We start from the raw sequence: 115,343 nt of genomic DNA on the forward strand, positions 1-115,343 counted from the left end.
TATGACTTCGAGATCATGAACCGCTTGCACGAACAGGGTTTGATCAGTAATCCGGTGAACCGGAACAAATCGATATGGTTGACGGAGGAAGGGTTGGAGCGGGGGCGGGAGATTGCTGGGCGGATGTTTGGGGCTAAGGAATAGGTTGGGCAAGCGCCCGATTCTGGACTTGAGCTGTTGCTCGGTAAGATGACATCAGTTTTGGCCATGACTCGCCATGGCGATATGCATACGATTGTCGTCGGTGCGGTTACATGCAGATCTGCAGACGAAACGGTAGCGAGTTACTGGATAAGGAATCGGAGGATTTTTGCATTGGGACATCTTCTGAGTGAACCACAACTGACCAAGGTCAGAGATGCCTTATCAGAGCCTTTCAATCATTTCCCCACTGATTACGACTACGTCGTTCGACAGCTCGAGGGCCTTGAGCCAGCGGTGCTCTACAAGATTTTTTACTCAGAAGTAGCACCAGTTTGCTTCACAAACATTGCTGCAGTTCTGCCCACTGTATGGACTGGGTTCGACCCTGATTGGCTCAGATCCGAGATAGAGGAGAGGCTCGCGGCGCGACGGCGCAATTGGTTTCGCAGGCAGTACGACAGATTATTGGTGCGTTGGTTGGAGTACAACTATGACTACATGTGGAAAGAGATAGCGTCCAGGCTATAAGGCCGGATTTACGAGTTAGGTGGAACACATTTGGTGTCCCGCGATTGGTGATCTGGCTAGAGTATCTTTGGTGTCAGCGATCCGGTGATTCCTACCTAGGTCGAGACTGAGATGGCCGAGTCTGATAAGTTCTGCGTTCCCAGGCGATCATGACAAGGAGTCAATAATGCCAAAGCCCGCAGCACGTTTAACCGATCCCACCAGTTGCCCAATGCCAGGACATGGCGCCAAAGCCATCGCTTCAGGCTCTGCTGATGTTTTCTTCGATGGACTTGCTGCCGCTCGTAAAGGTGATACCTGCACATGCGGCAGCGCATTGGTTTCAGGTGTATCAGCGACCGTTTTTATCAATGGTAAAAACGCAGCTCTGGTTGATTCCGTTGGTACGCACGGTGACGTAGTAGTCGGCGGCTCCGGCACCGTAATCATCGGGGATTCGCATACGCCTGTTCCGTTCGAGCCTCCACTTCCTCTTGCGATCCAGAAGACCTACGGCCAGGCCTTCAGCATCACCGACAGCGAAACGGGCACTCCGTTGGCTTTCCGTGACTTTGTGGCGACAGTCAACGGTGTAGAAACCACGGGCGTAACCGATGCCAATGGAATTGCTCACGTAAAAACACCGACTCCCGATGCGAAGATTTCACTGCACGTCATGTTCAGCGCTCCGGCTCGGACGCTCCATGAGCTGGCGGAGGGGGCTTGATGACCAATCTATTCGCAACTCAAGCGACCGCCCAAGAAATCAAGCCCGGCGAGTTCATGTGTCCGATACCGATTACCGTCAATGATCGAGCGGCAACGCGTGAAGCGATCATCAAGAAGGTCCGTTCACTAAACACCACGTTCGTAGAGCGATCCTCGTGGGGAGCGGTGAAAGGCAAGCCGGATATGGTGATGGATTGGGATTACACCATGATCGCCCTGCATCACGCCGGTCGAAGCCACAGCTGTACACCCGGTGTAGAGCAGATGCAGGAAATCCAGAAGGGGCACCTAAGCCAGAAATACGACGATATCGGCTACCACTTCGGTATTGATTGCACCGGGCAAGTTTATGAGGGGCGCGACATACGCCTTCAAGGTTCGAGTGTCCTGAAATTCAATACAGGCCTGATTGGCATTGTTTTATTGGAAAACCTGACGACACCGGAGGAGGGCGGGGATTGGGTCGCCAAGGGCCGTGTTGCGCTTGATAGCCTCGGATACAGCACGACCAACGTGATACCTGCTGCCCAAATCACTGCGCTGATGCATCTGATCGATGCGCTGAAGAGTGTGTTTGTGATCAAGCATTTTGGCGGGCATCGGGAATACCCAGGCCAAGCCTCTGAAGGCAAGATCTGTCCCGGAAACATCGGCATGGAGTTGGTCAGGAATCTCAGAGCAAAAACTCAACTACTCCCACCTCCGGCACCGCAAGAATGAAGAAGCTGATTGCCCTGATTGTTTTGGCTTTGGTGACTGTGCTTTACGTTGGGTATTACGAAGCGCTAGAAGACGGAGACATCGAAACCATCCTATTCATCAAGAAGCATCCGACGTTTCAGATGGAGTTTTACAACATCCACGCCAATGACGGGGAGATTCGACAAGTCGAGCGACTCACGGAGCAGGAGCGTAAATGGATCATTGACTACTGCAGGTATCGGCTTGGCATCGACACCGATCTGAAAACACAAAACGATGTTGAGATCTGCAGGAAAAAATAGCTTGTTGGGATAAAGAGAGGGCCTCTTCGCAGGCCTTTTCTCATCGAGCGCTAATTGCTCAGCCTTATGCTTGGTTATCCATGCTTCCAGCGTCTCGGGATTGGCCTCCTTGGTGAGCCCAAGCCTAAGCGCCTCACATTGGCAAAAGCCGACCTCCACTTTCCTACGGACGAAAAAAAAGGCCCTGCTTTCGCAAGACCTTTTTCTCTGTGTTGGTGCCCCGAGGGAGACTCGAACTCCCACTCCTTTCGAAAACGGATTTTGAATCCGCCGCGTCTACCAATTCCGCCATCAGGGCTCAATGGCGGCGAAGTATAGAGAGGTGATTACCGTTGGTCAATCACGTTTCATGGTCAATTTTCGATATTTCCGCTAGACTTTCCGGCCCTGCTAGACGAACCCCATCATGCGCGTTGCTGACTTTACTTTCGAGCTTCCTGATTCGCTGATCGCCCGCCATCCGTTGGCCGAGCGTCGCGGTAGTCGCCTGCTGACCCTTGATGGGCCGAGCGGCGCCCTGGCACACCGTCAATTCACTGATTTGCTTGAGCATTTGCGCCCGGGCGATTTGATGGTGTTCAACAATACCCGGGTGATTCCGGCGCGGCTGTTCGGGCAGAAAGCGTCCGGCGGCAAGCTGGAAATTCTCATCGAGCGCGTGCTCGATGCGCACCGCGTGCTGGCCCATGTGCGCTCCAGCAAGTCGCCCAAGCCGGGTTCGAAGATCCTTATCGACGGTGGTGGCGAAGCCGAGATGCTCGCGCGTCATGACGCGTTGTTCGAGCTGGGTTTTGCCGAGGAAGTCTTGCCGCTGCTCGATCGCGTCGGGCACATGCCGTTGCCTCCTTATATAGACCGCCCGGATGAAGGCTCGGATCGCGAGCGTTATCAGACCGTGTATGCCCAGCGTCTGGGCGCGGTGGCAGCACCGACGGCGGGGCTGCATTTCGATGAGCCGTTGATGCAGGCGATTGCTGCCAAGGGCGTCGAGACTGCGTTCGTGACGTTGCACGTCGGCGCGGGGACGTTTCAGCCGGTGCGTGTCGAGAAGATCGAAGATCACCACATGCACAGCGAGTGGCTGGAAGTCGGCCAGGATGTGGTCGATGCGGTGGCGGCGTGCCGTGCGCGTGGCGGTCGGGTGATTGCGGTCGGCACCACCAGCGTGCGTTCGCTGGAGAGCGCGGCGCGCGATGGTGTGCTCAAGCCGTTCAGTGGCGACACCGACATCTTTATCTATCCGGGCCGGCCATTTCATGTGGTCGATGCCCTGGTGACCAATTTCCATTTGCCGGAATCCACGCTGTTGATGCTGGTTTCCGCGTTTGCCGGTTATCCCGAAACCATGGCCGCCTACAAGGCCGCCGTGGAAAACGGCTACCGCTTTTTCAGTTACGGGGATGCGATGTTCATCACCCGCAATCCCGCTCCAACTGCCCCTGAACAGACAGGCCCAGAGGAAACAGAATGAGTCGCGAATGTCGAATGTCCTTTGAGCTGCTGGCCACCGATGGCAAGGCTCGTCGTGGTCGCCTGACCTTCCCCCGTGGCACCGTCGAGACCCCGGCGTTCATGCCGGTCGGCACCTACGGCACGGTCAAGGGCATGCTGCCGCGCGACATCGTCGCCACGGGCGCGGAAATCATTCTGGGCAACACCTTTCACCTGTGGCTGCGTCCCGGCACTCAAGTGATCAAGGAACACGGCGACCTGCACGATTTCATGCAGTGGAAAGGCCCGATCCTCACTGACTCCGGCGGCTTCCAGGTGTTCAGCCTCGGCGCGATGCGCAAGATCAAGGAGGAGGGCGTGACCTTCGCTTCTCCGGTCGACGGCGCCAAAGTGTTCATGGGCCCGGAAGAGTCGATGCAGGTGCAGCGCGATCTCGGTTCCGACATCGTGATGATCTTCGACGAATGCACGCCTTATCCGGCTGACGAAGACGTCGCGCGCGTATCGATGGAATTGTCGCTGCGCTGGGCGCAGCGTTCGAAGAATGCCCACGGCGACAACACCGCGGCGCTGTTCGGCATCGTCCAGGGTGGCATGCATGAAAACCTGCGCATGCGCTCGCTCGAAGGCCTCGACAAGATCGGCTTCGACGGCCTCGCCATCGGCGGTCTGTCGGTGGGCGAACCGAAGCACGAAATGATCAAGGTGCTGGATTATCTGCCGGGCCAGATGCCCGCTGACAAACCTCGTTACCTTATGGGCGTTGGCAAACCGGAAGATCTGGTTGAGGGTGTGCGCCGCGGGGTGGACATGTTCGATTGCGTGATGCCAACCCGTAATGCCCGCAATGGGCATCTGTTCATCGATACCGGTGTGCTGAAGATCCGTAACGCGTTCCATCGCCATGATGAATCGCCGCTGGATCCGACCTGCGATTGCTATACCTGCCAGAACTTCTCGCGCGCTTATCTGCATCACCTGGACAAGTGCGGCGAAATGCTCGGCAGCATGCTCAATACCATCCATAACTTGCGCCATTATCAGGTGCTCATGGCTGGTTTGCGCGAGGCTATTCAACAGGGTACATTGGCCGCCTTTGTCGATGCCTTCTACGCCAAACGCGGACTTCCCGTTCCGCCTTTGGACTGAGTTTTCTGACCCCAAGATTCAACATTTGCAACTGGAGTGCTAAATGAGCTTTTTTATCTCTAACGCCATGGCTGACGCAGCTGCACCGGCTGCTGCAAGTCCAATGGGCGGCGGCTTCGAGTGGATTTTCCTGGTCGGCTTCCTGGTCATCTTCTACCTGATGATCTGGCGTCCACAGGCCAAGCGCGCCAAAGAGCAGAAGAACCTGCTGAGCAGCCTGCAGAAGGGCGACGAAGTCGTGACCACTGGCGGCATCGCCGGCAAGATCACCAAGGTTGCCGATGACTTCGTGGTTCTGGAAGTGTCCGACACCGTGGAAATGAAGTTCCAGAAAGGCGCCATCGCCGCCACGCTGCCAAAAGGCACGCTGAAAGCGATCTAAGAGCAACAACTTCTACTCAATCGACGGGGCGCGCAAGGCGCCCCGCGTTCATAACGGGCGGCGTGATGCTGAACAAATACCCTCTGTGGAAATACATTCTGATCCTGGCGGTGCTGGCGATCGGTCTGATTTATTCCGCTCCCAATCTTTATCCTGATGACCCGGCCATTCAGATCAGCGGCGCCAGCACGGCTCTGCAGGTCAATGACGCCGATCTGGCTCGCGTCAGCACAGCGCTGAAAGAGTCCGGCATCAACGTCAAGGCGGCCACGCTGACGGCAGGCGGCAAGGGCGGTCTGATCCGTCTGAGCAAGGCTGAAGACCAGCTGCCGGCCAAGGACGTTGTACGCAAGGCATTGGGTGATGACTACGTCGTCGCGCTGAACCTGGCACAGACCACCCCGCAATGGCTGCGCAACCTCGGTGCGCACCCGATGAAGCTGGGTCTGGACTTGTCCGGTGGTGTGCACTTCCTGCTCGAAGTGGACATGGACAAAGCCCTCGATGCGCGCCTGAAAGTCTACGAAGGCGACGTCAAGAGCCTGCTGCGCAAAGAGAAGCTGCGCTATCGCAGCCTGCCGCAACTGGGCGGTGCCATTCAGTTGGGCTTCAGCGATGAAGACTCCCGCGAACAGGCCCGTGCGCTGATCCGCAAGAACTTCAACGATTTCGACATTGTTCCGGCCGACCTCAACGGTCAACCGGTGCTGCGTCTGGCGATGACCCCGGCCAAGCTGGCGGAAATCCGTGAATACTCCATCAAGCAGAACCTGACCACGGTACGTAACCGCGTCAACGAGCTGGGTGTTGCCGAACCGATCGTGCAGCGCCAGGGCGCCAACCGCATCGTGGTTGAGCTGCCGGGCGTGCAGGACACTGCCGAAGCCAAGCGTATTCTCGGCAAGACGGCCAACCTCGAGTTCCGTCTGGCCGCCGAGCCGGGCGCTTCGAAAGCCACTTCCGAATCGTTCGAATTCCGCGAAGGCAACCGTCCGCCAGCGCAGATCGAGCGTGGCCTGATCATCACCGGTGACCAGGTCACCGACGCCAAGGCCGGTTTCGGCGAACACGGCACGCCTGAAGTGAACATCCGTCTGGATGGCCACGGTGGCGAGCTGATGAGCCGCGCGACCCGTTCCAACGTCGGTCGCAGCATGGCGGTGATCTTCATCGAACAGCGTCCGGTCACCACTTACACCAAGCAAGTGGTTGATGGCGTCGAGAAAGACGTTGCGGTGCAGACGTTCAAGGAAGAGAAGAAGATCATCAGCCTGGCGACCATTCAGTCGCCGCTGGGTGCGCAATTCCGCATCACTGGCCTGAACGGTCAGGGCGAGTCGTCTGAACTGGCGCTGCTGCTGCGTGCCGGTGGTCTGGCTGCACCGATGTACTTCGCTGAAGAGCGCACAATCGGTCCGAGCCTGGGTGCTGACAACATCACCAAAGGTATCGATGCTTCCCTGTGGGGCATGCTGTTCGTGTCGCTGTTCATCATCGCCATCTACCGCTTCTTCGGCGTCATCGCCACCGTCGCGCTGGCGGTGAACATGGTGCTGCTGCTGGCGTTGATGTCGTTGCTGGGCGCCACGCTGACCCTGCCGGGTATCGCCGGTATCGTCTTGACGATGGGTATGGCGGTTGACGCCAACGTACTGATCTTCTCGCGGATTCGTGAAGAGATCGCCGCCGGCATGACTGTGCAGCGGGCAATCAACGAAGGCTTCGGCCGGGCATTCACCGCGATTCTCGACGCCAACCTGACCACGTTGCTGGTCGGCGGCATTCTCTTCGCCATGGGCACCGGCCCGGTGAAGGGTTTCGCAGTGACGATGTCCCTCGGGATCTTTACCTCGATGTTCACGGCCATCATGGTGACCCGCGCAATGGTCAACCTGATCTTTGGCGGACGTGACTTCAAGAAGTTGTGGATTTAAGGGGCTGCCATGTTACGTACAATCAACTTCATGGGCGTTCGCAACTTCGCGTTCGGCGTCACCGTGTTGCTTACCGTCATTGCCTTGTTCAGTGTCGCCACCAAGGGCATGAACTGGGGTCTGGACTTCACCGGCGGTACGCTCATCGAGCTGACCTACGAGCGCCCGGCCGACGTCACCAAGGTGCGCGAGCAACTGGCGACTTCCGGTTATCACGAAGCCGTGGTGCAGAACTTCGGTGCGACGACCGACCTGCTGGTGCGCATGCCGGGTGAAGACCCGCAGCTGGGCCATCAAGTAGCGGAAGCGCTTCAAAAGGTCGGCGGTGACAACCCGGCGACGGTCAAGCGTGTCGAGTTCGTCGGCCCGCAGGTCGGTGAAGAACTGCGCGACCAGGGCGGCCTCGGCATGCTGCTGGCGCTCGGCGGCATCCTGATCTACCTGGCGTTCCGCTTTCAGTGGAAGTTCGCGGTCGGCGCCATTGTCTCGCTGATCCACGACGTGATCGTGACCGTGGGTATCCTCTCGTACTTCCAGATCACCTTCGATCTGACAGTGCTGGCGGCGGTGCTGGCGATCATCGGTTACTCGCTGAACGACACCATCGTGGTTTTCGACCGGGTACGTGAGAACTTCCGCGTGCTGCGCAAGGCGACGCTGATCGAGAACATCAACATCTCGACCACCCAGACCCTGCTGCGCACCATGGCGACCTCGATCTCCACTCTGCTGGCGATCGCGGCGCTGCTGTTCTTCGGTGGCGACAACCTGTTCGGTTTCTCCATCGCACTGTTCATCGGTGTACTGGCGGGTACCTACTCGTCGATCTACATCGCCAACGTGGTGCTGATCTGGCTGAACCTGACCACCGAGGATCTGATTCCTCCGGCCAACACCGACAAGGAAGTCGACGACCGTCCATAACGGTCAGCGATTTCCCGGCTGTCAGCCAACAAAAGGCGCGAGTTGAACTCGCGCCTTTTTTTGTGCTCCAAGGCTGGGAGAAGCGCGGGCGCGTCCCGCATGTGATGGTCAGGAGGTTCATGTGAACAAGTCGTTGCTGGTTGGTGCGGTATTGGGTGCTGTCGGTGTCACAGCCGGGGGTGCTGTTGCCACCTACAGCCTGGTTAAAAGCGGCCCTGAGTATGCGCAAGTATTAGCCGTTGAGCCGGTCAAGACACAGATCAAGACTCCACGTGAAGTATGCAAGGATGTAACGGTGACTCGTCAGGCACCGGTAAAAGATCAACACCAGATCGCCGGGACCGTGGTCGGTGCGCTGGCCGGTGGTTTGCTGGGCAACCAGATTGGCGGCGGTACCGGCAAGAAGATTGCCACGGTGGCCGGTGCGGTCGGTGGCGGTTATGCGGGCAACAAGGTGCAGGAGGGCATGCAGGAGCGTGACACCTACACCACCACGCAAACCCGCTGCAACACGGTCAATGACATCAGCGACAAGGTCGTCGGCTACGACGTGCGTTACTCGCTCGATGGCAAGGAAGGCAAGGTGCGGATGGATCGCGATCCGGGTAACCAGATTCCGGTCGACAAGGAAGGCAAGCTGATCCTTTCGCAGAATGAGCCGGCTCAGTAAGGATTTACGGTTGTGAAAAGAAGCACCCTGCGGGGTGCTTTTTTTATACCCGCGATTTAGGGCTGAACGCGGTTCTCCCACAGGGAATTGTGCTGTTTGGAATTGCAGGCATAAAAAAAGCACCCCGGAGGGTGCTTTTTGGTTCCGCGTGAAGCTTAGCGCTTCAGCGAGGCCGGCAGGTGCGGCTGGATCGCCGTCAGCACTGCCTTGAAGCATTTGGTGTTGCCGGCAACGATGTGGCCTTTTTCCAGGAAGTCGTGACCGCCGGTGAAATCGCTCACCAGGCCGCCGGCTTCTTGAATCAGCAGGGCGCCTGCAGCCATGTCCCACTCGGACAGGCCCGATTCCCAGAACGCATCGAAACGACCGGCAGCTACGTAAGCCAGGTCCAGGCTCGCCGAGCCTGCACGGCGAATACCGGCGGTCTGGCCAACCAGGGCGCGGAACATGCCGAGGTAGTTGTCGAGGTTGTCCATCTGGTCGTCACGGAACGGGAAGCCGGTACCCAGCAGTGCACCGTCGAGGCTGGTACGACCGCTGACGCGCAGACGACGACCGTTCAGTTGAGCGCCGCGACCACGGCTGGCGGTGAATTCTTCCTGGCGAACCGGGTCCAGAACCACTGCGTGTTCCAGGCGACCACGATATTTGCAGGCAATGCTCACTGCAAAGTGCGGAATGCCACGGAGGAAATTGGTGGTGCCGTCCAGCGGATCGATGATCCACAGGTACTCTTCGCCTTCGATGCCGGTGCCAGCGTGCAGGCCGGTTTCTTCACCCTGAATCGAGTGATTCGGGTAAGCCTTGCGCAGGGCATCGATGATTTTCTGTTCAGCGGCGCGATCGACCTCGGATACGTAATCCTTGGCGTCTTTTTCGTCGACCTTGATGGTATCCAGGCGCTCGATGGAGCGGAAGATCAGTTCACTGGCGCTGCGGGCGGCGCGCAGCGCGATATTCAGCATGGGCTGCATGGATGTGTCACCTAAGGTTGTTAAAGAAAGCCGCGCATTCTATCAGAACTTTTCTTCAGGTGAAGGACGCTGTTCGCTTTCATAGCTTAACGGTAGGCTGTTCTGTAAGATTTGCCCCCCTTTCCTGTGTCCGAGAGCGCCTCCCTTGCTGCAGAACATTCGTGTCGTCCTGGTCAACACCAGCCACCCCGGCAACATCGGCGGGGTCGCGCGCGCCATGAAAAACATGGGTCTGTCGCGACTGGTGCTGGTCGAACCGCGGGTCTTCCCGCACCACGAGGCCGATGCTCGCGCCTCCGGTGCCGGTGACATCCTTGAAAACGCCCAGGTCGTCGCCACCTTGGAAGACGCTTTGGTCGGTTGCAATCTGGTGCTCGGCACCAGCGCCCGCGACCGGCGTATTCCCTGGCCGCTGCTCGACCCGCGCGAATGTGGCAACAAGGTGGTCGAGGAAGCCGGGCAGGGCGCCGAGATTGCTTTGGTGTTCGGCCGTGAAGATTCCGGCCTGACCAATGAAGAGCTGCAGCGATGTCACTTCCATGTGCACATCCCTTCTGACCCGACGTTCAGTTCGCTGAACCTTGGGGCGGCGGTGCAGGTGTTGAGTTATGAGGTGCGCATGGCGTGGCTGGCCGCACAGGGTCAGCCGAGCAAGGTCGAGAAAGAAGAAGTGGCCTCGGTGAAAAGCGCCGAGCTGGCGACCATGGATGAGCTGGAGCGATTCTATGAGCACCTGGAACAGACGCTGGTTGCCATCGAATTCCTCGACCCGGAAAAGCCTCGGCACTTGATGGCGCGCCTGCGCCGGTTGTACGGACGCAGCTCGGTCAGCCGGGCGGAAATGAATATTTTGCGTGGCATCCTCACGGAAACCCAGAAAGCGGCCCGTGGCGAGCTTCTAAAGCGGAAGGATTAAATGATGTTTGAGCGTTTGCGTGAAGATATCCAAAGCGTATTCCATCGAGACCCGGCGGCGCGTAACGCTTTTGAAGTCCTGACCTGCTACCCCGGCATGCATGCGATCTGGATTCATCGTCTGGCCGGCATGCTCTGGCGCAACGAATTGAAGTGGCTGGCGCGGCTGGTGTCGAACTTCGGTCGCTGGCTGACCGGGATCGAGATTCATCCGGGCGCCAAGGTCGGTCGGCGTTTCTTCATCGACCACGGCATGGGCATCGTCATTGGTGAAACCGCCGAGATCGGCGACGACGTCACCATCTATCAAGGTGTGACCCTCGGCGGCACCAGCTGGAACAAAGGCAAGCGCCACCCGACGCTGGGTGATGGCGTGGTGGTAGGTGCCGGGGCCAAGGTTCTCGGTCCGTTCACGGTGGGTGCCGGCGCCAAAGTCGGCTCCAACGCTGTGGTCACCAAGGAAGTGCCGCCGGGCGCAACGGTGGTGGGGATTCCGGGGCGGATCATCATCAAGACCGACGAAGAGCAGGACGCCAAGCGCAAAGCCATGGCGGAAAAGATCGGTTTCGACGCCTACGGTGTCAGCGAAGACATGCCCGACCCGGTGGCCCGCGCCATCGGCCAATTGCTCGATCACCTGCAAGCGGTGGACGGGCGTCTGGAAGGCATGTGCGGCGCGCTGAAGGATCTGGGCAGCAATTACTGTGCGAAAGATCTGCCTTCGCTGCGCGAAGAAGACTTCGCTTGCGTCAAGGGCAAGGACGAATCGAAAGCCGGCTGAACCGCGGCGCTGCTTTTCGCGAGCAGGCTCGCTCCCACAAGAGCAATGCATTCCAATGTGGGAGCGAGCCTGCTCGCGAAGAACGATCACGCGGTTGCGCTGGCTGTCCGCGCCCCGTCTTTGCTATAGTGCGCGCGCTCTTTTGCGGGTAAACCCGACTAAAGCACTAGGTCTTATAGTTGACTTAAATGCTCGGGAATTGCATACTCCCGCCCATTCCGAACTCCGTGGTAACTGTCCATGCGACTGACTACAAAAGGCCGATACGCCGTGACCGCCATGCTTGACCTGGCGTTGCACGCGCAGCACGGGCCGGTGTCTCTGGCCGATATCTCCGAGCGCCAAGGCATCTCCCTGTCCTACCTCGAACAGCTGTTCGCCAAGCTGCGCCGCAGCAACCTGGTTTCCAGCGTTCGCGGTCCGGGTGGTGGCTACCAGTTGTCCCGCGACATGCAGGGCATCCAGGTCGCCCAGGTGATCGATGCGGTGAACGAATCGGTCGATGCCACCAAGTGCCAGGGCCAGGGCGATTGCCATTCCGGTGATACCTGCCTGACCCATCACCTGTGGTGCGACTTGAGCCTGCAGATTCACGAATTTCTGAGCGGTATCAGCTTGGCCGACCTTGTGACTCGCCGTGAGGTACAAGAAGTAGCCCAGCGTCAGGACCAGCGCCGTTGCAGCAGCAAGGCGCCACGCCTGGACAAGATTGAAGCGTCCGCCGTCGAATGACAGCCGAAGAGCTACCCGCGGCACGCCAGCCCTGATTTAGGAGATAGTCCATGAAATTGCCGATTTACCTTGATTACTCTGCAACCACCCCGGTTGATCCGCGCGTTGCGCAGAAAATGAGTGAATGCCTGCTGGTCGACGGAAACTTCGGTAACCCGGCGTCCCGCTCCCACGTGTTCGGCTGGAAGGCTGAAGAGTCCGTCGAAAACGCTCGTCGTCAGGTGGCCGATCTGGTCAACGCCGACCCGCGCGAAATCGTCTGGACCTCCGGTGCCACTGAATCCGACAACCTGGCGATCAAGGGCGCGGCACATTTCTACGCTTCCAAGGGCAAGCACCTGATCACCAGCAAGATCGAGCACAAGGCTGTCCTCGACACCATGCGCCAGCTGGAGCGTGAAGGTTTCGAAGTGACCTACCTCGAGCCGACCGAAGACGGTCTGATCACCCCGGCAATGATTGATGCGGCCCTGCGCGAAGACACCATTCTGGTGTCGGTGATGCACGTCAACAACGAAATCGGCACCATCAACGACATCGCCGCCATCGGCGAGATGCTGCGCGCCAAGGGCGTGCTGTTCCATGTCGACGCTGCTCAGTCCACCGGCAAGGTCGAAATCGATCTGCAGAAGCTGAAAGTCGACATGATGTCGTTCTCCGCCCACAAGACTTATGGCCCTAAAGGCATCGGCGCGCTGTACGTCAGCCGCAAGCCGCGTGTGCGCATCGAAGCGACCATGCACGGCGGCGGTCACGAGCGCGGCATGCGTTCCGGCACCCTGGCGACCCACCAGATCGTCGGTATGGGCGAAGCGTTCCGCGTAGCCAAGGAAGACATGGCCGCTGAAAACGTGCGCATCAAAGCCTTGAGCGATCGCTTCTACAAGCAGGTCGAGCACCTGGAAGAGCTGTACGTCAACGGCAGCCTGACCGCCCGCGTTCCGCACAACCTGAACCTGAGCTTCAACTACGTTGAAGGCGAGTCGCTGATCATGGCGCTCAAGGATCTGGCGGTATCGTCCGGTTCGGCATGCACCTCGGCGTCGCTGGAGCCTTCGTACGTACTGCGCGCCCTGGGCCGCAACGACGAACTGGCACACAGCTCGATCCGCTTTACCTTCGGCCGTTTCACCACCGAAGAAGAAATCGACTACGCCGCGCAGAAAGTCTGCGAGGCCGTTACCAAGCTGCGCGCTCTGTCGCCGCTGTGGGACATGTACAAAGACGGCGTCGATATCTCGAAAATCGAGTGGGCGGCACACTAACTATAGAAGCCGCCGGATACAGATCCTGTAGCGACGCGGCGGTTCACGCAGCGCAGTTGCAGGGTCTCAAGAGCGGCCCTGATGAGTGAGGATTGAGAATCATGGCTTACAGCGAAAAGGTCATCGACCACTACGAAAACCCGCGCAACGTCGGCAAGATGAACGCGGAAGATCCTGATGTCGGCACCGGCATGGTCGGCGCTCCGGCGTGCGGCGACGTGATGCGTCTGCAGATCAAGGTCAACGATCAGGGCGTTATCGAAGACGCCAAGTTCAAGACCTACGGTTGCGGTTCGGCAATCGCCTCCAGCTCCCTCGCCACCGAGTGGATGAAGGGCAAGACCCTGGACGAAGCCGAAACCATCAAGAACACTCAGCTGGCCGAAGAACTGGCCCTGCCGCCAGTGAAAATCCACTGCTCCGTGCTCGCAGAAGACGCTATCAAAGCGGCAGTTCGCGACTACAAGCAGAAGAAAGGCTTGATCTGAATTTCAAGATTCGGCGACGAGTAAGGAGTCAACGATGGCTATCAGCATGACAGAAGCGGCTGCTCGACACGTGCGGCGCTCCCTCGACGGGCGCGGCAAAGGTGAAGGGATTCGTCTGGGTGTTCGCACCACAGGCTGTTCCGGCCTTGCCTACGTGCTGGAGTTTGTCGACGAGGTAGTGGCGGAAGATCAGGTGTTCGAGAGTCACGGCGAAAAAGTGATCATCGACCCGAAGAGCCTGGCCTACCTGGACGGCACCGAGCTCGACTTCGTCAAGGAAGGGTTGAACGAAGGCTTCAAGTTCAACAACCCCAACGTGCGCGGTGAATGTGGCTGCGGCGAAAGCTTCAACATCTGAGGCTGGTCGTGGGTATTCCTTGTCATTTCGCTTTATTCGAGCTGCAACCGAGCTTCCGCCTGGATCTCGAGCAGTTGGCCACGCGCTACCGTGAGTTGGCGCGCGGCGTCCATCCTGACCGTTTTGCCGATGCATCCGAACGCGAGCAGCGCTCGGCACTCGAGCAATCGGCGCGGCTCAACGACGCCTACCAGACGCTCAAGAGTCCGGCCCAGCGCGCACGCTACCTGCTGAAAATCAGCGGGCATGAAGTGCCGATGGAAGTCACTGTCCACGATCCCGAGTTTCTTTTGCAGCAGATGCAATGGCGCGAAGAGCTCGAAGATCTGCAGGACAGTGCCGACCTCGACGGTGTCGCGGTATTCAAGCGTCGCTTGAAGGCGGCTCAGGAGCAGCTCAACGAAAGCTTCGCAGCCTGTTGGGATGATGCAGCGCAACGCGAGCAGGCCGAACGCCTGATGCGGCGCATGCAGTTCCTCGACAAGCTCACCTACGAAGTGCGCCAGCTGGAAGAGCGCCTCGACGATTAACCCAGTGCTGCCCTGATTGCACGCTGACAGACAGACAAGACCTGATCACCATGGCTCTACTGCAGATCGCCGAACCCGGCCAAAGTCCTCAACCGCACCAGCGTCGCCTGGCTGTGGGCATCGACTTGGGTACTACCAATTCGCTGGTCGCTGCGCTGCGCAGTGGTCTTTCCGAACCGCTGGCCGACGCGAGCGGGCAGGTCATCCTGCCCTCCGCCGTGCGTTATCACGCCGACCGCGTCGAAGTTGGTGAGTCCGCCAAGCTGGCGGCAGCCTCCGATCCTCTGAACACTGTGCTCTCGGTCAAACGCTTGATGGGTCGTGGTCTGTCCGACGTCAAGCAATTGGGCGAGCAGTTGCCGTACCGCTTTGTCGGCGGCGAATCGCACATGCCGTTCATCGATACTGTGCAAGGCCCGAAAAGCCCGGTCGAAGTTTCCGCCGATATCCTCAAGGTCCTGCGTCAGCGCGCTGAAGCGACCTTGGGCGGCGAACTGGTTGGCGCGGTGATCACCGTTCCTGCCTACTTCGACGATGCGCAGCGTCAGGCCACCAAAGACGCGGCCAAACTCGCCGGTCTGAACGTGTTGCGTCTGCTCAACGAGCCGACCGCTGCTGCGGTGGCTTATGGTTTGGATCAGCACGCTGAAGGTCTGGTGGCGATTTATGACCTCGGTGGTGGTACCTTCGATATTTCGATTCTGCGTCTGACTGGCGGCGTCTTTGAAGTTCTGGCCACTGGCGGCGACAGCGCGCTGGGCGGCGATGACTTCGATCACGCGATTGCCGGCTGGATCATCGAGAGCGCTGGCCTGTCCGCCGATCTCGACCCGGGTGCACAACGCAATCTGCTGCAAATCGCCTGTGCGGCCAAAGAAGCTTTGACCGACGCTGCCAGCGTTGAAGTGGCTTACGGCGACTGGAAAGCACAACTGACCCGCGAAGCCTTCGATGCGCTGATAGAGCCGATGGTCGCGCGCAGCCTGAAAGCCTGCCGCCGCGCCGTCCGCGATTCCGGTATTGAACTGGAAGACGTCCACGCCGTGGTCATGGTCGGCGGTTCGACCCGCGTTCCACGTGTGCGTGAAGCCGTTGCCGAAGCGTTCGGTCGTCAGCCATTGACGGAAATCGACCCGGATCAAGTGGTGGCCATCGGGGCCGCGATCCAGGCCGACACCCTGGCTGGCAACAAGCGCGATGGCGGCGAACTGCTGCTGCTCGATGTGATTCCGCTGTCCCTGGGGCTGGAAACCATGGGCGGTCTGATGGAGAAGGTGATTCCGCGCAACACCACCATCCCCGTCGCGCGCGCCCAGGACTTCACCACTTATAAAGACGGCCAGTCGGCCATGGCGATCCACGTGTTGCAGGGTGAGCGCGAGCTGATCAGCGACTGCCGCTCTCTGGCGCGTTTCGAATTGCGCGGCATTCCGGCGATGGTGGCCGGTGCAGCGAAAATTCGCGTGACCTTCCAGGTCGATGCCGACGGTCTGCTCAGCGTGTCTGCCCGTGAATTGGGCTCGGGCGTTGAAGCGAGCATTCAGGTCAAACCTTCCTATGGTCTGACCGATGGCGAAATCGCCAAGATGCTCAAAGATTCGTTCCAGCATGCCAATGACGACAAGGTCGCCCGCGTTCTGCGTGAGCAGCAAGTCGATGCCCAACGCCTGCTCGAAGCGGTGCAGGGCGCTCTGGAGGCCGATGGCGAGCGTTTGCTCGACGCCGAAGAGCGCATGGTCATCGAACTGCAAATGCAGGAACTGGCCGAACTGATGAAAGGTACCGATGGCTACGCCATCGAGCAGCAGACCAAACGTCTGTCGCAAGTGACCGATGCTTTTGCTGCCCGCCGCATGGATCTGACGGTGAAAGCCGCTCTGTCGGGGCGCAACCTGAATGAAATCGAGGATATCTGATGCCGCAGGTCATTTTTCTGCCCCACGAGAAGTTCTGCCCTGAAGGCATGGTGGTCGAGGCTGCGCCCGGCACATCGATTCTCGAACTGGCCCACGAACACCATATCGAGATGGAAAGCGCGTGCGGCGGCGTCTGCGCCTGCACCACGTGCCACTGCATCATCCGCGAGGGTTTTGACTCGCTGGAAGAGGCCGACGAGCTGGAGGAAGACTTCCTCGATCGTGCCTGGGGCCTTGAGGCGCAATCGCGTCTGGCTTGCCAGGCTATCGTTGGTGAAGAAGACCTCACCGTCGAAATTCCGAAATATTCGCTTAACCATGCGGCTGAAGCGCCGCACTGACTGGTAAGACTGTCATGAGCTACGGTTGGAATGATGTTCAACGCATTGCAGAAGAGCTGGCCGAGGCCCATGAGGGACTCGACCCGTATTCTGTAGGTTTTGTCCGTTTGCAGCAGATGATTCTTGAACTGCCTGGCTTTGATGCTTCTTCTGGCCGGGTCGGCGAGAAGGTGCTGGAAGCGGTTCAGCAGCTCTGGGCTGAAGAATTGGACTGATCGTCCTCGCAGGTTAGGCAATACCCAAGAACCCGCGTATAATTCGCGGGTTTAATTTTTCGCAAATTACCGTTTCTGGAGTTACACCATGGCTGTTCAACGTACTTTCTCCATCATCAAGCCTGACGCCGTTGCTAAAAACGTGATCGGCAAGATCACCACTCGCTTCGAAGACGCTGGCCTGCGCGTTGTAGCTTCGAAACTGAAGCAACTGTCCAAAGCCGAAGCCGAAGGCTTCTACGCTGAGCACAGCGAGCGCGGTTTCTTCGGTGACCTGGTTGCTTTCATGACTTCCGGTCCGGTTGTCGTTCAGGTTCTGGAAGGTGAAAACGCTATCGCTCGCAACCGTGAGCTGATGGGCGCTACCAATCCTAAAGAAGCTGCTCCAGGCACCATCCGTGCTGACTTCGCTGAATCGATCGACGCCAACGCCGTTCACGGTTCGGACTCCGAAGCTGCTGCCGCTCGCGAAATCGCTTACTTCTTCGCAGCTACTGAAGTAACCACTCGCTAAGCATTGCTTGCAGAGTGAAGGTGAATCCATGACTACATCGACTGTTAAAACAAACCTGCTGGGTCTGACCCAGCCGGAAATGGAAAAATTCTTCGACTCAATCGGGGAGAAGCGTTTCCGTGCCGGTCAGGTAATGAAATGGATTCACCACTTTGGCGTCGATGATTTCGACGCCATGACGAACGTCAGCAAAGCCTTGCGCGACAAGCTCAAGGCCATTGCTGAAGTGCGTGGTCCGGAAGTGGTCAGCGAGGACATCTCCAGCGACGGCACCCGTAAATGGGTGGTGCGCGTGGCGTCCGGCAGCTGCGTCGAGACCGTGTACATTCCCCAGGGCAAGCGCGGCACTCTGTGCGTTTCGTCCCAGGCAGGCTGTGCCCTGGATTGCAGTTTCTGCTCCACCGGCAAGCAAGGCTTCAACAGCAACCTCACCGCCGCCGAAGTCATCGGTCAGGTGTGGATTGCCAACAAATCTTTCGGCAGCGTCCCGGCCACCGTCGACCGCGCCATCACCAACGTGGTGATGATGGGCATGGGCGAGCCGTTGCTGAACTTCGACAACGTCGTCGCCGCCATGCATCTGATGATGGATGACCTTGGCTACGGGATCTCCAAGCGCCGCGTGACCCTGTCCACCTCGGGTGTGGTGCCGATGATCGATGAGCTGGCCAAGCACATCGACGTGTCCCTGGCGTTGTCCCTGCACGCACCGAATGACGCATTGCGTAACCAATTGGTGCCGATCAACAAGAAATATCCGCTTAAGATGCTGCTCGAGTCGTGCCAGCGCTACATGTCCGCCCTTGGCGAGAAACGTGTGCTGACCATCGAGTACACCTTGCTCAAGGACGTCAACGACAAGCTTGAGCACGCGGTGGAAATGATCGAGTTGCTTAAAGATATCCCGTGCAAGATCAACCTGATTCCATTCAACCCGTTCCCGCACTCCGGGTACGAGCGGCCGAGCAACAACGCCATCCGCCGCTTCCAGGATCAGTTGCATCAGGCCGGTTTCAACGTCACTGTGCGCACCACTCGTGGTGAAGACATCGACGCCGCATGTGGTCAATTGGTAGGGCAGGTGCTGGATCGCACCCGTCGCAGCGAACGTTACATCGCCGTGCGCGAGTTGAGCGCCGACAGCGATCTGGCACAGAACGCCGCGAACACTAACTAAGAGAGGATCTCTATGTCCCTGCGCTTTGCGCTGCTGTTGCTGTTGGCCAGCCTGTGTGCTGGTTGTGTCCTGTCGGGTGACTACAACCCGATGAAGACCAGCAAGGGCCGCGATGAAGCGCGGGCTGCCTACGTGCAGCTGGGCCTGGGCTACCTGCAGCAGGGCATGACCGAGCGCGCCAAGGTGCCTTTGAAAAAAGCACTGGAGCTGGACGGTTCCGACCCCGACGCCAATGCGGCCCTCGGTCTGGTGTTTCAGGCCGAGATGGAGCCGGCACTGGCCGACGAGCACTTTCGCAAGGCCTTGTCCTCACGTCCTGCCGATGCGCGCATCCTCAACAACTACGGCAGTTTTCTCTACGAAGAACAGCGCTACAAGGAAGCCTACGAGCGTTTTGAACAAGCGGCCGCCGATACCCTGTATCCTGAGCGCTCGCGGGTCTTCGAAAACCTCGGCATGACCGCCGCCAAGCTTGGCCAGCGTGATCTGGCCCAGCAACAGCTGGAAAAAGCCCTGCGCCTGAATCGCCAACAACCACGCGCATTGCTGGAAATGGCTGAGTTGTCCTTCGAAGACAGGCATTATGTGCCCGCGCGTGACTATTACGACCGTTTCAGCCAGCTCACCGAACAAAATGCACGTAGTCTATTGCTCGGCGTTCGGCTGGCAAAAGTGTTTGAAGATCGCGACAAGGCAGCCAGTTACGGTCTGCAATTAAAACGACTCTATCCCGGTACGCCGGAATATCAGCAATACCTGTCGGAGCAATGATGAAAGCGGCGCATCCCGAAGTTGTAGCAGCGAATCGCGTAAATCCCGGTGAGACCCTGCGCCAGGCCCGCGAAAGCAATGGCTGGTCGCTGGCCGAAGTGGCCCTCAAGCTCAACCTCACCGTGACGTCCCTGAGCAATCTTGAAGCCGGCGCTTTCGACAAGCTGCCGGGGCATACCTTCGCTCGCGGTTACATTCGCGCCTATGCCAAATTGCTCGGCATGGACCAGACCGTTCTGGTTCAGCAATTCGACCAGTCCACCGGCACCGATTCCCAGGGCAGCAACGTTCACGCCCTCGGTCGTATCGAAGAGCCGGTGCGGGTTTCCCACACCATTTTGCGTATCGTCAGCCTGTTGCTGCTGATCGCGGTCATCGGCGGCGGATTCGTCTGGTGGCAGGATCAGACCTCCCAGCGCACCCGCGATCTGACCAGCCTGGCGCCGGAGCACGTCGAAGTCGAAGGCGCTGACGGCACCACGCAGATCCACCCGATCGACGAGCCGGAAGACCAGGCTGTCGCCGAAAATCAGGCTGACAATTCGACATCGCTGGCCTTGCCGCAGTCGGAAACCAGTGCTGAATCGACCGGCGCCGAATCTGCTGCGCCAGCGACCGAGCCAGCTGCCCCGGCACTTGCGCCAAGCGCTCCGGCACAGACGCCTGCACCAGTGGTGGCGGCTCCGGCCACTTCAGCGCCGAATGTCCCCGCGGCACCTGCCCCGACCGCGCCGGTCGCACAAGCGCCAAGCGCTGAAGCAGCTGCTCCGGTTGCCGGCGAAGGCCAGGTGCAATTGCAGTTCACCGGCGATTGCTGGGCACAGGTGACCGATGGCCGTGGCAAAGTGATTTTCAGTGGTCTGAAGCATAAAGGCGACAGCGTGACCGTTTCCGGCAAACCGCCGCTCAATGTGCGTCTGGGCGTTGCCCGCGCAGCACAGGTCAGCTACAACGGCCAACCGGTCGACATCGCTCCGTTCACCAGTGGCGAGACTGCTCGCCTGAAGTTGGGTCAATAAGTCATGCACGGCGAATCTCCAATCAAACGTCGCGAATCGCGCAAGATCTGGGTCGGCAACGTACCGGTGGGCGGCGATGCGCCGATCGCTGTGCAGAGCATGACCAACAGCGACACCAATGACGTCGCCGCGACCGTGGCGCAGATCAATCGTCTGGAAGCCGCCGGCGTCGACATCGTCCGCGTCTCGGTGCCGGACATGGACGCCGCCGAGGCGTTCGGCAAGATCAAGCAACTGGTCAAAGTGCCGTTGGTGGCCGATATCCACTTCGACTACAAAATCGCCTTGCGCGTGGCCGAACTGGGCGTGGACTGCCTACGCATCAACCCGGGCAACATCGGCCGTGAAGACCGCGTGCGTGCTGTGGTCGATGCTGCCCGTGATCGCGGTATTCCGATCCGCATCGGTGTCAACGCCGGTTCGCTGGAAAAAGACCTGCAAAAGAAATACGGCGAGCCGACCCCGGCGGCGCTGGTCGAATCCGCGCTGCGCCACGTTGAACACCTCGAACGCCTGAATTTCCAGGACTTCAAGGTTAGCGTGAAAGCCTCCGACGTGTTCATGGCCGTCGAAGCCTACCGTTTGCTGGCGAAAGAAATCGTCCAGCCGCTGCACCTCGGCATCACTGAAGCTGGCGGTTTGCGCTCGGGCACAGTGAAATCCGCCGTAGGCCTAGGTATGCTGCTCGCCGAAGGGATTGGCGATACTATCCGCATCTCGCTGGCGGCCGACCCGGTCGAGGAAGTGAAGGTCGGTTACGACATTCTCAAGTCTTTGCATCTGCGTTCCCGTGGCATCAACTTCATCGCCTGCCCGAGCTGCTCGCGGCAGAACTTCGATGTGGTCAAGACCATGAACGAGCTGGAAGGGCGCCTTGAAGACCTGCTGGTGCCGCTGGATGTCGCGGTCATCGGTTGCGTGGTCAATGGTCCCGGCGAAGCCAAGGAAGCCCATATCGGCTTGACCGGCGGCACGCCCAACCTGATTTACATCGACGGCAAACCGTCGCAGAAGCTGACGAATGACAATCTGGTGGACGAGCTGGAAAAGCTGATCCGCCAGAAAGCGGCCGAGAAGGTCGAAGCTGACGCTGCCGTTATCGCGCGCGGCTGATCGAACGAATTAAGGAAATTTTGTGAGCAAGTCTCTGCAAGCCATTCGTGGCATGAACGACATCCTGCCCGAACAGACCCCGCTGTGGCGTTATTTCGAAGGCACCGTGGCGCGTCTGCTGGATAACTACGGTTACAAGCAGATCCGCATGCCGATCGTCGAGTTCACCGAGCTGTTCAAGCGCTCGATCGGCGAAGTCACCGATATCGTCGAAAAAGAGATGTACACCTTCGAAGACCGCAACGGTGATTCGCTGACCCTGCGTCCGGAAGGCACCGCGGCCTGCGTGCGCGCAGTGCTCGAACACGGCATCACCGGCGGTGGTCAGGTGCAGAAACTCTGGTACATCGGCCCGATGTTCCGCCACGAGCGTCCGCAGAAAGGCCGTTATCGCCAGTTCCACCAGATCGGTCTGGAGGTGTTCAACCTCGACGGTCCGGACATCGACGCCGAGCTGATTATCATGACCTGGCGCCTGTGGGGCGAATTGGGCATTCGTGATGCGGTCAAGCTCGAGCTCAACAGCCTCGGCACTAGCGAATCCCGTGGTCGCTATCGTGAAGCGCTGGTCGAGTACCTCTCGGCGCACCACGACAAACTCGATGAAGACAGCCAGCGTCGCCTGAAAACCAACCCGCTGCGGGTGCTCGACACGAAAAATGCCGACACCCAGGCCGTGCTGGTCGATGCACCGAAAATGGCCGACTACCTCGACGACGAGTCCCGTACACACTTCGAAGGCCTGAAGGCGCGTCTGGATGCCGTCGGCATTCCTTACGTGCTTAACCCGAAACTGGTGCGCGGCCTCGATTACTACAGCAAAACCGTTTTCGAATGGGTCACCGACAAGCTCGGCGCCCAGGGCACCGTGTGCGCGGGCGGCCGTTACGACGGTCTGGTCGAGCAGATGGGCGGCAAGCCAACCCCGGGCGTCGGTTTCGCCATGGGCATCGAGCGTCTGGTGTTGATGCTCGAAACCCTCGAGCAGATCCCGCAGGAAATTTCCCGTCAGGTCGACGTCTACCTCTGCGCCTTCGGTGAAGAAGCCGAGCTGGCCGGTCTGGCCCTGGCCGAACGGGTCCGCGATGAACTTCCAAACCTGCGCCTGCAAGTCAATGCCGGCGCCGGCAGTTTCAAAAGCCAGTTCAAGAAGGCCGACAAGAGCGGTGCGCTGTACGCATTGATCCTCGGTGACGACGAAATGGCCCAGCAAGTGGTAGGTTTCAAACCCCTGCGTGGCCAGGGCGAACAACAAAGCATTGCCTGGGATGAGCTCGCCGCTCACCTGGCCACCTGCGTCGTGCAGGGTTGAAGCTGTCTTAACAGCCGATTTAGCGATTAAGGAGTATTGGGGTGTCGAGTACCGAAGACGAACAGTTGGCGGATTTGAAGGACTGGTGGACACGCAACGGCAAACCTCTGGTCACCGGCGGCCTGTTGGCGCTGGTTATCGTGTTCGGCTGGCAGGCCTGGCACAAATACCAGAGCAACCAGTCGCAAGGCGCCTCGGTGCTCTATCAGCAATTGCTGGAAACCACGCTGACGCCTGACGGCAAGCCTGATGCCGCCCGCGTTGCGGATCTGGCCGGCAAGCTCAACAGCGAATACGGCGGTTCGGCCTACGCGCAGTACGGCAGCCTGTTCGTCGCCAAAGTAGCGGTCGACAGCGGCAAGCTGGACGACGCGGCAACCGAACTCAAAGCCATCGTCGACAAACCGGCCAACCCGGCGCTGGGCGAAATCGCCCGTCAGCGTCTGGCGCAGGTGCTGGGCGCGCAGGACAAGGCCGAAGACGCCCTGAAACTGCTCGACGGCGATGCCGACAAAGCGTTCCTGGCCACTCGCGAAGAACTCAAGGGCGACCTGCTGGTGCGCTTGGGCCGTACCGATGACGCGAACAAGGCGTATCAAAAAGCCAAGGCGGCACTGTCGGATGAAGCGGCGGTCGGTGGCCTTCAAATCAAGCTCGACGACCTGGCCAAAGGGGATGCGTGACGTGATCCGTTGGAAGCATGCAGCATTGCTGGCTCTGGCCCTTCTGGCCGCGGGTTGCAGCAGCAACAGCAAGAAAGAATTGCCACCGGCCGAACTGACCGACTTCAAAGAAGAAGTGGTTCTGCACAAGCAGTGGAGCCGCTCGATCGGTGACGGTCAGGGCGAAACCTACAACATGCTGGTGCCGGCGATCGACGGTGACACCATCTACGCCGCCGATGTGACCGGTGTGGTGATGGCGCTGGATCGCAGCAACGGCGACGTGAAGTGGGACCAGGATCTGGAACTGCCTGTCTCCGGCGCCGTTGGCGTGGGTTACGGTCTGGTACTGATCGGTACACTGCGTGGCGAAGTCGTCGCTCTGGACACCAGCAACGGTGAAGAGAAGTGGCGTGCCCGCGTCAACAGTGAAGTGCTCGCGCCGCCAGCCAACAATGGCGACGTGGTCGTTGTGCAGACCCAGGACGATCGTCTGATCGGTCTGGACGCTGCCACCGGCAACCAGCGCTGGGTGTATGACAGCACCCCGGCGGTCCTGACCCTGCGTGGCACCAGTGCTCCGCTGGTCACCAACCGTCTGGCGGTAGCTGGCCTGTCGACCGGTAAAGTGGTCGCGCTGGACATCTCCAACGGCGTGCCGGTGTGGGAACAACGCATCGCCATTCCACAGGGTCGTTCGGAACTGGAGCGCGTGGTCGACATTGACGGCGGTCTGCTGCTGTCCGGCGGCACGCTGTACGTGGCCAGTTATCAGGGTCGCGTTGCGGCACTGGACCTGGAAAGCGGTCGTCAACTGTGGCAGCGCGATGCGTCGAGCTACGCCGGTATTGCTCAAGGTTTCGGCAGCGTCTACGTGAGCCTGTCCTCGGGCACCGTTGAAGGCGTCGACGAGCGTTCCACCACCGCACTGTGGAGCAACGACTCGCTGGCTCGCCGTCAACTGTCGGCACCGGAAGTGTTCTCCAGCTACGTAGCTGTGGGTGACCTGGAAGGTTATCTGCATCTGCTGAGTCAGGTCGACGGTCGTTTCGTCGGCCGTGAGCGCATCGACAGCGACGGCCTGCGTGCCCGTCCGCTGGTGGTGGGCGACACGATTTATGTGTATGGCAACAGCGGCAAACTGGAAGCCCTGACCATCAAGTAACAACTATGCTTGGGGTTCATCCCCAAGCGGCCCTGCATCAGCAGGGTTTGCAGCGCCCCCGGGTGTTGCCCCGAGCACCAGCCGCTGCCTCGCAGCGGCTTTTGTATTTTCTGAAATAACGAAGTGGAGAGCCGCATGGTTCCCGTAATCGCCCTGGTGGGCCGACCGAACGTCGGCAAGTCCACCTTGTTCAACCGCCTGACCAGGACGCGTGACGCCATCGTCGGCGACCTGTCCGGTCTGACCCGTGATCGCCAGTACGGTGAGGCCAAGTGGCAAGGGCGTTCCTACATTCTGATCGACACCGGCGGTATCTCCGGTGACGAACATGGTATGGACGAAAAAATGGCCGAGCAGTCGCTGCTGGCCATCGAAGAAGCCGATGTGGTGCTGTTTCTGGTAGATGCCAAGGCCGGTTTTACCGCTGCCGACCAGATGATCGCCGAGCATTTGCGCAAACGTAACAAGCGTTCCCACGTGGTGGCCAACAAGGTCGACAACATCGACCCGGAAATGGCCCGCGCCGAATTCGCCCCGCTGGGCATGGGCCACGCGATCCCGATCGCCGGCGCCCACGGCCGAGGCATCACGCAATTGCTGGAAGCCGCCCTGAGCGAATTCCCGCGCGATGATGACGAGCCGGCTGAAGGCGAAGAGGAAGAAGTCGTTGCCGAGGGCGAGGAAGCCAAGCGCATTCCTGGTCCGAGCGAAAAAGACGGGATCAAGATCGCCATCATCGGTCGTCCGAACGTCGGCAAGTCGACCCTGGTCAACCGCATGCTCGGTGAAGACCGCGTCATCGTGTATGACCAGCCGGGCACCACCCGCGACAGCATCTACATTCCGTTCGAGCGCAATGAAGAGAAGTACACGCTGATCGACACCGCCGGTGTGCGCAAGCGCGGCAAGATCCACGAAGAAGTCGAAAAGTTTTCCGTGGTCAAAACCCTGCAGGCGATCAAAGACGCCAACGTGGTGATCTTCGTCATGGACGCCCGCGAGGGTGTGGTCGATCACGACTTGAACCTGCTGGGCTTCGCGATCGAATCCGGTCGTGCGCTGGTCATCGCGATCAACAAGTGGGACGGCATGACGCCGAGCGAGCGCGACTTCGTCAAAGTCGAGCTGCAACGCCGACTGTTCTTCGTCGACTACGCCGACATTCACTTCATCTCGGCCCTGCACGGCACGGGCGTGGGCAACCTCTACGCCTCGGTGCAGAACTCGTTCAAGTCCGCTGTGACCCGCTGGCCGACCAACCGCCTCACCCAGATTCTCGAAGATGCGGTGGGCGAGCACGCGCCGCCAATGGTCAACAACCGCCGGATCAAGCTGCGTTACGCTCACTTGGGTGGTGCGAACCCGCCGATCATCGTGATCCACGGTAACCAGATCGAGAAAGTGCCGAAGTCGTATGTGCGCTATCTGGAAAACACTTACCGCCGTGTACTCAAGCTGGTCGGTACGCCGATCCGCATCGAGTTCAAGGGCGGCGAGAACCCGTACGAAGGCAACAAGAACACGCTGACCGACCGCCAGGTCAACAAGAAGCGTCGCTTGATGTCGCACAACAAGAAAGCCAGCAAGAAGCGCCGCGACAAGAAGTAGAAGCAGCTGCGAGTTTCAAGCTGCAAGCTGCAAGTAAAAGCGGTAAAGCAGAGAGGGCTTCGTATGAAGCCCTTTTTTGTGGGCGCGGGTTTTTGCTTGCAGCTTGCAGCTTGACGCTTGAAACTTGCAGCTCACCTGCAAGGGGCCTCCGATGATCACCAGCAAGCTGCCGAATGTCGGCATCACTATTTTCACGCAGATGTCTCAGCTCGCGGCGCAGACCGGCGCGATCAACCTGTCCCAGGGTTTCCCTGATTTCGACGGCCCGCAGTCGTTGCGTGATGCGGTCGGGCGGCATATCGCCAGTGGCCATAACCAGTATTCGCCGATGACCGGTTTGCCGGCGTTGCGTCAGCAGATCGCGGCCAAGATCGCGCGCAGCTATGGCGTGACTGTCGATGCCGATCATGAAGTGACGGTAACGCCCGGTGCGACTCAGGCGATCTTCTGCGCGATTCAGGCAGTGATTCACAGCGGCGATGAAGTCATCGTGTTCGATCCGTGCTACGACAGCTACGCCCCGGCGACGGAGTTGGCGGGCGGTCGTTGCGTGCATGTGCAGCTGAATCCGGACGATTTCTCCATCGACTTCGACCAGCTCGCTGCGGCCCTGAGCCCGCGGACGAAAATGATCGTCATCAACACCCCGCACAACCCTAGCGGCGCATTGATCAGCCGCGCCGAGCTCGATCAACTGGCGGCGTTGATCCGCGATCGCGACATCTATCTGATCAGCGACGAAGTCTACGAGCACCTGGTCTTCGACGGCGTGCCGCATGTCAGCGTGCTGGCCCATGAAGAGCTGTATCAGCGCGCGTTCGTGGTCAGTTCGTTCGGCAAGACGTACCACGTCACCGGCTGGAAAACCGGCTACGTCGTCGCCCCGCCAGCGCTGACGGCCGAGCTGCGCAAGGTGCATCAGTACGTGAGTTTCTGTGGCGTCACACCGCTGCAATACGCGCTGGCCGATTACATGGCCGAGCACCCGGAGCACGTTGAAGAGCTGCCGGGTTTCTATCAGGCCAAGCGCGATCTGTTCTGCGATCTGCTCGCGCCGTCGCGCTTCAGTTTTACCCGGGTCACTGGCACCTATTTCCAATTGGTCGATTATTCGCAGATCCGTCCGGATCTGAACGATGTTGAGATGGCCATGTGGATGACTCGCGAGCACGGTGTCGCGAGCATTCCGGTGTCGGTGTTCTACCAGAATCCACCGCAGGGCCAGCGCCTGATACGCCTGTGCTTTGCCAAACGCGAGGAGACGCTGCGTGAAGCGGCGGCGAAACTATGCGTGATCTGAGTGCATTGCCAGACCTGACCCTGGCGCTGATCCAGACCAGCCTGGCCTGGCACGATCGCCAGGCCAACCTCGAGCATTTCGAGCTGCTGCTGGAGCAGGCCCGGGGCGCCGATCTGATCATCCTGCCGGAGATGTTCACCACCGGATTCTCAATGGAATCGGAAACCCTCGCTGAAGCCGAAAACGGCCCGACCAGCAAATGGCTGCGGGCGCAGGCGGCGAAGTTCGATGCGGTCATCACTGGCAGCGTGATCATTCAGGCGGCTGACGGCAGCCATCGCAACCGCTTGCTCTGGGCGCGGCCGGACGGCGAAGTGCTGCATTACGACAAGCGTCACCTGTTCCGCATGGCCGGCGAGCACAACCATTACACGCCGGGCGAGCGGCAGGTGCAGTTCGAGCTCAAGGGTTGGCGGATTCGTCCGCTGATCTGCTACGACCTGCGCTTCCCGGTGTGGAGCCGCGACGCGCAGGACACCGATCTGCTGCTATACACCGCCAATTGGCCGGGCGCACGGCGTCTGCACTGGAACCGTCTGCTGCCGGCACGAGCGATTGAAAATCTCTGCTACGTGGCAGCAGTCAATCGGGTGGGCAGCGATGGCAAAGGCTTCGCTTATACCGGCGACAGTCAGGTGCTGGATTTCCAGGGCGAGACGTTGCTGGCGGCGGGGGAGGCGGATGGCGTGTTCAAGGTAATTGTGGAAGCGGCGCCGTTGGCGGCGTATCGCGAGCGCTTTCCGGCGAACCTGGATGCCGACACGTTTGAGTTCACCTGATACTCCCAGCGCCTGTCAGGACGCCTTCGCGAGCAGGCTCGCTCCCACAGGGAAATGTGTTCCAAATGTGGGAGCGAGCCTGCTCGCGAAAGGGCCATAAAAGTCAGCCAGAATCCTGTAGGCAAAAAAAGGCCCCGGAGCTCACACTCCGGGGCCTTTCGCATTTCAGCGGTCGATTACGCCGCTTTTGCCTCTGGCTGGCTCAGCGAGCGGTTCAGTGCGCTGAACAATGCCTTGAAGCTGGCGGTGGTGATGTTTTCATCGATACCCACGCCGTGCACCGCACGTTCACCGTTCACCCGCAGTTCGATATAAGCCGCTGCTTTGGCATTGGTGCCCGCGCCGATCGCGTGTTCGTTGTAGTCCATGATTTCCACCGGAATCGGCAGGCCGGCGACCAGTGCTTCCAGCGCGCCGTTGCCCTTGCCGCGCCAGTGCAGGTTGGTTTCGCCCTGACCTTTGCTCGCCACTTCGACTTCGACGGCGCTGTTGCCGTTCTCTTCCTGCAAACGATGGCTGACCAGCGCATAAGGAGTGTTGGCCTGCAGATATTCGCTGATCAACAGCGAGTGAATCTGCTTGGCCGTCATCTCCAGGCCCAGGCGATCGGTCTCACGCTGCACCACCTGGCTGAACTCGATCTGCATGCGGCGTGGCAGGCTGATGCCGTATTCCTGTTCCAGCAAGTAAGCGATGCCGCCCTTGCCCGACTGGCTGTTGACGCGGATCACCGCCTCGTAGCTGCGACCGATGTCGGCCGGGTCGATCGGCAGGTACGGCACCTCCCACAAGGTGTCCGGTTTCTGCTGGGCGAAGCCCTTGCGGATTGCATCCTGGTGCGAGCCGGAGAATGCGGTGTGCACCAGATCGCCAACGTATGGGTGGCGCGGGTGCACCTGGATCTGGTTGCACTCTTCGACGACCTTGCGCACGCCGTCGATGTCGGAGAAGTCCAGCTCAGGGTCGACGCCCTGGGTGTACATGTTCAGCGCGACGGTGACGAGGTCAACGTTACCGGTGCGCTCGCCGTTGCCGAACAGGCAGCCTTCGACGCGATCGGCGCCGGCCATCAGGCCCAGCTCGGTGGCCGCGACGCCGGTGCCACGGTCGTTGTGGGTGTGCAGGCTGATGATCACGCTGTCACGACGATTGATGTTGCGGCCGAACCACTCGATCTGGTCGGCGTAAACGTTCGGCGTTGCGCATTCAACGGTGGCCGGCAGGTTGAGGATCATCTTGTGCTCAGGCGTCGGGTTCCACACCTCGATCACGGCGTCACAGACTTCCTTGGCGAATTCCAGCTCGGTAGCGCTGAAGGTTTCCGGCGAGTATTCGAAGGTCCACTCGGTCTCTGGCTGCATGGCTGCGTATTTGACGAACAGCTTGGCAGCGTTGACGGCGATGGCCTTGATACCGTCCTTGTCCTGGTTGAAGACGATGCGACGGAAAGAAGGCGAGGTGGCGTTGTACAGGTGAACGATGGCTTTCTTCGCCCCGCGCAGGGATTCGAAGGTGCGCTCGATCAGGTCTTCACGGCCCTGGGTCAGCACCTGAATGGTGGTGTCGTCCGGGATGTGGCCTTCTTCGATCAGAGTACGCACGAAGTCGAAGTCGGTTTGCGACGCGGCCGGGAACGACGCTTCGATTTCCTTCACACCGACCTGCACCAGGGTTTTCCAGAAGCGCAGCTTCTTCGCCGCGTCCATTGGCTCGATCAGCGACTGGTTGCCGTCACGCAGGTCGGAGCTGCACCAGATCGGCGCGGCGTCGATAGTCTTCGACGGCCAGGTGCGATCAGGCAGGTTGATGACGGGAAACGCGCGGTATTTCGAAGACGGGTCTTTGAGCATGCTCATCGGGAAATTCCTTGTTGTCTGGGCCGAAAAGAGGCGGCCTGCCGGTTGAACGAATGTTCTTGGAAAAGCGTGGGACGAGGCGCAGCGATTCAGCCTGGCAGTCGTGCGCTGACGAGGCACAGGCTGCGGTGCTGGCGAAGCTGAATGAGGGTGTGAGAGGTTTTCATGGCTTCAACCCTAACCGCGAGGGGAAAGGATGGCAAGCAGTCGGAAAAAATTGAGAGAAATACCCGGAAAGCGGGATTTTGCGCGATTTTATTGTGCTTAAGTCAGTACATGTTGTTGATGTTTGCGTGAGGGTAGATTGAGGCGCAATTGAGAGCGGTCGGGTGCCAGCGGTATTTGTAGGTTGGATAGGCCGCCTTCGCGAGCAAGCTCGCTCCCACATTGGATTGCATTCATAAACAAATCCCTGTGGGAGCGATCTTGCTCGCGAAGAGGCCATCAGCCCTGTTGAATTTCTTTAAGGTTGGAAAGCACCAATGAAAATCGCCGGATCCACCCGCGCGTCATTCAGGCTGACATTCCAGTGCATATGCGGCCCGGTTGCCCGGCCAGTCGCGCCGACTTTGCCGACCACTGCGCCACGGGCCAGTTGCTGGCCGTTCTTCACGTCGATCTTCGACATGTGGCAGAACATGCTGATAAAGCCCTGGCCATGGTCAACAAACACCGTGTTGCCGTTGAAGAAGTAATTGCCGATCAGAATCACCTTGCCCGCCGCCGGGGTCTTGATCGGCGTGCCCGCGGGCACTGCGAAATCGAGACCGGCATGAGGATTACGTTCTTCGCCATTGAAGAAGCGACGCACGCCAAACTTGCTCGACAGCGGCCCGTTGACCGGTTTGTCCAGCAGCAGATTGCTCGGCGTGGTCGGGCTGAAACTGCGGTAAGCCGCGATCTGTTCCGCCAGTTCACCCTCGATGCGCTTGAGGTTGTCGGCGTTTGGATTGACCTGCTGTTTGTTCTTCAGGGTGATGTGCTGTTCCGGGTATTTCTTGCTGCCGACGGTGAAGGGCAGATTGCGCCCAGCGCTGCTGATCTGCTGCGCACCGGGCTTGACCGTCAGCGGCACGCCAACGATCGCCAGCCAGTTGTTCTGCTCCTTGACCACCAGCACCGGTTTGCCCTGATAAGTGGCTTTCGGCGCCTGCGCGGCAGTGCCCAGATTCACCACGGCGACGCCGCCCGGCACCGGTTTGTTCAGCAGCCGGGTGATGTAACTGTCGGCGTGGGCGTTGAAGGTCAGGCAGAGCAACAGCAGCGGAGCGAGAAAACGCGGCATGGATCAGTCCAGTAAAGAGAGGGTGACGGGCGTCAGGTGATTATCCTCGACGCGCACTTGCAGTTCGCCTTCGCCGAGCTTGGCTTTCAGGCGCTGGCCGGTGTGCGTCTGCGCAGCATTGCGGATCGCGTGGCCACGCTCGTCGAGGAGGATGCTGTAGCCACGACCGAGAGTCGCCAGCGGGCTGACCACGTGCAGGGTCTGCATCTGACTGTGCAATTGCTGCCGACGCTGTTTCAGACCATCGCGCATGGCCCGGGGCAGACGTTCGGCGAGGCTGTCGAGGCGCTGGCGAAGCATCGCCAGTTGGCGCCCCGGATGTTGCCCGGCGAGACGGGTTTCCAGACGGATCAGGCGTTCGCGGCGGGTATTGAGGCTGCGCTCGAAAGCGCGGCGCATGCGCATGTCCAGATCGTCCAGACGTTGCGCCTGCTGGCGCAGACGTTCGCCGGGATGGCGCAACCGTCGCGCCATGCCTTCGAGACGCAGGCGATCACGCATCAAGCGATCACGCATGCGCATCAGCAGACGCCGGTGCAGGCTCTCGACCTGACGGATCAGATGGCTGGAATCCGGGGCGAGCAGTTCGGCGGCGGCCGAGGGCGTCGGGGCGCGGACGTCGGCGACAAAATCGCTGATCGAAACATCGGTTTCATGGCCCACGGCGCTGACGATCGGTGTGACACAGGCATCGACCGCGCGCGCCACGGCTTCTTCGTTGAAGCACCAGAGGTCTTCCAGCGAGCCGCCGCCACGGGCGAGGATCAGCGCGTCGAAGCCGCGTGCGTCGGCCATTTTCAGCGCGCGGACGATTTGCGCGGTGGCCTCGCGGCCCTGCACGGCGGTCGGAATCAGGGTCAGTTGCACCTGCGGCGCACGGCGGCGGAATACGCTGATGATGTCGCGAATCACCGCGCCGGTCGGTGAACTGATGATGCCGATGCGCTGTGGATGGGCGGGCAGCGGGACTTTGCGTTCGGCACTGAACAGGCCTTCGGCGCTGAGCTTTTCCTTCAGTGCTTCGAAGGCCAGACGCAGCGCGCCGTCACCGGCCGGCTCCACGGTGTCGAGGATCAGCTGATAGTCGCCACGGCCTTCGAACAGCGAAACCTTGCCGCGCACCTTGACCGCCAGACCGTCCTTCAACGCTTGGCGCACGCGGGCGGCGTTCTGCCGGAACAACGCGCAACGCACCTGCGCACCGCTGTCCTTGAGGGTGAAGTAGACGTGACCGGACGCCGGACGTGCGAGGTTGGAAATTTCGCCTTCGACCCAGATGTTGCTGAACACGTCTTCAAGCAACACCCGGGCGCGGCCGTTGAGCTGGCTGACGGTCAGGACTTCACGGTCCAGGCCAATTCTTGCAAAGGGATCTTTAATCATGGGGCGCAGTTTAAAGGCATTTGCCCGCCAATCACCATGACACCCACACAAAACCCTGTGGGAGCGAGCCTGCTCGCGAAAGCATTGTGTCAGCGGACAACAACGGGGGATGACACTCCGCCTTCGCGAGCAGGCTCGCTCCCACATGGGATCAATTTGATATCTGGTCGTGCTGCCCGCTACTGGCTACAGTCAGCGCGGTCTTATAAAGGATGCGGACGATGAGCATGATGGAGCTGTTGGGGGCGTGGTCGTGGGGCGCGGGCGGTTGGGCAGTCATCGGTTTGGCCATTGTCCTGGCCTACATCGTATTCGGCATCGCCGGTTTCGGCACGGCGCTGGTGGCGGGGCCGATGCTGATCCTGTTCATGCCGCTTTCGAAAATCGTGCCGTTGCTGGTGCTGCTGGATTTCGTCGCGGCATTCGGCAATCTGCTGCCCTCGCGCCGGGACGTCGCCAAGCCGGAATTGCTCAGGCTGCTGCCGTGCATGGCAATCGGCTGCACGCTGGGGGTGATCTTCCTGCTGAATCTCAAATCCGATCTGTTACTGCTTTTGATGGGGCTGTTTATCAGCGCCTATGCGGTTTACAGCCTGTGGGTGAAAGCGCGGCCGGCACAGTTGTCGGCGGCGTGGGCGGTGCCGATGGGCACAGTGGGCGGGTTGTTCGGCGCATTGTTTGGCAGCGGCGGCTTTCTTTACGCGATCTATCTGAACAGCCGCCTGCCCAAGGACGCGGCGCGGGCCACGCAAAGTGCGTTGATCAGTTGCAGCACCGTGGTGCGCTTGAGTCTGTTTGTCATCGCCGGTGTGTATGCCGAGCTACCCTTGTTGATGCTGGCGCTGTGTCTGTTGCCGGCCATGGCGCTGGGCTTGTGGATCGGCCGGCGGCTGAGCATGAAGTTGTCCCGCGAGGCATTTGTGCGGTTGGTGACGTGGCTGGTGCTGGCCAGCGGGATTGCGTTGATCGTGCGCTATTTCAGCACTTGACCGGATTTCTTCAGGGATTAAGCTGCCGGCCTTTAGAACGCCTTCGCGAGCAGGCTCGCTCCCACAGGAGATTGCATTCGAATGTGGGAGCGAGCCTGCTCGCGAAGGCGTCAGAAGCCATACCGCAGGACTCTCCATGAACTCGCAAAGCATCATCGTCCCGAAAATCTCCACCCTGCCGGTGCACGAGCCCCGGGCGCGGGCGATCGTGCGCTGGCTGGTGCGCAAGAACATCATCGAAGAACAGCTGACCACCTGCGGCCGCACCGGCAACCGTATGGCGCACGCCATCGCTGATGGTGCTCGCGCCGTGGTGCTGTACCCCGAAGCGCTGCCGTTCGGCGAGCCGATCAACGGCCTGGAGATCGTCACCAAACGCTGCATCTACACACCGGCCAAGGGCTTTCTCGAGGAGGCCGGTTGCGCGCAGTGCCGCCGCGAAGTGGGTGAGGCGCTGTTCGAAAGTCTTGAAGACTGGTTTCCAGGCCGAACCGACAATTTCACCTGCCCGGAATGCGGGCACGAGGACGACATCAACGGCTTCCTGTTTTTGCAGGAATGCGCGTTTTCCAACCTCGGCTTCATTTTCAACAATTGGCTGGAGGCGGGGTTCAAGCAGAGCTTTATCGACGAGTTCGCCGATTGGCTCGATCAACCTGTCTCTTGGGTCAAGGTGGAGCTGTAGGGCCGGGCTTTTCCATCTATCAATTAGGCTGAGTTTTACATTGAACAGCAGGGGGTGTCTGACTATAATGGCGCGCTTCCATTTTCCCGCTCGGGAGCCCCCGCGATGCTGCGTATCAGCCAAGAAGCTCTGACATTCGACGACATTCTCCTAGTGCCCGGTTATTCCGAGGTGCTTCCCAACGAAGTCAGTCTCAAGACCCGTCTTACCCGTGGCATCGAACTGAATATTCCTCTGGTTTCTGCCGCCATGGACACCGTTACTGAAGCCCGTCTGGCAATCGCCATGGCTCAGGAAGGTGGCATCGGCATTATCCACAAGAACATGACCATCGAGCAGCAAGCTGCCGAAGTGCGCAAGGTCAAGAAGTTCGAAGCCGGTGTGGTCAAGGATCCCATCACCATCGAGGCCGATGCCACGGTGCGTGATCTGTTCGAACTGACCCGTCTGCACAACATTTCCGGCGTTCCGGTACTGCACGATGGCGACCTGGTCGGCATCGTCACCTCCCGCGACGTACGTTTTGAAAACCGTCTGGAAGCCACTGTCCGCGAAGTGATGACGCCTAAAGAGCGTCTGGTCACGGTCAAGGAAGGCGCCGACAAGAACGACGTCCGTGAACTCCTGCACAAGCACCGTATCGAGCGCGTGCTGATCGTCGACGACAAATTCGCCCTCAAAGGCATGATGACCGTCAACGACATCGAAAAAGCCAAAGCCTATCCGCTGGCCAGCAAGGACGATCAAGGTCGTCTGCGCGTTGGCGCTGCGGTCGGCACCGGTAAAGACACCGGTGATCGCGTGACTGCACTGGTCAATGCCGGCGTGGACGTGGTGGTGGTCGACACCGCACACGGTCACTCCAAAGGCGTGATCGACCGCGTACGCTGGGTCAAAGAGAACTTCCCTGAAGTGCAGGTGATCGGCGGCAACATCGCCACCGGCGCTGCCGCCAAGGCCCTGGCCGAAGCCGGAGCCGACGCAGTCAAGGTCGGTATCGGCCCTGGCTCGATCTGCACCACCCGTATCGTCGCCGGTGTCGGCGTGCCGCAAATCAGCGCCATCGCCAACGTTGCCGCCGCCCTTGAAGGCACTGGCGTGCCGTTGATCGCCGACGGTGGTATCCGTTTCTCCGGTGACCTGTCCAAGGCCATCGTGGCCGGTGCGTCCTGCGTGATGATGGGCTCGATGTTCGCCGGTACCGAAGAGGCCCCGGGCGAGATCGAACTGTTCCAGGGTCGTTCGTACAAGGCTTATCGCGGCATGGGTTCGCTGGGCGCCATGTCCCAGGCTCAAGGCTCGTCCGACCGTTACTTCCAGGACTCCTCGGCAGGCGCCGAGAAACTGGTTCCGGAAGGCATCGAAGGCCGTGTGCCGTACAAAGGCACCCTGAGCGCGATCATTCACCAGTTGATGGGCGGCCTGCGTTCCTCGATGGGTTACACCGGCAGCGCCAACATCGAAGAAATGCGTACCAAGCCCGAGTTCGTGCGGATCACCGGTGCCGGCATGGCCGAGTCCCACGTTCACGACGTGCAGATCACCAAGGAAGCGCCGAACTACCGCGTAGGTTGAGGCTTCCAGCAAAACGTTAAATCACCGGGGCTGTTCATTCAGCCCCGAGTTGTTTCTGATTCACTACATGAGAATGAGTCATGGCCCTCGACATTCACGCTCACCGCATCCTGATCCTCGACTTCGGTTCGCAATACACCCAGCTGATTGCCCGCCGCGTGCGCGAGATCGGCGTGTATTGCGAACTGCACCCGTTCGACATGGACGAAGATGCGATCCGCGAATTCGCCCCTAAAGGCGTCATCCTCGCCGGCGGCCCCGAGTCCGTGCACGAAGCCAACAGCCCGCGCTGCCCGCAGGCGGTGTTCGACCTGGGCGTTCCGGTGTTCGGTATCTGCTACGGCATGCAGACCATGGCCGAGCAATTGGGCGGCAAGGTGGAAGGTTCCGAACTGCGTGAGTTCGGTTACGCCCGCGTTGACGTGGTCGGCAAGAGCCGCCTGCTCGACGGCATCGAAGACCACATCGACGCCGACGGCCTGTTCGGCCTCGACGTGTGGATGAGCCACGGGGACAAAGTCACGAAGATGCCGGAAGACTTCCACATCCTCGCCAGCACCCCAAGCTGCCCGATCGCCGGTATGTTCAACGACGACCGCGCTTACTACGGCGTGCAGTTCCACCCGGAAGTGACCCACACCAAGCAGGGCGGTCGCATCCTGTCGCGCTTCGTGCTCGACATCTGTGGCTGTGAAGCCCTGTGGACGCCGTCGAAGATCGCTGAAGACGCCATCGCCAACATCCGCGCCCAGGTCGGTACCGACAACGTGCTGCTGGGTCTGTCCGGCGGCGTTGACTCCTCGGTGGTTGCCGCGCTGCTGCACAAGGCCATCGGCGACCAACTTACCTGCGTCTTCGTCGACAACGGCCTGCTGCGTCTGCACGAAGGCGAGCAAGTGATGGCCATGTTCGCCGAGAACATGGGCGTCAAGGTAATCCGCGCCAACGCTGAAGAGCAGTTCCTCAACAACCTGGCCGGCGAAGCCGACCCGGAGAAGAAGCGCAAGATCATCGGCCGCACCTTCATCGACGTGTTCGATGCCGAATCCTGCAAGCTGGACAACATCAAGTACCTCGCTCAGGGCACCATCTACCCGGACGTGATCGAGTCGGCTGGCGCGAAAAGCGGCAAGGCCCACGTGATCAAGTCGCACCACAACGTCGGTGGCCTGCCGGAAGAGATGAACCTGAAACTGGTCGAGCCCCTGCGCGAACTGTTCAAGGACGAAGTCCGTCGTCTCGGCCTGGAACTCGGCCTGCCGTACGACATGGTCTACCGTCACCCGTTCCCGGGTCCGGGCCTGGGCGTGCGCATCCTCGGTGAAGTGAAGAAGGAATACGCCGACCTGCTGCGTCGCGCCGACCACATCTTCATCGAAGAATTGCGCAAGGCCGACTGGTACCACAAGGTCAGCCAGGCCTTCGTGGTGTTCCAGCCAGTCAAATCGGTCGGCGTGGTCGGCGATGGTCGTCGTTACGCCTGGGTCGTGGCCCTGCGTGCCGTAGAAACCATCGACTTCATGACCGCACGTTGGGCACACCTGCCTTACGAACTGCTGGAAACCGTTTCCGGCCGCATCATCAACGAAATCGAAGGCATCTCCCGCGTTACTTACGACGTGTCGAGCAAGCCGCCGGCGACGATTGAGTGGGAATGATCCTGCTGCGGTTCGAATAACGAAAAACCCTTGGCGTGAAGCCAAGGGTTTTTTCGTTTCAGCACCCTGAAAACAGCTCAGGCGGGTAAACGACTTTGCAGGGTCATGCCGAGCTCGATCAGGCGCTCGGCTACTGCGGTGATGTCGCGGAAGACCATGCCGGTGATGCGGCGCATCGACGGGTCCCAGATATAGAACTGGCCATCTGCGGTGCAATGCACCCTTGTTTGCACGATGTTGCTGGCACTGTTGCGCCGCACGAGTGTGTATGTGTTGGGCTCTGTTTTGCGTATCACGAACATGCCATTGCGATGCAGAAGTTTTTCCAGCGTTGCGTCATTCCATTGCGGCACAGGCGCCTTGACCTGCAACCGCAGGTCAGCGAACAGAGGATCGAAGGAGTTGCTTGTCGTCGCCCCGTTGTGAAACGGACCGCGAGCGACTTCCACTCCCGGGTCAATCCTGACGTCGGCTGCCTCGTCGGGCCAGACTTCTTCGATGCGCAAACCGATACCGCCCCTGAGTTCGCTTATGCCTGGCAGATCTCTGAACGTATTGGTATTCGTGGCATCGACCAGAGCCACCCACTTGCCGGGTCTGTTGAGCAGCATGTCGCGCTCCATGATCTGCGTTGCCAGGCGGGTCTTGATCATCTGCTCTTCGATCGAAGTGAGCGGGACTTTCAGCGTGCAGGTTTGTGCTGCGTCCAGTCCATGGACCCGGACGCCATTGGCCTGGGCAGACCTGATCAATTGGAGCATGTTGAACCGGTTCTCAGGGTCGGTACCCAGGCTGGACAAATAGGTAGTGAGGTCTTCTGACATGTCTCCCGACAGGTAGAAGTGGTTGAGGTCATCCTGGGCGAAATCACTCACCAATCCGCGCACGTAGAGCGTTCTGATATGCCGCGCGAACGTTGGCATGTTCTCGATCATGAAGCGCATGCTGGCGATGCGATCAAGGGTTTCACCGACCGCCAATCCATCGGTACTGGCAAACGTCAGATCTATCAGCTCTTCGGTCTGCATCACGGGATTGATTTGCGGAATGAGCGGCCGTCCCGGCAGATTTGTCCATTTCAGCTCTCGAAAGAATTCTCCGGCATTGTTCAACAGTGCTGTTCGTTGTTCGCCGAAATGCGCCTGGTAACGGTCGGTAGCCAGCAAATAGCGGCGTCCGGCACTTGTTGACTCGGCAGAAGCGTTGGGCAAGTTCATTGCCCATCTCCTCATTCCGGGTTTTTCCGTCTCTGAGATACCTTTGAGCTTCGTAACCGGGCGTAGTGGACACGGAACGCCTGGAAGCGGTTCGACGTGTGGCAGGTCCACCGATGGCGTTGCCTCAATTGAACTCACATCAGACTCCGGCAAACACGCCTTGCCCACGCATTGACCGCCTCCGCGCAGCCGCAGCGCTGGCATGCGCTCCCACTTGCCGGCGCTTGCCAGGCGGACCGGCAACGAATAAGCGAACTGATTGGGGCGCTCGGGATTGATGATTGCCCAGTTGCCACCGTCCTGCGAGTCGGCGAAGTAGCGCACGTAATAGGCGTCGCCATCCATTTCGATGGCATAACCTGGCTCTTTGTCGAGGCGGTAGATGCCTTCGTATTTCCCCGGTGTCGCCTCTACGGAATGTTGCGCAAGTAACTCGTTGCATCGATAGCCGGCAGGTACTGTTGGAAAAGTCGAACCTTGCCGTATAGCAGGCGTAATCAAGGGCTCAGTGGCGTCGCCGAATGCCGCCCCGCCGGGGATCTCGTTTGCCAACTCGCTGCTTGCTTCTTCAGCCGCTGTGACGGGCGGCGGATCCACAGGTGGCAATAATCGCGTGTCAGCCGAGGCAAGCTCGACCAGCCCGCGCATCTCTTCAGCCTCGGCGTACTCGACCTGTGGTCCAACTTCCAGTTGCGCGCCGGTGCCAATCAGGAACGGCACATTGAACACGGTTTCGATAGCGCTTAGCACTGCACCGATCACCCCGGCTCTACGCTCGCTCGCCGTAATGCCGTTGATCGCCTGATCGATGTTCAGCCCCATGTTGGCGATGCCCGCGCCAATCAACGGCAAAGCTGCAGGCCAGCCCACGGCCGCCATCGGGCCGAACACCTTCAAGCCGGCGCTCAGATAGCCGGTCCAGAGTTTCTTGCGCAGAACACTATTGGACGTGAGCACCAGATGCGCCTCGGCAGCCATGCCCGCGCGAGTCGAATTGCTCAACCAGGTGAAGGCGTCACCGCTGATCGCAACGTTGCTGCGGTTGATCATCCGGTGATCGCTGTGGCCCCAGGTGCTCACCAGGCGGTTCATCAGATCAGTGAGGTTCTCGGTGATGTGATTGCTGTCAGCCAGCGAGAAGTGCTTGAGAAACAAAGGGCGTTTCTGCTCTGAATTCATCTGTTCGAGCAACCACCAGTGCAGATCCGCCGCAGTGTCCATCAGCCGAAAGGCCTGGGCTTGTCCCGGCAGGTAAAGGGTCTGCCGGCCACTGTCTTCGACCAGACGCAGCACGTTGGTGGCGACATGACCGTCCAGATCCAGCGTGCGCACCTGCGCGCCGACCGGGTACGTCGATCGGAGCATTTGCAGGGTTACCGGCCAGGTCACGGGGCCGATCAGCGAGGTGACGATGCGTTGAAAATCATTGCCGTCAACGTCCCCTTGTTGCAGTGCCTGCAACACCTGACTGAGGAAGCTGCACTTGGCCAGGGCGCGGAAATCTTCCGACGAGGTTTGCCAGAATTTGGCCAATTGACCGCTGTAGCGTGCGCTGAAATCAACGGCCCAGAATGCCTTCAGCACATCGCTGCCAAGCAGTCGCACTTCGTTGCTCTGATTGAAATTCTCCGCGTCCGGGCCATCCGAGTAGAAGCCACAGTAAAGGCCCAGCAAATCTGCGTTGTCTTGATCGGTGGCGCGAAATCGATGAATGACCAGTTGCGTGAGGGTGAGCGTTTCATAAGGCTTTTCCAGCAAGTGTTCCCAACCGGTAAAGGTCAGCGTGCTGCTTTGCGCCGTTTTGAATCGATGGAAATAAACCTGATCGGGATCGAGGCCGGATAGCCCTTTGTCGGTCAGCAGTTCGATCGCAACTTGCCTGGCCTCATCGAGCAGACTTGGGCAGTTCTGCACAATGGTCGTGGCGATGGCTTTGAGGGCGGTTTTGTCCGCTGCGTTTGGCAGCAGACGACGTTCGGGAGCGGTCATGCGGGTGTTCATCCTTGAGGCAAAGGTCGAGGATGACCGATGCGCTCAAGGGGAGGGTGTTACCCGGCTATCGCGTGTTGCGTATCGAAAGATATTGCCTCAGCGCCGCGCCACATCCGAAAAGTAGAACTTGTCCAGCGTATGCCGCGATTCGGTGTACTCGAACTGGCGGCCGTCCTGCAGGAAGGTCTGATTGCTGACCACGATGACATGGCTCTGGCCGTCGAGGTCCAGATGGTGGTGGTCGTCCTTGCTGCACGGTACGGCTTCGATGGTGCGCTGGGCGTAGGCGATCTGCAGTTGCAGGGTCTGTTCGATGTGGGCGTAGATCGAATGTTCGGCGATGTCTGCTGACAGGTCGGGAATCACCTCGCTGACGAAGTGGTTGATGTCGAGGATGACGCGTTTGCCGTCGATGCGCCGCACCCGTTTGATCCGGGTGATCGAGCTGCCGGGCTCGGCATTGATATGTTCAAGCAATCCACCTTCAAGCGGCACCTGACACATCTCGACCACTTCGGTGCTGACATCGTTGCCCAGTCGCGGGTGGGTCTCCTGAAAACTGACGATGCCGCCGAGCTGGAATTCGATCGGGTTGGTCGACAGCACGAACGCGCCTTTGCCGTGAATCTTCTGAGCGAAACCGCGCTCCTGCAATTGGTCGATAGCCTTGCGCACCGTGCCACGGCTGGCCTGATAGGTGTCCATCAGTTCGGTTTCGGAAGGCAGCCGGGCGCCGCGCTCCAGGCGCTGGGTGGTGATGCTGGCAAGCAAATCGCTGTAGATCTGGTTGTATTTGCTCATGGCTGGACTCTGTGCCGACGGTGCTCAAAACCCCGAACCTTAAGGGCAGGGTAGGGGTTTGTCCATGCGGACGAAGGAAAACATCTTAGGTCAGAGTAGGAAGAATCCGCGTTTTTCTGACGTTCATCCACGGATGCAAACTCGTACAGACGAGTTGTTGCATTAACTCGTACAGACGAGTATTCTTCCTCTCGGCGTGCTGCCAATAACAACAATCCACGACGGAAGAACAAGCATGAGCCATGACTACCCGAACATCGCCAAGGAGCTGCTGGAAAGCCTCGGTGGCCGTGACAACATCGAGCAAGCGGCGCATTGCGTCACGCGTTTGCGCCTGGCGCTGAAGAACCCCGCGCTGGTGAATGTGGCCGCGCTCAACAGCGTCGATCTGGTCAAGGGTTCGTTTTTCACCGGCGGGTTGTATCAGGTGGTCATCGGCCCCGGTGATGTTGAAAAGGTTTACGCCGAACTGCGCCAGCAGACAGGCCTTGCGGCATCGACCATCGCCGACGTTAAACAGAAAAGCGCCGAGAAGATAAACGCCATGCAGCGGCTGGTGCGGGTGTTTTCCGATGTGTTCATGCCGATCCTGCCGGCGCTGATCATTGCCGGCCTGTTGATGGGCATCAACAACCTGCTCGGCGCCAAGGGCATGTTCATTGAGGGCCAGACTCTGCTCGATGCCTATCCCAACCTCGACGGGTTGTGGAGCCTTATCAATCTGATGGCCAACACCTCGTTCGTGTTCCTGCCGGCGCTGGTGGGCTGGTCGGCAGCCAAGCGTTTCGGTGGCAGCGAAATCCTCGGCATCGTCCTCGGTTTGATGCTGGTGCACCCGGACCTGCTCAACGCCTGGAATTACGGCAAGGCGGTGGCCGGGCTGGATGGGCAGCAACTGCCGTACTTCGACATCCTCGGCCTGTTCCAGGTGGAAAAGGTCGGTTACCAAGGGCAGATCCTGCCGATCCTGCTGGCAGCCTATGTCATGAGCGTGATCGAAAAATGGCTGCGCGCACGCGTGCCCAACGCGGTGCAGTTGCTGGTGGTGCCAATCACTACCATCGTTGTCACTGGCGTGCTGGCGTTGGCGATCATCGGCCCGGTGACCCGGCATATCGGCATCTACATCACCGAAGGGCTGGTGATGCTGTTCGATCTGGCGCCGTTGGTGGGCGGTCTGATTTTCGGCCTGCTATATGCGCCCCTGGTGATCACCGGCATGCACCACATGTTCCTCGCCGTGGACCTGCAACTGATTTCCAGCCAGGGCGGCACATTCATCTGGCCGATGATTGTCATGTCCAATCTGGCGCAGGGCAGTGCGGCCCTGGCGGTGTTCTGGATGACGCGCAATGCGCGGGACAAGAGCATGGCCTCGACCTCGGCGATTTCTGCGTATTTCGGCATCACCGAGCCGGCGATGTTCGGCGTCAACCTGCGCTACAAGTTTCCGTTTTACGCCGCGCTGGCCGGTTCCGCGCTGGGTTGCATGTTCCTCTCGCTGAACAAGATCCAGGCCTCGGCCATCGGCGTCGGTGGCTTGCCCGGTTTCATCTCGATCGTTCCGCAATTCATCCCGATGTTCGTCATCGGGATGCTGATCGCCATGCTCGTGCCGTTTGCCCTGACCTGCGTGCTGAGCATGAAGATCGTCCGTCCGGGTTACCGGGTTGCCTGAAATCAATAAAGGAGTCGCGCCATGCAAGACTGGCAACGTTCGGTGATCTACCAGATCTACCCGAAGAGCTTTCACAGCCATGCGGGCAACGCCACTGGCGATCTGCTCGGCATCGTCGCCAAGCTCGATTACCTGCAATGGCTGGGGGTCGATTACCTGTGGATCACGCCGTTCCTGCGCTCGCCGCAACGCGACAACGGCTACGACATCAGCGACTACTACGCGGTCGATCCGAGTTACGGCAGCATGGCCGACTGTGAACTGCTGATCGCCGAAGCGGGCAAACGCGGGATCAAGCTGATGCTCGACATCGTGGTCAACCACACCTCGATCGAGCACGTGTGGTTCCAGCAGGCCCGCAGCAGCCTCGACAACCCTTACCGCGACTTCTATATCTGGCGCGACCAGCCGAACAACTGGGAATCCAAATTCGGCGGCTCGGCCTGGGAGTACGAAGCGCAGACCGGCCAGTATTACCTGCACCTGTTCGACCACACCCAGGCCGACCTCAATTGGGACAACCCCAAGGTCCGCGATGAAGTGTTCAAGATGATGCGTTTCTGGCGCGACAAAGGCGTCGGTGGCTTTCGTCTGGACGTGATCAACCTGATCTCGAAGCCGGCGGAATTCCCCGAGGACGACAGCGATGGTCGGCGCTTCTACACCGACGGGCCGAACGTGCATGCGTACTTGCAGCAAATGCACCGCGAAGTCTTCCAAGGGCATGAGCTGATCAACGTCGGCGAAATGTCCTCGACCCGCCTCGAACACTGCATTCGTTACTCCAATCCGCAGTCGAAAGAACTGTCGATGACCTTCAACTTTCATCACCTGAAGGTCGATTACCCGAATCTGCAGAAATGGGTGCGCGCCGATTTCGATTTCCTCCAGCTCAAGCAGATTCTCTCCGACTGGCAGACCGGCATGCAGGCGGGTGGTGGCTGGAATGCGCTGTTCTGGTGTAATCACGATCAGCCGCGCGTGGTCTCGCGATTCGGCAACGACGGCGAATACCGCGAGCTGTCGGCGAAGATGCTCGGCACTGCGCTGCACTTTCTGCAGGGCACGCCCTTCGTTTATCAGGGCGAAGAATTGGGAATGACCAATCCGGGGTTCGAGAGCATCGAGCAATACCGTGACGTCGAAACCCTGAATATCTTTCGCCTCAAGCGTGAAGCCGGCACCAGCGACCTCGACAACATGGCGGCGATCATGCAGAAGTCCCGCGACAACGGGCGCACGCCGATGCACTGGCACGCCGGGCACAACGCCGGCTTCACGCGCAGCGAACCATGGATTGGTGTGTCGGCCAATGCCGCCCAGATCAATGTCGCGCATCAACTGCACGACCCGGAATCGGTGCTGCATCACTATCGGCGCCTGATCGCTTTACGCCGCACTGAAGCGTTGATCTGCGATGGCATCTATCGCCAGTTGTTGCCGGAGCATCCACAGGTCTGGGCGTACCTGCGCGAGGGGACGGGAGAACGCTTGTTAGTGGTGAACAACTTCTATGGCACCGCCTGTGAAGTCGAGCTACCGGCATTGACCGACGAAGCCCAGGAGCAGCGCCTGTTGATCAGCAACTACCCGGACTGCCCGCAACGCTCGCGTTTGCTGCAGTTGCGACCTTACGAATCCTTCGTGCTGCACCTGACCGACCCCTGATTCTTTAACTGAATAACAACCTTTGAAAAAAACACGCAGAACGCTGCGCGGGGGATCTGTGCGCGCTGAATTCCTGCAACCACACAATAAAAACAACGGGTGGCATATATGAGAGCAACCATAAATTACAGTCTGGCAGTCGCGGGGATTTGTCTGGCAATGCCCACGTCATCACATGCGCTGGAGTTCGGCGGCTATCTGCGCAGCGGTGTCGGTACATCGGTCAACAGCGGCAGCCAGTCGTGTTTCCAGTTGCCCGGCGCGCAGACCAAATATCGCCTCGGTAACGAGTGCGAGCAGTACGGTGAGCTCGAGCTGCGCCAGGATCTGTACACCCTCGACGACGGCTCGGTGCTGAGCGTCGACGGCATGGCCTCGCTGTATAACCGCTACGACCGCAGCCTGACGTTCAAGGAAGACAACGGCTCGATTCGTTTGCCGCAGGCGTATGCGCAATGGTCGGCGATGCCTGCGCTCAACGGCGGCTCGCTGTGGGCAGGGCGGCGTTACTACAAACGTAACGACATCCATATTTCCGATTTCTATTACTGGAACCAGAGCGCCACCGGTGCAGGCATTGAAGATGTGTTGCTCGATGGCTTGAAATACAGCTACGCCTTTTCACGCAAGGACAACCTTTACCAAAAGGATTACATCAACCGCCATGACTTCAATGTCGGCGGTTTCAACAGTAACCCAGGCGGTGAACTGGAGTTCGGCCTGAGTTACATCGACAAGCCCGACAGCCGCGATGCCCACCGTGGCTGGGCGATCACCACTCAGCATGTGCAGCAGGACTTTTTCGGTGGCAAGAACAAACTGGCGCTGCAATACGGCGAAGGGCCGGGCACCGGATTGGGCTATACCGGTAACGTCAGGCTCGATGACCGCAACAAGAGCTATCGCATCGTCGAGTTCTTCGACTGGCAACTGACGCCACGTTTTGGCGGACAATTCCAGGCGGTGTATCAGAAGGATATTCGTCAGGGCGGCGCCGGCCAGAACTGGCTGTCACTCGGCGTGCGCCCGGCCTATGCGCTGAGCGAGCAGTTCAAACTGGTGACCGAACTGGGGCACGATCAGGTCGAGGCGGCGGACGGCACGCGCAAGCTGAGCAAGTTCACCTTCGCGCCGACATGGTCACCGAAAGGCCCGGAATTCTGGGCGCGGCCCGAAGTGCGTCTGTATTACACCTATGCCAGCTGGAACCAGGCAGCCAAGCGTGCCGCCAACCTGTTGGCCAAAGGTTCGGCGCTGTCCGACACGGGCGCCTTCGGCAACGCGCGGCACGGCGCCAATGTCGGCTTGCAGGTTGAATACTGGTGGAAATAAGCAAAGCGGCTGCGACCGCTCATTCAATGAATACAAGCTCAGGTGATGTCATGGCCACACCCCAACAATTGCAGCTGCTGGCTCCTTTATCCGGCGTGCTGATGGCGCTGGACCAGGTGCCCGACCCGGTGTTTGCCGGGCGGATCATCGGCGACGGTCTGTGCATCGACCCGACTTCGTCAACGCTCTGCGCACCTCTGGCCGGTGTGGTCAGCGATGTGCAGGCCAGCGGGCACGCGCTCACTATCACCAGTGACGCGGGTGTTCAGGTGTTGATGCACATCGGCCTGGACACGGTGAATCTCGCCGGCAAAGGTTTCACCCGCCGCGTTGAAGCGGGGCAGCGGGTCGAAGCGGGGCAGGCGCTGATCGACTTCGATGCTGACTACATTGCCCTGCACGCGCGCAGTTTGTTGACCTTGATGCTGGTGGTCAGCGGCGAGCCGTTCGATTCACTCGTTGGCTCAACCGGGTTGGTCGAGGTGGGCCAGCCAGTGCTGGACGTCTTGGTCGGCGCAGCCGTTGGCGAACATCCAGCGCCGGTGCCGGGCGATGCGGTGTTCTCGCAGCCGATCAACCTGCCCAATCCCAATGGACTGCACGCGCGGCCGGCGGCAGTATTCGCTCAAGCGGCCAAGGCATTTTCAGCGACCATCCATTTGCACAAGCTGCAAGCTCAAGCCAACGGCAAATCTCTGGTGGCGATCATGGCGTTGCAAACGGCCCATGGCGACAGTGTGCAGGTCAGCGCCGAAGGTGAAGATGCCGAAGCAGCGGTCGCGGCGCTGACACGCTTGCTGAGCGAAGGCTGCGGCGAAGCGGTGACAACGCCCGCACCGGTCGAAGCCGATGCAGCAGAAATGCCGGACATCCTGCGCGGTGTCTGCGCCTCGCCCGGTTCGGCGTTGGGACAAGTCATGCAGATCGTCGAAGCATCGCTTCTGGTCAACGAGTTCGGCGCCGAGCCGCCGATCGAGCTTGAGGCGTTGAGCCAGGCCCTGATCGAAGCCGACATGGCTCTGCAACATTTGCGTGACACCGCCAGCGGCCAGGCGCAGACGGAGATCTTCAAGGCGCATCAGGAACTGCTGGCCGACCCGAGCCTGCTGGATCAGGCCAGGGCGCTGATTGACGCGGGCAAAAGCGCAGCGTTTGCCTGGAAGACCAGCACCGATGCGACGGCGGCGATGTTTCGCTCGCTGGGCAATGCCTTGCTGGCTGAGCGCGCGGCGGATCTGGATGATGTCGGCCAGCGCGTGCTCAAGCTGATCCTCGGTGTTCACGAGCAGACGCTGGAGTTGCCGGACGACACCATTCTGATCGCCGATCAGCTGACCCCTTCCCAGACCGCCGGGCTCGATACGCGCAAGGTGCTCGGATTTGCCACCGTTGGCGGCGGCGCCACCAGCCATGTCGCGATCCTCGCGCGGGCCTGTGGCTTGCCGGCGATTTGCGGCATGCCGCTGCAAATGCTCGGGCTCGGCAACGGCACGCGGGTGCTGCTCGATGCCGACAAAGGCGAATTGCAGTTGCACCCGGACGCCGAGTCCATCGATCAATTGCGCACGCGGCATGAGCGCCAGCGCAAGCGTCATCAGCAGGAACTGGCCCAGGCCAGCGAGGCGGCCTGCACCCGTGACGGTCAGCACATCGAAGTCACCGCCAACGTTGCCTCGCAGGGCGAAACCGCCCAGGCCATGGAGCTGGGCGCGAATGGTGTGGGGCTGCTGCGTTCGGAGTTTCTCTACCTCGGCCGTCAGCAAGCGCCGAGCCATGACGAACAGCTGGCCACTTATAGCGCCATCGCGCGCACCATCGGGCCGGCACACAATCTGGTGGTGCGCACCCTCGATGTCGGTGGCGACAAACCGCTGGCTTATGTGCCGATGGACAGCGAAACCAATCCTTTCCTCGGCTTGCGCGGCATTCGACTGTGTCTTGAACGACCGCAACTGTTGCGCGAGCAGTTCCGTGCAATCCTCGCCTGCTCTGAACTGACGCGTCTGCACATCATGTTGCCGATGGTCACGAATCTGGCCGAGCTACGGCTGGCGCGGCAGATTCTCGAGCAGGAAACGCGGGTGCTGGGCTTGGCGCATATGCCGAAGCTGGGAATCATGATCGAAGTGCCTGCCGCTGCGCTGATGGCCGATGTGCTGGCGCCGCACGTGGATTTCTTTTCCATCGGCACCAACGATCTCACCCAATACACGCTGGCCATGGATCGCGATCATCCGCGTCTGGCCAGCCAGGCGGACAGCTTTCATCCCTCGGTACTGCGCCTGATTGCCATGACGGTGAAGGCTGCGCATGCCCACGGCAAATGGGTCGGCGTCTGCGGTGCGATGGCGTCTGAACGCCTTGCCGTGCCGCTGCTGCTGGGGCTGGGTGTGGATGAGCTGTCGGTTAGCGTGCCGTTGATTCCGGCGATCAAGTCGGCGGTGCGCGAGGTGAATCTGGCCGACTGTCGAATCATCGCCGAACAGGTTTCGAATCTGGAAAGCGCCACTGATGTCCGCGAAGCCTTGCAGCGCTTTCATGAGGCGAACATCGCTGCCTCGCCGGTTATGGAGAATTGAACATGTTCGACAAATTGCAGCAGGCATTCTGGAAAGCACTGACGCCGGATCTGGTGCCGGAAGAGGTGAAAGCTGCCGCCGATGCGGTTGCCGGCCTGAGCGCCGAGATCGTGGCGGCGCTGGGGGGGGTGGATAACCTCAAGTCGCAGCAACCGCTGGCGCTGACCCGGGTGCGCGTGACGTTGCATGATGAGGCCCGTGTCGACCGTCAGGCCCTGAGTGTGGCCGGTGTGGCGGGCGTCATGCCGCTTGAGGGCGGCGTGCTGCACCTGATTACCGGGCTGCGCGCATAAGGCCGACAAGACGTGCGGCCGCAGGTCGCCCTTACTGTTTCTCAACTGCGGGTGTATCGTATTCGCCTTTTTGCGGATCCCTCGGGGTCTGTCGCTGATACGTGAGGTAGTTGAGTTCATGTCCTTTACCCGTCGCCAAATCCTCGGTGGCCTGGCCGGTCTTGTTGTCGTTGGCGTGGGCGCGGGAGGCGCGTCGCGTTACTGGCTGGGCAAGATGGCCGACGCCGAGGCCGGCCACGACTATGAACTGATCGCCGCGCCGCTGGACGTCGAGCTGGTGCCGGGGCACAAGACCGAGGCCTGGGCGTTCGGCCCTTCGGCGCCGGGCACTGAGTTGCGCGTGCGCCAGGGTGAATGGCTGCGGGTGCGCTTCATCAATCACCTGCCGGTGGCGACTACCATTCACTGGCACGGTATCCGCCTGCCGCTGGAGATGGACGGCGTGCCCTACGTATCGCAGTTGCCGGTGCTGCCGGGCGAATATTTCGACTATAAATTCCGCGTGCCGGACGCTGGCAGCTACTGGTATCACCCGCATGTCAGCAGCAGCGAGGAACTGGGGCGCGGGCTGGTCGGGCCGCTGATCATCGAAGAACGCGAGCCGACCGGGTTCAAGTACGAGAAAACCCTGAGCCTGAAGAACTGGCACATCGACGAGCAAGGCCAGTTCGTCGAGTTCAGCATCCCCCGCGAAGCGGCCCGTGGCGGTACCGCCGGGCGCCTGTCGACGATCAATGGTGTACCGTTGCCGGTGATTGATCTGCCGGCCGGGCAGATCACCCGGGTGCGTTTGCTCAACCTCGACAATACCCTGACCTATCGCATCAATATTCCTGGGGTCGAAGCGAAGATCTACGCGCTGGATGGCAACCCTGTCGAGCCACGACCATTGGGCAAGGAATACTGGCTCGGCCCTGGCATGCGCATTTGCCTGGCGATCAAGGCCCCGGCGGCGGGTGAAGAGTTGTCGCTGCGTAACGGCCCGGTGCGTCTGGGCACGCTGCGTTCAGTCGCCAATACCGACGCGCCGACGGACTGGCCGAAAGCCCTGCCGGCCAACCCGGTGGCCGAGCCGGATCTGGCCAATGCGGAGAAACTCAACTTCAATTTCGAATGGGTCGGCTCGGTCTCGGTGAACACCGAAAACGGCAAACCGCCGAGCCTGTGGCAGATCAACGGCAAGGCTTGGGACATCACCGACAAGACCTGTGCTGACCGACCGATTGCCAGCCTGAAACTGGGTCAGAGCTATATTTTCGAATTGAAGAACATGACCCAGTACCAGCACCCGATCCACCTGCACGGCATGAGCTTCAAGGTGATCGCGTCGAACCGGCACAAAGTCGTGCCGTATTTCACCGACACCTATCTGTTGGGCAAGAACGAGCGTGCGCAAGTGGCGCTGGTGGCGGATAACCCAGGGGTGTGGATGTTCCACTGCCATGTCATCGACCACATGGAAACCGGCTTGATGGCCGCGATCGAGGTGAAGTGATGCGCCAGATCCGCCCGGCGGCGATCATCGACCGCAGCCGCGACCGCGACTTCATGCGCGAAGCCCTGACCCTCGCCGCACAGGGCGCCGCCCTCGGTGAGGTGCCGGTGGGCGCAGTGCTGGTGCAGGATGGCGTGGTCATCGGTCGCGGCTTCAATTGCCCGATCAGCACCAGCGACCCGAGTGCCCACGCCGAAATGGTCGCGATCCGCGCCGCCGCGCAGGCAGTGGATAACTATCGCCTGCCGGGCAGCACGCTGTATGTGACGCTGGAACCGTGCAGCATGTGCGCCGGGCTGATCGTGCATTCGCGGGTGGCGCGGGTGGTGTACGGCGCGCTGGAACCCAAGGCCGGGATTGTGCAGAGTCAGGGACAGTTTTTTACCCAGGGCTTTTTGAATCACCGGGTGTTGTATGAGGGCGGGGTGCTGGCTGAAGAGTGTGGTGCGGTGCTGATCGAGTTTTTCCGCGCCAGACGCACCAAAAGCCCCTCACCCTAACCCTCTCCCAGAGGGAGAGGGGACCGACCGAGTTGGATGGACCAAGTCCGCCGACCTGAAATACCGAGTCGGACGCAAGTTTTGAAAAGCTCAACAATCAGCTCCCTCTCCCTGGGGAGAGGGCTGGGGTGAGGGGTAGGCCCACCGCGGTCATGGGAAAATACGCTTACTTCCTGGCGACGATAACCGCCCGCATCGGCGCCGGCAGCCCTTCAATGGTTTTGCTGTGATCCTCAGGATCCAGAAAATCACTCAGCGACTGATACTTCATCCACTCCGTCCCGCGTTGTTCTTCCACCGTCGTGGTACTGACATCCACACAACGAATATCGGTGAATCCGGCTCTGCGCAGCCACAACTCCAGCGCCGGCACCGACGGCAAAAACCACACGTTGCGCATCTGCGCGTAGCGATCTTCCGGTACCAGCACCTGATGCTTGTCGCCTTCGACCACGAGGGTTTCCAGCACCAGTTCGCCGCCCTTGACCAGGCAGTCCTTCAGCGCCAGCAAATGCTCGATCGGCGAGCGACGGTGATAGAACACGCCCATGGAAAAAACCGTGTCAAAGCCTTCCAGATTCGGCGGCAGGTCTTCAAACGGGAACGGCAGGTGCCAGGCATTCGGCTCGGACAGGTAACGCTGCACCGCCTGGAACTGGCAGAAGAACAGCCAGTTCGGGTCGACACCGATCACGCTGTCGGCACCGGCGCCGAGCATGCGCCACATGTAGTAGCCGTTGCCGCAGCCCACGTCGAGAATGCGTTTTCCTTTCAGATCCAGATGCGGCGCCACGCGCGACCACTTCCAGTCCGAGCGCCATTCGGTGTCGACATGCACACCGAACAGATCGAATGGCCCTTTGCGCCACGGCGACAGACCCATCAGCGCGGTGCGCATCTGTGCGCGGGTGTCGTCGTCGCAATCGGTGTCGAGTTTCAGGCCGTTGAGCAGGTCGATTTCGCTTGGCTGGATCTTCGGCAAGGCGTCCAGCGCACTTTGCCAGCGCTCCAGATCGCCGTGGCCTTTCTCCATTTTCTTGTCGAGTTGCGCTTGCAGGGTGTTGGCCCATTCGGCCAGCGGTGTACCTGCCAGACGGCGGGCGAGGGGGGACAGATCAATCATGGCAAGGCAATCAACGAGGCAAAGTTAAGACACTGGAACCACGGCACGACTTTCGAGAACCCGGCGGCCAGCAGGCGTTCGCGGTGTTCTTCGAGGCTGTCGGGCTTCATGACGTTTTCGATGGCGCTGCGCTTCTGGGCGATTTCCAGTTCGCTGTAGCCGTTGGCGCGTTTGAACGCCACGTGCAGATCGGTGAGCAGCGCATGCTCTTCGGCATCGTTGAAGCGCAGCTTCTCCGAGAGAATCAGCGCGCCGCCGGGCAACAACGATTGGCGAATGCGTGAGAGCAACGCGGTGCGCTGGTCCGGGGCGATGAATTGCAGGGTGAAGTTCAGCGCCACCACCGACGCGGGCTGAAACTCCAGCGCGAGGATATCGCCCTCGATCACCTCGACCGGCAGCAGTTCCTGGAACATTGAATCCTGACCGTTGAGGTATTCGCGACAGCGCTCGACCATCGCCGCCGAATTATCCACAGCGATGACCCGGCAGCCGTCGGTGCGCACATGACGGCGCAGGGCTTGAGTGACTGCGCCGAGCGACGAACCGAGGTCGTAGAGCACGCTGTTCGGCTGGGCGAACTGCGCCGCGAGCACGCCGAGGTTTTCGACGATGGTCGGGTAACCCGGCACCGAGCGCTTGATCATGTCCGGGAACACCCGCACCACGTCTTCATTGAAGGCGAAGTCAGGCACCTGGGCCAAAGGCTGGGCGAATAGGCGATCGGGTTCTTTGCTCACGGCGGCGTCCGGCGGTGTCGGTGGAAAAGGCCGGCATTTTAGCCAAAGTGGCGCGGGGATGCTTGGGTTGTCTGATAAAGCACAGTACGGGCGGGTAATCTTCGCCGTCAGAGATATGGCTTTCGCGAGCAGGCTCGCTCCCACAGGGGGGCGTGGTGTCCTGTGGGAGCGAGCCTGCTCGCGAAGAAGCCAGCGCCGTTTCCCGCAGTCAGTTCACGGAAATGGCGCAGTCAAAGGTTTCCACTGGCAGCACTTCCGGAGCCCACGGTTGTTGCGAGGTCAGGCGCAAGCGCCCGGTGCCCGCCGCGAAGGCCTGGAAGCGCCAGGTCGAAACCCCCGCTGCGCCCACTACGCCGGCATCCTCCGGATTGCTGTAAACCTCCGGGCTGAGCGCGCGCAACACGCCGCCAGCCGAATCCTGAATCGCCCAGCGGTAGCCAGTGGTCGGGTTGCTTGGCAGGCTGATGATCAGGTTTTGCCTGACGTTGAGCCCCACGGGGCATTCGCTTTGTTTTTCCACAGTCACGTTGTGTTTCGGTTGCGTGGCGCAGGCCGCCAGCAAGGAAAGGGCGAGGGGGACGAACAGGCGAGTGGGGGACATAAGGTCAGCAGCTCCGGCGGTTACGACGAACGGCGAGCATAACTGAAGATGCGACAAAGTGTGACAGTCAGGGAGAGTGGTGTTGCGAGAGCTGGCGCCTTCGCGAGCAGGCTCGCTCCCACAATGATCAGCAGTGTCGACAGTTTTTGTGTTCACTGCATCACCCTGCGGGACCGAGCCTGCTCGCGAAGGCGGCATTGCAATGATCATCAGAAGAGAACCTTCGCCACGTCCGCAAGCTTCTTGACGAAATGTACGGTATCGCCTGTCTCTGCTGATGAAGATAGCCTCAATCAATCCTTGGCCAGGTAAATATCGAAATCGGCGTTGATGTTCAAGACCGAGCCGTTGGGTGTTATGGCTTTTACCAACAAGGCCTTCGCGTGGTAGCGACGTTCATCGGTAACTTCCAGTTCAAGCGTTGCTTCAAGTATGTCCAGGCTCCAATTTATATATCCATCGCCCACGTAACGCATTTCGCTATATTGCAACAGCGTAAATGGGCTGCCCACACTTGGATAGTGATAGGTTCCAGAAGTGATTTCTTTCTTCAAGTGAACTGAAAATGAGCGAGCATCACTGGTTATATAAGTGTTTGGGTAAACTTTTCCGCTTTGGGTGTTGAAGTTAATGTCTTCCAGAAAAAATGCATCAGTGTAGTTTAGGCTCGAAGAGTGAAATGGAGCTCTTGCAAATGACGTTTCGCCCGGTTCCATGGAAACAGGAAACGTCGCGTTGAATTCTCCGGTCAGGTTTTGCAATCTTGTGCTTGCTGGACTTCCTTTCGACGGCATGCTGCTTGAAATTCTCGGACTGCTGTTGAAGGTTACTAGAACGTCAAAGCGTGACGTGATTTCCAGGTTTTCTCCGTTGATCAGCACTTCGAATCGGAGTTCACCAGAGTAACGGCGCCCGTCTTCAGTAATGCTCAGCTCAAGCTCAGCCTTGGTCGCCTTGTGCACCACGAAGTTGAAATTGGTGTCGGAGTTCTGAAATTCTCCATAGGTTACCTGGACCACTGAAGCGTCCTGCGGAAATACGTAGGTGCCAGATGCGATCTCTGATTTAAGCGTAATGCCTATGCTTCGATGGTCGCTGGTTGTCGTGGGTAATGGCTGGGTGCCCGAGTTGCTGTCAAAGTTCAGATACTCAAGGGATCTGGCCATTCGGTTGTGCACTGTCTGCGAATGATAGGGATAGCGTGCTTCGCCTGGATCGCCGGGTCTGGTGAATGAAGCTTCGAAGCGTCCGCAAAGGTTATGCATGAAGCAGGTATGAGGCGCGTTGTGATTGTTCATCAGGTACTCACGAGTAGAGGGCAAATAGAACAATCAGTGTGGGTAGTGCGCATGAAAAAAAGTACTGTCAGAGTTGACAGTACTTTAGATTCCTATGCTTGGATCTGACTGGTTTTAACAGCAGATTCATATAAGCGCTGCGGTACGGCCCGCAGCACTTAAACTCGCGTTAGAACAAGACTTTCGCCACATCCGCAAACCGCTTGGCAAAGTGCACAGTAATCCCTTCCTTCAGGTAATCCGGCAATTCCTCAAAGTTACCCCGGTTCGGCTCCGGCAGAATCAATTCGAAAATCTTCTGCCGGCGCGCTGCGATCACCTTCTCGCGCACGCCGCCGATCGGCAGCACATGCCCGGTCAGGGTCAGTTCGCCGGTCATCGCCACGCCTTTTTTCGGTGGCTGATTACGTGCGAGCGAGAGCAGGGCGCTGGCCATGGTTACGCCGGCGCTCGGGCCGTCCTTCGGTGTTGCGCCTTCCGGCACGTGCAGGTGGACGAAGGCTTCGTCGAAGAACTTCGCGTCGCCGCCAAACTGCTTGAGGTGCGAGCTGACGTAGCTGTAGGCGATTTCCGCCGATTCCTTCATCACATCGCCGAGTTGCCCAGTGAGCTTGAAGCCACGATTCAAGGTATGAATCCGCGTCGCTTCGATTGGCAAGGTCGCGCCGCCCATGCTGGTCCAGGCCAGACCAGTGATTACCCCGGTGCCGGAAAGCACTTGTTCATTGCGGAATACAGGATGGCCCAGCGAGGCTTCGAGGTCTTTCGGGCCGAGTTTGATCACCGCTTTCGGATCGTCGATCAGCTTCATCACCGCTTTGCGCACCAGTTTGCCCATCTGCTTTTCCAGCTGCCGCACGCCGGCTTCACGGGCATAGCCGTCGATCAGGGCTTTGAGCGCGGTGTCGCTGATGCTCAGGCTGCCTTTTGATACGCCGGCCTTTTCCAGCAGTTTCGGCCACAGGTGACGCTTGGCGATGGCGACTTTTTCTTCAGTGATGTAGCCCGACAGGCGAATCACTTCCATCCGGTCGAGCAACGGGCCGGGGATCGAATCCAGGGTGTTGGCGGTGCAGACGAAAAGGACTTTTGACAGATCCATGCGCAGGTCGAGGTAGTGGTCGAGGAATTCGACGTTCTGCTCAGGATCGAGGGTTTCCAGCAGCGCCGAGGCCGGGTCGCCCTGATAGCTCTGGCCCATCTTGTCGATCTCGTCGAGCATGATCACCGGGTTCATCACTGCGACGTCTTTCAACGCCTGCACCAGTTTGCCCGGCTGCGCGCCAATGTAGGTGCGGCGGTGGCCCTTGATTTCCGCTTCGTCGCGCATGCCGCCGACGCTGAAGCGGTAGAACGGCCGGCCGAGGGATTCGGCGATGGATTTGCCAACGCTGGTTTTACCCACGCCCGGCGGGCCGACCAGCAACACGATCGAGCCGCTGATTTCGCCTTTGTACGCACCAACGGCGAGGAATTCGAGGATGCGATCCTTGATGTCGTCCAGACCGGCGTGATGCTTGTCGAGGATTTTGCGTGCGTGCTTGAGGTCGAGTTTGTCCTCGCCGTACACGCCCCACGGTACCGATGTTGCCCAGTCCAGATAATTACGCGTGACGGCGTATTCCGGCGAGCCGGTTTCGAGGATCGACAGTTTGTGGATTTCTTCCTCGAGGCGCTTCTGCACCTGGGCCGGCAGGGTTTTGCCTTCGAGACGCTGCTGGAACTGTTCGAGGTCGGCGCTGCGGTCGTCCTTGGTCAGGCCGAGTTCCTGCTGGATGACCTTGAGCTGTTCCTTGAGGAAGAACTCGCGCTGATGCTCGCCGATCTTGCGGTTAACCTCCGCCGAAATCTCTTTTTGCAAGCGCGCGACTTCGACTTCCTTGCGCAGCATCGGCAGGACTTTTTCCATGCGCTTGAGCATCGGCACGCAGTCGAGCACTTCTTGCAGCTCGGGACCGGTCGCCGAGGTCAGCGCGGCGGCAAAATCGGTCAGCGGCGACGGGTCGTTGGGGCTGAAGCGATTGAGGTAGTTCTTCAGCTCTTCGCTGTACAGCGGGTTGAGCGGCAGCAGCTCCTTGATCGCATTGATCAGCGCCATGCCGTAGGCCTTGACCTCGTCGGTCGGCTCGGTCGGCTGGTGCGGGTATTCGACTTCGACCAGGTACGGCGGGCGATGGTGCTTGAGCCAGGTCTTGATGCGCACTCGGCTCAGGCCCTGGGCGACGAATTGCAGTTTGCCGTTTTCGCGGCTGGCGTGGTGAACCTTGACCAGCGTGCCGTATTCGGGGAGGGCGCCGGTGTCGAAGTGGCGCGGGTCTTCCTGGGGCGTGTCCATGAAGAACAGGGCCAGGGAGTGGTGTTCGGATTTGCTGACCAGTTCGAGGGTTTCGGCCCACGGCTCTTCATTGACGATGACCGGCAGGACCTGGGCCGGGAAGAACGGACGGTTGTGGATCGGAATGATGTAGACCTTGTCCGGCAGGTTTTGCCCGGGCAGCGCCAGGCCGGTGCCGGAGGAGGTGTGTTCGATGTGGTCGTTTTCGTAATCGTCGTGGTTGTCCGGGCGATCTTGCTGGTCGGTCATGGGGCACCTGCGCAATGGGGTATGGGGTCTTAGATGGGGCAGGGGTGGGGGGGTTTCAATGGGGCGGGTGTGTTTCTGCGTGTGTGTTCAGGTTTGCAAAGTTTTTGACCTTGTTAACCTTGGCGGCCTTTGGGCGGTGGCGAGATCCTTTAGGTCGGCACGGGTGCCTATTGAAATCTAACAATGTCTGCGCACAAATAGCAAAAAGCGCTAGTCTTGGTTAGCTTTAACTATTAAATGGAGTTTTGATGGATCCCTATCGTAATCCGTTCGCCCCCGGGGCTGGTTTTCCACCACCGGAGCTCGCTGGCCGAGACTCTTTTCTCGAAATGGCTCGGATTTCCTGCGGCCGAGCAGTGAGGGGCAAACCTGCACGGTCGCTGATGCTCCTTGGCCTTCGTGGAGTGGGCAAGACGGTACTCCTGAATGAGATCGGCAATATCGCCAGACAAGAGGGGATGCTCGTTTCCCAGCTCGAAGCTCCGGAGAAAAATACACTTTCCACTCTTCTTTACCCTGAACTGCGACGCGTAATGCGTTCACTTTCGGGATTCGAAGGAGCAAAGCACATTGCCACCCGGGGTATGAGCGCCCTGCGCAATTTTGCCTCGATATTCAAAATCGATATCGGTGGCGTTGAGGTGGGCGTTGAGGGTGCTGAACCTGGGCTTGCTGATAGCGGCGATCTGCAACATGATCTTCCAGACCTGTTCGGTGTGATTGGCGAGGGCGCTAAAGCCGCTGGCAAGGGATGGGTGCTGCTCATCGACGAGGTTCAGTACCTCTCGGAAGGCGATCTGTCGGCACTTATCGTTGCGATGCATCGAATGGCCCAGCGCGGGTTGCCTGTGGTTTTGGTTGGGGCAGGACTACCACAGGTTGCCAAATTGGCTGGTGAGGCGAAGTCCTATGCAGAGCGACTTTTCCTCTACCCGCCTGTAGGCGCGCTGGACGAAGAAGCAGCAAAACTTGCTGTTCGAAAACCCGTCGAGGAGGAGGAGCAGACGATCGAAGACGCTGCCCTCCAAGCGATTGTCGCGCGAACGAGGGGCTATCCGTTTTTTCTGCAGGAATGGGGTTCAACTTCATGGGATGTTGCTGCCGGCCCCATGATCACGCTCGCTGATGTCGAACGCGCTTATCCAGAGACTATCGCCGGACTCGATGCCGGCTTCTTCAAGGTTCGTTATGACCGGCTTACCAAAGCCGAGATCCAGTTTGTGATGGCGATGGCCACCCTTGGTGATGGGCCCTATCCTATGGCAGGTATCGCCAAGGTGATGGAGCGTGATCAATCATCGTTAGGCCCGGCCCGGGCCAATATCATTTCCAAAGGTATGATCTACAGCACCGACCATGGTTACCTTGATTTCACCGTTCCTCTTTTCGCGGAATACCTTCGCCGTCGTGGCGAATGAAAATCAGTGGTAGCGCCTTATGTAGTCAGCCGCCGAATTCTTTCCGAAAGTTCTGCCCCGCTTACCTGCCGGTACGCATGGATCAAGAGCATGGGCAGTACTCGATCTTGCGCTCATTGTGGAGCTGCCGAAGGCTGCGATCTTTTGATTTTGATTTTGTGTGGAAGCGAGCCTGCTCGCGAAGGCGGCCTGAATTTGACTAGGTTCCTGGAGTGAATGAAGGTTCCGAAGAATCCGCCGAATTCTGCGATCTTTTGATCCTGGTTCAAAAGCCAGATCGAAACATCGCGCCTTCGCATCGCTAGGCTATAACGCATCCCCTCATTTAATTCTATTTGTTATAGCTGCCTGTCAGATATGACAGTTACGCGCTTATCGATTTTACAGCACGATTGTCCTTCCACTTCGCAATGCAGACGGAACGGATTATGAAAATCGAGAAGGTTAGAACTGCTAAAACGTCAAACACATTCACGGCCACAATTGAGAAGCGCGCGGATTTCGCCGCAAACAGTTTCAGCGTCTATTTCGATGGCACGTATTACCACTGCTATCAATCAATACGCTCCGCTCGGAGTGTTCCTCGTGCCTGAGGTGTATTGGCAACTGACGATCCTTGACTCGCTGTATCGATACAAGGCGGCCAGTCTGGATTTTTCGCAAACATCCATGACCTGCTCAAATTGCTCGGCAGTTGCCTCGACGCGCCACTGTAGTGTTTGGCCTGTCTGACAATTGGATGCGCCAGGCGTGATGTTCATGGATTTCAATTCATTGAGCGCTGCACTGCAGTCTTTTGCCTGCTCTGCGTTATTGTCAGCCTGCGCAGGGATCCAGGCACTGAGTGCGAATATGGCAGCCAGCAGGGCGATACGCAGTTTCGAATAAAGGCTCATACAGAAGGTCCCCACAACCAGCGTTGTCAGATCGGCCACGTCAGTCCCTGAACCACAAAGAATCCATTACAGGTGAGTTCCCGCGTGTCATTCGTGTGCTGTGCTTTGCCGGAAAATTTGTAATCTTTGAGGTCGTATCGGTACACGAAGTTACTGATTTGAGTCACCGCGATAATGGAAGAAGTTGTCGTTTCAAATTCATAGGGACGAGGATCGGCTCGGTCTATGACAATCGTTTCTGAATAGCGCAAAGGGGAAGGATCCTGCGGGTAGCGAAGCGAGATGGAGATGATTCGCGCGCCCGACAAGCTGTCGTTGTGGCGGAAAGAAAAGTCGTATCCCCCTAACACGTTGATGGAAATGGATGTGCTTGAAGTGCTGTAGCTGGTCAAGTCCAGATAATTACCGCTGATGGTGCCTTTGACATCAGTTTCAATAGAGCCGAACGCGAAGACGGCGTTGGGTACGTTTGGGTTTGCCATGAGACCTGCCTCTGTATGATCCGAATAGTGAAGAGGCAAGTCTGGGTAAAAGCGTAAAAGCTGTGAACTGTAATACCTGACAGTTTTTTATTCTTGTTCGCGATAGTTATTCAGGCCCAGCGCATTTTCCGAACGCTACCGACCCGCCTGTCGGAAAACTCCGGCGTATTGATCAGCGTCAGCAGGACGAACCTGTTCACAACCGCTACCACAGGTTTATTCATTGCCTGCCAAGTTGCGCTCACAAAAAAAGGCGATGTCCTTCACGGAACATCGCCTTTTCAATACCGCCAGCTAACGCTTATTCCGGCAGTTTGTACGCAATGATGTAGTCACCCATCTTGGTACCCAGCGAGCCATGGCCGCCAACAACGAGCAACACGTATTGCTTGCCGTCCTTGCCGGTGTAGGTCATCGGAGTCGCTTGACCACCCGCAGGCAGGCGCGATTTCCACAGTTCTTTACCGGTATTCACGTCATAGGCGCGCAGGTACTGGTCGAGGGTGCCGCTGAGGAAGCCGACGCCGCCGGCAGTGACCATAGAACCGCCCATGCTTGGTACGCCGAGGGTGAAGCCGATCGGGATTGGCGAGCTGTCGCGGCTGGTGCCGTTCTTGCGTTTCCACACGACTTTGCCAGTGGTCAGGTCGATACCGGCGACGTAGCCCCAGGCCGGGGCCTGGCACGGTACGCCGAGTGGCGACATGAACGGGTGCATGATCACCGCGTAAGGCGCGCCGGTGTTTGGCTGCACGCCCGAAGTTTCGCTCTCGCGCTTGCTGCCGGCTTCGACTTGCTCGCGTGGGACCATTTTCGAGACGAAGGCCATGTAGTTCGGGCTGGTGAACAGCAGCTGGCGAACCGGGTCGACCGAGACGCCGCCCCAGTTGAACACGCCGACGTTACCCGGATAGATCAGGCTGCCCTGTTCCGATGGCGGGGTGTACTGGCCTTCGTAACGCAGTTCCTTGAACTGGATGCGGCACAGCATCTGGTCGAACGGGCTGGCGCCCCACATGGCTTTTTCGGTGAGTTCCGGGGCCAGCAGGTTGAGGTCCGAACGGGCCTGGGTCGGTGCGGTGTGGTCGCCTTTCACGGCGCCTTGCGGTACCGGGATTTCCTTGATCGGAATGATCGGCGTGCCGTCACGACGGTCAAGGACGTACAGGCTGCCCTGTTTGGTCGGAGCGATCAGCGCAGGTTTCACGCCGTCGGCGGTTTTCATGTCGAGCAGGGTTGGCTGGCTGCCGACGTCCATGTCCCACAGGTCATGGTGGGTGAACTGGTAGTTCCAGCGCACCTTACCGGTGGCCAAGTCCAGTGCGACGAGGCCGGCGCTGAATTTCTCCGCGCCCGGGGTGCGGTTGCCGCCCCATTGGTCTGGAGTCTGGTTGCCCAGTGGCAGGTAAACCATGCCGAGTTTTTCATCGACGCTGGCCAGCGACCACATGTTCGCCGAGTTGCGGCTGTAGGTTTCGCCCGGGGCCAGAGGCTCGGTGGCGTCCGGCTTGTCGCTGTCCCAGTTCCACACCAGGTGACCGTCGCGCACGTCGAAGGCGCGGATCACGCCCGATGGCTCATTGGTCGATTCGTTGTCGGTGACGTGACCGCCCATGATCACCAGATCACGGGTAATCGCTGCTGGCGAGGTGGAGTAGTAGCCGCCAGCGGTGAACGGGCCGATGCCTTGGGTCAGGTCAACCACGCCTTTGTTGCCGAAGCCTTCGCAGATCTTGCCGGTGTCGGCGTTCAACGCAATCAGGCGGGCATCAGCGGTTGGCAGGTACAGACGACGCGGGCAGGCCTGAGCAACAGCCTGGCCGGCTTCGGAGATGACAGCGGAACCGGCGTTTTCAGACTTGGCATAGGCGGCTTCGTCGTAATACGAAACGCCACGGCAAGTCATGTGGGCGAAGCCCTTGAAGCCGACCGGGCTCTTGATCTGTGGATCGAAGCGCCAGATTTCCTTGCCGGTGTCCGGGTCCAGTGCCAGCACTTTGCTGTGCGCGGTGCAGGCGTAGACCATGCCGTTGGCTTTGAGCGGGGTGTTTTCGTTGGTCAGCTCGACCGGGTCATCGGCGGTTGGCAGGTCGCCGGTCTGGATGCGCCAGGCTTCTTGCAGCTTGCCGACGTTTTCCGGGGTGATCTGCTTGAGCGGCGAGTAGCGGTCACCGAACTCGGTGCGACCGTACGCCTGCCAGTCGCCATCCGGCATGGCCGGTGCGGTGCTGGTCATGTCCGCGCTGTCGCGGCCCAGTTCGCCGAAGGTTTCGCCTGGATGAGTGAAGAGGCTGGCCAAAGCGGTAACGCCGGCCAGGATCACAGCGACGGTCAGGCCGCCGGTGCCGATTTTCGCCGGGCCGTTGAGCAGCAGCGGACGACGGAACCACGGCAGCAGCATCACGAAGCCGAGGACAAACCACAGCGCCAGACGCGGCACCAGTTGCCACCAGTCCAGACCGACTTCCCACAATGCCCACACCGTGCTGGCAAACAGCACGATGGCGTACAGGCCCAGTGCCGCGCGGCGGCGCATCAGCAGCAGAACGCCGGTCAATGCGATGCCGATACCGGCCAGCAGATAGTAAAGCGAGCCGCCGAGCATGCTCAGCTTGACTCCCCCGGCCAGCATGGCCAGGCCCATCAGTAGAAGCAGGATGCCGAGCAGGGCGGGTAGTAGCCGACCCCGGCTCGAAGCACTTTCGGTGCTCATAGTGTGATTCTCCGTGACGTTTATGTAGTCCCGCGCTGTAGTCACTTTAGATGACGATTTGGCGCAGGCATGGTTCAGATAAAAACTTGTTCGGCTAACGAAAAGCATTCCTGTGGGAGCGAGCCTGCTCGCGAAAGCGGTGTATCAGGCAACACTGCAGCGACTGACAGGCCGCCTTCGCGAGCAGGCTCGCTCCCACAGGGGCTAACTGTGATCTTTAGAACGACGACTGGATCTTGATTCCGCCGATCAGGGCGTCGTCGACGTCGTTCACGCCACCGGGGTGGCGGATGTATTGCAGGTTCGGGCGTACGGTCAGCCAGTTGGTCACGTGCACGCCGTAATACAGCTCGGCGCTGTATTCGGTGTCCTGCGGTGGCAGGAACGCCGGATTGTCGTAGTCGTAGACGGCGTTGGCGCGGTTAGTCATTTCGGCGTTCTTGCGATAGGCCGGGTTGACGTGCACACGAGCTAGGGCGAAACCGATGTCATCCTTGGCGCGGGCATCGAACGGACCTTTGTAGGTCAGGCCGGCCTGCACGTAGTTGTCGATGGCATTGGTTTTCTTGTCATGCATCGTCGCGTTGGCGAACAGGCTCAAACCACGACTGTTATCGCTGGCGACACTGGTGACCTGCTGCTGCAGGCCCAGCCACACGCCGTGCTTGCTCGACGCGCTGCGGTAGGCTTCGCCACTCAGCGCTGCCGGTTGGCCGTTCTGGTCTTTATAAACGTCAGAGGCCTTGGCATTGCTGTAGTAATAACCGGCGCGGTATTCGCCCGGCAGGCCGTTGAGCTTCGGCGTCCACACCAGTTCGACCGGCAGGATCGCGCCCTGGGTGCCGCTGCCGCTGAGTTTGAAACCGTTGCCGCGATCGAGGTTCGACGGGTTCTGCTCGTAGGCGCCGACCTGCGCATACAGCTCCGGCGTCAGGTGATATTTGACCCGCAGCGCCCACTGGCTGACCGGCCAGTTGTACCAGATGCCGCCGACCCAGTTGCCGACCTGCGAGCCGCAGAAGGCCAGGTTCTGGAAGTCGCAAGGGAAGCTGTTGAAGTCTTCGCCTTCGCCGAAGCGGCCGACCTTGATGTCGAGTTTCTGATCGAAGAATTTCTGCTGGTACCACATCTGCGTCAGGCGCGTGGTCTGGCCACGGCCCCAGACTTCCTGGGCGGAAGTGAAGCCGCCAACGCGCGGGTCGTTGATGCGGTCGTTGCTGATGTTGTTGCCGCTGCGCTTGGTGATGGTCAACTGAAATTCAGCGTCGTTCCAACCGAGGATCTTCTGCAGATCCAGATGGGTGCCGAGGCCGAACTGGTCGCTGTAGCGCGCAGTGCGGTCGTGGTCATAACCGCCGTGCAGGTTGCTGCCCATTTCGCCGGTGTAATCGAGTTTGAAGTCGTAGCCTTTTTCCGCAAGTTCTGTGCGCGTGCCGTTCCAGTCACCGAGCATGTACGGTGATTCACTATCGAAGGCCGGCGCCGCGTGGGCACAGGTAGCCAAGCCAAGGGCGGTGCAGCCGCCAAGGGTGCGCAGCGCAGAGATAGCGCTGTCTCGGGAGAAGAAAAAGTCAGGCATGAAGAAGTCTTTTTTTGATGTTTTTTCGAGTGCAGGCCGAGCGCTTCAGATTGTCGCAGGCAGTGAAGCGTTTCAGCGGAAGGGCGGCAGGATAATGATCTGTAACAAATTGAGAAAGGGCTTTTGCAGACATGCAGCGTTTCGGATTCGGTAACAGTGCGGCAAACGGGCGCATTGTGAGTCGGGCCGCAGCCTGCGATCTTCCCGGGTTGGCCTACATTTGCAGGAAGGCCTTCCACCTGCTCTGCCCCTCGGCTAAGGTGCGCGGCTTCTGCATATCACTTCGCCCAAAGGCCCGGCATGAACGAACAATCCCCCGATCCGCTGCACGGCGTGACCCTCGAACAGATCCTCAACGCACTGGTGACTCACTACGAGTGGTCGGGGCTCGCCGAGCGCATCGACATCCGTTGCTTCAAGAGCGATCCGAGCATCAAGTCGAGCCTGACCTTCCTGCGGAAAACCCCGTGGGCGCGGGAAAAGGTCGAGCGCCTGTACGTCAAGCTGATGCGCACCAGGCGACCGCTCTGAGATGGACAGCGCGAGGCGGCGACGCCTGATCACCGGCCTAGCCGTGTTGGGCTGGGCGGGGCTGGCAATTCAGCTGTACCTGATTTTCTTCGCACGATTGAGCATCGGCGCCAGCCTGCTGGGCGGGCTGGTGAGTTTCTTCAGCTACTTCACCATATTGACCAACACCCTGGTGGCGACGGTGCTGACCTGCGCGGTCACCGAGCGCGAATCCGCCGCGCGGCGCTGGTTTCTGCAACCGTGGGTCAGCAGCGGGATCGCGGTGAGCATCGCCGTGGTCGGTCTGGCCTACAGCATCCTGCTGCGGCACTTGTGGCATCCCGAAGGCTGGCAATTTGTTGCCGACGAATTGCTCCACGACGTCATGCCATTGCTGTTTCTTGGCTATTGGTGGTGCTGCGTCCCCAAGGGCACGTTGCGCCTGTGGCATCTGCCGCTGTGGCTGATTTATCCGTTGGTATATTTCATCTATGCCCTGCTGCGCGGGCATCTGCTCGGCGCCTATGCGTATCCGTTCATTGATGTCGCGGTGTTGGGTTATCCACAGGTGCTGGCAAATGCCGGGGGGATATTGGTGGGGTTTGTGTTGGTGGGCCTGCTGATTATCGGTCTCGACCGCAGATTGTCCGCACGAAGTTGATATTCAATGTGGGAGCGAGCTTGCTCGCGAATGCGGTGTGTCAGTCAGCAAATCTTTCGACTGCGCTGACGCCTTCGCGAGCAGGCTCGCTCCCACCAAGGTGATATGGGTCAGGAAGAGATCACTCTTCCTCGGTGCCTTCCGCGCGCCAGTAGCCGACCGCCTTGATGAACTGTTCATCGAGCCCATGCTCATCGATCAGCACCCGGCGAATCTGCCGCGAGACCTTGGTTTCGGTCGCCACCCAGGCATACAGATTGCCCTTGGGCACTTGCAGTTGCTTGACGGTAGTCAGCAGATTGTCCTTGCCACCTTCACGCAGCACCCAGATCACATTGAACTGCGCCGGGCTTTCCAGCACTTGCTGCTCGGCACCGTTTTCCACCTCGATCACCACCAGCGCCCGGCGATTTGCCGCCAGACCTTCGAGGCGGCGGGCGATGGCGGGGAGGGCGGTTTCGTCGCCGATCAGCAGGTAGCTGTCGAAGATGTCCGGCACGATCATCGAACCGCGTGGCCCGCCAATGTGCAGGAACTGCCCCGGTTGCGCCTGCTCGGCCCAAGTCGAGGCAGGGCCGTCGCCGTGCAGGACGAAATCGATGTCCAGCTCCATTTTTTCCAGGTCGTAACGACGCGGCGTGTAGTCGCGCATCTCCGGCATCGGCCCATTGTCCTTGCCGGCGCCCAGTTGCATCGTCTCCAGCGCCGCCGCTTGTTCGGCGTTCTGCGGGAACAGCAGTTTGACGTGATCGTCCGTCCCCAGGCTGATGAACCCGGCCAGTTCCGGCCCGCCGAGGGTGATGCGGCGCATGCGGGGGGTCAGGTCGGTGACGCGCAGCACTTCAAGTTTGCGCCGTTTGATTTCGTGCATCACGCGGTGAATGGTTTGAGTATCGACTGCAGTCATTCGGCTTTCTCCGGGGCAGGTTGAACGGCAGGGCCGTCGACGATGGCTTTGGCGGTGTCATTGAGCAGGTCGCGTACGCGCAGGATTTCCTCGGCGCTCCAGCGGCCGTGGTGCAGTTGCAGGGCATGACGCAGGTTGTGCACCGCTTCGTGGATTTCCGCCGGACGATCATGACCGCGCAGCGAGCGCTTGCTGACGTCGATGCGCATGCGTACGCCGTCGAGCGCCACCGCTTGTTCACTTAAAGACAAACGACCGGCGTCGGTGACGCTGTAACGCTTTTTGCCCGCCTCGGCATCACCGGCGATCAGATCGCTCTCTTCCAGAAAGGTCAGGGTCGGGTAGATCACCCCGGGGCTGGGGCTGTAGGCGCCGTCGAACATGCCTTCGATCTGCCGGATCAAGTCGTAACCGTGGCAGGGCTGCTCGGCGATCAGCGCCAGCAACAGTAATTTCAAGTCGCCGGGGGCAAAGACTCGCGGGCCGCGGCCGCCTCGTTCGCGACCGGGGCGTTTCTCGAAGCCGTCGCGGCCATCGCCGTGCTCGCGGTGGGGGGAATGATGGTCTCTCATTTCGTTTCTCTCTCGTCGTATTTAGATACAACTTAAGATATATCTTAAGCGCTGCGCAAGACGTTTTTGGCCTTGCCCTGAGCCGGACGGACGAGCGGTCGAGGCGAAAAAAGCTGGAAAAAGTTTTTTGAGCAATAAATCAAAGCGGTGACCGTAAAGTTAAAGTTATCGCTCTAGTTGCACTTGAGTATATATTCTAATTTCTCGCAAGTTGCCGAGTTAAAGCGGCCTAGTTGCTGTATGGTTTTTTGCCTGTAACTGTGTGTAGGGCGCAACTTACAGTGAATGTTGCAAGTATCTGTTTTTTGTTCTTTTTTCCGGCGGGGTGTGGGGTTGTTTAACTACGAGTTTGTCGGAAGTTGCCTGCTTACAATCCAGAGGCAACAGTCGATGATGCCCGCCATTGAAAGTTCAAGTTGCTCTGGCGGTCGATGAGCAAAGGATTTTTGAACTTTCAATGACACCCCCTTATATAAAGCAAACAGGTACTGAACGATGTTCAAGAAAATCGCAATCGCTGCTCCACTGGCTCTTCTGGCACTGTCCTCCACGGCCTTCGCTGCGGGCGAAGCGTCGCACTCCATCAGCCTGATCGCTCATGTGCCAACCAACGGTTTCTATGTGGTGCCGACTGATCCGGATCTGGTCAACAAGGACCAGGACATGAGCTATCAGCCGACCACCGGCAAGATGGCCGACGTCAACGGTTTCTTCGATGTGCGCAATAACAACGGTTCGGTTCATGCCAGCCTGGAAAGCCTGCCGAAACTGGTTGCCGGCAATACCTCAATCGACCTGCAGGTCATGCTCAACAACAAGGAACTGACCCTGACCCCGCAAATGGTCGTCGGTGAATCCGAGTCGGACGTGAACTACCGCGCCCCGCTGAAAATCTCCGCCAAAGGCAGCAACTTCCAGCCGGGCGACTACACCGGTTCCGTGGCGATGATCTTCGACGCCGTGCCACCGGTTGGCGGCAACTGATCGACTGATCAGATTCAAAAAACGCTCGCTTTTCACGCGTGGCGTCAACCGACGGGGCAAGCAGTGATGTTTGCCCCGACGGACTTTCATTGTCAGTCAATCAGAGTACGAGTTCATGTTCCCGATGACCCCCATCGCGGCTGCGCTTGCGCTGTTGTTTTGTGCCAGCGCAGCCGTCGCATCCAACACCGCCGGTACGACGCCACGCAGTCTGTTGGCGCAGGCCAAAGGCCTGCCGGCGGATTTCGAGGAGCATTTCTTTGATGTGCCTCTGGCGGTGCGGGTCGAAGTCGACCAACAGCCGCTGGGTGAGGCCATGGTGGTGTTGTCCCGTGATGATCGCATCACCCTTCTCGAATTCACCGACACCAGCGAAAACCGCTTCGGCCCTGCCGAACGGGAAAAATGGGCAAGCTACCTCAAACCCGGCGTGCCATTGGGTGGGTGCAGCGGCTCCTGCCCGGACCAGTTTCTCGCGGTGCACTACAACCTGGAAAGTTCCCTGGTTTCGATCGTTACCGAAAATGCCGAACGCGACCTCGAAGCCAAGCGTTATTACGAGCAACCGAGCGGCGGCAGCAGCGGCCTGATGGTGCGCAATCAGCTCAACCTCAACGGTGGCCAGGATCAGGACCTCGGCGGACGCTTCGGCCTGGAAGCCAGTTCAAGCCTGGGTAACTGGAGCCAGACGCTGAATCTGCAACTGGCCCGGCTCGGCGGCCCCGACGACAAGCTCTACCACGCCGTGCACGAGCTGCACACCCAGCGCGAACTGCAAGGCAGTTTCTTGCGCCTGGGCTATTTCACCCCCACATCCGAAGGGCTGACGCGCCAGCCGCGCACGTTTGGCACCAGCCCTGATACGGCGGTCGGCATCATGTACGGCAGCTCCGACAGCCTCGCGATCAACAGCCCGATGCCCAGCGTTTACCCGATCTACGTGACCGCCAACCGGCAGGGTTCGGTGGAGATCTGGCGCGACGGGCTGTTGATCAATACCCAATCGGTACCGGCCGGTTTGCAGACCCTCGACACCCGGCCGCTGCCCGGCGGCATTTATGAAGTGGAAGTGCGCCTGATCGAAGACGGTCAGATCACCTCCACTACCCAGGAGTTGGTGTACAAGCCCAGCAACTGGCGCAACCTGGACGAACGCTGGCGCTACAACGTGTTTGCCGGTGAAGAAAGCAAACTGCTGAGCAACTGGGACACGCAATCGAGCGGCAGTCCCACCGCCGGTGCGGCGGTGAACTATCTGCTGCACCCTCGGGTGATTGTCGGCGCGTCGGCGCGGCAGATCCGCGAAAAACTGCAGTACGGCACCTCCATCGACTGGACCCTGGCCAACCACGTCAGCCTGTATGCCAATGTCTACAAGACTGAGGATTACGGCACCGGTCTGGACCTGCAAAGTCTTTACAACTATGGCGCGGGCAGTCTGGTGATCAGCCACAACCGCAGCTGGCTCGATACCACCAATACCTACGACACGCTGCCGGATGGCACGCGCGTTCGTCCACGTAACGTGTTCGTCGGCCAGACCAGCAATTCGTCGCTGGCGCTCAACCATCGAGTGAGCAGCAAGAGCTCGGTCAATGCCCGGGTATCGCATAGCGAAGGTAACGTCGAAGGCGTGGGCCTCGATCTGGGCTGGACACAGCGCACCGTATTGCTGGGCAGTGATGCCAGTTGGCGCCTGTCGGTCTTTGATCGCCCGGGCAGTTTCAGCAGTGGCGATGCGCGCAATCGCGGCGTCGATCTGAGCATCAACCTGGCGTTGGGCGCTCCCGGTCAGCAGCTCACCGGCAGCATCGGTTCACGCACGGCCCGCGACGGCAAACGCGACAACAATGCCTCGCTCGGCTGGCGCAAGGATTTCAAGGATCACGTGCTGCAAAGCGTTTCGGTCACGGCGCTTACCGACACTTACGGCCTGGGCATGTCGAGCCTGACCAATTTCCGCACCGACGCGGTAAACGGCGACGCCTTCGTCCAGCGCTCTTCCTACAACGGCAACTTCACAGGCGGGCTCAACCTCGACAGCACGCTGGTGGTCGGCGGCGAAAAGATGCTCCTGACCAGCCAGAGCGACGTGCGCGGTGCCGGAATGATCGTCGATGTCGAGTCGGATATCGACGACATCGTCCTGCGGGCAGACGATTACAGCGGCGGCGGTGCCGCGCTGAAACCGGGGCGCAATTTCATTCCGATCACCGCCTATCAGAACAGCTCGGTGAGCTTCGACTTCGAAGGCAACACCGTACCGGCCGCCACCATCGAGCCGGCGCGCACCCGCTATCACTTGAACAAGGGCGGCATCGAGTATCGCAAGGTTCGCGTGATGAAAACCCTAACCGTGCTGGGTCGACTGGTCGATGCAAGCGGGCGGCCGCTCAAGGGGCACCACGTGATCAACCACGCCAGCCGTGGTGTGACCGAAGTCGACGGTTTCTTCTCGATGGAAATGAACGCCGGCTCACCCACCCTGGAAGTACGTCAGGGCAATCAGTTGCTGTGTCAGTTCCGCTTGAACGAGGCCGACCACCGCAGCGAAAACGACGTGTTGATGATCGGTGATCTGCGTTGCACGCCGGACACTCTCGCCGACGTCACTACCACCGAAATGAAGGCAGGCTGAGCATATGAAAATCTTCCAGGCAAGCTGCGCGCTGGCGCTGGCTTTGGCCATGTCTACCGCCCATGGGTTCACTCAGGAAATCCGTGCGACGTTTCAGCCTGACCCGACGCAGCCAGGCAAGAATCTGTTCGTCAACAAAACCCCCAACAGCGGCTACTGCGCAAGCTACCCGGCGCAATGCGCCGACCACAACATGTTCAGCATCGAGATGCCTGTACGGTTCGATTCCACACGCTTCATCTCACGCGGTGAATCGATGCTGGTGAAAGCCCCGGCCAACTGGCGGCAATTGACAGTAACCAATGCGCAAACGCAGGAAACCGAAACCGTCGAAGTGCGCATCATCGGTATCGGCTCCACTTACGTCCTGGACGATTCCGCGACCAACATCACCGGCGCGTCAACCCCGGCTGAAGCGCATGACAAATTATGGGACTCCAGCGGTTGGGTTTATGTGCCGGAACCCTGCCGTTACAGCGGTGTGGCGTCCTACGGTACGCACAGTTATCGCTTCTTCTGGAAGACCCCGGTGCAAACTGGTTGCTCCAAAAATGTCGCTTACCGTCTCTCGTCAATAGCTTTCGACAAGATGGATTTTACTTATGAACTGAGAACCCCCAATCCGCTGGGCATGTCTACCGGACAATATACCGGTTCCCTTACTTACACCTTGGGACCCGCCCGCGATTTTGTTATGGGCGGCCTCTATCATCAGCCGGACGACCCCACGTTGACCCTGGATTTCGTCCTCGACGTGCAACACACCCTCAAGGTCGATCTGCCTCCCGGCGGCACTCGGGTTACGCTCCAGCCGGTGGGCGGCTGGGAGCCGTGGATCAACAGCGGACGCAAACCCACGCGGATATTTGCCGACCAGGTCTTCTACATTTCGGCCTCTTCGCGTTTCAAGGTCATGTTGTTGTGCAGTTCCCAGGGCGGAAATATCTGCAACCTGGGTAGCCCTTCGGGCGATAGCTCTCAGGTTCAAGTCAGGATGAGTCTGCCGCCAGGCATCATTGGCCCCGGCGGCGGTCCGGTGAACCGGATCTCCCTGGATTTCAACCGCTGGTCAGCGCCTTTTCAGCCTGGAGTGTATGTGGAGAACAAGCCTGGGTATCTGCATTTCGACATGGACCCGAGAGACATCGACTTTTTGCTCAGGCCGGGCAAGAACGACCGTCTGCGCGGTAACGTCACCATCATCTGGGATTCGGAAGTATGAGCGTCCCGGGCCGGTTTCACTCAACGTTCTTGGAGTTCAACACGATGAACCGTGGTCTTTTGCTGGGCCTGCTCAGCGTTTTTTGCCTGCCGGCGCAGGCCGGGCCGCAGATTAATGTCGGCACCGTTTACGACTATCTGGAAGCCGACAAGAGCACCTATCTCAAGCGGGTCTTCAATAGCGGTGACGCCACCGCATTCGTCAAGATCAATGTGCTCGAAATCGTTTACGACGACGCCGGCACGCCCAAGGAAATTGCTGTCGAGAATGCCGCCGATGGCGCCTCGCGCAACGGTCTGATGGCCAGCCCGGCGCGGCTGATCGTCCCGGCTCAAGGCATGCAGGGCACACGCTTGCTGTACATGGGAGAACGGGACCGGGAGCGTTATTTCCGCGTGCGCTTCGTCCCCGTGGTGCCGGAAAAGGAAGACGATTTTGTGGTCACCGGTGAAGAGCGTGAGGATTACAAGAAGTCATTGTCGGCCGGGGTCAACGTCATGACCGGGTTTGGCACCATCTTCTTCGTCCGCCCCAAGGACGCGCGTTACGCCACGGCAATCAACGAAAGCGAGAGTCGCTACGAACTGCGCAACAACGGCAATACCGTGGTGATTGTCGACGAGTTCAAGAGTTGTTCGCTGAGCAAGGAAAGCGATTGCGGGGCGACCACCAAACACCATGTTCTGGCAGGTAAATCCTTTGCCTTCGACAAGGAAAAAGGCCGTGAGTACCGCTTCTTTCTGATCGAAGGCAGCGACAAGAAAACCATGAAAGTCGCCAGCCGCTAGGCCGGTTTTCCATTGACGCATCAGGTAGCCAACATGATCAAGCAATGTACCGCCGCCCTACTGGCGGGCGCCACCGCGTTGACCGCAGCTGTGACGTGGGCCGCCCGGGAGGAGCACACCTTCGAAGTGTCGCTCAACATTCCCAGTCGGCCGTTCTACGTCATCCCGGTGGAACCGGACTGGATTCACCGTCCGCAGCTACTGGCCTGGCACCACGCCACGGACAGCCTGGGCAAGCTGGAAAAATATTTCGATATGCGGCATGACAGCAGCGCCATCGAGGCGCGTCTCGCCACCGACCCGTTGATTGACACTGGCCGCCCGGGTGAGTTGATCGAATTGCGGGTGACGTTCAATGACGTCACGCTGAGTTCGCACATCACCCCGCAGCAAGTGCTTTCGAAAGAAGAGGCCGCTGTCGGTAAACGTGTGCTGCTGAAAATCGAACCGATCAAACCGCCGGGTGGCTACCGCCCCGGGGAGTACAGCGGCAACGTAGTGCTTTTTTTTAACGCCAGCGCGCCAAACGGCAATGACGCGGATGCCTGAATGTCGTGCGAGGGGGTATCGCAAGCGACGAACGTCCCTCGGGGCACATTCGGCCAGCCTGAAGCGCTCGCCGAATGCTGCGGGATCGTTTCAGAGCCCGGCCCGCTCAAGCGCTTCGCGACTCAGGGCGCGGGATAGCTCGTTGCGCTCGTAGCTGATTTTCTCGGCCAGCTTCCTGTACTCCCGGGTGCTGCTGAACACTTGGCTGTCGAGCTGACGGGATTGTTCTTCGAACAGGCGCAGATTCTCCTGATAGCGGTCAGGATAGGTATCGCGCAGGTAGTCCGCCCAGAAAGGATCGGTATAGAGGTCGATCATGCCGTTGACCAGGCCATCACCCTGTTCGCGCTGGATGATTCTCTGGTAAGCCGCGTTGAGCATTTCCTCGGTCACACCGGCCCGAGGCTGAACGGGCATGCCCTGCGCATGCCAGGGCAACTCCAGACGCTCGCCCAGGCCTGCTTCGAACGCCCGATGAATCTGTATTTCGTCAGGGGCCGGCAGGCGCGGATCGATCAGGTGTTGCTGTTGCTGGCGACTGACCTCCATGGCGGCCTCATCGCTGACCCGATCAAGTCGCGCCGCGCTACGCGCCAGGCGCACGAGTCTGTCTTCCAGTTGCGCGGCCGTTGTCGTTTCGTTGTAGGCCTTGGACACCAGGACTTTGAGCCCCAGTGAGTTGAACAGCTGCGGGCCAAGATCAGGGCAGTCCTGCGCAGCCACGTTCTGCTCGAAGAGCTTTTTGCGCAGATTTTCGTCGAGCGCCGCCGCATCGATCATGTCCCAGACCCGTGCGGTCAGGTTCCGACGCCCCGAGTCAGTTCCGTAATCGGCGGATTCGCGCTGCTTGCGGATCACGCTGAAAAAACCGGCTGAGTCAGGCTCGGCCATCAGGTCATGCCACGACTGCTCGCGGTATCGGCTGAACGCTGATGAGGGGGGCAACGGATCAGCATTGGCGGGCATCAACTTCCAGTAATCAAGCTCATCGGCGGCGGCGTATGAGTAACCCGGTACGACGCTCAACCCTACCGACTGGCGATACTCGCCAAGACGCCGCAACTGGTCACTGTCGAATTTGGCGACACTGATTCGTGCGCGAGCAAGCAGGCGCGCCTGATCGCTACCGGGTTCGACGCGGGGCAGGGTGTCGAGCGGATTGTCCCGCATGTCCAGGTAAAACCCTTTCGGGCGCTGCCGTATCTGTCCGTCGACTTCAAGCCACCCCGTCGGCCAATCGCGAATGCGCGTATTGACCAGGTTCAGTTCGACCAGTTGCTCCATGCGGCCGATATCCGGCGGCACACGCAGGTTGTTGCCGTTGAGATTCAGGCTCTGCAAGCGGGTGAGATTGCTCAGGCGCGTTCGTGAGTCATAGGTCAGTTCAATGCTGTTGTGCGACAGATCCAGTGTCTGCAGCTGAGGCATTTTCCCGAGGGCAGCCGGCATCTCCTTGAAGCCGCAGCGCTGGGCACTCAATTGCCGCAGATTGGGGAAACTCGCCAGCAGGCTGTCCGGCGTGGTTGAAAGCGCAATGTTGGCGATGTTCAGTCCGGTAATCCGGTCGAAGTATTGCTGCATTCCGGGGCGCCGTTGCAAGTCGCGCCACCATGTCTCAAGGTTCGATAACGGCAGTTCGGATGAAAGGTCCAGCGTATACCCTTGTTCCGGATGCGGGTTGCTTGCGCCGGGCCGCTCGTTGTCGCGTTTGAAGCATTTCCTCAACTGCTGCTCTATGTACCCGCCGCCCTCGCGGACGAAATCCGTTGGCAGCGCGACCATTTCCCCGTTTTCTTCAATGACAGGTGTGTAACTGCTACGCCAGCTGTCGAGGGCGTTGTCGAGCATTTCGCGTTCGCGCTCAAGGTCGGCGATTGCTCTTTCGCTATTGCCCTTTTTCTCGAGCGTCATCAGGAAACTCGCCATCTCTCTATCGTTCAGTTTCGGATACAACTGTCTGAGCCGTTGCTCGGGGGTTTTGGCCGTCCATGGCCAGCCCCGTAGCAGAATTTCCGTTTCGCGGGGGGCGACCGCTCGAATCGGCGGTTCTGCCAGGGCAATCCGGCGTTCGGCAGGCGGCGCGCACTGTTCCATGATCCACAGTTTCAAGGCGCGGCCCTGACCGCGCTGATAGCCGGTACTCGCCAGCGTTTCGAGCGGTACGGCGCGCAGGATGGCTTCATGGAAATCGGTACTGTCATGCAGCACCTGACCCTTGGCGTCGCGCACTTCATAGCGGCCTTCTCCACGCCTGAGCAGCTGCCTCACAGTGCTGGCGTCCTGCGGCCCGACACTGCAGCGCAACGGACCGTGCGGGCTACCGTCGAACACTTCGATGCGCAGGTCGGCAAAGGTGTCGGTGTGGATTTTCATGGTGTTGAGCGCCAGGCGTTCGGTCTGTTCGGTCATCAGATCGTCCCGGTAAAAACCGTCGTACGCGCGACTGGCCGACGCCTCGAAATCCAGCTCCCGGGCCTGATTCTTCAGGCGTAGCGGCAAGTGCTGTTCCTCGCTGATGCGTTGCCGTTCGGCAGCACGAGCCTGGCTCAGAACCGTCTCGGCCAAGGGCAACGGCAGATCCGGAAACGACTCTCTGATCACGGCAATGTCGGTGTCGCCGCTGCGCTGCCCGGCCTGGTACAGGTGGCGGGCCACGCTGCTGCGCTGCTCTTTCAGCGCGTCGGCCAGTTGACTGCGCAGGACTTCGACCCGTTGCTCGGCAGTGACCATCGGGCCGAGCAGATGATTGAACTCGTCGTCGCGCAGGAACCCGGCGACCCGCTCCGGCAAATTCCCGGCGTTGAGATCGGCCTGGCTGATGCGCAACGTGTCGGCTGCGGAGGCCAGCGGGTTGCCGTATTTATGCGAGTAGCCGGTCAGGTCCTGACGAGCGAAGACCTCCAGCGCGCGTCGCGGCGGCCAGCCCGGCAGGCTGGTCAGCATCGGCTCCAGCCATACCGCGTCGGCATCGATCGGCTTGCCGCTACGCAGATTCCGCCCAGCCTCGATGACATCCTCGTACGCGCTGACGCGCCTGACCGTGTCGACCAGCAGCGGCGGTGGCGGGTTGTTGTCGCTGTGCATGCGGCGCAGTTCATCGTGGCTGGTGCCGCTGCTGCGCCGGATGTCTTCCAGTTGCGCAGGGGTAAAGCGCTCGACGCTGTGGCCCAGGCGAGGCATCAGCCGGGCGTCCGGCCAGTCGCCCGGCGATTCTGCTTCATGCACCCAGGCGCCGTGACCGTTGTGTTCGATCCGTGGCTGGTAGGCATTTTCTCGATTCGGATGTTTGATCCGGTGGGTTTTGCTGGTGGCATCGGTCGAGGCTTTTTCCACCACATAGAGCTTGCCTTCCAGCGGCAGGACGCTTCCGCTGGCATGGGGATGCAGGCCGTGACGATCGGGCTTCGATTGCGCTGCCAGGCTCAGCTCGTCACGTGCATAAGGGCCGAGGTCGCGATGCCACAGGCTCGGTTTGCCGTCGGGCAATTTGACCTGTTGCATGGCATCGACCCGTGGTGAGAGTTTTATCCGCAACGTTTCGCCAATCTGCGCGCCGGCGCCGAACGCCGCCAGTTGAATGACATCGGTCACCACACTGATCACGTGTCCGGCAGCTTCCTCCCAGACGCCTTCGGCCAGATCAACGATGCCTTCAATCACATCGCTGGTCAGTTGATAGGCGGTATAGGCCATCATCACCTCGCCGAGACCAGGCACAAAGGGCGTGGCAATCAGCAGGGCGACGTTGAAGATGTCCGAGACGATCCGCTTGAAGTTGTCCCACCACGCCCAGCGTGCGTTGCTGTCGGCATCGGCGGTAGAGACAGCGATTTGCCGCGCATCGTTGATGATCTTGTTGAGTTTCTGCTGGTAGACATGTCGCCAGTAATCGCCCTGCAACGGCAAGCGCGTGAATTGCAGCCTGGGCTTTTCCACCGGGTCCTTGCGCCACACCGGGCGCTGGTCGGTGCTCTGCTCGCGCACGTGATGGCGGACGACGAACAACCGCTGTTCGAGTTCGGCAAAGAAATGCCCACGTTGCTGCTGATCGACGAACTGGCTGAAGAATTGCCGGTACGTCTGCCCGGTCGAGGCGCTCAGACGGTCCTCGCGCAACTGCCGAGTCAGCTCTTCACGAAACGCCGCCAGCGACTCGTACTCCTTGAGTGGATGATCCGGGTCGTGCGGCACGTAGACGATCAGGCGGCGAACGCCACGACTGTCGGGGTGGCCATGCATCAGCAACAGAATGCCGGTCAGGCGGGTGCCGAGCATGGACAGGTCATTGCAGCGAATCGAACGATTGTTGAGCCGCAAGCGCGGGTTTTCCTCTGTGCTGAAGCTGAGCACCATCCTGAAGGTGTCGTACTGGATCTCTGCCTTGAGCAAGGCGATGAGCGCCGCGACGGCGAGGGCATCTTTGAGGCTGGCGCTGACCTTGTATTGCAAAAGGCTCTCGGCCAGCGCTTCGCCGGGCAGCAAGTAGCCCTGCAAGTGCCTGGCGTATTGCCCGCCCAGGTCGAGGTCGCGGCACAGTGTCTGGAACTGGCTGATGGGCATTTGGTTTTTGAGCGGCAAGACGTCGAAGTGTCCGCGCGCATCAGGCTGGCTGATGTAATCCGAACCTGCACCGACCGTCTCGTTGGCGGCAAAGTTGTGCAGAGCGGCATCGAGCAGCGAGACCGTACGGGTCGTCGAACCGTCGATCACGTCGATTGCATACCAGGGACTGCTGGCGGGAATGTACAGGCGCAGCCAGGTCTTCCTGACGTCCGGCTCGATACCATGGCATTGCTTGATCCTAGCTTTGAGCAGCGGCTCGGCGAAGGCGTACAGGTCGGTCCTGGCCAGCAGATGATCGACCTTGTTCTGCGATTCCCAAGCCTTGAGGTTGGCGGCGGCGAGTCGGCTGGCAAACGTACCGGGCGCGCTGTACCAGGTTTCCCGCTTCAGTGGCGTGGCGGCGAGGGCCAGGCTGCGGCTGAGAGTCGCCGCTTTGAACGGCGCGCTGACAGCCGATTCGATGAACGCGTAATGCCGGCCTTTGTCGGCGGCTTCGGCAGGCTGAGGGGAGTCAGACATGGCCAATCATCCTTGATTGTTTGAGGGATGATCAGCGTACCGGCGGCAGGGCAAAACAAAAGTTCAAAGATCGGGAGCCAAACGGGTGATCGCCTCAGCGATGCGACAAGAATTCGAATCGGAACAATGCACGAATACCACCTTTCCCGCCGATACCCTTCGGCGCAACGTGCATGCCACGTTCGGTCAGTGCAGCGCCGATGCCACCACGGGCGCCTGTGGCGGTTGGCACTGCGAGTCGCTGCCTGGTTGCAGGTACGGCGTGAGAATCGGTGCCATGCCCTTGAGCACTTGCGTGGGCAGGGCCGAGGTGAACTTGAAGTTCTCTGCCGAGCGCCCCGGGACGAACGCGGTAAGCGTGCCGAAATGGTGATCGCCGATGTAGAACACGAAAGTCGCCGTGCGGTTGATCGACTTCGAACTGATGATCCGCCCGCCGGAGCCGATCGCCGCAATGCGGTTGTCGCCGGTGCCGGTTTTGCCGCCCATGGCCAGCGGCGTGCCGTCGGGCAATTTGAAACTGCCCGACAACCGTTTGGCGGTACCGGCATCGACCACTTGCGACAGCGCCTCGCGCATGGCTCTGGCCACTTCCACCGGCATCACCCGTTTGCCCACGTGCGGGTCGTTGACCAGTCTGGTTTCGTAGGGCGTATCGGCGGCGAAATGCAGGCTGTCGATGCGCAGCGTCGGCATGCGTACGCCGTCGTTGAGGATGGTGCCGATCAGCTCGGCGAGCGCGGCGGGACGATCGCCTGAACTGCCGATGGCGGTGGCCAGTGACGGCACCAGGTGATCGAACGGGTAGCCGACTTTCTGCCAGCGCTGATGAATGTCGAGGAACGCTTCGATCTCGAGCATGGTGCGAATGCGGCTGTCGCGCGCGCCCTTGTGCCGGCTCTTGAACAGCCAGCTGTAGACTTCCTGGCGCTCGAAATGACTGGCTTTGACGATCTCGCTGAAGGTCGCTTCCGGGTGATGCAGCAGATAACCCATCATCCACAGATCCAGCGGATGTACCTTGGCGATGAAACCCTGGTCGGGCAAATCGTAACTGCCGGGGCCATAGGAATCGTAAAGGCGGATCAGACGCTCGTCGGTGAGTTTTTCGTTGAGCTTGGTGCCCTTGAGGTGCGAGCGTACGAACCGGTTGAAATCTTCCTGACTGGCCTCCGGCAGCAGATAGCGATGCACCGCCGCCATGCGGATCGGCGTCGGGCGCATGCTGTCGAGGAAAGTTTCCAGGCGCGCCTGGGTGTCCTTGTTCTTGTACTTCTTCCAGAACTTGAGCAGGAACGAGGTGCCTTCGCGGTCGGCGAAACTGGCCAGGTATTCCTGACGGCGCGGGTCGCGGTCATCCTTGAGCAATTCGCCGTTGGGGCCTGAGTAGGTGGTGTAACGGACGATGTCGCGCATCAGCCGGATGAACGGCAGGTTGATCGACTCGCGCAGCGAATCGCGCAGGGTCGGCAGGCGACCGTTGTCCTCTTTGCGGAAGTTATGAAAGGTGTGCAGCCCACCGCCGGTAAAAAACGCCTCGCCGGGGCTCGCCGAATATTTGCGATCCAGCGCGGCGCCGAGCAGCTTCGACAGGTCGTGATCCTTGTTCTGGATCAGGTAGTCGATGACCCAGCGGCTGAGGCGGTCCTGATCGGGCACTTCGACTTTTTTCAATTCCGGCCCGCTCATCGCGCCGTACTTGTCGTGCAGCTCGGCGACGATTTGCAAGTAGGTGGTCAGCACACGCATTTTCGCCGTCGAGCCGAGTTCGAGCTTGCTGCCTTCGTTGATGTCGAACGGCTGATCGGTGCTGTCGGTCTGCACGCGTACGCGCGAGCCGTCCGGGGTCAGTTCGAACAGGGTGAAGCTGTAGCGTACTTGCGTGGTGCTGGTCGGCGTCAGCAAGCGTTCGCCGAGCAGGCCGATTTCCGCAGCGTAGGCTGGGTCGGCAAGTTTTTTCAGATAAGCCGTGGCCTGCGTTTGCAGATCGCCCTGCAGGGTGCTGGTGGCTGACAGGTCGAGACGATCGAGGTCGTAAAGCGGCCGGTTGAGCATGCTCGCCAGACGACTGCGGGCGACGCTGATGCCTTTGTTGGTTTCGATCGGCTGCATGGTCGGCTGGGTCTGCCAGTCACGGTACGAGACGGTGCTTGCGAGCGCAGCGTCGGCCAGAGCGCTGTCGATCACGCCGTTCTGCTTGAGCAGGCGCAGGTGGCTGTCGGTGAGGCTGGCCAGTTCGTCGCGGCCCTTGGTCAGGTAATGCGAAGGACGGCGCTGGGCGATCATCAGCGAGAGCATTTCACGCAAGGCCAGGCCTTTGGCGGCCATGGTCTGCGGGTCGGTCGCCGGGCTGTTCAGTTGCTCGTTGGCCTTGTTGAAATCGCTGCCGTACCAGACTCGCAAACCTTCGGCCATGCCGTGCACTTCACCGTGGCCGGGCACCGCCGAGAGCGGCACGCTGTTGAGGTAGTCGCGCACGATGTTCTGCCGCGAACCGAGGGTCTCTGGGCCATCCTGATAGGCGCGCACGCTGGCGGAAATCATCTGGCGGATCTTCTCCGCGCCCGATACGGTGAGGCCGTCGGGCGAGTGGCGATACTTCTCCAGTTGCGTTGCCAGGGTACTGCCGCCGGCCGATTGCCCGGGCAGGCGCAGCAGTTTCGCCACTTGCGACCACGCGGCCATGCCGAAGCGCGGCCAGTCCACCGCCGGGTTGGCCAGCGGCTGTTTCGGGTCGAGGAGAAAGCGGTTTTCGATGAACAGCAGGCTGCTGACCACCACCGGCGGAATCGCCGCGAAGTCGGCATACAGTTGCTGCGGATAGTTGTATCGATATAGCGGCGCGCCTCGGCAATCGGTGATCGACAGCCCGGCCTGGATCTTTTCCGAATACGGCACGAACAGGCCTTTGTCGGTGTAACCGAGCAGGGCGGGGGAGAAGCGCGTCTGCTCGGTGATCACATAGTTGCGCTTGAGCAGGCGCGGCAGGAATTCGTCCAGGGAGCTGTAACCCAGGCGCAAATCGAACGGCCCGTTGCCCGGATAACGAATCGCTTCGCTGGGGCCGGGTTCAAGCTTGTAGGTCAGCGAAGCGGCGTACTGGCTCAGCTCCCGCGCCTGAAAGCGCGAGGTGCGCATTTCCTTGGACGCGGCGAGTCCCACCACTACCGCGATGATCAGAAACAGCAACCAGAAAGCCTTCCACCCGTGCCGCTGGCGACGGGGTTTTTCAGGGACAGGCGCTTCATTCACACGTTCAGTCTGAACCACGGTTTTACTCGAATCGGTTTGCCACAAAGCGCCCATAGTCGACTGATCCATTCACGCAGATTGATCGGACTTGTCTGAAGCTTAGACGGTGCTTGGAGCCGGTGAAAAAAATGTGAAGAGCGGACGCGGCGCTTTGTCTGAATAAAACTGGAACACACCCTGTGGCGAGGGGATTCATCCCCGTTGGGCTGCAAAGCAGCCCCAAAACCTGCCAGGACGGTTTCTACAGGCACACCGAGTGTGAGGAAGTTGCGACTGCTGCGCAGCCGAGCGGGGATAAATCCCCTCGCCACAGGGATGCTGTTCATATCCCGGGATGTTGTCTGTGTGAGGAAAGGATTCAGATGGCTAGCAGATCTATCTGCCATGCAGGGACTCCCTGTGGCGAGGGGATTCATCCCCGTTGGGCAGCGAAGCGGCCCCAAAACCTGCCAGCACGGTTTCTACAGGCACACCGAGTGTGAGGAAGTTGCGACTGCTGCGCAGCCGAGCGGGGATAAATCCCCTCACCACAAGGATGCTGTTCATATCCCGGGATGTTGTCTGTGTGAGGAAAGGATTCAGATGGCTAGCAGATCTATCAGTCTTGCAGGGACTCCCTGTGGTGAGGGGATTCATCCCCGTTGGGCTGCGAAGCAGCCCCAAAACCTGCCAACACGGTTTACGCAGGCATACCGCATATCGGCAAATGGCGACTGCTGCGCAGCCGAGCGGGGATAAATCCCCTCACCACAAAGATACTGTTCACAACCCCATGATGTGTCTGTGTGAGCAATGGACTCCCTGTGGCTAGCAGATTTATCAGTCTTGCAGGGACTCCCTGTGGCGAGGGGATTCATCCCCGTTGGGCAGCGAAGCGGCCCCAAAACCTGCCAGCACGGTTTATGCAGGCCCACCGCGTGTCAGCAAGTTGCGACTGCTGCGCAGTCGAGCGGGGATAAATCCCCTCGCCACAAGGATGCTGTGCACATCCCGGGAAGTTGTCTGTGCGAGGAAAGGGCTCCCTGTGGCTGGCAGATTTATCAGTCATGCAGGGATTCCCTGTGGTGAGGGGATTTATCCCCGTTGGGCTGCGAAGCAGCCCCAAAACCTGCCAACACGGTTTATGCAGGCCCACCGCGTGTCAGCAAGTTGCGACTGCTTCGCAGCCGAGCGGGGACTTCCTGTGGCGAGGGGATTCATCCCCGTTGGGCTGCGAAGCGGCCCCAAAACCTGCCAGCACAGTTTCTACAGGCACACCGAGTGTGAGGAAATTGCGACTGCTGCGCAGCCGAGCGGGGATATCCCCTCACCACAATAAATACACCTTTCCATAGAGCTGTCGCGCTCAGAGCCACCAGGCATCCCAAAGCGGGTAGTCACCGAGGTTATCGACCAGCCCGGCTCGCAAGGGATTATTGATGATATAGCGGGCGATGGGCTCCAGGTCCTCGCCGTCACGGATCGCACGGTCGTGGTAGCCGGTTTGCCACAGCGATCCGTGACGTCCGGTTTTTCTGTTAACCGCATGCGTACAGCGAGCCTTTACACCGCCAATGACTTCGCCAAGTGAGCCGCGTTGTAATTGCATCAGCCAATGAAAGTGGTCAGGCATGACAACCCAGGCGATGGATTGCGCGACTCCTTGCTCATGAACCCGGCGTAGTTCTGCAACCAGTAATCGGCCGGTCTGCCAATCAGAAAATACGGGCTGGCGTTCGTGGATGACAGAGGTGATGAAATAGGCACGACCGTTTTCCGAGAAACGACCTTGGCGCAAACGGTGGGAATTGGGACGGACTGGCATGTGAGCTTCCTTGCATGTGCTCCTGGCTTTTTCAAAGGTTAGTGGTTGCCTGCCCCGGTCGGCGCCGCAAGTGTTGAGCGAAATTTCTGAATCCGTCGGGCGATTTATCCGTGATCAAGCGAGGCGAGACATCACACAGTGGATCAAATGCCCTAGGGCTGAAACATGACGCTGCACCATCGCTGTGCAATACTTCGCGGCTTTTTCAGTGGCGACTTTTCCTACGTAATGCAGGTAATGCCTCTCCGCAGAACCCACTATTGCCGAGAGTTGTCGCTGAATGTTGTGACTTTTAGAGTGAAAAATCCTGCCCTGAGCTTTTTATACTGCACGCCCCGCTGATCTTTCAGGCCCGCCCTGCAAGACGCGTCAGCCCACGAAGCAGACGCGGTTTCCTGCCCAGCCAAGGCCTATCGGCCGACGCTTCGAAACCCGGTGGTCATATCCAATAACAAGACGAGGTTGTACCCCTATGCCAGTTGGCAATCCTCAGCCGCACGGCGACACCGCTTCGGGCGGTCCGCTCAAACGTGAACTCGGCGAACGGCATATCCGCCTGATGGCACTCGGTGCCTGTATCGGCGTCGGCCTGTTTCTCGGATCGGCCAAAGCCATCCAGATGGCCGGTCCGGCGATCATGCTTTCCTACATCCTTGGCGGTCTGGCGATCCTGGTGATCATGCGCGCCCTCGGCGAAATGGCCGTGCATAACCCGGTGGCCGGTTCGTTCAGCCGCTACGCGCAGGATTATCTCGGTCCGCTGGCAGGCTTTCTCACCGGTTGGAATTACTGGTTTCTGTGGCTGGTGACCTGCGTCGCGGAAATCACCGCCGTGGCGGTGTACATGGGCATCTGGTTCCCGGATGTGCCGCGCTGGATCTGGGCCTTGGCGGCGTTGATCAGCATGGGCTCGATCAACCTGATCGCGGTGAAAGCCTTCGGCGAGTTCGAATTCTGGTTCGCCCTGATCAAGATCGTCACCATCATCGCCATGGTCATCGGCGGCGTCGGCATCATTGCCTTCGGTTTCGGCAATGACGGCGTGGCGCTGGGCATTTCCAACCTTTGGGCGCACGGCGGATTCATGCCCAACGGCGTGACCGGTGTGCTGATGTCGCTGCAGATGGTCATGTTCGCCTACCTCGGCGTGGAAATGATCGGCCTGACCGCCGGTGAAGCGAAGAATCCACAGAAGACCATTCCTGACGCGATCGGCTCGGTGTTCTGGCGGATTCTGCTGTTCTACGTCGGCGCGCTGTTCGTGATTCTGTCGATCTACCCGTGGAACGAAATCGGCACCCAGGGCAGCCCGTTCGTGATGACCTTCGAGCGGCTGGGCATCAAGACCGCCGCCGGTATCATCAACTTCGTGGTGATTACTGCGGCGCTGTCGTCGTGCAACGGCGGCATCTTCAGCACCGGGCGCATGCTCTACAGCCTGGCGCAGAACGGCCAGGCCCCGGCCGGTTTCGCCAAGACCTCGAACAACGGCGTGCCACGCCGCGCGTTGTTGCTGTCGATTGCGGTGTTGCTGTTGGGTGTAGTGCTCAACTATCTGGTACCGGAAAAGGTTTTCGTCTGGGTCACCTCGATCGCCACCTTCGGTGCAATCTGGACCTGGGTGATGATCCTCCTCGCCCAGCTGAAATTCCGCAAAGGCCTGAGCGCCAGCGAACGTGCCGGCCTCAAGTACAAGATGTGGCTGTACCCGGTCAGCTCATACTTCGCCCTGGCGTTTCTGGTACTGGTGGTCGGCCTGATGGCGTACTTCCCGGATACCCGCGTGGCGCTGTATGTCGGGCCGGCGTTCCTGGTGTTGCTGACGGTGTTGTTTTACGTGTTCAAGTTGCAGCCGAATCAGGTTTCGCAAGACGCGGTGCGTTCGGTTTCGTAAGTTCAAACCGCTGAAAAAAAACAAAGCCCCGCTCGCAAGATCGGGGCTTTTTTGGTTCGCGTGAGCTGATCGCCAGTCTTACGCCGCTACCACTTCCTGCGGCTCAAAACTGTCCGCCCGCGCCATCTGCCACATCCGCGAATAGAACTCGCCGTTCACTTCGCCAGTAAGCAATTCCCCCGGTTTCAAAAACACATGCAACTGCGAGAACAGTTTGATCTCGGTTGCCGACATGCGACGCACCAGATGCTTGGCCGACAGTTGCGAAGGATGATCAAGCCCGGCGGCAGCGAGCATTTCCGCCAGCGCTTTGAGCGTGCTGCGATGGAAGTTGTAGACGCGCTGGGCTTTGTCCGGCACCACCAAAGCGCGTTGGCGCAAGGCGTCCTGGGTGGCGACGCCGGTCGGGCATTTGTTGGTGTGGCACGACTGCGACTGGATGCAGCCGATGGCGAACATGAAGCCGCGCGCCGAGTTGGCCCAGTCGGCGCCGATGGCCAGCACGCTGGCGATGTCGAAGGCGCTGACGATCTTGCCGCTGGCACCGAGTTTGATCTTGTCGCGCAGGTTCAGGCCGACCAGCGTGTTGTGCACGAACAGCAAGCCTTCGCGCATCGGCACGCCGATGTGGTCGGTGAACTCGACAGGCGCTGCGCCAGTGCCGCCTTCCTTGCCATCGACGACGATGAAGTCGGGAAGGATGCCGGTTTCCAGCATGGCCTTGGCAATGCCCATGAATTCCCACGGATGGCCAAGGCAGAACTTGAAGCCCACCGGCTTGCCGCCGGACAGTTCGCGCAGTTGCTGGATGAACTGCATCATCTCGATCGGCGTGGAAAACGCACTGTGGCGCGATGGAGAGACGCAGTCCTCGCCCATGAGGATGCCACGGGTCTCTGCGATTTCTTTGGTGACCTTGTGCCTGGGCAGGATCCCGCCGTGGCCGGGTTTGGCGCCCTGGCTCATCTTGATTTCGATCATGCGCACTTGCGGATTCTGTGCCTGTACGGCGAAGCGCTCCGGGTCGAAACGGCCGTCGCTGGTGCGGCAGCCGAAATAGCCGCTGCCCAGCTCCCAGGTCAGATCGCCGCCGTGTTCGCGGTGATACGGGCTGATGCTGCCTTCGCCAGTGTCGTGGGCGAAGTTGCCGAGTTTGGCGCCCTGGTTCAAGGCGCGGATGGCGTTGGCACTGAGCGAGCCGAAGCTCATCGCCGAAATATTGAAGATCGACGCCGAGTAGGGCTGCGTGCACTGCGGCCCGCCGACAGTGACGCGGAAACCGTTCGGGTCACTCAACGGCGCCGGGCGCATCGAGTGGCCGATGAATTCGAAGCCGGACTGGTAGACGTCGATCAGCGTGCCGAACGGTTTGTCAGCGGTTTCGTTTTTCGCTCGCGAGTACACCAGCGAACGCTGGGCGCGGGAGAAGGGCAGGGCGTCGCTGTCGGATTCGAGCAGGTACTGGCGAATCTCCGGGCGGATACCTTCGACCAGATAACGGATGTTGCCCAGAATCGGATAATTGCGGCGCACTGCATGGCGCGTCTGCAACAGGTCGAACACGCCGAGCAGGCTCAGCACCGCGGTGACGGCGCTGATCGGCCACAGCCAGTCATGTTCGAGAAAGGGCAGGCTGGCGAGAGTGAAAATCACGCAGACGGCAAAGAAGGCGTAGCGGCTCAGCAGCGACAGGCTCATACGGGTTCCTTGGTTCGGACTCAATTTTGTGCAACGGCACGCATTTCTGTGGGAGCGAGCCTGCTCGCGAAGACGGCGGACCAGCCAACCTTGATGTCGGCCATGAGGGCCTCTTCGCGAGCAGGCTCGCTCCCACAAAAAGCGTTAAGCACACTGTTTCAGGCGTTCTGCGCCTGCAGAAAAATCGAAAACAGCTCGGACTGGGATTTGATCCCCAGCTTGCTGTACATGTGTTTCTTATGGACTTTCACGGTTTCCACGGAGATTTCCAGCTTGCGGGCGATTTCTTTGCTGGAACAACCGCTGAGCATTAAACGCCCGACGTCCAGTTCCCGCGCGGTCAGTTGAGCGCCCTTGAGCTGTTGCACCGAGGCTTCCAGTTGCACCCGCCAGTCTGCCTGCGCAGGTGTGGCGGCGAGGGCCACGGTTTCGTTGATCTCGTACGGCAGACGCTGGCGCAACAGACCCAGCACCCACGGCTGAATCAAAGACAGCAAAGCGATCTGTTCGCCAGTGAAACGTTTTTCACTGCCCAGCGACAGGCACAGCGTGCGCTCGCCTTCGAGCTGGCAATTGAACTGGATTTCGTCGGCCACCACATTCAGACGAAAGTATCGCTGGTAGTACTCGGTCAGCTCGAAATGCTCCGGCGCGACTTCCGACAGGCGATACAGGCCGGTGCGCGACTGCTCGCGGCAGGCGATGTAGAACGGGTCGAGCAGATACAGCCCACGCAGATAATCCTGGAACAGCGGGTCCGGGCTGCCGTCCTCGCCGGGGCATTCGGCGAAGACTTGCGGATGCTGATCGGCGCTGAACAGCAGCACCACCCAGCTATCGAACGCCACGTACTGCTCAAGCAGGCGCACCAGTTGCGCCCAGAAATTCGGCTTGTCGAGCGCGTCGATCAATTGCCCGACGGCCCGGTGCCAAGTGATGTCATTCAACGAAAGTGTCATCGATCTACCCCTATCGGGTTACCCCGGCCGCGTGATTCCCTGGCCGGTTGCTTGCTGCGCATACTGGCCCACAGACAGGCACCGGGCAATCTTTCCGGGCCGGGCCACATAACAAGGGATAACCATGAAAGTCGAACTCGCCCAACTGGCGGGCCGTGACAACGACACGGCTTACAACCTGCAATGCGCACTGGCGGCGATTGCTGCCTGCGCGGCCGACACGCAGATGATCGTGTTCCCGGAAACCCACCTGATGGGCTTCCCCAACGCCGAAACCGTGGCGCAGATCGCCGAACCGCTCAACGGCCCGACCGTCAGCGCCGTGCTCGCGGCGGCGCGTGAGAAGGATATCGCCGTAGTGATCGGCATGGCCGAGAACGACAACGGCCGCTTCTACAACACCACGCTGCTGATCACCCCCGAAGGCATCGCCCTGAAATACCGCAAGACCCATCTGTGGGCGTCGGATCGCGGCGTGTTCGAAGCCGGCGACCGTTACGCCACCTGTATGTGGAACGGTGTGCGCGTGGGCCTGCTGATCTGCTACGACATCGAGTTCCCGGAAACCGCCCGCGCCCTGGCGCAACTGGGTGCGGAATTGCTCATTGTCACCAACGGCAACATGGACCCGTACGGCCCGACCCACCGCACCGCAATCATGGCGCGCGCCCAGGAAAACCAGGCGTTTGCGCTGATGGTCAATCGCGTCGAGGCGGGGGATGACGGCCTGGTGTTTGCCGGCGGCAGTGCGCTGGTCGATCCGCTGGGGACGCTGCTGTTCGAGGCCGGACGTGAACAAGGGCAGTTCAGGGTCGAGCTGGATTTCGCGCAACTGGAAATTGCGCGCAAGGATTATCGCTATCTGGATGATCAGCGTTTGAAGTTGCCGGGGGAGGTGGTGGAGCAGGCTTGCGGTGTTCGCGAGCTATTGATTCCACACCCATAACCGCTGCCCTCACCCTAGCCCTCTCCCGGAAGGAGAGGGGACTGACCGAGGTGTACTTTCGAGATACATCGACCTGAGATACCGAGTCGAACTCAGATATTGAAGTCCACATAGATCGGCTCCCTTTCCCCCTCGCCCCCTTTGGGGGAGAGGGCTGGGGTGAGGGGGGAACGATCTTCAGTCGAACAAAAATAATCAGCCACACCCGAAATTTTCGCCGAACCCGGCTCTGCCATAAATCCAATAACATTCGGAGTAAGTCGCCCATGGCTCGTTTGCAACGCACCCTTTCGCTAGGGTCGGTGGTGCTGTTCGGCATCGCCTATATGACGCCGATCATTGTCCTCGGCACTTTCGGCATCCTCGCCCAGTCCACCGCCGGCATGGTGCCGGCCGCCTACCTGGCCGCGCTGGTGGCGATGTTTTTCACCTCCATGAGTTACGGGCGCATGGCCGCTGCCTTTCCGGTGGCCGGTTCGGCTTACAGCTACGTGCGCAAGGCGATCAGCCCGAAACTCGGTTTCATTGCCGGCTGGGCGGTGTTGCTCGATTACCTGTTCCTGCCCATGGCCATCTGGCTGATCGGCGCCGCTTATCTGGCCTCGGCGTTCCCGTCGATCCCGCAGTGGACCTGGGTGCTGGCGTTCATCGGCATCACCAGTGCGATCAACATTGTCGGGCTGAAACTGGCCAACGGCATCAACGCCTTGCTGATGCTAGTGCAGTTCCTCGTATTGATTGCCTTCGTTGCGCTGTGCGTGCACTACATCGGCGGCGATGCGAGCACGCCGCTGTGGTCGATCAAACCGTTCTTCAACGGCGATATGCAGATGCCGCTGATCATGAGCGGCGCGGCGATTGCGTGCTATTCATTCCTTGGCTTTGACGCAGTCAGCACCCTGACCGAAGAGACCCGCGATCCACGCCGTACCATTCCCCGGGCGATCATGCTGATCACCCTGATTGGCGGCCTGATCTTCGTCGGCGTTTCGTACTTCGTGCAGATCGCTCATCCATCGTTCCAGTTCGACAGCGTCGACTCGGCAGCCTATGAAATTGCGCGCAACATCGGTGGCGACCTGTTCGTGTCGATCTTCCTGATCGGCCTGATCGTCGGCCAGTTCGCCTCGGGGCTGTCGGCCCAGGCCAGCGGTTCGCGACTGCTGTTCGCCATGGGCCGCGACGGCGTCTTGCCGAAGTCATTTTTCGGCACCTTGCACGCGCGCTTCGGCACCCCGGTCAACAGCATTCTGTTGTGCGCAGCGGTGGCGTTGCTGGCGCTGAAACTCGACGTCACCACCTCGACCTCGTTCATCAACTTCGGTGCATTCCTGGCGTTCAGCCTGGTCAACCTGTCGGTGATCTTCCACTACTGGATCGGCGGCGAGAAAAAAGGCCCGCGCGAGCTGCTGCTGTTTCTGTTCTGCCCGCTGATCGGTCTGGTGGCCGACCTGTGGCTGATGGTCAGCCTCGATCATCTGGCGGTGTGGCTGGGGCTGAGCTGGCTGGCGATAGGCGTGGTGTACCTCGCCGTGCTGACGGGTGGTTTCCGCCGTCAGCCGCCGGAACTGGACTTTCAGGAAGCGACCTGAGCTTCGTGGCTTGGCTTCCCTCTGACGGGCATGGGATCCTTGGCGCTTTGCGCCAGGGAATTCCTTTATGTCGACCATTCATATCGCCGCAGCCCTGTTGCTCAACGCTCAAGGCCAGACCCTGCTGGTGCGCAAGCGCGGCACCACGGCGTTCATGCAACCGGGCGGCAAGATCGAGGCCCATGAGCTGCCAGTGCACGCGTTGGCCCGTGAGCTGGAAGAGGAGCTCGGGTTGGAAATCGATCCGGCGCAGGCGATTTTCCTCAACAGCTTTTCCGCCCCCGCCGCCAACGAGCCAGGCTTCATCGTCCATGCGGAAATTTTTCAACTGACCATCGATTGCGACGTCTGCCCGGCGGCGGAGATCGAGGAAGTCATCTGGGTCGATCCGGCCACTGATCCAGCGCTCGAGCTGGCGCCATTGACACGCGAACACATCCTGCCGTTCTATCGCCGTTCATTGACTGCACTCGCCTGATCATTCCCGCAAAGGACTCCGCCATGATCCCGCTGCAAGACTTGCTGATATTTGCCGCCGCCGCATTGCTGATGGTGCTGACGCCGGGGCCGAACATGATCTACCTGATCTCGCGTTCGATTTGTCAGGGGCGCCGCGCCGGAGTGACCTCATTGCTCGGCGTGGTCGGCGGGTTCTTTGTGCATATGTTCGCCGCGGCGGCCGGTTTGACGGCCGTTTTTCTGGCTGTGCCGATGGCTTATGAAGTGTTGAAATGGGCCGGCGCGTTGTACCTGCTGTGGCTGGCCTGGCAAGCGCTGAAACCCGGCGCACGTTCGCCTTTCGAAGCGCAGCAATTGCCGCCGGACTCGGCGCGCAAACTGATCACCATGGGCTTTCTCACCAGCGCGCTGAACCCGAAAATCGCTGTGTTCTACCTCTCGGTGTTTCCGCAATTCATCAGCCCCGAACACGGCTCGGTGTTCACCCAAAGCATCATTCTCGGCCTGACGCAGATCAGCGTCAGCTTCAGCGTCAATCTGTTGATCGCGCTGTTCGCCGCAGGTATCGCCTCGTGGTTTGTGCGCAACCCGACGTGGCTGGCGATGCAGCGTTATTTCATGGGCCTGGTGCTTGGCGGCCTTGCCGTACGGCTGATGCTCGAACAACGCCGGACCGCCTGAGGTGTGGATCGAACGGCTGGATGCCAGCCACGCCCTGGCTTACCGCGAACTGATGCTTGAAGCCTATGACCGGCATCCGCAGGCGTTCACTTCCAGCGTGCGCGAACGCGCGGTGATGCCATTGAGTTGGTGGGAAGGGCGCCTGACCAGCAAGCTCGATGTGGTGCTGGGGGCATTCGATGCCGGGACGTTGGCCGGGATTGTCGGCCTGGCGTTCGAACCGCGCGAGAAGGCGCGCCACAAGGCCACGCTGTTCGGCATGTATGTCTCGGCGGATTTTCGTCGCAAGGGTCTAGGGTTTGATCTGGTCCAAGCGGCTCTGTCCGAGGCGCAAAAGCATCCGGCGTTGAAACTGCTCCAGCTCACCGTCACCACCGGCAACGACGCGGCTTTTCAGTTGTACCAGCGTTGCGGATTCATTCAGTACGGTCTCGAACCGCTCGCCGTGCGAGTGGGCGAAGACTACTTCGACAAGATCCACATGTGGCGCGAGCTCTGACCCACCACGACAATTCTTGTGGGAGCGAGCCTGCTCGCGAAGGCGTCCGTCCAGCCGACATCATCGCTGAATCATCCACCGCTTTCGCGAGCAGGCTCGCTCCCACAGGGGGAACTCTTGCTCGGAAAAATCAGCGTACGGCGCTGACCCCATCCAGGGTCGAAAACGAGGTGTCCTTGGCGGTCAGCAGGAAGTCGCGCATGTACGGCGCGTCGAGCATGTCGGTGCGAATCGCCGCGTACAGCGTCGCGAACAAGCCCTTTTCACCCAACCGTTTGCCCTTCACATAGCCACGCGAGCTGTATTCATGCAGCGCCCAGTGCGGCATGCCGCAGACGCCACGGCCGCTGGCGACCAGTTGCATCATCATCACCGTCAGCTCCGAAGTGCGCACCTGCGCAGGTTCGATGTCGGCCGGTTCGAGGAAGCGGGTGAAGATGTCCAGGCGATCGCGTTCCACCGGGTAGGTGATCAGCGTTTCCGTCAGCAGGTCTTCGGGAACGATGTACGGCTTGCTCGCCAGCGCATGCTGGTTGGCCACCGCGAGCATAGCTTCGTAGGTGAACAGCGGCACGTAAGTGATGCCGGCAATTTCCAGCGGATCGGAGGTCACCACCAGATCCAGATCGCCACGGGCCAGTGCCGGCAGCGGGGCGAAAGCGAAACCCGAAGCCAGGTCCAGCTCGACTTCCGGCCAGGCATCGCGGAACTGGTCGATGGTCGGCATCAGCCACTGGAAGCAGCTGTGGCATTCGATCGCCATGTGCAGACGCCCGGCGGTGCCACCGGCCAGCCGACCAATGTCCCGTTCAGCGGCGCGCAACAGCGGCAGGGTGGCGTCGGCCAGTTGCAGCAGGCGCAAACCGGCGCTGGTGAAGCGCACCGGTTTGGTCTTGCGCACGAACAACTGCATGCCCATGCGCTCCTCCAGCTCTTTGAATTGGTGCGACAGTGCTGACTGCGTCAGATGCAAACGGTCGGCGGCGTCGACCAGGCTGTCGGCCTCGCGCAGGGCATGCAGGGTTTTCAGGTGACGGATTTCAAGCACCGGCGGGGCTCCATGAAGGAAATTTGTGACGAATGCGTGGAAGGTGAGTTTGTCTCATGAAGCACGCGTTGTCGATCTGCCGGCCAGGATCCGGCGATGCAATCGACAGCCGACCGCTCGGCACTCTTCATCAAACTGTCATGCAACTGTGGCAGCGCGCTTGTACGAACTTCATCAGACTCGCGCTCTACTGGGGTGCTGCGTTTTGGTGTTTTTCATGTTCAAGAGATTGTTTTCAGTCGCGGCCGCGTTGGCCGCGCTTTTGTTCGGGGCCGGTTCGTTTGCAGCCGGACGCTGCGATGTCAACGTGCCGACCGAGCACGCCGAGCTGGCGCAGGTCAGTCTTGCCTATCAGAGTATCGGTCGTGCATCGGACCCGGCGCTGTTGCTGGTCATGGGCCTGGGTGGGCAGTTGATTCACTGGCCGGACGAAGTGGTGGTCGCGCTGTGTCAGCAGGGGTTTCGAGTGATTCGTTATGACAACCGCGACGTCGGCCTGTCGACCTGGCGGCAGGCGCCGATCGAGGCCAATCTGACCTTCGAAGTGCTACGCTACAAACTCGGTCTGCCGGTCTCGGCCCCGTACAGCCTGACTGACATGGCCGACGATGCGCTGGGCTTGATGACGGCGCTGAAGGTCGAGCAATTCCACGTGCTCGGCGCGAGCATGGGCGGGATGATCGCCCAGCACATGGCGGCGATGGCGCCGCAGCGGGTGGAAAGCCTGACGCTGATCATGACCACTTCCGGCGCCGAAGGCCTGCCGGCACCGAGTGCGGCGCTGGTGCAATTGCTCTCACGGCGGGGCGCGCCGAACCGCGAAGTGGCGCTCGAGCAACAGGCCGATCTGCTCGCAGCACTGGGCAGCCCGGCGGTAACCGATGATCGCCAAGCGCTGTTGCAACAGGCGGCGGCGTCCTACGACCGCGCGTTCAACCCTGAAGGCGTCAAGCGGCAGATCATGGCGATCCTTGCCGAGCCGAGCCGGGTGGCACTGCTCAATCAACTGCGCGTGCCGACGCTGGTGGTGCATGGCACGGCAGATCCGCTGCTGCCGGTGATGCACGGCGTGCATCTGGCGGCGCACATTCAGGGCAGTCAGTTGAAACTGATTCCGGGACTCGCGCATCGCTTTCAGGAGGCGTTCAAGGAACCGTTGCTGGCGGCAGTGCTGCCGTATCTGCAGGCGCATCGCGAGGATACTTCGCATTGGGCGCAGGTCGACCCAGCGGCGCCGAACAATCTGCTGTAAGGGCGCCAGCATCCTGTCGCCAAAAAAATATCAATGTGCCACTATTGTTTGCCGCGTTGTTGCCGATAAGGCGCAGGAACGTTTTCAGACATAGGGACTTGATCCATGATTTTTCGCGCTACACGTCAATGGGCCGCGCTGGCCCTGCTCGCCGTACTGACCCTGACCGGTTGTGCCCACGTGCAACCACCGGTGCCGCTGGACAAACAATTCTGGGATGCCAAAGAGCCGACCATCGGTGTGGCCATTACCGTCGTACCGTCGCCGGTGCTGGCGCTGACCGGCAATCAGGGCATCCTTGATTACGCCATCAATGCCGGCGTCAACAGCAAGCTCAGCGCCAACGTCGAGACCTGGCAGGTGCGCGACCTGGAAACCTTGCCCGACGCCATCGTCGCCAAGCTGCAAGCCAAGGGCTACAAGGCCAAGCGCATTGATGAAAAGGTCGATCTGAAGACCTTCAAGGAAGTCGATTTCCGCGAGGGCTACATGACCAAGGACCTGTCGCCGATGAAGGCTGCCCACGGCATTGACCGTCTGTTGCTGGTGTCGATTTATGCCACCGGTGCCACCCGCAGCTACTACAGCATCGTGCCCACCAGCGTGCCGATGGCTCAGGTCGGCGGCCAGGGCATGGTGATCGATCTGGCGGACAACAAACTCTTGTGGTACCAGCCATTCGCCGCTGTGCAAGCCGCGCAAGGCGAGTGGGACGAGCCGTCCTACACCAACCTGTCCAACGCGTTTTATCAGGCGATGGATAACAGCCGTCAGCAAATGATCGCCCCGTTCGCGCAATGAAACGTCTGGCGCTGACCATTGCGGTGATCTCGCTGCTGGCGTTGCCTGGCTGTGCGCAGAAACCGGCACCTGAGGCCGGTTTCAAGGATCAGGCGGCGATGAGCTATGTGCAGGCACACGGACTGAAGGTCGACGTGCAACTGCCGGCGGAATTCGTCGGCGCCAGCACGGTGATCGACAGCAAGGCGGCGGTGAGCGCGGCCAATTCCAGCTACACACTGGTGTCGAGCTCCGGCGCGGGCGCCGGGTTGGCGGGGATTCTGGTAGCCAGCCTGATCAACACGCAAATGGGTTCCGGTACGTTGCAGCGCGATGCCGAAAAAGCCGCGCTGAACGAATCGCGGCCACTGGCCGACCTGCTCGCTGGCGTGCCGTTGCAGGAGCGCTTGCAGCGTCGCTTCCAGGCGGCTTCGCAGGTGTCGGGATTCAAGCAGGGGGAGGGCGCGGTCACCGCGCGGTTGATGATCGAACCGAAGCTGATGCTGACGCCTGATCGCGGCAGTTTCGTGCTGGTCAATCAGGTTCAATTGCAGGATATCGCCGGCTCGCCGCTGTACCGCATGCGCATCGAAGTGGCCAGTCAGCCGATTCGTCGTTGCGGCAAGCAATGCATCGACGACGGCGCCCTAGACCTGGCCAAGGTCACCGCTGTGCTGGATGAATGCATTGATGAATCCATGCGCGTGTTGAGCGCCGACCTGATGCAACCGACGCCTCCGCCCGCCGCGCAGGAAACCCTGCGTTACGTGCTCGACGGCCAGCGCGTGGTCGAGCGCGGTTATCAACTGGCGCAGAACGGCAGCTACTGGCGCTACCGCAATCTCTACGGTGCGGTGAAGTCAGTGCCGGTGCCGTTCGAGGATGCCTTGTCGTCCGCGCAACTGGCCCGAGTCTACGGTCGCTAGAGGCTGATGCACGTGGGTTCAGGCATGCAGCCGGACCCACACGCTGACCAGCACCGTCGCCGCTATCAACCAGGCCACCGCCGCCACCGCCAGCGACGCTTCCAGACGCATGCGGTCGACCATCACGTACAACGTCGCCAGATAGATAAAGTAGGGAATGATCGACCACATCCCAAACACGATCGTGGTCTTCAGGTCGTCGACCGAGCGGCCCTTGCCGACAATGTAATGCGCGATCAGGGCAAAGGTCGGGAACAGCGGCACCAGGCCGGCGATGTAATAGTTTCTGGTCTTCGACAGTGCCGCGAGGATCAGCACCACTGCGGCGCCGATGGCGGCTTTCAGAATCAGATCCATCAGTGGCTCAGCCCGTACTTTTTGACTTTGTCGAACAGCGTGGTCTTGGCCATGCCCAGTTCCTGACTGGCCTGGGTCAGGTTGCCGCCGCTGCGTTGCAAGGCGTCGACCAGCAGATTGCGCTCGAAGGCTTCCACCGCTTCGGCAAACGCCAGACCATGGCCGGCGCTGGCGCCGGACTTCTTGAAGGCCGGCAGGCCGAGGGCGAAGCGTTCGGCGACGTTGCGCAGTTCGCGCACGTTGCCCGGCCAGTCGTGGCTCATCAGGTTCGACAGGGTCTGGTTGTCCAGCTCCGGCAGCGCGCGGTCGAAGCGCAGCGCCGATTGCTGGGTGAAGTGTTCGAACAGTTGCAGGATGTCTTCGCGGCGTTCGCGCAGCGGTGGCAATTCCAGGGTCACGACGTTGAGGCGGTAGTACAAGTCGCTGCGAAACTCGCCGGCCTTGCTTGACTCATCAAGGTCGGATTTGGTCGCCGCAATCACCCGGCAATCCACTGCCACGCTCTGGTTCGAGCCGAGCCGTTCGAGGGTGCGTTCCTGCAATACGCGCAGCAGTTTGATCTGCAGCGGCAGCGGCATGCTTTCCACTTCATCGAGGAACAGCGTGCCGCCGTCGGCGTGTTCGATCTTGCCGATGCGGCGTTTGCCGGCGCCGGTGAAGGCGTTGGCTTCGTGGCCGAAGATCTCGCTTTCAAAAAGGTTTTCCGGCAGGCCGCCGCAGTTCAGCGCAACGAACTGTTTGCTGTGACGCCGACTGAAATCGTGCAGGCAACGAGCGACCAGTTCCTTGCCGGTGCCGGTCTCGCCTTCGATCAAGACGTTGGCCGAGGTGTCGGCGACGTTGGCGATCAGTTCGCGCAGGTTCTGCATCGCTGGTGAACGGCCGATGATCCGGCCTTCCAGCGAATCGCGTTCAGCCAGTTGCCGACGCAACGAGGAAACCTCGCGGGCGAGGCTGCGTTGTTCCAGCGCCCGTCGCGCGACATCGACCAGGCGCTCCGGCGAGAACGGTTTTTCCATGAAATCGTAGGCGCCTTTCTGCATCGCGCCGACAGCCATGGAAATGTCGCCGTGGCCGGTGATCAGCACCACCGGCAGGCTGCGGTCACGTTGCTTGAGACGAGTGAGCAATTCCAGGCCATCGATGCCCGGCAGGCGGATGTCGCTGATGACGATGCCGGCAAAGTTGTCGCCGACCTGCGCCAGCGCCTCTTCGGCACTGCCGACGCCGATGCACGGAATGTCCTCGAGGGTCAGCGCCTGTTGGCAGCCGAGCAGCACATGGGGGTCGTCTTCGACAATCAGCACACTGAGTTCAGGGTTCATATTGGCTCGGCAGAAAGAGGGCTTACCAACGGTAAACTGAGGACGAAAGTGGTGCCACCGCCGGCCGGGTGTTCGACACCCAGGTGCCCGCCGGTGGCGGCGGCGAGGCTGGCGGACAGGGTCAGGCCCAGTCCCAGGCCTTGCTCGCCGGGTTTGGTGGTGAAGAACGGTTCGAACAGATGCTTGCGCGCTTCGGCGTCGATGCCGTGGCCGTTGTCGCGCACCCGCAAGCGATACTTGCCATTGAACTCTTCACCCTCCAGCCACAGTTGCGGCTGCGGTTGCGCGTGCATGGCGTCGAGGGCGTTGCCGATCAGGTTGACGAGGATCTGTTCGAGGCGGGTCTGATCGATCAGCAGCTGCACATCGGCAAACTGCCGGTGAATCTGCAGCGCGGTGTTTTCCAGGCGCGCGCCGAGCACTTGCAAGGCGGCGTCGACGGCTTTGCCGAGACTGGCCTGACCCTTGTTGTCGCCGCGCCGGGCAAACGAACGCAGGCTGGCGGTTATCCGGCCCATGCGGTCGATCAGGTCGTTGATGGTCTTGAGGTTGGTGCTGGCGACGTCGAGCTGGCCACGCTCCAGAAAGCGCACGGTGTTGCCCGACAGCGTGCGCATCGCCGCCAGCGGCTGGTTCAGTTCATGGGCAATGCTGGTCGACATCTGGCCGATGGCCGCAAGTTTGCCGGCCTGCACCAGTTCATCCTGAGCGCGGCGCAACGTCTCTTCGGCCTGGCGGCGCTCGCGGATCTGACTCTTCAGGCGTTCGTTGCTGGCGCGCAGATCGGCGGTGCGTTCGGTAATCCGACGTTCGAGTTGGCTGTTGGCTTCCTGCAATGCTTCGCGGGCGGCGAGGCGGGTGGCGAGGACTTTGCGCCGCTCGTTCCAGGCAATCAGCAGGAAGGCGAACAGGGCAAACGCAACGGCCACCAGAATGCCTTGGTTGATCGCTTCGCGGCGCAGGTCCTGCAGCGGTGTCAGCAGAGTGAAATTCCACGGCGTGTCGCTCAGCAGTCGGGTTTGCGCCAGATAACTGATGTCGTCTTCGTCGGGCTGCAATTCACTGTTGGCCGGGAAGGTCAGTTTCTCCACGCCTTCGGCCAGTGTCTCGCGGGCCAGCGGTTGCAATTCGTTGAGTGGAAACCAGTAGTACTGCAGGCTGCGGGCGAGTTTTTCCTTGACTTCGTCGCTGAGCGGAATCACCGATTTCAGCCGCCTGGCCGGGTCGCTGGACAGAATGATGATGCCGTTCTCATCGCTGACGAACGCTTCCAGACGCGCCCGTTGCCAGCGTTCTTCCATGGCTTCCAGACGCACTTTGACCACCGCGACACCGATGATCTTGCCGTGCTCTTCGAGGCCGTGGGCGAGGTAGTAACCGGGTTCGCCATTGGTGCTGCCAATGCCATAGAAACGCCCAGGCTGGCCGCGCACGGCGTCTTTGAAATAGGCGCGGAAGGACAAGTCCTCACCCAGATAACTGTCGACGTCGCGCCAGTTGCTGGTGGCCATGACCCGGCCGGTGGTGTCCATGACGTAGATGGCCCGGCTGCGGCTGCGGCGGTTCAGGCCTTCGAGGTAATCGTTGACCGTCTGCCGGTGCTCCGGAGTCGGGTCGGCGAGCAACTGCGGCACACTGGTTTCGAGTTCCAGCAGGCTGGGCAGGTAGGTGTATTTGCTGATCTCGCTTTCGACCGCGCGGGCGTGCAGTTCCAACTGACGCTGGCCGTTCTCGCCGAGGCTGCGGATGCCGAAGTGTTCACTGGTCCAGAAGCCGATGAAACCCAGTCCGACCATCAGGGCGATGATCAGTGGCGGCAGGAACAGATGACGGATCAGACGGGGCTTCACGGCAAGTGATGGCTTTGCAGCGCGATAAAGAGTGGGGTCGCATTTCATCACAGATGCCTTGGGTCAACCACAACACTTGTTTGTGCCTGTGGCGAGGGGATTTATCCCCGTTGGGCCGCGAAGCGGCCCCAAAACCATCACTGCGGTTTAACTGAATGACCGCATGCACAGGTTTTTACGACTGCTGCGTAGCCGGACGGGGATAAATCCCCTCGCCACAGTGGATCTCATTGTCAGGCTGCCCGCACCCCACAGACAGGGTGCGGGTGTGTTGCTTTTAGTGCTGCAGGATTTTCTCGAGGAAGTGCTGCGCGCGTTCGGAGCGGGCGCTGATGTCGCCGAAGAATTCCTCTTTCGGGCAGTCCTCGATGATCTTGCCCTGATCCATGAAGATCACCCGGTCCGCCACTTTACGGGCGAAGCCCATTTCGTGGGTCACGCACATCATGGTCATGCCTTCGTGAGCCAGTTGCACCATGACGTCGAGCACTTCGTTGACCATTTCCGGGTCGAGCGCCGAGGTCGGTTCGTCGAACAGCATGACGATCGGGTCCATCGCCAGCGCACGGGCAATCGCCACACGCTGTTGCTGACCACCGGACAGTTGCCCCGGATGCTTGTGGGCGTGCGCCGACAAACCTACGCGCTCGAGCAGTTGCAGACCCTTTTTGGTCGCCTCTTCCTTGCTGCGGCCGAGCACCTTGATCTGCGCGATGGTCAGGTTTTCGGTGATGGTCAGGTGCGGGAACAGCTCGAAATGCTGGAACACCATGCCCACGCGCGAACGCAGTTTCGGCAGGTTGGTTTTCGGATCGGCGATCGACGTGCCGTCAACCACAACGTCGCCTTTCTGGAACGGTTCCAGGGCGTTGACGCACTTGATCAGCGTCGACTTGCCTGAACCCGACGGGCCGCAGACCACGATCACTTCGCCTTTCTTGACCTCGGTGCTGCAATCAGTCAGCACCTGGAAGTCCCCATACCACTTGTTGATGTTTTTGATAGAGATCATACGGCGAACCTTTTTTGCAGACGCTTGACCAACCGCGAGGCGGCGAAGCTGATGATGAAGTACACGAGACCGGCGAAAATCAGGAACTCATTGGAGCGGCCGATGATGTCGCCGCTGGCGCGCGAGGCGTTGAGGAAATCCACCAGGCCCACGGTGTAGACCAGCGAAGTGTCCTGGAACAGGATGATGCTCTGCTGCAGCAACAGCGGGGTCATCTTGCGGAACGCCTGCGGCAGGATGATCAGGCGCATCATCTGCCCGTAGTTCATGCCCAGTGCCTGAGCAGCACCCATCTGGCCCTTGGAAATCGACTGCACACCGGCCCGGACGATTTCGCAGAAATACGCCGCTTCGAACATCATGAACGCCACGACGCACGAGGTGAACGCACCGATCGGCGTGTCTTCGCCGGTGATCCAGCGCAGCACGAACGGCACCGCCAGGTAGAACCAGGTGATCACCAGCAGCAGCGGAATCGAGCGGAAATAGTTGACGTAGGCGCCAGCAATGCTCGACAGCAGCTTGTTGTGCGACAAACGGCACAGCGCGAGGATCGTGCCCAGAACCATGCCGCCGATCACGCCCATGGCCATCAGCTTGAGGGTCATCACCATGCCGTTCCACAAACCGGGAATGGCCGGGACGATGCCACTGAAATCGAATTCCATTATTTACCCCCCACGGAGATCAGGCCGGGCACTGCGACTTTCTTCTCGACCAGGCGCATCAGCAGCATCAGGCTCATGTTGAGGGTGAAATAGATCAGGGTCGCCAGGGTGAACGCTTCGAACAGGTTGGCCGAGAACTCGGCGGTCTGTTTGGTCTGCGCCAGCAATTCCATCAAACCGATCAGGGACGCCACGGAGGAGTTCTTGAACACGTTCAAAAATTCCGAGGTGAGCGGCGGAATGATGATCCGGTAGGCCTGGGGCAGCAGCACGTTCCAGTAGATCTGCGGCAGTTTGAAACCCATCGCGCGGGCGGCGGATTCCTGGCCACGGGGCAACGCCTGGATACCGGTGCGTACTTGCTCGCAGACACGGGCGGCGGTGAACAGACCCAGGCAGACGACAACGCTCAGGTAGGCCGAAGTAGTCGGGTTGAGGTCCTGCTTGTACCACTCCTGCAGATCCGGCGGCAGCAGATCGGGCACCAGGAAGTACCAGATGAACAGCTGCACCAGCAGCGGCACGTTACGGAACAGCTCGACGTAGCAGGTCGCGATGCCCGATACGATGCGGTTCGGCACGGTGCGCATGATGCCCAGCAGCGAGCCGAGCAGCAGGGCGATGATCCACGCCACGACGGCGATGGCAATGGTCCAGCCCAGACCGGAGATGAACCAGTCGAGATAGGTCTCGCTGCCCACACCGGTGGACTTGAAGAACACGCCCCAGTCCCAGTTGTAATTCATTAGGGTCTCCCCTCGATTCGATCGATGTACAAGTGCCCGCCTGGGGAACTCCGTTCCCTCCCCAGTCTTTTTTCAAAGACCGGGCACACGCGATCGGCTCGACAGCCACCGGTTCGAGTGTTTCCAGAAAAATGCCAGCAGGGAGTGACCATCCCCTGAAAAGGCAGGCGCCTCCTCAGGGGATAAGGTTAGTCAGAAAATCAGGACTTCTTGTCGTCAGCCGCTTTGTCGGTCGGATTGGCGATCAGGGTCTTGAGCTCGTCGCTCATCGGGAAGTTCAGGTTCAGGCCTTTTGGCGGAATCGGCTGCATGAACCACTTCTCGTAGATCTTGTTGATTTCGCCCGAAGCGTAGGTGGCCTTGATCGCGTCATCCACAGCCTTTTTGAACGGCTCGTCGCCTTTACGCATCATGCAGCCGTAGATTTCGTACGACTGTGGCGTGCCGGTGACAGCCCAGTCATCAGCCTTCTTGGCCTTGGCGGCTTCGCCGGCCAGCAGCGCGTCGTCCATCATGAAGGCAACGGCCCGGCCCGATTCCAGCATCTGGAAGGACTCGCCATGGTCTTTGGCAGAGATGACATTCATGCCCATCTGCTTGTCGGCATTCATCGCCTTGAGGATGCGCTCGGAAGTAGTGCCGGCGGTGGTCACGACGTTCTTGCCCTTCAGATCGTCGAAATCCTTGTACTTGGAGTCAGCCTTGGACAGCAGACGGGTACCGATTTCGAAGATGCCGACGGAGAAGTCGACCTGCTGCTGACGCTCGACGTTGTTGGTGGTCGAACCGCACTCGACGTCCACGGTGCCGTTCTGCACCAGCGGGATACGGGTCTGCGAGGTAACGAGGTTGTATTTGACTTGCAGGTTCGGCAGGTCGAGGTCTTTCTTGATCGCTTCGACGATTGCCAGCTGGATGTCGTGCGAGTAGCCGACCGGTTTGCCGGATGCATCAGCGATGTAGGAGAACGGAATGGAGGCGTCACGGTGGCCCAGGGTGATGACACCGGACTCTTTGATCTTCTTCAGGGTGCCGGTGAGCTCGGCGGCGAAAACTGGCGTGCTGATCAGAGCGGCAGCAATGGCTGCGCCCAGGATATGGGGAACGATGCGCATCAAATTTTCCTCGACATTGTTTTTTTTATGGAGCCAGTTTGTCGGCCCTTTTTGTGCTTCGAATGCCTGACGGCTCCTGAAGGTGTTGGCACAGCAGGCATTCGTCGAGAGAGTGTAGAGCATGAGTCGTGCCAGAGCAGGCGAAGTCAGTTAAGCGGTTGTTTTATAAAGTTATTAAAGTTTTATAGCGGTAATTTTATGAAGGCATGATCCGGTTAACCGAATCGACTGTAGAGTCGCGTTCGGAAAACCGAACGATCAAAAGCCCCTCACCCTAACCCTCTCCCGGAGGGAGAGGGGACTGACTGCGGTGGATGGTCGAGTTACGGCGACGTGAGATACGAGTCGACCTTGGATTTTGGAATCCACGGAGATCGGCTCCCTTTCCCCCTCTACCCCCTGGGGGAGAGGGCTGGGGTGAGGGGGAAAAGATCTAACTGCCCCAATCAGGTTCAACAAAGTCCACATAACAAAAAGCCCCTGAATCTCTCGATTCAGGGGCTTTCGTTTGAACGGTGAGATCAAGCCGCCTCGATCTTCCGGTTCTGCTCAACCTTGCCCAGATACGTCGACAGCTTCTGCTGTTCCTCCGCTGTGGTGAACAAGCCTAGCTTGGTACGGCGCCACAGGATGTCGTGCGCCGTGGTCGCCCACTCTTCGCTGCACAGGTAATCGACTTCGCGGGTGTAGAGTCCGCCGCCGATGTGCTCACCCATGTCGGCCAGGCTTTCCACGCCTTCAAGCATGCGCCAGGTGCGGCTGCCGTAGGTGACGGCCCAGCGCCGGGCGATTTCAGTCGGGACGAAATCGTACTTGTCGCGGATTCGCGCGCTCAGCGCCTCTGGCGTGGTCATGTTTTCGCCGCCCGGCAGGGTGGCGGTCGCGGTCCAGCTCGGGCGCATCTGGGTGAAGAACGGCATCAATTGCGCCATCGCCGACTCGGCAAGTTTGCGGTAAGTGGTCAGCTTGCCGCCGAACACCGACAGCAACGGCGCTTCTTCGGCACTGCCCGACAGCGCCAGGGTGTAATCGCGGGTCACTGCCGAAGGATTGTCGGATTCGTCGTTGCACAGCGGGCGAACGCCCGAGTAGCTGTGCACAATGTCTTCGCGGCTCAGCTGCTTCTTGAAGTGGGCGTTGACCACTTTCAGCACGTAATCGGTTTCGCCTTCGGTGATCGCTACTTTCGCCGGGTCGCCGGTGTACTCCCGGTCGGTGGTGCCGATCAGGGTGAAGTGGTTCAGGTACGGAATAGTGAAAACGATGCGCTGATCTTCGTTTTGCAGAATGTGCGCATGCTCGCCTTCGTACAGTTTCGGCACGATGATGTGGCTGCCCTGAATCAGACGGATGCCATACGGCGATTCCATCTTCAGGTCGTCACGAATGAACTTCGCCACCCATGGGCCGGCGGCGTTCACCAGTGCTTTGGCGGTGATCGAAAACAGGCTGCCGTCGGCGCGCTCCAGATGCAGATGCCACAAACCTTTGCTGCGGCGGGCACTGACACAGCGGGTCTGGGTATGAACGTGGGCGCCTTTTTCGCGGGCGGCCATGGCATTCAAGACCACCAGGCGGGCATCGTCGACCCAGCAATCGGAGTATTCGAAGCCTTTCTTGATTTCGCTTTTCAGCGCGCTGTCGGCGCCGAACTTCAGGCTTTTCGAACCCGGCAACTTCTCGCGCTTGCCGAGGTTGTCGTAAAGGAACAGGCCGGCACGAATCATCCACGCCGGACGCAGGTGCGGGCGGTGTGGCAGCACGAAACGCATCGGTTTGACGATGTGCGGCGCTTTGGCCAGCAGCACTTCGCGCTCGGCCAGCGCTTCGCGCACCAGACGGAATTCGTAATGCTCCAGATAGCGCAGGCCACCGTGGATCAGCTTGCTGCTGGCCGACGAGGTGTGGCTGGCCAGGTCGTCTTTTTCGCAAAGGAACACCGAAAGACCGCGACCGGCGGCATCCGCTGCGATCCCTACGCCATTGATCCCGCCGCCAATCACGGCAACGTCATAGATCTCGGAGAGAGGGGGCGTACGCAAGGTAGAGGTGGACATCGGCTGGCCTCGGTTCTTTTGGTTTTATGTCTTGGAAATCGAACATTAATGTTCATTTGCGAAAATGGTAGCCCATAAACACGCGCGCAGCCAGTCGCGTTCGATTGAAAAAACTCATCGAAGGGCGATTAAAAGAAAATTTTCGAACATGAACGCGCGCGAGAGCGCAGAAGAAGATGTGTTGTGTAATCGATTGTTTTCGCGAGCAGGCTCGCTCCCACATTTTGCAATGCATTCCAAGTGTGGGAGCGAGCCTGCTCGCGAAGGCGTCGGTTCGGTCAGCGAGGGAGAGGGATCAGACGACTTCCAGACGAATCTTGTGCTGACTCAACAACTGCGCCAGCGCCGGTACCGGCTGCTGATCGGTGACCAGGCAATCGATCAGGCTGATCGGCCCCAGTCGAATCATCGCGTTGCGCCCGAACTTGCTTGAGTCCGCCGCCAGGATCACCTGCCGCGCATTGGCGATGATCGCTTGAGAAACCCGGACTTCCTGATAATCGAAGTCGAGCAGGCTGCCGTCCTCATCGATGCCGCTGATCCCGACCAAGGCGAAATCGACCTTGAACTGATTGATGAAGTCCACGCTCGCCTGACCGACCACACCGCCGTCGCGGCGCACGTTGCCGCCGGTCAGCAGCACATCGAAATCATCCTTGGCGCTGAGCATCGAGGCGACGTGCAGGTTGTTGGTGATGATTTTCAGGTGACTGTGATTGAGCAGGGCGCGGGCGATCGATTCGGTGGTTGTACCAATGTTGATGAACAGCGAGGCGTGATCGGGGATCTGTGCGGCGATGGCTTCACCGATGCGTTGCTTTTCGTCGCGCATCTGATCGGCGCGCATCGCATACGCGGTGTTTTCGACACTGGAATCGTACGCGGCGCCACCGTGGTAGCGACGCAGCAGATTGGCTTCCGCGAGCTGATTGATGTCGCGGCGGATGGTTTGCGGGGTAACAACGAACAGCGTGGCCATTTCCTCGATGCTCACATAGCCGCGTTCGCGGACCAGCTCGAGGATTTGCTGCTGACGGGGAGGCAGATTCATGGGGCTTCCTTTGGGCTGCCAAGCAAAATTTGCCCATGATGCCGCAGGAATCCGCTCCCGACCAGTTAGATACCTATGTGTAACTCAAGGCTGGCTTATTCAGCGTCCTCACGCGCCCAGTCACGGGTGCGGCTGACGGCTTTTTTCCAGCCTTTGTAGAGTTTCTCTTTCTCGGTTTCGTCCAGGCTCGGTTCGAACTCGCGCTCGATCACTGCTTTGCCGCGCAGTTCTTCCAGGCTGCCCCAGAAGCCGCAGGCCAGGCCGGCCAGATAGGCAGCGCCGAGTGCGGTGGTTTCGCGCATTTGCGGGCGCTCCACCTGAGTGCCGAGGATGTCGGCCTGGAACTGCATGAGGAAGTTGTTCGCCACCGCGCCGCCGTCCACGCGCAGGGCCTTGAGGCGTTCGCCGGAGTCCTGTTGCATGGCGTCGAGTACGTCGCGGGTCTGGTAGGCGATCGATTCCAGTGCGGCGCGGATGATGTGATCCACGCGTACGCCGCGCGTCAGGCCGAACAGTGCGCCACGGGCATACGGGTCCCAGTACGGTGCGCCGAGACCGGTAAACGCCGGCACCAGATACACGCCGTTGCTGTCCTTGACCTTGTTGGCAAAGTATTCGGTGTCGTGGGCGTCGTTGACGATTTTCAGTTCATCGCGCAGCCATTGCACGGTCGAGCCACCGTTGAACACGGCGCCTTCCAGAGCATAAGCCACTTCGCCGCGCGGGCCGCAGGCGATGGTGGTGAGCATGCCGTGCTGGGATTTCACCGCTTTGTCGCCGGTGTTCATCAGCAGGAAGCAACCGGTGCCGTAGGTGTTTTTCGCCTGGCCCGGCTCGACGCACATCTGGCCGAACAGTGCTGCCTGCTGGTCGCCGGCGATACCGCCGATGGCGATGCCGCTCTTGGTGCGGCCGTAGATTTCCGAGGAGGCTTTGACTTCCGGGAGCATCTCGCGCGGGATGTCGAGGATCTCCAGCATCTTCGAATCCCACTCCAGCGAGTGAATGTTGAAGAGCATGGTGCGCGAGGCGTTGGTGTAGTCGGTGACGTGCACCTTGCCGCCGGTGAATTTCCAGATCAGCCAGCTATCGACGGTGCCGAACAGCAGTTCGCCGTTGCGCGCACGCTCGCGGCTGCCTTCGACGTTGTCGAGGATCCACTTCAGTTTGGTGCCGGAGAAGTACGGGTCGGTGACCAGGCCGGTGGTGTCGCGGATGTAGTCTTCGTGACCATCGCGCTTGAGCTGCTGGCAGATCTCGGTGCTGCGGCGGCACTGCCAGACGATCGCGTTATAGACCGGACGGCCGGTGGTCTTGTCCCAGACTACGGTGGTTTCACGCTGGTTGGTGATACCGATCGCGGCGACCTGGTCGTGATGCAGGCCGGCCTGGGCCAGCGCCTCAACCATCACCGCGCTCTGGGTGGCGAAAATTTCCATCGGGTCGTGCTCGACCCAACCGGCCTGCGGGTAATGCTGAACGAATTCGCGCTGCGCGGTGCAGACCACGTTCGCGTCGCGGTCGAAGATGATCGCGCGCGAGCTGGTCGTACCCTGATCAAGGGCAATGATGTAGTTCTTGTTCTGAATGTCGGTCATGTCGATTGCCTTGGACGAAAAAAACGAGAGTGGGCCGTGGCGCAGGCTCGGATGGGCAGGAGCCGGCGCCGACTGTTTCAAGAAGTTCTTGGTTTGCCGTCAATGGCCGGTTCTGCATCCTTTGTAGCAGGTGTGGCGCCGGTCAGGTGACGGGCGATGAGCCCGCGATACCCGGCAGCACCGAGGCAGGCACCGACAATCGGTGCAAAAATCGGAATCAGGAAATACGGAATATCACGACCACCAGTGAAGGAAATTTCACCCCAACCGGTAAAGAAAGTCATCAGTTTCGGACCGAAGTCACGCGCAGGGTTCATCGCGAAACCGGTCAGCGGACCCATCGCACTGCCGATCACGGCAATCAGCAAACCGATCAGCAGCGGCGCCATCGGGCCGCGTGGCAGGCCGTTGTTGTCATCGGTCAGGGCCATGATCACGCCCATCAGGATCGCGGTGATGATCATCTCGACCAGAAAGGCCTGGGCCGTCGACAGTACCGGGTTCGGGTAGGTCGAGAACACCGACGCCAATTCCAGGCTGGCGGCCGAGCCACGAACCATCTGGTGGGTTTGTTCGTAATCGAAGAACAGATTGCTGTAGAGCGTGTAGACCAGCAACGCGCCGCAGAAGGCGCCGGCAATTTGCGAAAGGATGTAGAACGGCAGTTTGCGCTTTTCGAAGTCAGCGAAGATTGCCAGAGCGATGCTCACGGCCGGGTTCAGATGCGCGCCGGAAACCCCGGCGGTGAGGTAGATCGCCATGCTCACGCCGACGCCCCAGATGATGCTGATTTCCCACAGGCCGAAGCTGGCGCCCGCGACTTTGAGCGCGGCGACACAACCGGTGCCGAAGAAGATCAGAAGGGCAGTGCCCAGGAATTCGGCCATGCATTGGCCGGAAAGCGATGGTTGCGGTAGAGCAGCTGTCATTGAAAACCTCGGTTCTTTTTCTTGTGTAGCGCCTTGCCAACTGAGCAGGGCGCGATCTTCACCGGGTCGGAATCCCCATTCGGTTCCCGGGTTACTGCTGGGTACTGCGCGGAGCATGATTCTTACATTATTCAGATTCGAAAAAATATAGACAAGAAACAAACCTGTCAAAGGTCGAAAGTGAACCGTCGGTCACAATAAAACTATTCGCCGTATGAATGATCAGCGCGGTGATCAGCTTGAATGCAGCGCGAAGCCACGGGATTAGCGGCTTGGAATAGAGCCTTTTGCCCAACGATGACCTAGAATCCGTCGCAGGTTTTTGAAAAACTGCCGAACCCGGAGCTGCCATGACCCCAGCGTTGGACTTGTTGAAAAAAGTTCGTGCCGAACATCGCGTGCACAGTTACGAACATGATCCGAAGGCCGCGTCCTACGGGCTGGAGGCAGCAGAGAAGCTCGGGCTCGCACCGGCGCAAGTGTTCAAAACCCTGCTGGCCGCCAGTGAAAAAGGCGAACTGCTGGTGGCCGTAGTGCCGGTCGTCGGAACGCTCGATCTCAAGGGGCTGGCCCATGCCGCTGGAGTGAAGAAAGCCGAAATGGCTGATCCTGCTGCCGCGCAACGCTCCACCGGCTACCTGTTGGGCGGCATCAGCCCGCTCGGGCAGAAGAAACGCCTGCGCACCTTCATTGATAATTCCGCTCAGGGTTTTGCGACTATCTATGTGAGTGCCGGCCGGCGAGGGCTGGAAGTGGAACTGGCGCCAGCGGTATTGGCCGAGCACACCCAGGCGAAGTTCGCCGATATCGGTCGCGCGTAACAAGCGTGCGAGCTGTATGAAGAAAAAATTGCGCTTCTGTCACTGGCACTGATCCGGCCCGCCGTTGCATGCTCGGTCGACCAATTCAGGGAGAAAGTCATGCAGCTTGCGTTTCATCAGGTCGACGCGTTCAGTGATCGGCCGTTCAGTGGCAACCCGGCGATGGTCTATCGGCTCGACAGCTGGCTGGCTGATGACTTGATGCAGAAGATCGCCGCCGAACACAACCTGGCGGAGACTGCGTTTCTGGTGCGCGAAGGTCAGGCCTGGCATATCCGCTGGTTCACCCCGACCACTGAAGTGCCGCTGTGCGGGCATGCGACGTTGGCCAGCGCGTTTGTACTGTTCGAAATCTATAACGAAAGTGCCGAGCGCATCGACTTCACCTGCAAGTCCGGGCCGTTGAGTGTCAGCCGCGAAGGCGACCGCTTGTGGCTGGATTTTCCGACCATCGTGCCATCGGAAATCGGCGTGACGCTGGACGTCGAGCGGGCGCTCGGTGTCGAGGCGGTTGATGTGCTCGGCTCCAACGAGCTGTTCGTGGTGCTGGACTCGGAACAGGCCGTGCTCGACTGCCAACCGGACATGGCGGCGCTGGCGAAACTGCCATGGCTGGGCGCGATCGTTACTGCGCGTGGCAACCAGCATGACTTCGTCTCGCGCTATTTCGCCCCGGCCATCGGTATCAATGAAGACCCGGTGACCGGCTCGACCCATTGCAGCCTGATTCCGTACTGGGCCAAACGTCTGGGCAAATCGAACCTGACCGCGTGCCAGCGCTCGGCGCGGGGCGGGGAGTTGTTCTGTCGGCTGGAAGGTGAGCGAGTGAAGATTGGCGGCAATGCGACGCTGGTGGCCAGCGGTACCCTGTTTTTAGGCTGACGCAAAACCAACTGTGGGAGCGAGCCTGCTCGCGAAAGCGGCCGTTCAGTCAACATCTTCGGCGACTGAAACACCGCATTCGCGAGCAGGCTCGCTCCCACAATTTTCATCCAGTGCGGATCAGAGGCTGGTGCTGAATCGACGGACGCCGTTTTCCACTGCCGGAATCTGCGCCGCTGTGCTGCCGGATGCCTGGAACAACACCAAGTGATCCGCCGCTACGCGAATCCCGACCTGCGCGCCAACCAGATGATCGGCATGGCTGGGGAAGATCGATTCCAGTTGTGCACCGGTCGGCAGTTGCAGGCGATACAAGGTTGCCGCGCCGAGGAATGTCTTGCCGACAATCTGCGCCTTCAGTGAGCTATCCGGCGCATATACAATGTCATCCGGACGCAGCAATACGTCCACCGCGCCGCCAATCGGCCAGGTGTAGGCGCGATTACCGCGCAACTCACCCAGCTCGGTCTGCACCGACTCCGGGGTGACGAGCTGACCGCGAATGAAATAACCCTGACCGATGAAACTGGCGACATACGGCGTCGCCGGTTCGTGGTAGAGGTTGTAGGGCGTGTCCCACTGTTCCAGCCGACCTTCCTTGAATACGCCAACGTGATCGCTGACGGCGAAGGCTTCTTCCTGATCGTGGGTGACCAGAATCGCGCTGGTACCACGGGCCTTGAGGATGTCGCGCACCTCATGGCTGAGCTTGCGGCGCAACTCACCATCGAGGTTGGAAAACGGCTCGTCGAGCAACAGCAGTTGCGGCTCCGGCGCCAGGGCGCGGGCGAGGGCGACCCGCTGTTGTTGGCCGCCGGACAGCTCGTGGGGGAAGCGCTTGCCGAGGTTTTTCAGGTTGACCAGTTCCAGCAGTTCTTCGACCACGCGCACCTTGTTCGGGTGCTTGCGAATGCCGAAGGCGATGTTGTCGGCCACGCTCAGGTGCGGGAACAGCGCGTAGTCCTGAAACACCATGCCGATCCGGCGTTTCTCTGGCGCCAGGGTGAAACCGGCGCTGGAGAGGGTTTCGCCACCGAGGGTGATTTCGCCTTCGTGCACCGGCTCGAAACCGGCGATGGCGCGCAGGGTGGTGGTCTTGCCGCAGCCGGACGAGCCGAGCAGGCAGCCGATGTCGCCGGCGTTGAGGTGCAGATTGAGGTTCTGCACCACGCGTTGATCTTGATAGCCGCAAGCGAGGTTGCGCAGGTTCAGCAGTAATTCATGGCTCATGCGTGGTGATATGCCGGTTCGACGAGGAACTCGAGCAGGGCCTTCTGTGCGTGGAGACGGTTTTCTGCCTGATCCCAGGCGACGGAGCGCGGGTCATCGAGCAGGTCGAGACTGATTTCTTCGCCACGGTGCGCCGGCAGGCAGTGCATGAACAGCACGTCCTCGGCAGCGAGGTCGAGCAGGGCACGGTTGACCTGGAACGGCGCGAACAGCTTGAGGCGCTTGGCAGTTTCCTCTTCCTGACCCATCGACGTCCAGACGTCGGTACTGACCAGATGCGCGCCACGCACGGCGTCTCGCGGATCGCGGAGGATGGTCACGCGATCGCCAGCCTGGGCGACGAATTCCGGGTTCGGCTCGTAACCTTCCGGGCAGGCAACGCGCAACTGGAAGTCGAACTGGATCGCCGCTTCTATATAGCTGTTGCACATGTTGTTGCCGTCACCGATCCAGGCCACGGTCTTGCCCTGGATCGAGCCACGGTGTTCGAGGAAGGTCTGCATGTCGGCGAGCAACTGGCACGGGTGCAGATCATCGGACAGGCCGTTGATCACCGGCACCCGCGAGTTGGCGGCGAATTCGGTGAGGGTGCTATGGGCGAAGGTGCGGATCATCACCGCATCGAGCATGCTCGACATGACGATGGCGCAGTCGCTGATTGGCTCGCCACGGCCCAGTTGGGTATCGCGCGGGGACAGGAAGATTGCCTGGCCGCCGAGCTGGATCATGCCGGCCTCGAAGGAGATCCGGGTACGGGTCGAGGATTTTTCGAAGATCATCCCCAGCACGCGGTTTTTCAGAGGCTCGAACAGTACGCCGCGGTTACGCAGGTCCTTGAGCTCAACGCCTCGACGGATCACGCTGACCAGCTCTTCGGGCGTGCAATCCATCAGGGAGAGAAAGTGCCTTGCGCTCATCATTGACTACCTTTTTGCTACAGACCGCAGATGCTCAAAGCCTTGTTTAACGGAACAACGGGCGAGACCTGCGGCGTAAGCCGCACGGGGCGACGAAATAGGGGAAGGCGCGATATTGACACTAAATGTCGCGTTTTTCCAATAGGCTACTTTTTCAGCGGGATTCGGAGAGCGGACCGAGTGATATCGGTGCGCATTTTGAAGCCGGGTCCAGTGCAGAAGCGAGCCTCTTTGTACACTGGCCCCGCCGCGCTTGGCAATGCGCCGCGACCGCATCGCAGCCGTCCTGGTCGGTTTGCGAGTGTTGTGCCACGGATTCGCTTGGTCGGATGTTCAGACTGAAACATTTGCTAAAGCAAAGTGCTGGGTTATAAATAAGTTTCGAGCGACGCAGGAAGCCTCCGCATGGAATCGAAAGAACAACTGTTAATGGAACTGCTGGGCCACACGGCTCGCTCCCTGACCCATCTCACCGCGTCCGTCACCTCGATGTCTTTCGAGTTGCTGCGCAGTGACGACGAAGTGGTCAAATCCGCCGGTCGACACATGATCGATCGCATGGCCACCATCAGCGCTGGGCTTGATGAGCACTGGCGTTTGATCGGCGAGCTCACCGGCGTACACGTCGCCCATGAGCAGATCGAAACCATCCAGGAAATCCAGCTGGCGGCACCGCCGCAGTTGCCGCCGAACTGATCGCGGCGATTTATCGGCTGTCCTGATAACCGTCGATTCACAAGACGAACGTCGCTGGCGCCGCCTCTGCGCACGGGCCATAGTTTTGTTCCCGCGGGCGTGATTGCCTGCTCCCGAACAAGACAGAGACTGGCCATGACCAAGACTCTTCACCACCGTGCATGCCACCTGTGCGAAGCCATTTGCGGGCTGACCATCGAAACCACGGAAACCGATGGCAACGTCGCGATCACCTCGATCAAGGGTGATGCCCTCGACACCTTCAGCCGCGGCCATATCTGCCCGAAAGCCGTGGCCCTGCAAGATATTCAGAACGATCCCGACCGGTTGCGTCAGCCAATGCGCCGCGTCGGCAGCGAATGGCTGCCGATCGAATGGGATGAGGCGTTTGCGCTGGTGGCCGAGAAGCTCGCGGCGATTCAGGAACGTCACGGGCAGAACGCCGTTGCGGTGTATCAGGGCAATCCGAGCGTGCACAACTACGGCCTGATGACCCACAGCAATTACTTCCTGGGGTTGCTGAAAACGCGCAATCGCTACTCGGCCACTTCAGTCGATCAACTGCCGCACCACCTCAGCAGCTATCTGATGTACGGCCACGGTTTGCTCTTGCCGATTCCGGACATCGATCACACCGATTTCATGCTGATCCTCGGCGGCAATCCGCTGGCGTCCAACGGCAGCATCATGACCGTGCCGGATGTCGAGAAGCGCCTGAAGGCGATTCAGGCGCGCGGCGGCAAAGTGGTGGTGGTCGATCCGCGCCGCAGCGAAACCGCAGCGATGGCTGATCAGCACGTGTTCGTCCGCCCGGGCGGAGATGCGGCGCTGTTGTTCGGCATGCTCAATACGCTGTTCAGCGAAGGCCTGACCCGCGATAGCCATTTGCCGGTCGATGGCTTGGACGAGGTGCGCAACGCCGTGGCTGCTTTTAGCGCCGAAGCGATGAGCCCGCTCTGCGCAGTGCCGGCCGAGCAGATTCGCCAACTGGCGCGCGACTTCGCTGCCGCACCGAGTGCGGTCTGCTATGGGCGCATGGGCGTCTCGACCCAGGCCTTCGGCACCCTCTGTCACTGGGTGGTGCAGTTGATCAATCTGGTCACCGGCAATCTCGACCGCGTTGGCGGTGCACTGTG

Annotated in this window: 101 protein-coding genes and 1 tRNA gene (2 of these 102 only partly in view); 64 read left to right on the forward strand and 38 right to left on the reverse strand. The window is 59.9% G+C overall.

Annotated features, from left to right (window positions below; genetic code table 11):
- The 5 genes from KVG85_RS25040 to KVG85_RS25055 all read left to right on the forward strand — a co-directional run.
- Positions 1 to 144, forward strand: the 3' portion of a protein-coding gene (locus tag KVG85_RS25040) for a DUF6429 family protein (protein ID WP_224789896.1). The gene continues 75 nt to the left of window position 1, outside the view; the window shows 144 of its 219 coding nt (coding positions 76-219); the start codon falls outside the window, past its left edge; the stop codon is at positions 142 to 144.
- A 171-nt stretch (positions 145 to 315) separates the two neighbouring features.
- The gene (locus KVG85_RS26030; protein ID WP_225926923.1) at positions 316 to 672 is read left to right on the forward strand and encodes a DUF7079 family protein; all 357 of its coding nucleotides are present in this window, start codon (positions 316 to 318) and stop codon (positions 670 to 672) included.
- 166 nt (positions 673 to 838) lie between these two features.
- Positions 839 to 1,378 carry a PAAR domain-containing protein gene (locus KVG85_RS25045; protein WP_136492750.1) on the forward strand — a complete coding sequence of 180 codons (540 nt, stop codon included), beginning with the start codon at positions 839 to 841 and terminating at the stop codon, positions 1,376 to 1,378.
- On the forward strand, positions 1,378 to 2,100 hold the full coding sequence (locus KVG85_RS25050) for an N-acetylmuramoyl-L-alanine amidase (RefSeq protein WP_217865304.1): 723 nt from the start codon (positions 1,378 to 1,380) through the stop codon (positions 2,098 to 2,100). Before KVG85_RS25045 ends, KVG85_RS25050 begins: the two co-directional genes overlap by 1 nt.
- Positions 2,097 to 2,384, forward strand: a complete 288-nt coding sequence (locus KVG85_RS25055) for a hypothetical protein (protein ID WP_217865305.1) — start codon at positions 2,097 to 2,099, stop codon at positions 2,382 to 2,384. The genes KVG85_RS25050 and KVG85_RS25055 overlap by 4 nt, the downstream gene beginning before the upstream one ends.
- Positions 2,385 to 2,597: 213 nt before the next feature.
- Here the strand turns inward: KVG85_RS25055 and KVG85_RS25060 are convergent.
- A tRNA-Leu gene (locus tag KVG85_RS25060) sits at positions 2,598 to 2,682 on the reverse strand.
- Positions 2,683 to 2,790: 108 nt separating this feature from the next.
- Between KVG85_RS25060 and queA the strand changes: the two genes are divergently transcribed.
- The 6 genes from queA to KVG85_RS25090 all read left to right on the forward strand — a co-directional run bounded on the left by queA (position 2,791) and on the right by KVG85_RS25090 (position 8,895).
- Positions 2,791 to 3,855 carry a tRNA preQ1(34) S-adenosylmethionine ribosyltransferase-isomerase QueA gene (gene queA, locus KVG85_RS25065; RefSeq protein WP_016773315.1) on the forward strand — a complete coding sequence of 355 codons (1,065 nt, stop codon included), beginning with the start codon at positions 2,791 to 2,793 and terminating at the stop codon, positions 3,853 to 3,855.
- Between the two features lie 14 nt (positions 3,856 to 3,869).
- Entirely contained in the window at positions 3,870 to 4,985 is a 1,116-nt protein-coding gene (gene tgt, locus KVG85_RS25070; RefSeq protein ID WP_160768392.1) for a tRNA guanosine(34) transglycosylase Tgt, read from the forward strand.
- Between the two features lie 43 nt (positions 4,986 to 5,028).
- On the forward strand, positions 5,029 to 5,367 hold the full coding sequence (yajC, locus tag KVG85_RS25075; protein WP_016773317.1) for a preprotein translocase subunit YajC: 339 nt from the start codon (positions 5,029 to 5,031) through the stop codon (positions 5,365 to 5,367).
- A 65-nt stretch (positions 5,368 to 5,432) separates the two neighbouring features.
- Positions 5,433 to 7,301: a protein translocase subunit SecD gene (gene secD, locus KVG85_RS25080; protein WP_016773318.1), complete on the forward strand. Its 1,869-nt coding sequence runs from the start codon at positions 5,433 to 5,435 to the stop codon at positions 7,299 to 7,301.
- 9 nt (positions 7,302 to 7,310) lie between these two features.
- Positions 7,311 to 8,225, forward strand: coding sequence for a protein translocase subunit SecF (gene secF, locus KVG85_RS25085; RefSeq protein WP_150741864.1), 915 nt, complete (start codon positions 7,311 to 7,313; stop codon positions 8,223 to 8,225).
- Between the two features lie 121 nt (positions 8,226 to 8,346).
- Positions 8,347 to 8,895: a glycine zipper 2TM domain-containing protein gene (locus KVG85_RS25090; protein ID WP_007916907.1), complete on the forward strand. Its 549-nt coding sequence runs from the start codon at positions 8,347 to 8,349 to the stop codon at positions 8,893 to 8,895.
- 155 nt (positions 8,896 to 9,050) lie between these two features.
- Here the strand turns inward: KVG85_RS25090 and suhB are convergent, their stop codons facing one another.
- Positions 9,051 to 9,869, reverse strand: coding sequence for a type III secretion system regulator SuhB (gene suhB, locus KVG85_RS25095; protein WP_016773320.1), 819 nt, complete (start codon positions 9,867 to 9,869; stop codon positions 9,051 to 9,053).
- Between the two features lie 145 nt (positions 9,870 to 10,014).
- Between suhB and trmJ the strand changes: the two genes are divergently transcribed.
- The 21 genes from trmJ (at position 10,015) to KVG85_RS25200 (ending at position 28,830) form a co-directional block, all read left to right on the forward strand.
- Positions 10,015 to 10,785, forward strand: coding sequence for a tRNA (cytosine(32)/uridine(32)-2'-O)-methyltransferase TrmJ (gene trmJ, locus KVG85_RS25100; RefSeq protein WP_217865306.1), 771 nt, complete (start codon positions 10,015 to 10,017; stop codon positions 10,783 to 10,785).
- Between the two features lie 3 nt (positions 10,786 to 10,788).
- Positions 10,789 to 11,565 carry a serine O-acetyltransferase gene (gene cysE / locus KVG85_RS25105; protein ID WP_217865307.1) on the forward strand — a complete coding sequence of 259 codons (777 nt, stop codon included), beginning with the start codon at positions 10,789 to 10,791 and terminating at the stop codon, positions 11,563 to 11,565.
- Between the two features lie 240 nt (positions 11,566 to 11,805).
- Positions 11,806 to 12,297: a Fe-S cluster assembly transcriptional regulator IscR gene (iscR, locus tag KVG85_RS25110; protein WP_016773323.1), complete on the forward strand. Its 492-nt coding sequence runs from the start codon at positions 11,806 to 11,808 to the stop codon at positions 12,295 to 12,297.
- A gap of 50 nt (positions 12,298 to 12,347) precedes the next feature.
- Positions 12,348 to 13,562, forward strand: a complete 1,215-nt coding sequence (locus KVG85_RS25115) for an IscS subfamily cysteine desulfurase (RefSeq protein ID WP_016773324.1) — start codon at positions 12,348 to 12,350, stop codon at positions 13,560 to 13,562.
- 101 nt (positions 13,563 to 13,663) lie between these two features.
- Positions 13,664 to 14,050: a Fe-S cluster assembly scaffold IscU gene (gene iscU / locus KVG85_RS25120; protein ID WP_003227907.1), complete on the forward strand. Its 387-nt coding sequence runs from the start codon at positions 13,664 to 13,666 to the stop codon at positions 14,048 to 14,050.
- 34 nt (positions 14,051 to 14,084) lie between these two features.
- A complete protein-coding gene (iscA, locus tag KVG85_RS25125; protein WP_003227904.1) occupies positions 14,085 to 14,408 on the forward strand; it encodes an iron-sulfur cluster assembly protein IscA in 324 nt (107 codons plus the stop codon).
- 8 nt (positions 14,409 to 14,416) lie between these two features.
- Positions 14,417 to 14,938, forward strand: a complete 522-nt coding sequence (gene hscB, locus KVG85_RS25130; protein ID WP_016773325.1) for a co-chaperone HscB — start codon at positions 14,417 to 14,419, stop codon at positions 14,936 to 14,938.
- Between the two features lie 50 nt (positions 14,939 to 14,988).
- Positions 14,989 to 16,854, forward strand: coding sequence for a Fe-S protein assembly chaperone HscA (gene hscA, locus KVG85_RS25135; protein WP_137214102.1), 1,866 nt, complete (start codon positions 14,989 to 14,991; stop codon positions 16,852 to 16,854).
- A complete protein-coding gene (fdx, locus tag KVG85_RS25140; RefSeq protein ID WP_016773327.1) occupies positions 16,854 to 17,195 on the forward strand; it encodes an ISC system 2Fe-2S type ferredoxin in 342 nt (113 codons plus the stop codon). Before hscA ends, fdx begins: the two co-directional genes overlap by 1 nt.
- A gap of 14 nt (positions 17,196 to 17,209) precedes the next feature.
- Positions 17,210 to 17,410 carry a Fe-S cluster assembly protein IscX gene (gene iscX / locus KVG85_RS25145; protein ID WP_217865308.1) on the forward strand — a complete coding sequence of 67 codons (201 nt, stop codon included), beginning with the start codon at positions 17,210 to 17,212 and terminating at the stop codon, positions 17,408 to 17,410.
- An 88-nt stretch (positions 17,411 to 17,498) separates the two neighbouring features.
- Positions 17,499 to 17,924, forward strand: coding sequence for a nucleoside-diphosphate kinase (gene ndk, locus KVG85_RS25150; RefSeq protein WP_016773329.1), 426 nt, complete (start codon positions 17,499 to 17,501; stop codon positions 17,922 to 17,924).
- A 28-nt stretch (positions 17,925 to 17,952) separates the two neighbouring features.
- Positions 17,953 to 19,101, forward strand: a complete 1,149-nt coding sequence (rlmN, locus tag KVG85_RS25155) for a dual-specificity RNA methyltransferase RlmN (RefSeq protein WP_024014215.1) — start codon at positions 17,953 to 17,955, stop codon at positions 19,099 to 19,101.
- Positions 19,102 to 19,113: 12 nt separating this feature from the next.
- Positions 19,114 to 19,872 carry a type IV pilus biogenesis/stability protein PilW gene (pilW, locus tag KVG85_RS25160; protein WP_016773330.1) on the forward strand — a complete coding sequence of 253 codons (759 nt, stop codon included), beginning with the start codon at positions 19,114 to 19,116 and terminating at the stop codon, positions 19,870 to 19,872.
- Positions 19,872 to 20,891, forward strand: coding sequence for a RodZ domain-containing protein (locus KVG85_RS25165; protein WP_217865309.1), 1,020 nt, complete (start codon positions 19,872 to 19,874; stop codon positions 20,889 to 20,891). Before pilW ends, KVG85_RS25165 begins: the two co-directional genes overlap by 1 nt.
- 3 nt (positions 20,892 to 20,894) lie before the next feature.
- On the forward strand, positions 20,895 to 22,004 hold the full coding sequence (gene ispG, locus KVG85_RS25170) for a flavodoxin-dependent (E)-4-hydroxy-3-methylbut-2-enyl-diphosphate synthase (RefSeq protein WP_016773332.1): 1,110 nt from the start codon (positions 20,895 to 20,897) through the stop codon (positions 22,002 to 22,004).
- Positions 22,005 to 22,026: 22 nt separating this feature from the next.
- Positions 22,027 to 23,316, forward strand: coding sequence for a histidine--tRNA ligase (gene hisS / locus KVG85_RS25175; RefSeq protein ID WP_217865310.1), 1,290 nt, complete (start codon positions 22,027 to 22,029; stop codon positions 23,314 to 23,316).
- 41 nt (positions 23,317 to 23,357) lie between these two features.
- Complete coding sequence (locus KVG85_RS25180) at positions 23,358 to 23,999, forward strand: tetratricopeptide repeat protein (protein ID WP_056790153.1); 642 nt, start codon at positions 23,358 to 23,360, stop codon at positions 23,997 to 23,999.
- Positions 23,992 to 25,143 (forward strand): outer membrane protein assembly factor BamB, encoded by a 1,152-nt coding sequence (gene bamB / locus KVG85_RS25185; RefSeq protein ID WP_039761439.1) that lies wholly within the window; start codon positions 23,992 to 23,994, stop codon positions 25,141 to 25,143. The genes KVG85_RS25180 and bamB overlap by 8 nt, the downstream gene beginning before the upstream one ends.
- Positions 25,144 to 25,278: 135 nt before the next feature.
- Positions 25,279 to 26,751 (forward strand): ribosome biogenesis GTPase Der, encoded by a 1,473-nt coding sequence (gene der, locus KVG85_RS25190; protein WP_024014210.1) that lies wholly within the window; start codon positions 25,279 to 25,281, stop codon positions 26,749 to 26,751.
- Positions 26,752 to 26,902: 151 nt separating this feature from the next.
- Entirely contained in the window at positions 26,903 to 28,051 is a 1,149-nt protein-coding gene (locus KVG85_RS25195; RefSeq protein WP_122602386.1) for a pyridoxal phosphate-dependent aminotransferase, read from the forward strand.
- Positions 28,039 to 28,830 carry an amidohydrolase gene (locus KVG85_RS25200; RefSeq protein WP_122507799.1) on the forward strand — a complete coding sequence of 264 codons (792 nt, stop codon included), beginning with the start codon at positions 28,039 to 28,041 and terminating at the stop codon, positions 28,828 to 28,830. The genes KVG85_RS25195 and KVG85_RS25200 overlap by 13 nt, the downstream gene beginning before the upstream one ends.
- Before the next feature lie 176 nt (positions 28,831 to 29,006).
- Here the strand turns inward: KVG85_RS25200 and leuA are convergent, their stop codons facing one another.
- The 3 genes from leuA to xseA form a co-directional block, all read right to left on the reverse strand.
- Positions 29,007 to 30,686: a 2-isopropylmalate synthase gene (gene leuA, locus KVG85_RS25205; protein ID WP_016773339.1), complete on the reverse strand. Its 1,680-nt coding sequence runs from the start codon at positions 30,684 to 30,686 to the stop codon at positions 29,007 to 29,009.
- 463 nt (positions 30,687 to 31,149) lie between these two features.
- Complete coding sequence (locus tag KVG85_RS25210; protein ID WP_217865311.1) at positions 31,150 to 31,971, reverse strand: peptidoglycan DD-metalloendopeptidase family protein; 822 nt, start codon at positions 31,969 to 31,971, stop codon at positions 31,150 to 31,152.
- Positions 31,972 to 31,974: 3 nt separating this feature from the next.
- Positions 31,975 to 33,354 carry an exodeoxyribonuclease VII large subunit gene (gene xseA, locus KVG85_RS25215; protein WP_217865312.1) on the reverse strand — a complete coding sequence of 460 codons (1,380 nt, stop codon included), beginning with the start codon at positions 33,352 to 33,354 and terminating at the stop codon, positions 31,975 to 31,977.
- A gap of 221 nt (positions 33,355 to 33,575) precedes the next feature.
- On the opposite strand from xseA, the gene KVG85_RS25220 reads away from it, so the two are divergent.
- From KVG85_RS25220 to guaA, 4 genes are all read left to right on the forward strand, one after another.
- On the forward strand, positions 33,576 to 34,343 hold the full coding sequence (locus tag KVG85_RS25220; RefSeq protein WP_217865313.1) for a sulfite exporter TauE/SafE family protein: 768 nt from the start codon (positions 33,576 to 33,578) through the stop codon (positions 34,341 to 34,343).
- Between the two features lie 136 nt (positions 34,344 to 34,479).
- Positions 34,480 to 35,028, forward strand: a complete 549-nt coding sequence (locus KVG85_RS25225) for a sugar ABC transporter ATPase (RefSeq protein WP_073473288.1) — start codon at positions 34,480 to 34,482, stop codon at positions 35,026 to 35,028.
- Positions 35,029 to 35,133: 105 nt separating this feature from the next.
- Positions 35,134 to 36,603, forward strand: a complete 1,470-nt coding sequence (guaB, locus tag KVG85_RS25230) for an IMP dehydrogenase (protein WP_016773343.1) — start codon at positions 35,134 to 35,136, stop codon at positions 36,601 to 36,603.
- Positions 36,604 to 36,683: 80 nt separating this feature from the next.
- Complete coding sequence (gene guaA, locus KVG85_RS25235) at positions 36,684 to 38,261, forward strand: glutamine-hydrolyzing GMP synthase (RefSeq protein WP_016773344.1); 1,578 nt, start codon at positions 36,684 to 36,686, stop codon at positions 38,259 to 38,261.
- A 77-nt stretch (positions 38,262 to 38,338) separates the two neighbouring features.
- Here the strand turns inward: guaA and KVG85_RS25240 are convergent, their stop codons facing one another.
- Positions 38,339 to 41,467, reverse strand: coding sequence for a membrane-targeted effector domain-containing toxin (locus KVG85_RS25240; RefSeq protein ID WP_217865314.1), 3,129 nt, complete (start codon positions 41,465 to 41,467; stop codon positions 38,339 to 38,341).
- Positions 41,468 to 41,566: 99 nt separating this feature from the next.
- Complete coding sequence (treR, locus tag KVG85_RS25245; RefSeq protein WP_217865315.1) at positions 41,567 to 42,271, reverse strand: trehalose operon repressor; 705 nt, start codon at positions 42,269 to 42,271, stop codon at positions 41,567 to 41,569.
- Between the two features lie 235 nt (positions 42,272 to 42,506).
- On the opposite strand from treR, the gene treP reads away from it, so the two are divergent.
- The 7 genes from treP to tadA all read left to right on the forward strand — a co-directional run bounded on the left by treP (position 42,507) and on the right by tadA (position 51,816).
- Positions 42,507 to 43,949: a PTS system trehalose-specific EIIBC component gene (treP, locus tag KVG85_RS25250; protein WP_217865316.1), complete on the forward strand. Its 1,443-nt coding sequence runs from the start codon at positions 42,507 to 42,509 to the stop codon at positions 43,947 to 43,949.
- A 21-nt stretch (positions 43,950 to 43,970) separates the two neighbouring features.
- Complete coding sequence (gene treC, locus KVG85_RS25255) at positions 43,971 to 45,617, forward strand: alpha,alpha-phosphotrehalase (protein ID WP_217865317.1); 1,647 nt, start codon at positions 43,971 to 43,973, stop codon at positions 45,615 to 45,617.
- A gap of 108 nt (positions 45,618 to 45,725) precedes the next feature.
- Entirely contained in the window at positions 45,726 to 46,949 is a 1,224-nt protein-coding gene (locus tag KVG85_RS25260; RefSeq protein WP_217865318.1) for a maltoporin, read from the forward strand.
- A 50-nt stretch (positions 46,950 to 46,999) separates the two neighbouring features.
- Positions 47,000 to 49,528: a phosphoenolpyruvate--protein phosphotransferase gene (gene ptsP / locus KVG85_RS25265; protein ID WP_217865319.1), complete on the forward strand. Its 2,529-nt coding sequence runs from the start codon at positions 47,000 to 47,002 to the stop codon at positions 49,526 to 49,528.
- A gap of 2 nt (positions 49,529 to 49,530) precedes the next feature.
- The gene (locus KVG85_RS25270) at positions 49,531 to 49,821 is read left to right on the forward strand and encodes a PTS sugar transporter subunit IIB (RefSeq protein WP_212617062.1); all 291 of its coding nucleotides are present in this window, start codon (positions 49,531 to 49,533) and stop codon (positions 49,819 to 49,821) included.
- 118 nt (positions 49,822 to 49,939) lie between these two features.
- Complete coding sequence (locus tag KVG85_RS25275; protein WP_071173477.1) at positions 49,940 to 51,316, forward strand: multicopper oxidase family protein; 1,377 nt, start codon at positions 49,940 to 49,942, stop codon at positions 51,314 to 51,316.
- Positions 51,316 to 51,816, forward strand: a complete 501-nt coding sequence (tadA, locus tag KVG85_RS25280; protein ID WP_217865320.1) for a tRNA adenosine(34) deaminase TadA — start codon at positions 51,316 to 51,318, stop codon at positions 51,814 to 51,816. The genes KVG85_RS25275 and tadA overlap by 1 nt, the downstream gene beginning before the upstream one ends.
- A gap of 166 nt (positions 51,817 to 51,982) precedes the next feature.
- On the opposite strand, the gene cmoB is transcribed toward tadA, so the two are convergent.
- From cmoB to lon, 5 genes are all read right to left on the reverse strand, one after another.
- Positions 51,983 to 52,939 carry a tRNA 5-methoxyuridine(34)/uridine 5-oxyacetic acid(34) synthase CmoB gene (gene cmoB, locus KVG85_RS25285; RefSeq protein ID WP_217865321.1) on the reverse strand — a complete coding sequence of 319 codons (957 nt, stop codon included), beginning with the start codon at positions 52,937 to 52,939 and terminating at the stop codon, positions 51,983 to 51,985.
- Positions 52,936 to 53,679, reverse strand: a complete 744-nt coding sequence (gene cmoA, locus KVG85_RS25290; protein ID WP_016773355.1) for a carboxy-S-adenosyl-L-methionine synthase CmoA — start codon at positions 53,677 to 53,679, stop codon at positions 52,936 to 52,938. The genes cmoB and cmoA overlap by 4 nt, the downstream gene beginning before the upstream one ends.
- A 208-nt stretch (positions 53,680 to 53,887) precedes the next feature.
- Positions 53,888 to 54,280: a protease inhibitor I42 family protein gene (locus tag KVG85_RS25295; protein WP_217865322.1), complete on the reverse strand. Its 393-nt coding sequence runs from the start codon at positions 54,278 to 54,280 to the stop codon at positions 53,888 to 53,890.
- A gap of 293 nt (positions 54,281 to 54,573) precedes the next feature.
- Entirely contained in the window at positions 54,574 to 55,578 is a 1,005-nt protein-coding gene (locus tag KVG85_RS25300; RefSeq protein ID WP_217865323.1) for a hypothetical protein, read from the reverse strand.
- 169 nt (positions 55,579 to 55,747) lie between these two features.
- Positions 55,748 to 58,162: an endopeptidase La gene (lon, locus tag KVG85_RS25305; protein ID WP_225926902.1), complete on the reverse strand. Its 2,415-nt coding sequence runs from the start codon at positions 58,160 to 58,162 to the stop codon at positions 55,748 to 55,750.
- Positions 58,163 to 58,410: 248 nt separating this feature from the next.
- Between lon and KVG85_RS25310 the strand changes: the two genes are divergently transcribed.
- Entirely contained in the window at positions 58,411 to 59,580 is a 1,170-nt protein-coding gene (locus tag KVG85_RS25310) for an ATP-binding protein (RefSeq protein WP_217865324.1), read from the forward strand.
- 557 nt (positions 59,581 to 60,137) lie between these two features.
- Here KVG85_RS25310 and KVG85_RS25315 read toward each other — a convergent pair.
- From KVG85_RS25315 to KVG85_RS25335, 5 genes are all read right to left on the reverse strand, one after another.
- Positions 60,138 to 60,515 (reverse strand): hypothetical protein, encoded by a 378-nt coding sequence (locus KVG85_RS25315; RefSeq protein ID WP_217865325.1) that lies wholly within the window; start codon positions 60,513 to 60,515, stop codon positions 60,138 to 60,140.
- On the reverse strand, positions 60,503 to 60,958 hold the full coding sequence (locus KVG85_RS25320) for a hypothetical protein (protein ID WP_217865326.1): 456 nt from the start codon (positions 60,956 to 60,958) through the stop codon (positions 60,503 to 60,505). Before KVG85_RS25320 ends, KVG85_RS25315 begins: the two co-directional genes overlap by 13 nt.
- A gap of 301 nt (positions 60,959 to 61,259) precedes the next feature.
- Positions 61,260 to 63,671 (reverse strand): glucose/quinate/shikimate family membrane-bound PQQ-dependent dehydrogenase, encoded by a 2,412-nt coding sequence (locus KVG85_RS25325; RefSeq protein ID WP_217865327.1) that lies wholly within the window; start codon positions 63,669 to 63,671, stop codon positions 61,260 to 61,262.
- Between the two features lie 217 nt (positions 63,672 to 63,888).
- Complete coding sequence (locus tag KVG85_RS25330) at positions 63,889 to 65,250, reverse strand: carbohydrate porin (RefSeq protein ID WP_217865328.1); 1,362 nt, start codon at positions 65,248 to 65,250, stop codon at positions 63,889 to 63,891.
- Positions 65,243 to 65,425: a hypothetical protein gene (locus KVG85_RS25335; protein WP_160768406.1), complete on the reverse strand. Its 183-nt coding sequence runs from the start codon at positions 65,423 to 65,425 to the stop codon at positions 65,243 to 65,245. Before KVG85_RS25335 ends, KVG85_RS25330 begins: the two co-directional genes overlap by 8 nt.
- Positions 65,426 to 65,550: 125 nt before the next feature.
- On the opposite strand from KVG85_RS25335, the gene KVG85_RS25340 reads away from it, so the two are divergent.
- Both KVG85_RS25340 and KVG85_RS25345 read left to right on the forward strand, forming a co-directional pair.
- On the forward strand, positions 65,551 to 65,781 hold the full coding sequence (locus KVG85_RS25340) for a VF530 family protein (protein WP_217865329.1): 231 nt from the start codon (positions 65,551 to 65,553) through the stop codon (positions 65,779 to 65,781).
- Position 65,782: 1 nt separating this feature from the next.
- The gene (locus tag KVG85_RS25345) at positions 65,783 to 66,421 is read left to right on the forward strand and encodes a Pr6Pr family membrane protein (RefSeq protein WP_217865330.1); all 639 of its coding nucleotides are present in this window, start codon (positions 65,783 to 65,785) and stop codon (positions 66,419 to 66,421) included.
- Positions 66,422 to 66,542: 121 nt separating this feature from the next.
- On the opposite strand, the gene KVG85_RS25350 is transcribed toward KVG85_RS25345, so the two are convergent.
- Together KVG85_RS25350 and KVG85_RS25355 are read right to left on the reverse strand one after the other, a co-directional pair.
- Positions 66,543 to 67,328 (reverse strand): siderophore-interacting protein, encoded by a 786-nt coding sequence (locus KVG85_RS25350; protein WP_217865331.1) that lies wholly within the window; start codon positions 67,326 to 67,328, stop codon positions 66,543 to 66,545.
- Entirely contained in the window at positions 67,325 to 67,900 is a 576-nt protein-coding gene (locus KVG85_RS25355; RefSeq protein ID WP_217865332.1) for a PadR family transcriptional regulator, read from the reverse strand. The genes KVG85_RS25350 and KVG85_RS25355 overlap by 4 nt, the downstream gene beginning before the upstream one ends.
- Positions 67,901 to 68,395: 495 nt before the next feature.
- Here KVG85_RS25355 and KVG85_RS25360 point away from each other — a divergent pair, with 495 nt between their 5' ends.
- From KVG85_RS25360 to KVG85_RS25380, 5 genes are all read left to right on the forward strand, one after another.
- Positions 68,396 to 68,884, forward strand: a complete 489-nt coding sequence (locus KVG85_RS25360; RefSeq protein ID WP_217865333.1) for a CS1 type fimbrial major subunit — start codon at positions 68,396 to 68,398, stop codon at positions 68,882 to 68,884.
- A 115-nt stretch (positions 68,885 to 68,999) separates the two neighbouring features.
- Positions 69,000 to 71,522 carry a TcfC E-set like domain-containing protein gene (locus KVG85_RS25365; RefSeq protein WP_217865334.1) on the forward strand — a complete coding sequence of 841 codons (2,523 nt, stop codon included), beginning with the start codon at positions 69,000 to 69,002 and terminating at the stop codon, positions 71,520 to 71,522.
- A gap of 4 nt (positions 71,523 to 71,526) precedes the next feature.
- On the forward strand, positions 71,527 to 72,744 hold the full coding sequence (locus KVG85_RS25370) for a hypothetical protein (RefSeq protein WP_217865335.1): 1,218 nt from the start codon (positions 71,527 to 71,529) through the stop codon (positions 72,742 to 72,744).
- Between the two features lie 44 nt (positions 72,745 to 72,788).
- Positions 72,789 to 73,532, forward strand: a complete 744-nt coding sequence (locus KVG85_RS25375) for a molecular chaperone (protein ID WP_217865336.1) — start codon at positions 72,789 to 72,791, stop codon at positions 73,530 to 73,532.
- Between the two features lie 33 nt (positions 73,533 to 73,565).
- Positions 73,566 to 74,081, forward strand: coding sequence for a CS1 type fimbrial major subunit (locus tag KVG85_RS25380; protein WP_217865337.1), 516 nt, complete (start codon positions 73,566 to 73,568; stop codon positions 74,079 to 74,081).
- 90 nt (positions 74,082 to 74,171) lie between these two features.
- Here KVG85_RS25380 and KVG85_RS25385 read toward each other — a convergent pair whose 3' ends face one another.
- The 3 genes from KVG85_RS25385 to KVG85_RS25395 all read right to left on the reverse strand — a co-directional run bounded on the left by KVG85_RS25385 (position 74,172) and on the right by KVG85_RS25395 (position 84,219).
- Positions 74,172 to 79,163, reverse strand: a complete 4,992-nt coding sequence (locus tag KVG85_RS25385; protein WP_217865338.1) for a dermonecrotic toxin domain-containing protein — start codon at positions 79,161 to 79,163, stop codon at positions 74,172 to 74,174.
- Positions 79,164 to 79,349: 186 nt separating this feature from the next.
- Positions 79,350 to 82,469 (reverse strand): transglycosylase domain-containing protein, encoded by a 3,120-nt coding sequence (locus tag KVG85_RS25390; protein WP_217865339.1) that lies wholly within the window; start codon positions 82,467 to 82,469, stop codon positions 79,350 to 79,352.
- A 1,291-nt stretch (positions 82,470 to 83,760) separates the two neighbouring features.
- Positions 83,761 to 84,219 carry an REP-associated tyrosine transposase gene (locus KVG85_RS25395; RefSeq protein ID WP_217865340.1) on the reverse strand — a complete coding sequence of 153 codons (459 nt, stop codon included), beginning with the start codon at positions 84,217 to 84,219 and terminating at the stop codon, positions 83,761 to 83,763.
- Between the two features lie 472 nt (positions 84,220 to 84,691).
- Between KVG85_RS25395 and KVG85_RS25400 the strand changes: the two genes are divergently transcribed.
- Positions 84,692 to 86,113 carry an amino acid permease gene (locus tag KVG85_RS25400; RefSeq protein WP_217865341.1) on the forward strand — a complete coding sequence of 474 codons (1,422 nt, stop codon included), beginning with the start codon at positions 84,692 to 84,694 and terminating at the stop codon, positions 86,111 to 86,113.
- A 78-nt stretch (positions 86,114 to 86,191) separates the two neighbouring features.
- On the opposite strand, the gene KVG85_RS25405 is transcribed toward KVG85_RS25400, so the two are convergent.
- Positions 86,192 to 87,811, reverse strand: coding sequence for an FMN-binding glutamate synthase family protein (locus KVG85_RS25405; RefSeq protein WP_217865342.1), 1,620 nt, complete (start codon positions 87,809 to 87,811; stop codon positions 86,192 to 86,194).
- Positions 87,812 to 87,969: 158 nt separating this feature from the next.
- Positions 87,970 to 88,770: a helix-turn-helix transcriptional regulator gene (locus KVG85_RS25410; RefSeq protein WP_122691340.1), complete on the reverse strand. Its 801-nt coding sequence runs from the start codon at positions 88,768 to 88,770 to the stop codon at positions 87,970 to 87,972.
- A gap of 124 nt (positions 88,771 to 88,894) precedes the next feature.
- Between KVG85_RS25410 and KVG85_RS25415 the strand changes: the two genes are divergently transcribed.
- The 5 genes from KVG85_RS25415 to KVG85_RS25435 all read left to right on the forward strand — a co-directional run bounded on the left by KVG85_RS25415 (position 88,895) and on the right by KVG85_RS25435 (position 92,947).
- Positions 88,895 to 89,716: a carbon-nitrogen hydrolase family protein gene (locus KVG85_RS25415; RefSeq protein WP_217865343.1), complete on the forward strand. Its 822-nt coding sequence runs from the start codon at positions 88,895 to 88,897 to the stop codon at positions 89,714 to 89,716.
- Positions 89,717 to 89,982: 266 nt separating this feature from the next.
- A complete protein-coding gene (locus KVG85_RS25420; protein ID WP_217865344.1) occupies positions 89,983 to 91,308 on the forward strand; it encodes an APC family permease in 1,326 nt (441 codons plus the stop codon).
- A 67-nt stretch (positions 91,309 to 91,375) separates the two neighbouring features.
- A complete protein-coding gene (locus KVG85_RS25425; RefSeq protein ID WP_217865345.1) occupies positions 91,376 to 91,786 on the forward strand; it encodes an NUDIX hydrolase in 411 nt (136 codons plus the stop codon).
- Between the two features lie 23 nt (positions 91,787 to 91,809).
- The gene (locus tag KVG85_RS25430) at positions 91,810 to 92,448 is read left to right on the forward strand and encodes a LysE family translocator (protein ID WP_217865346.1); all 639 of its coding nucleotides are present in this window, start codon (positions 91,810 to 91,812) and stop codon (positions 92,446 to 92,448) included.
- A 1-nt stretch (position 92,449) separates the two neighbouring features.
- Entirely contained in the window at positions 92,450 to 92,947 is a 498-nt protein-coding gene (locus KVG85_RS25435) for a GNAT family N-acetyltransferase (RefSeq protein WP_217865347.1), read from the forward strand.
- Positions 92,948 to 93,077: 130 nt separating this feature from the next.
- Here the strand turns inward: KVG85_RS25435 and metR are convergent, their stop codons facing one another.
- The gene (metR, locus tag KVG85_RS25440) at positions 93,078 to 93,995 is read right to left on the reverse strand and encodes a transcriptional regulator MetR (protein WP_016773382.1); all 918 of its coding nucleotides are present in this window, start codon (positions 93,993 to 93,995) and stop codon (positions 93,078 to 93,080) included.
- Positions 93,996 to 94,212: 217 nt separating this feature from the next.
- On the opposite strand from metR, the gene KVG85_RS25445 reads away from it, so the two are divergent.
- The 3 genes from KVG85_RS25445 to KVG85_RS25455 all read left to right on the forward strand — a co-directional run bounded on the left by KVG85_RS25445 (position 94,213) and on the right by KVG85_RS25455 (position 96,953).
- The gene (locus tag KVG85_RS25445; RefSeq protein WP_076564013.1) at positions 94,213 to 95,247 is read left to right on the forward strand and encodes an alpha/beta fold hydrolase; all 1,035 of its coding nucleotides are present in this window, start codon (positions 94,213 to 94,215) and stop codon (positions 95,245 to 95,247) included.
- 105 nt (positions 95,248 to 95,352) lie between these two features.
- Positions 95,353 to 96,048 (forward strand): hypothetical protein, encoded by a 696-nt coding sequence (locus KVG85_RS25450; protein WP_217865348.1) that lies wholly within the window; start codon positions 95,353 to 95,355, stop codon positions 96,046 to 96,048.
- Positions 96,045 to 96,953 carry a hypothetical protein gene (locus KVG85_RS25455; RefSeq protein ID WP_217865349.1) on the forward strand — a complete coding sequence of 303 codons (909 nt, stop codon included), beginning with the start codon at positions 96,045 to 96,047 and terminating at the stop codon, positions 96,951 to 96,953. The genes KVG85_RS25450 and KVG85_RS25455 overlap by 4 nt, the downstream gene beginning before the upstream one ends.
- Before the next feature lie 18 nt (positions 96,954 to 96,971).
- Here the strand turns inward: KVG85_RS25455 and KVG85_RS25460 are convergent, their stop codons facing one another.
- From KVG85_RS25460 to KVG85_RS25510, 11 genes are all read right to left on the reverse strand, one after another.
- The gene (locus KVG85_RS25460; RefSeq protein ID WP_217865374.1) at positions 96,972 to 97,301 is read right to left on the reverse strand and encodes a GlpM family protein; all 330 of its coding nucleotides are present in this window, start codon (positions 97,299 to 97,301) and stop codon (positions 96,972 to 96,974) included.
- Positions 97,302 to 97,309: 8 nt separating this feature from the next.
- The gene (gene aauR, locus KVG85_RS25465; RefSeq protein ID WP_217865350.1) at positions 97,310 to 98,635 is read right to left on the reverse strand and encodes a two-component response regulator AauR; all 1,326 of its coding nucleotides are present in this window, start codon (positions 98,633 to 98,635) and stop codon (positions 97,310 to 97,312) included.
- Positions 98,632 to 100,533 carry a two-component sensor histidine kinase AauS gene (gene aauS, locus KVG85_RS25470; protein WP_217865351.1) on the reverse strand — a complete coding sequence of 634 codons (1,902 nt, stop codon included), beginning with the start codon at positions 100,531 to 100,533 and terminating at the stop codon, positions 98,632 to 98,634. The genes aauR and aauS overlap by 4 nt, the downstream gene beginning before the upstream one ends.
- Positions 100,534 to 100,762: 229 nt before the next feature.
- Entirely contained in the window at positions 100,763 to 101,497 is a 735-nt protein-coding gene (locus tag KVG85_RS25475) for an amino acid ABC transporter ATP-binding protein (protein ID WP_016773390.1), read from the reverse strand.
- A complete protein-coding gene (locus KVG85_RS25480; protein WP_217865352.1) occupies positions 101,494 to 102,165 on the reverse strand; it encodes an amino acid ABC transporter permease in 672 nt (223 codons plus the stop codon). The genes KVG85_RS25475 and KVG85_RS25480 overlap by 4 nt, the downstream gene beginning before the upstream one ends.
- Positions 102,165 to 102,911 carry an amino acid ABC transporter permease gene (locus KVG85_RS25485; protein ID WP_056790046.1) on the reverse strand — a complete coding sequence of 249 codons (747 nt, stop codon included), beginning with the start codon at positions 102,909 to 102,911 and terminating at the stop codon, positions 102,165 to 102,167. The genes KVG85_RS25480 and KVG85_RS25485 overlap by 1 nt, the downstream gene beginning before the upstream one ends.
- A gap of 200 nt (positions 102,912 to 103,111) precedes the next feature.
- Positions 103,112 to 104,026, reverse strand: a complete 915-nt coding sequence (locus tag KVG85_RS25490; RefSeq protein WP_217865353.1) for a glutamate/aspartate ABC transporter substrate-binding protein — start codon at positions 104,024 to 104,026, stop codon at positions 103,112 to 103,114.
- Between the two features lie 521 nt (positions 104,027 to 104,547).
- Complete coding sequence (gene glpD / locus KVG85_RS25495; RefSeq protein WP_217865354.1) at positions 104,548 to 106,083, reverse strand: glycerol-3-phosphate dehydrogenase; 1,536 nt, start codon at positions 106,081 to 106,083, stop codon at positions 104,548 to 104,550.
- 295 nt (positions 106,084 to 106,378) lie between these two features.
- A complete protein-coding gene (locus tag KVG85_RS25500; RefSeq protein ID WP_007953179.1) occupies positions 106,379 to 107,134 on the reverse strand; it encodes a DeoR/GlpR family transcriptional regulator in 756 nt (251 codons plus the stop codon).
- A 95-nt stretch (positions 107,135 to 107,229) separates the two neighbouring features.
- Positions 107,230 to 108,732 (reverse strand): glycerol kinase GlpK, encoded by a 1,503-nt coding sequence (gene glpK, locus KVG85_RS25505; protein WP_024014162.1) that lies wholly within the window; start codon positions 108,730 to 108,732, stop codon positions 107,230 to 107,232.
- Between the two features lie 77 nt (positions 108,733 to 108,809).
- Entirely contained in the window at positions 108,810 to 109,661 is an 852-nt protein-coding gene (locus KVG85_RS25510) for an MIP/aquaporin family protein (RefSeq protein ID WP_016773396.1), read from the reverse strand.
- Positions 109,662 to 110,011: 350 nt separating this feature from the next.
- Here KVG85_RS25510 and ybaK point away from each other — a divergent pair, with 350 nt between their 5' ends.
- Together ybaK and KVG85_RS25520 are read left to right on the forward strand one after the other, a co-directional pair.
- Entirely contained in the window at positions 110,012 to 110,482 is a 471-nt protein-coding gene (gene ybaK / locus KVG85_RS25515; protein ID WP_217865355.1) for a Cys-tRNA(Pro) deacylase, read from the forward strand.
- Positions 110,483 to 110,581: 99 nt separating this feature from the next.
- Positions 110,582 to 111,364 (forward strand): PhzF family phenazine biosynthesis protein, encoded by a 783-nt coding sequence (locus tag KVG85_RS25520; RefSeq protein WP_217865356.1) that lies wholly within the window; start codon positions 110,582 to 110,584, stop codon positions 111,362 to 111,364.
- Positions 111,365 to 111,484: 120 nt separating this feature from the next.
- Here KVG85_RS25520 and KVG85_RS25525 read toward each other — a convergent pair whose 3' ends face one another.
- A complete protein-coding gene (locus KVG85_RS25525; RefSeq protein ID WP_217865357.1) occupies positions 111,485 to 112,594 on the reverse strand; it encodes an ABC transporter ATP-binding protein in 1,110 nt (369 codons plus the stop codon).
- Positions 112,591 to 113,511 carry an ornithine carbamoyltransferase gene (argF, locus tag KVG85_RS25530; protein WP_217865358.1) on the reverse strand — a complete coding sequence of 307 codons (921 nt, stop codon included), beginning with the start codon at positions 113,509 to 113,511 and terminating at the stop codon, positions 112,591 to 112,593. Before argF ends, KVG85_RS25525 begins: the two co-directional genes overlap by 4 nt.
- A 405-nt stretch (positions 113,512 to 113,916) precedes the next feature.
- Between argF and plzR the strand changes: the two genes are divergently transcribed.
- On the forward strand, positions 113,917 to 114,207 hold the full coding sequence (plzR, locus tag KVG85_RS25535) for a PlzR type 4 pili assembly inhibitor (protein ID WP_016773401.1): 291 nt from the start codon (positions 113,917 to 113,919) through the stop codon (positions 114,205 to 114,207).
- Between the two features lie 135 nt (positions 114,208 to 114,342).
- Positions 114,343 to 115,343: the 5' portion of a molybdopterin oxidoreductase family protein gene (locus KVG85_RS25540; protein ID WP_217865359.1), read on the forward strand. 1,105 nt of this gene lie beyond the right edge of the window; the window shows 1,001 of its 2,106 coding nt (coding positions 1-1,001); the start codon lies at positions 114,343 to 114,345; its stop codon lies beyond the right edge, outside the window.

The sequence above is a fragment of the Pseudomonas triticicola genome (assembly GCF_019145375.1).
Taxonomy (GTDB): Bacteria; Pseudomonadota; Gammaproteobacteria; order Pseudomonadales; family Pseudomonadaceae; genus Aquipseudomonas; species Aquipseudomonas triticicola.

Bases quoted from the DNA above. Each gene is read 5' to 3' on its own strand.
- KVG85_RS25045 (WP_136492750.1), top strand. From the start codon at position 839: ATGCCAAAGCCCGCAGCACGTTTAACCGATCCCACCAGTTGCCCAATG.
- KVG85_RS25050 (WP_217865304.1), top strand. From the start codon at position 1,378: ATGACCAATCTATTCGCAACTCAAGCGACCGCCCAAGAAATCAAGCCC.
- KVG85_RS25055 (WP_217865305.1), top strand. From the start codon at position 2,097: ATGAAGAAGCTGATTGCCCTGATTGTTTTGGCTTTGGTGACTGTGCTT.
- queA (WP_016773315.1), top strand. From the start codon at position 2,791: ATGCGCGTTGCTGACTTTACTTTCGAGCTTCCTGATTCGCTGATCGCC.
- tgt (WP_160768392.1), top strand. From the start codon at position 3,870: ATGTCCTTTGAGCTGCTGGCCACCGATGGCAAGGCTCGTCGTGGTCGC.
- yajC (WP_016773317.1), top strand. From the start codon at position 5,029: ATGAGCTTTTTTATCTCTAACGCCATGGCTGACGCAGCTGCACCGGCT.
- secD (WP_016773318.1), top strand. From the start codon at position 5,433: ATGCTGAACAAATACCCTCTGTGGAAATACATTCTGATCCTGGCGGTG.
- secF (WP_150741864.1), top strand. From the start codon at position 7,311: ATGTTACGTACAATCAACTTCATGGGCGTTCGCAACTTCGCGTTCGGC.
- suhB (WP_016773320.1), bottom strand. From the start codon at position 9,869: ATGCAGCCCATGCTGAATATCGCGCTGCGCGCCGCCCGCAGCGCCAGT.
- cysE (WP_217865307.1), top strand. From the start codon at position 10,789: ATGTTTGAGCGTTTGCGTGAAGATATCCAAAGCGTATTCCATCGAGAC.
- iscR (WP_016773323.1), top strand. From the start codon at position 11,806: ATGCGACTGACTACAAAAGGCCGATACGCCGTGACCGCCATGCTTGAC.
- KVG85_RS25115 (WP_016773324.1), top strand. From the start codon at position 12,348: ATGAAATTGCCGATTTACCTTGATTACTCTGCAACCACCCCGGTTGAT.
- iscU (WP_003227907.1), top strand. From the start codon at position 13,664: ATGGCTTACAGCGAAAAGGTCATCGACCACTACGAAAACCCGCGCAAC.
- iscA (WP_003227904.1), top strand. From the start codon at position 14,085: ATGGCTATCAGCATGACAGAAGCGGCTGCTCGACACGTGCGGCGCTCC.
- hscA (WP_137214102.1), top strand. From the start codon at position 14,989: ATGGCTCTACTGCAGATCGCCGAACCCGGCCAAAGTCCTCAACCGCAC.
- fdx (WP_016773327.1), top strand. From the start codon at position 16,854: ATGCCGCAGGTCATTTTTCTGCCCCACGAGAAGTTCTGCCCTGAAGGC.
- iscX (WP_217865308.1), top strand. From the start codon at position 17,210: ATGAGCTACGGTTGGAATGATGTTCAACGCATTGCAGAAGAGCTGGCC.
- ndk (WP_016773329.1), top strand. From the start codon at position 17,499: ATGGCTGTTCAACGTACTTTCTCCATCATCAAGCCTGACGCCGTTGCT.
- rlmN (WP_024014215.1), top strand. From the start codon at position 17,953: ATGACTACATCGACTGTTAAAACAAACCTGCTGGGTCTGACCCAGCCG.
- pilW (WP_016773330.1), top strand. From the start codon at position 19,114: ATGTCCCTGCGCTTTGCGCTGCTGTTGCTGTTGGCCAGCCTGTGTGCT.
- KVG85_RS25165 (WP_217865309.1), top strand. From the start codon at position 19,872: ATGAAAGCGGCGCATCCCGAAGTTGTAGCAGCGAATCGCGTAAATCCC.
- ispG (WP_016773332.1), top strand. From the start codon at position 20,895: ATGCACGGCGAATCTCCAATCAAACGTCGCGAATCGCGCAAGATCTGG.
- bamB (WP_039761439.1), top strand. From the start codon at position 23,992: ATGCGTGACGTGATCCGTTGGAAGCATGCAGCATTGCTGGCTCTGGCC.
- der (WP_024014210.1), top strand. From the start codon at position 25,279: ATGGTTCCCGTAATCGCCCTGGTGGGCCGACCGAACGTCGGCAAGTCC.
- KVG85_RS25195 (WP_122602386.1), top strand. From the start codon at position 26,903: ATGATCACCAGCAAGCTGCCGAATGTCGGCATCACTATTTTCACGCAG.
- KVG85_RS25200 (WP_122507799.1), top strand. From the start codon at position 28,039: ATGCGTGATCTGAGTGCATTGCCAGACCTGACCCTGGCGCTGATCCAG.
- leuA (WP_016773339.1), bottom strand. From the start codon at position 30,686: ATGAGCATGCTCAAAGACCCGTCTTCGAAATACCGCGCGTTTCCCGTC.
- KVG85_RS25210 (WP_217865311.1), bottom strand. From the start codon at position 31,971: ATGCCGCGTTTTCTCGCTCCGCTGCTGTTGCTCTGCCTGACCTTCAAC.
- xseA (WP_217865312.1), bottom strand. From the start codon at position 33,354: ATGATTAAAGATCCCTTTGCAAGAATTGGCCTGGACCGTGAAGTCCTG.
- KVG85_RS25220 (WP_217865313.1), top strand. From the start codon at position 33,576: ATGAGCATGATGGAGCTGTTGGGGGCGTGGTCGTGGGGCGCGGGCGGT.
- KVG85_RS25225 (WP_073473288.1), top strand. From the start codon at position 34,480: ATGAACTCGCAAAGCATCATCGTCCCGAAAATCTCCACCCTGCCGGTG.
- guaB (WP_016773343.1), top strand. From the start codon at position 35,134: ATGCTGCGTATCAGCCAAGAAGCTCTGACATTCGACGACATTCTCCTA.
- guaA (WP_016773344.1), top strand. From the start codon at position 36,684: ATGGCCCTCGACATTCACGCTCACCGCATCCTGATCCTCGACTTCGGT.
- KVG85_RS25240 (WP_217865314.1), bottom strand. From the start codon at position 41,467: ATGACCGCTCCCGAACGTCGTCTGCTGCCAAACGCAGCGGACAAAACC.
- treR (WP_217865315.1), bottom strand. From the start codon at position 42,271: ATGAGCAAATACAACCAGATCTACAGCGATTTGCTTGCCAGCATCACC.
- treP (WP_217865316.1), top strand. From the start codon at position 42,507: ATGAGCCATGACTACCCGAACATCGCCAAGGAGCTGCTGGAAAGCCTC.
- treC (WP_217865317.1), top strand. From the start codon at position 43,971: ATGCAAGACTGGCAACGTTCGGTGATCTACCAGATCTACCCGAAGAGC.
- KVG85_RS25260 (WP_217865318.1), top strand. From the start codon at position 45,726: ATGAGAGCAACCATAAATTACAGTCTGGCAGTCGCGGGGATTTGTCTG.
- ptsP (WP_217865319.1), top strand. From the start codon at position 47,000: ATGGCCACACCCCAACAATTGCAGCTGCTGGCTCCTTTATCCGGCGTG.
- KVG85_RS25270 (WP_212617062.1), top strand. From the start codon at position 49,531: ATGTTCGACAAATTGCAGCAGGCATTCTGGAAAGCACTGACGCCGGAT.
- KVG85_RS25275 (WP_071173477.1), top strand. From the start codon at position 49,940: ATGTCCTTTACCCGTCGCCAAATCCTCGGTGGCCTGGCCGGTCTTGTT.
- tadA (WP_217865320.1), top strand. From the start codon at position 51,316: ATGCGCCAGATCCGCCCGGCGGCGATCATCGACCGCAGCCGCGACCGC.
- cmoB (WP_217865321.1), bottom strand. From the start codon at position 52,939: ATGATTGATCTGTCCCCCCTCGCCCGCCGTCTGGCAGGTACACCGCTG.
- KVG85_RS25295 (WP_217865322.1), bottom strand. From the start codon at position 54,280: ATGTCCCCCACTCGCCTGTTCGTCCCCCTCGCCCTTTCCTTGCTGGCG.
- KVG85_RS25300 (WP_217865323.1), bottom strand. From the start codon at position 55,578: ATGAACAATCACAACGCGCCTCATACCTGCTTCATGCATAACCTTTGC.
- lon (WP_225926902.1), bottom strand. From the start codon at position 58,162: ATGACCGACCAGCAAGATCGCCCGGACAACCACGACGATTACGAAAAC.
- KVG85_RS25310 (WP_217865324.1), top strand. From the start codon at position 58,411: ATGGATCCCTATCGTAATCCGTTCGCCCCCGGGGCTGGTTTTCCACCA.
- KVG85_RS25320 (WP_217865326.1), bottom strand. From the start codon at position 60,958: ATGGCAAACCCAAACGTACCCAACGCCGTCTTCGCGTTCGGCTCTATT.
- KVG85_RS25325 (WP_217865327.1), bottom strand. From the start codon at position 63,671: ATGAGCACCGAAAGTGCTTCGAGCCGGGGTCGGCTACTACCCGCCCTG.
- KVG85_RS25330 (WP_217865328.1), bottom strand. From the start codon at position 65,250: ATGCCTGACTTTTTCTTCTCCCGAGACAGCGCTATCTCTGCGCTGCGC.
- KVG85_RS25335 (WP_160768406.1), bottom strand. From the start codon at position 65,425: ATGCGCCCGTTTGCCGCACTGTTACCGAATCCGAAACGCTGCATGTCT.
- KVG85_RS25340 (WP_217865329.1), top strand. From the start codon at position 65,551: ATGAACGAACAATCCCCCGATCCGCTGCACGGCGTGACCCTCGAACAG.
- KVG85_RS25345 (WP_217865330.1), top strand. From the start codon at position 65,783: ATGGACAGCGCGAGGCGGCGACGCCTGATCACCGGCCTAGCCGTGTTG.
- KVG85_RS25350 (WP_217865331.1), bottom strand. From the start codon at position 67,328: ATGACTGCAGTCGATACTCAAACCATTCACCGCGTGATGCACGAAATC.
- KVG85_RS25355 (WP_217865332.1), bottom strand. From the start codon at position 67,900: ATGAGAGACCATCATTCCCCCCACCGCGAGCACGGCGATGGCCGCGAC.
- KVG85_RS25360 (WP_217865333.1), top strand. From the start codon at position 68,396: ATGTTCAAGAAAATCGCAATCGCTGCTCCACTGGCTCTTCTGGCACTG.
- KVG85_RS25365 (WP_217865334.1), top strand. From the start codon at position 69,000: ATGTTCCCGATGACCCCCATCGCGGCTGCGCTTGCGCTGTTGTTTTGT.
- KVG85_RS25370 (WP_217865335.1), top strand. From the start codon at position 71,527: ATGAAAATCTTCCAGGCAAGCTGCGCGCTGGCGCTGGCTTTGGCCATG.
- KVG85_RS25375 (WP_217865336.1), top strand. From the start codon at position 72,789: ATGAACCGTGGTCTTTTGCTGGGCCTGCTCAGCGTTTTTTGCCTGCCG.
- KVG85_RS25380 (WP_217865337.1), top strand. From the start codon at position 73,566: ATGATCAAGCAATGTACCGCCGCCCTACTGGCGGGCGCCACCGCGTTG.
- KVG85_RS25385 (WP_217865338.1), bottom strand. From the start codon at position 79,163: ATGTCTGACTCCCCTCAGCCTGCCGAAGCCGCCGACAAAGGCCGGCAT.
- KVG85_RS25390 (WP_217865339.1), bottom strand. From the start codon at position 82,469: ATGGGCGCTTTGTGGCAAACCGATTCGAGTAAAACCGTGGTTCAGACT.
- KVG85_RS25395 (WP_217865340.1), bottom strand. From the start codon at position 84,219: ATGCCAGTCCGTCCCAATTCCCACCGTTTGCGCCAAGGTCGTTTCTCG.
- KVG85_RS25400 (WP_217865341.1), top strand. From the start codon at position 84,692: ATGCCAGTTGGCAATCCTCAGCCGCACGGCGACACCGCTTCGGGCGGT.
- KVG85_RS25405 (WP_217865342.1), bottom strand. From the start codon at position 87,811: ATGAGCCTGTCGCTGCTGAGCCGCTACGCCTTCTTTGCCGTCTGCGTG.
- KVG85_RS25410 (WP_122691340.1), bottom strand. From the start codon at position 88,770: ATGACACTTTCGTTGAATGACATCACTTGGCACCGGGCCGTCGGGCAA.
- KVG85_RS25415 (WP_217865343.1), top strand. From the start codon at position 88,895: ATGAAAGTCGAACTCGCCCAACTGGCGGGCCGTGACAACGACACGGCT.
- KVG85_RS25420 (WP_217865344.1), top strand. From the start codon at position 89,983: ATGGCTCGTTTGCAACGCACCCTTTCGCTAGGGTCGGTGGTGCTGTTC.
- KVG85_RS25425 (WP_217865345.1), top strand. From the start codon at position 91,376: ATGTCGACCATTCATATCGCCGCAGCCCTGTTGCTCAACGCTCAAGGC.
- KVG85_RS25430 (WP_217865346.1), top strand. From the start codon at position 91,810: ATGATCCCGCTGCAAGACTTGCTGATATTTGCCGCCGCCGCATTGCTG.
- KVG85_RS25445 (WP_076564013.1), top strand. From the start codon at position 94,213: ATGTTCAAGAGATTGTTTTCAGTCGCGGCCGCGTTGGCCGCGCTTTTG.
- KVG85_RS25450 (WP_217865348.1), top strand. From the start codon at position 95,353: ATGATTTTTCGCGCTACACGTCAATGGGCCGCGCTGGCCCTGCTCGCC.
- KVG85_RS25455 (WP_217865349.1), top strand. From the start codon at position 96,045: ATGAAACGTCTGGCGCTGACCATTGCGGTGATCTCGCTGCTGGCGTTG.
- aauR (WP_217865350.1), bottom strand. From the start codon at position 98,635: ATGAACCCTGAACTCAGTGTGCTGATTGTCGAAGACGACCCCCATGTG.
- aauS (WP_217865351.1), bottom strand. From the start codon at position 100,533: ATGAAATGCGACCCCACTCTTTATCGCGCTGCAAAGCCATCACTTGCC.
- KVG85_RS25475 (WP_016773390.1), bottom strand. From the start codon at position 101,497: ATGATCTCTATCAAAAACATCAACAAGTGGTATGGGGACTTCCAGGTG.
- KVG85_RS25480 (WP_217865352.1), bottom strand. From the start codon at position 102,165: ATGGAATTCGATTTCAGTGGCATCGTCCCGGCCATTCCCGGTTTGTGG.
- KVG85_RS25485 (WP_056790046.1), bottom strand. From the start codon at position 102,911: ATGAATTACAACTGGGACTGGGGCGTGTTCTTCAAGTCCACCGGTGTG.
- KVG85_RS25490 (WP_217865353.1), bottom strand. From the start codon at position 104,026: ATGCGCATCGTTCCCCATATCCTGGGCGCAGCCATTGCTGCCGCTCTG.
- glpD (WP_217865354.1), bottom strand. From the start codon at position 106,083: ATGTCCACCTCTACCTTGCGTACGCCCCCTCTCTCCGAGATCTATGAC.
- KVG85_RS25500 (WP_007953179.1), bottom strand. From the start codon at position 107,134: ATGAATCTGCCTCCCCGTCAGCAGCAAATCCTCGAGCTGGTCCGCGAA.
- glpK (WP_024014162.1), bottom strand. From the start codon at position 108,732: ATGACCGACATTCAGAACAAGAACTACATCATTGCCCTTGATCAGGGT.
- KVG85_RS25510 (WP_016773396.1), bottom strand. From the start codon at position 109,661: ATGACAGCTGCTCTACCGCAACCATCGCTTTCCGGCCAATGCATGGCC.
- ybaK (WP_217865355.1), top strand. From the start codon at position 110,012: ATGACCCCAGCGTTGGACTTGTTGAAAAAAGTTCGTGCCGAACATCGC.
- KVG85_RS25520 (WP_217865356.1), top strand. From the start codon at position 110,582: ATGCAGCTTGCGTTTCATCAGGTCGACGCGTTCAGTGATCGGCCGTTC.
- KVG85_RS25525 (WP_217865357.1), bottom strand. From the start codon at position 112,594: ATGAGCCATGAATTACTGCTGAACCTGCGCAACCTCGCTTGCGGCTAT.
- argF (WP_217865358.1), bottom strand. From the start codon at position 113,511: ATGAGCGCAAGGCACTTTCTCTCCCTGATGGATTGCACGCCCGAAGAG.
- plzR (WP_016773401.1), top strand. From the start codon at position 113,917: ATGGAATCGAAAGAACAACTGTTAATGGAACTGCTGGGCCACACGGCT.